The 115,343-nt window shown below is 53.9% G+C and carries 93 protein-coding genes and 1 other RNA gene (2 of these 94 cut by a window edge); 79 read left to right on the top strand and 15 right to left on the bottom strand.

All coding sequences use genetic code 11. The features are described 5' to 3' along the window. The 5 genes from PD282_RS18900 to PD282_RS18880 form a co-directional block, all read left to right on the top strand. Positions 1-113: the final stretch of a hypothetical protein gene (locus tag PD282_RS18900; RefSeq protein ID WP_274652191.1), read on the top strand. It extends 202 nt beyond the left edge of the window; 113 of the gene's 315 nt are visible here — the last part of the coding sequence; its start codon lies beyond the left edge, outside the window; its stop codon occupies positions 111-113. A 24-nt stretch (positions 114-137) separates the two neighbouring features. After that, entirely contained in the window at positions 138-1,259 is a 1,122-nt protein-coding gene (locus PD282_RS18895) for a tetraprenyl-beta-curcumene synthase family protein (protein ID WP_274652190.1), read from the top strand. 17 nt (positions 1,260-1,276) lie between these two features. Continuing rightward, complete coding sequence (gene pfkA / locus PD282_RS18890) at positions 1,277-2,245, top strand: 6-phosphofructokinase (RefSeq protein WP_274652189.1); 969 nt, start codon at positions 1,277-1,279, stop codon at positions 2,243-2,245. 11 nt (positions 2,246-2,256) lie between these two features. Further along, entirely contained in the window at positions 2,257-2,460 is a 204-nt protein-coding gene (locus PD282_RS18885) for a DUF3906 family protein (protein WP_274652188.1), read from the top strand. Between the two features lie 145 nt (positions 2,461-2,605). Then, positions 2,606-3,139, top strand: a complete 534-nt coding sequence (locus PD282_RS18880) for an NADPH-dependent FMN reductase (RefSeq protein ID WP_274652187.1) — start codon at positions 2,606-2,608, stop codon at positions 3,137-3,139. A 198-nt stretch (positions 3,140-3,337) separates the two neighbouring features. On the opposite strand, the gene PD282_RS18875 is transcribed toward PD282_RS18880, so the two are convergent. Both PD282_RS18875 and PD282_RS18870 read right to left on the bottom strand, forming a co-directional pair. Next, complete coding sequence (locus PD282_RS18875) at positions 3,338-3,532, bottom strand: hypothetical protein (protein WP_274652186.1); 195 nt, start codon at positions 3,530-3,532, stop codon at positions 3,338-3,340. A gap of 159 nt (positions 3,533-3,691) precedes the next feature. Beyond that, entirely contained in the window at positions 3,692-4,516 is an 825-nt protein-coding gene (locus tag PD282_RS18870) for a YitT family protein (protein WP_274652185.1), read from the bottom strand. A gap of 178 nt (positions 4,517-4,694) precedes the next feature. Here PD282_RS18870 and cshA point away from each other — a divergent pair, with 178 nt between their 5' ends. From cshA to PD282_RS18850, 4 genes are all read left to right on the top strand, one after another. Next, the gene (cshA, locus tag PD282_RS18865) at positions 4,695-6,281 is read left to right on the top strand and encodes a degradosome RNA helicase CshA (protein WP_274652184.1); all 1,587 of its coding nucleotides are present in this window, start codon (positions 4,695-4,697) and stop codon (positions 6,279-6,281) included. A gap of 254 nt (positions 6,282-6,535) precedes the next feature. Then, entirely contained in the window at positions 6,536-7,339 is an 804-nt protein-coding gene (locus PD282_RS18860; RefSeq protein WP_274652183.1) for a YesL family protein, read from the top strand. Positions 7,340-7,386: 47 nt separating this feature from the next. Beyond that, positions 7,387-7,570, top strand: a non-coding RNA gene (ssrS, locus tag PD282_RS18855) — 6S RNA. 94 nt (positions 7,571-7,664) lie between these two features. Further along, positions 7,665-8,060 carry a DUF1499 domain-containing protein gene (locus tag PD282_RS18850; protein ID WP_274652182.1) on the top strand — a complete coding sequence of 132 codons (396 nt, stop codon included), beginning with the start codon at positions 7,665-7,667 and terminating at the stop codon, positions 8,058-8,060. A gap of 91 nt (positions 8,061-8,151) precedes the next feature. Here the strand turns inward: PD282_RS18850 and tpx are convergent, their stop codons facing one another. Next, positions 8,152-8,670, bottom strand: a complete 519-nt coding sequence (gene tpx, locus PD282_RS18845; protein WP_274652181.1) for a thiol peroxidase — start codon at positions 8,668-8,670, stop codon at positions 8,152-8,154. A 90-nt stretch (positions 8,671-8,760) separates the two neighbouring features. Between tpx and PD282_RS18840 the strand changes: the two genes are divergently transcribed. The 4 genes from PD282_RS18840 to PD282_RS18825 all read left to right on the top strand — a co-directional run bounded on the left by PD282_RS18840 (position 8,761) and on the right by PD282_RS18825 (position 12,961). After that, positions 8,761-9,366 (top strand): rhomboid family intramembrane serine protease, encoded by a 606-nt coding sequence (locus tag PD282_RS18840; RefSeq protein ID WP_274652180.1) that lies wholly within the window; start codon positions 8,761-8,763, stop codon positions 9,364-9,366. A gap of 32 nt (positions 9,367-9,398) precedes the next feature. After that, positions 9,399-10,298 carry a glutamate biosynthesis transcriptional regulator GltC gene (gene gltC, locus PD282_RS18835; RefSeq protein WP_274652179.1) on the top strand — a complete coding sequence of 300 codons (900 nt, stop codon included), beginning with the start codon at positions 9,399-9,401 and terminating at the stop codon, positions 10,296-10,298. A 130-nt stretch (positions 10,299-10,428) separates the two neighbouring features. After that, positions 10,429-12,282 (top strand): peptidoglycan D,D-transpeptidase FtsI family protein, encoded by a 1,854-nt coding sequence (locus tag PD282_RS18830; RefSeq protein WP_274652178.1) that lies wholly within the window; start codon positions 10,429-10,431, stop codon positions 12,280-12,282. Positions 12,283-12,517: 235 nt separating this feature from the next. Next, positions 12,518-12,961 carry a carboxymuconolactone decarboxylase family protein gene (locus PD282_RS18825; protein WP_274652177.1) on the top strand — a complete coding sequence of 148 codons (444 nt, stop codon included), beginning with the start codon at positions 12,518-12,520 and terminating at the stop codon, positions 12,959-12,961. Positions 12,962-13,143: 182 nt separating this feature from the next. Here the strand turns inward: PD282_RS18825 and PD282_RS18820 are convergent, their stop codons facing one another. Continuing rightward, complete coding sequence (locus PD282_RS18820; protein WP_274652176.1) at positions 13,144-14,049, bottom strand: pyridoxamine 5'-phosphate oxidase family protein; 906 nt, start codon at positions 14,047-14,049, stop codon at positions 13,144-13,146. A 1-nt stretch (position 14,050) separates the two neighbouring features. Then, positions 14,051-14,491, bottom strand: coding sequence for a VOC family protein (locus PD282_RS18815; RefSeq protein WP_274652175.1), 441 nt, complete (start codon positions 14,489-14,491; stop codon positions 14,051-14,053). 119 nt (positions 14,492-14,610) lie between these two features. Between PD282_RS18815 and PD282_RS18810 the strand changes: the two genes are divergently transcribed. Further along, complete coding sequence (locus PD282_RS18810; protein WP_274652174.1) at positions 14,611-15,198, top strand: CGNR zinc finger domain-containing protein; 588 nt, start codon at positions 14,611-14,613, stop codon at positions 15,196-15,198. 23 nt (positions 15,199-15,221) lie between these two features. Here PD282_RS18810 and ytvI read toward each other — a convergent pair whose 3' ends face one another. Continuing rightward, the gene (gene ytvI / locus PD282_RS18805) at positions 15,222-16,358 is read right to left on the bottom strand and encodes a sporulation integral membrane protein YtvI (RefSeq protein WP_274652173.1); all 1,137 of its coding nucleotides are present in this window, start codon (positions 16,356-16,358) and stop codon (positions 15,222-15,224) included. Positions 16,359-16,540: 182 nt separating this feature from the next. On the opposite strand from ytvI, the gene PD282_RS18800 reads away from it, so the two are divergent. Beyond that, complete coding sequence (locus tag PD282_RS18800) at positions 16,541-17,920, top strand: polysaccharide deacetylase family protein (protein ID WP_274652172.1); 1,380 nt, start codon at positions 16,541-16,543, stop codon at positions 17,918-17,920. Positions 17,921-17,998: 78 nt separating this feature from the next. Here the strand turns inward: PD282_RS18800 and ilvD are convergent, their stop codons facing one another. Further along, entirely contained in the window at positions 17,999-19,684 is a 1,686-nt protein-coding gene (gene ilvD / locus PD282_RS18795) for a dihydroxy-acid dehydratase (RefSeq protein WP_274652171.1), read from the bottom strand. Positions 19,685-20,250: 566 nt separating this feature from the next. Further along, a complete protein-coding gene (locus PD282_RS18790; RefSeq protein ID WP_274652170.1) occupies positions 20,251-20,595 on the bottom strand; it encodes a hypothetical protein in 345 nt (114 codons plus the stop codon). Between the two features lie 396 nt (positions 20,596-20,991). Between PD282_RS18790 and PD282_RS18785 the strand changes: the two genes are divergently transcribed. After that, entirely contained in the window at positions 20,992-21,852 is an 861-nt protein-coding gene (locus PD282_RS18785) for an MBL fold metallo-hydrolase (RefSeq protein WP_274652169.1), read from the top strand. Between the two features lie 57 nt (positions 21,853-21,909). Here the strand turns inward: PD282_RS18785 and PD282_RS18780 are convergent, their stop codons facing one another. After that, positions 21,910-22,629: an MBL fold metallo-hydrolase gene (locus PD282_RS18780; protein ID WP_274652168.1), complete on the bottom strand. Its 720-nt coding sequence runs from the start codon at positions 22,627-22,629 to the stop codon at positions 21,910-21,912. A gap of 114 nt (positions 22,630-22,743) precedes the next feature. On the opposite strand from PD282_RS18780, the gene PD282_RS18775 reads away from it, so the two are divergent. From PD282_RS18775 to PD282_RS18760, 4 genes are all read left to right on the top strand, one after another. Next, on the top strand, positions 22,744-23,355 hold the full coding sequence (locus tag PD282_RS18775; RefSeq protein WP_274652167.1) for a DUF1349 domain-containing protein: 612 nt from the start codon (positions 22,744-22,746) through the stop codon (positions 23,353-23,355). Positions 23,356-23,599: 244 nt separating this feature from the next. Beyond that, positions 23,600-24,685, top strand: a complete 1,086-nt coding sequence (gene ltaE / locus PD282_RS18770; RefSeq protein ID WP_274652166.1) for a low-specificity L-threonine aldolase — start codon at positions 23,600-23,602, stop codon at positions 24,683-24,685. Positions 24,686-25,040: 355 nt separating this feature from the next. Continuing rightward, positions 25,041-25,760: a D-2-hydroxyacid dehydrogenase gene (locus PD282_RS18765; RefSeq protein WP_476703966.1), complete on the top strand. Its 720-nt coding sequence runs from the start codon at positions 25,041-25,043 to the stop codon at positions 25,758-25,760. A gap of 38 nt (positions 25,761-25,798) precedes the next feature. Further along, complete coding sequence (locus tag PD282_RS18760) at positions 25,799-26,869, top strand: M42 family metallopeptidase (RefSeq protein ID WP_274652165.1); 1,071 nt, start codon at positions 25,799-25,801, stop codon at positions 26,867-26,869. A gap of 531 nt (positions 26,870-27,400) precedes the next feature. Here the strand turns inward: PD282_RS18760 and PD282_RS18755 are convergent. Next, entirely contained in the window at positions 27,401-27,931 is a 531-nt protein-coding gene (locus PD282_RS18755) for a CcdC protein domain-containing protein (protein WP_274652164.1), read from the bottom strand. Positions 27,932-28,153: 222 nt separating this feature from the next. Here PD282_RS18755 and PD282_RS18750 point away from each other — a divergent pair, with 222 nt between their 5' ends. The 3 genes from PD282_RS18750 to sigK all read left to right on the top strand — a co-directional run bounded on the left by PD282_RS18750 (position 28,154) and on the right by sigK (position 30,975). Further along, positions 28,154-29,302 carry a sensor histidine kinase gene (locus PD282_RS18750; protein ID WP_274652163.1) on the top strand — a complete coding sequence of 383 codons (1,149 nt, stop codon included), beginning with the start codon at positions 28,154-28,156 and terminating at the stop codon, positions 29,300-29,302. Further along, positions 29,289-29,957: a response regulator transcription factor gene (locus PD282_RS18745; RefSeq protein ID WP_274652162.1), complete on the top strand. Its 669-nt coding sequence runs from the start codon at positions 29,289-29,291 to the stop codon at positions 29,955-29,957. Before PD282_RS18750 ends, PD282_RS18745 begins: the two co-directional genes overlap by 14 nt. A gap of 316 nt (positions 29,958-30,273) precedes the next feature. Then, positions 30,274-30,975 (top strand): RNA polymerase sporulation sigma factor SigK, encoded by a 702-nt coding sequence (gene sigK / locus PD282_RS18740; RefSeq protein ID WP_274652161.1) that lies wholly within the window; start codon positions 30,274-30,276, stop codon positions 30,973-30,975. Positions 30,976-31,109: 134 nt separating this feature from the next. On the opposite strand, the gene PD282_RS18735 is transcribed toward sigK, so the two are convergent. After that, a complete protein-coding gene (locus PD282_RS18735; RefSeq protein ID WP_274652160.1) occupies positions 31,110-31,694 on the bottom strand; it encodes a hypothetical protein in 585 nt (194 codons plus the stop codon). 315 nt (positions 31,695-32,009) lie between these two features. Here PD282_RS18735 and PD282_RS18730 point away from each other — a divergent pair, with 315 nt between their 5' ends. From PD282_RS18730 to PD282_RS18660, 15 genes are all read left to right on the top strand, one after another. After that, positions 32,010-33,008: an ABC transporter ATP-binding protein gene (locus PD282_RS18730; protein WP_274652159.1), complete on the top strand. Its 999-nt coding sequence runs from the start codon at positions 32,010-32,012 to the stop codon at positions 33,006-33,008. Further along, complete coding sequence (locus PD282_RS18725; RefSeq protein ID WP_274652158.1) at positions 33,005-34,099, top strand: ABC transporter permease; 1,095 nt, start codon at positions 33,005-33,007, stop codon at positions 34,097-34,099. The genes PD282_RS18730 and PD282_RS18725 overlap by 4 nt, the downstream gene beginning before the upstream one ends. A gap of 373 nt (positions 34,100-34,472) precedes the next feature. Then, positions 34,473-35,462, top strand: coding sequence for a LacI family DNA-binding transcriptional regulator (locus tag PD282_RS18720; protein ID WP_274652157.1), 990 nt, complete (start codon positions 34,473-34,475; stop codon positions 35,460-35,462). 19 nt (positions 35,463-35,481) lie between these two features. After that, positions 35,482-36,951, top strand: a complete 1,470-nt coding sequence (locus PD282_RS18715; protein WP_274652156.1) for a serine hydrolase domain-containing protein — start codon at positions 35,482-35,484, stop codon at positions 36,949-36,951. Between the two features lie 272 nt (positions 36,952-37,223). Further along, positions 37,224-38,963: a sensor histidine kinase gene (locus PD282_RS18710; protein ID WP_274652155.1), complete on the top strand. Its 1,740-nt coding sequence runs from the start codon at positions 37,224-37,226 to the stop codon at positions 38,961-38,963. Continuing rightward, positions 38,941-40,530, top strand: a complete 1,590-nt coding sequence (locus PD282_RS18705) for a response regulator transcription factor (RefSeq protein WP_274652154.1) — start codon at positions 38,941-38,943, stop codon at positions 40,528-40,530. The genes PD282_RS18710 and PD282_RS18705 overlap by 23 nt, the downstream gene beginning before the upstream one ends. Before the next feature lie 117 nt (positions 40,531-40,647). Further along, positions 40,648-42,201, top strand: a complete 1,554-nt coding sequence (locus tag PD282_RS18700) for an ABC transporter substrate-binding protein (protein WP_274652153.1) — start codon at positions 40,648-40,650, stop codon at positions 42,199-42,201. Positions 42,202-42,267: 66 nt separating this feature from the next. Further along, positions 42,268-43,188 carry an ABC transporter permease gene (locus PD282_RS18695; protein WP_274652152.1) on the top strand — a complete coding sequence of 307 codons (921 nt, stop codon included), beginning with the start codon at positions 42,268-42,270 and terminating at the stop codon, positions 43,186-43,188. A 10-nt stretch (positions 43,189-43,198) separates the two neighbouring features. After that, positions 43,199-44,095: a carbohydrate ABC transporter permease gene (locus PD282_RS18690; protein ID WP_274652151.1), complete on the top strand. Its 897-nt coding sequence runs from the start codon at positions 43,199-43,201 to the stop codon at positions 44,093-44,095. A gap of 47 nt (positions 44,096-44,142) precedes the next feature. Then, positions 44,143-45,630, top strand: a complete 1,488-nt coding sequence (locus PD282_RS18685; RefSeq protein WP_274652150.1) for a serine hydrolase domain-containing protein — start codon at positions 44,143-44,145, stop codon at positions 45,628-45,630. Between the two features lie 162 nt (positions 45,631-45,792). Further along, entirely contained in the window at positions 45,793-46,881 is a 1,089-nt protein-coding gene (locus PD282_RS18680; protein WP_274652149.1) for an efflux RND transporter periplasmic adaptor subunit, read from the top strand. 52 nt (positions 46,882-46,933) lie between these two features. Then, positions 46,934-49,804, top strand: coding sequence for an ABC transporter permease (locus tag PD282_RS18675; protein WP_274652148.1), 2,871 nt, complete (start codon positions 46,934-46,936; stop codon positions 49,802-49,804). A gap of 311 nt (positions 49,805-50,115) precedes the next feature. After that, positions 50,116-51,801 (top strand): extracellular solute-binding protein, encoded by a 1,686-nt coding sequence (locus tag PD282_RS18670; RefSeq protein ID WP_420832310.1) that lies wholly within the window; start codon positions 50,116-50,118, stop codon positions 51,799-51,801. A gap of 21 nt (positions 51,802-51,822) precedes the next feature. After that, complete coding sequence (locus PD282_RS18665) at positions 51,823-53,595, top strand: sensor histidine kinase (protein ID WP_274652146.1); 1,773 nt, start codon at positions 51,823-51,825, stop codon at positions 53,593-53,595. Beyond that, positions 53,573-55,219: a response regulator gene (locus PD282_RS18660; RefSeq protein ID WP_274652145.1), complete on the top strand. Its 1,647-nt coding sequence runs from the start codon at positions 53,573-53,575 to the stop codon at positions 55,217-55,219. The genes PD282_RS18665 and PD282_RS18660 overlap by 23 nt, the downstream gene beginning before the upstream one ends. Before the next feature lie 88 nt (positions 55,220-55,307). Here PD282_RS18660 and PD282_RS18655 read toward each other — a convergent pair whose 3' ends face one another. Then, on the bottom strand, positions 55,308-56,051 hold the full coding sequence (locus PD282_RS18655; protein ID WP_274655317.1) for a helix-turn-helix transcriptional regulator: 744 nt from the start codon (positions 56,049-56,051) through the stop codon (positions 55,308-55,310). A 279-nt stretch (positions 56,052-56,330) separates the two neighbouring features. Between PD282_RS18655 and PD282_RS18650 the strand changes: the two genes are divergently transcribed. From PD282_RS18650 to PD282_RS18590, 13 genes are all read left to right on the top strand, one after another. Then, positions 56,331-57,788, top strand: coding sequence for an ABC transporter substrate-binding protein (locus PD282_RS18650; protein WP_274652144.1), 1,458 nt, complete (start codon positions 56,331-56,333; stop codon positions 57,786-57,788). An 88-nt stretch (positions 57,789-57,876) separates the two neighbouring features. After that, positions 57,877-60,774: an extracellular solute-binding protein gene (locus tag PD282_RS18645; protein WP_274652143.1), complete on the top strand. Its 2,898-nt coding sequence runs from the start codon at positions 57,877-57,879 to the stop codon at positions 60,772-60,774. A 17-nt stretch (positions 60,775-60,791) separates the two neighbouring features. Beyond that, entirely contained in the window at positions 60,792-61,748 is a 957-nt protein-coding gene (locus PD282_RS18640) for a carbohydrate ABC transporter permease (RefSeq protein WP_274652142.1), read from the top strand. An 8-nt stretch (positions 61,749-61,756) separates the two neighbouring features. Continuing rightward, complete coding sequence (locus PD282_RS18635; RefSeq protein ID WP_274652141.1) at positions 61,757-62,626, top strand: carbohydrate ABC transporter permease; 870 nt, start codon at positions 61,757-61,759, stop codon at positions 62,624-62,626. A 16-nt stretch (positions 62,627-62,642) separates the two neighbouring features. Next, positions 62,643-64,112, top strand: a complete 1,470-nt coding sequence (locus PD282_RS18630; RefSeq protein ID WP_274652140.1) for an NHL repeat-containing protein — start codon at positions 62,643-62,645, stop codon at positions 64,110-64,112. Continuing rightward, entirely contained in the window at positions 64,084-64,719 is a 636-nt protein-coding gene (locus PD282_RS18625; RefSeq protein ID WP_274652139.1) for a YIP1 family protein, read from the top strand. The genes PD282_RS18630 and PD282_RS18625 overlap by 29 nt, the downstream gene beginning before the upstream one ends. A gap of 18 nt (positions 64,720-64,737) precedes the next feature. Beyond that, positions 64,738-67,302 (top strand): DUF5696 domain-containing protein, encoded by a 2,565-nt coding sequence (locus tag PD282_RS18620; protein WP_274652138.1) that lies wholly within the window; start codon positions 64,738-64,740, stop codon positions 67,300-67,302. Beyond that, positions 67,299-68,210, top strand: coding sequence for a carbohydrate ABC transporter permease (locus PD282_RS18615; protein ID WP_274652137.1), 912 nt, complete (start codon positions 67,299-67,301; stop codon positions 68,208-68,210). Before PD282_RS18620 ends, PD282_RS18615 begins: the two co-directional genes overlap by 4 nt. A 15-nt stretch (positions 68,211-68,225) precedes the next feature. After that, on the top strand, positions 68,226-69,173 hold the full coding sequence (locus tag PD282_RS18610; RefSeq protein WP_274652136.1) for a carbohydrate ABC transporter permease: 948 nt from the start codon (positions 68,226-68,228) through the stop codon (positions 69,171-69,173). Positions 69,174-69,349: 176 nt separating this feature from the next. Continuing rightward, the gene (locus PD282_RS18605; RefSeq protein ID WP_274652135.1) at positions 69,350-70,366 is read left to right on the top strand and encodes an endo-1,4-beta-xylanase; all 1,017 of its coding nucleotides are present in this window, start codon (positions 69,350-69,352) and stop codon (positions 70,364-70,366) included. Between the two features lie 171 nt (positions 70,367-70,537). Next, entirely contained in the window at positions 70,538-72,061 is a 1,524-nt protein-coding gene (locus tag PD282_RS18600; protein ID WP_274652134.1) for a glycoside hydrolase family 43 protein, read from the top strand. A 351-nt stretch (positions 72,062-72,412) separates the two neighbouring features. Continuing rightward, on the top strand, positions 72,413-73,813 hold the full coding sequence (locus tag PD282_RS18595) for an ABC transporter substrate-binding protein (RefSeq protein WP_274652133.1): 1,401 nt from the start codon (positions 72,413-72,415) through the stop codon (positions 73,811-73,813). Between the two features lie 24 nt (positions 73,814-73,837). Continuing rightward, positions 73,838-74,662, top strand: coding sequence for a sugar phosphate isomerase/epimerase family protein (locus PD282_RS18590; protein WP_274652132.1), 825 nt, complete (start codon positions 73,838-73,840; stop codon positions 74,660-74,662). Positions 74,663-74,670: 8 nt separating this feature from the next. Here PD282_RS18590 and PD282_RS18585 read toward each other — a convergent pair whose 3' ends face one another. Beyond that, complete coding sequence (locus tag PD282_RS18585; protein ID WP_274652131.1) at positions 74,671-75,453, bottom strand: AraC family transcriptional regulator; 783 nt, start codon at positions 75,451-75,453, stop codon at positions 74,671-74,673. A gap of 221 nt (positions 75,454-75,674) precedes the next feature. On the opposite strand from PD282_RS18585, the gene PD282_RS18580 reads away from it, so the two are divergent. From PD282_RS18580 to PD282_RS18540, 9 genes are all read left to right on the top strand, one after another. Next, positions 75,675-76,490, top strand: a complete 816-nt coding sequence (locus tag PD282_RS18580; protein WP_274652130.1) for an SDR family NAD(P)-dependent oxidoreductase — start codon at positions 75,675-75,677, stop codon at positions 76,488-76,490. Positions 76,491-76,685: 195 nt separating this feature from the next. After that, entirely contained in the window at positions 76,686-76,973 is a 288-nt protein-coding gene (locus PD282_RS18575) for a hypothetical protein (RefSeq protein ID WP_274652129.1), read from the top strand. Continuing rightward, a complete protein-coding gene (locus PD282_RS18570) occupies positions 76,970-77,767 on the top strand; it encodes a phytanoyl-CoA dioxygenase family protein (protein ID WP_274652128.1) in 798 nt (265 codons plus the stop codon). The genes PD282_RS18575 and PD282_RS18570 overlap by 4 nt, the downstream gene beginning before the upstream one ends. 228 nt (positions 77,768-77,995) lie before the next feature. Then, entirely contained in the window at positions 77,996-78,988 is a 993-nt protein-coding gene (locus PD282_RS18565; protein WP_274652127.1) for an ABC transporter permease, read from the top strand. Between the two features lie 17 nt (positions 78,989-79,005). After that, positions 79,006-79,884, top strand: coding sequence for a carbohydrate ABC transporter permease (locus PD282_RS18560; protein WP_274652126.1), 879 nt, complete (start codon positions 79,006-79,008; stop codon positions 79,882-79,884). 23 nt (positions 79,885-79,907) lie between these two features. Next, complete coding sequence (locus tag PD282_RS18555; protein ID WP_274652125.1) at positions 79,908-81,494, top strand: extracellular solute-binding protein; 1,587 nt, start codon at positions 79,908-79,910, stop codon at positions 81,492-81,494. Positions 81,495-81,584: 90 nt separating this feature from the next. Then, positions 81,585-83,387: a cache domain-containing sensor histidine kinase gene (locus PD282_RS18550; protein WP_274652124.1), complete on the top strand. Its 1,803-nt coding sequence runs from the start codon at positions 81,585-81,587 to the stop codon at positions 83,385-83,387. Beyond that, the gene (locus tag PD282_RS18545; RefSeq protein ID WP_274652123.1) at positions 83,362-84,108 is read left to right on the top strand and encodes a response regulator transcription factor; all 747 of its coding nucleotides are present in this window, start codon (positions 83,362-83,364) and stop codon (positions 84,106-84,108) included. The genes PD282_RS18550 and PD282_RS18545 overlap by 26 nt, the downstream gene beginning before the upstream one ends. Then, positions 84,105-86,420, top strand: a complete 2,316-nt coding sequence (locus PD282_RS18540; RefSeq protein WP_274652122.1) for a glycoside hydrolase family 95 protein — start codon at positions 84,105-84,107, stop codon at positions 86,418-86,420. The genes PD282_RS18545 and PD282_RS18540 overlap by 4 nt, the downstream gene beginning before the upstream one ends. Positions 86,421-86,664: 244 nt before the next feature. Here the strand turns inward: PD282_RS18540 and PD282_RS18535 are convergent, their stop codons facing one another. Together PD282_RS18535 and PD282_RS18530 are read right to left on the bottom strand one after the other, a co-directional pair. Continuing rightward, positions 86,665-87,462 (bottom strand): helix-turn-helix transcriptional regulator, encoded by a 798-nt coding sequence (locus tag PD282_RS18535; RefSeq protein ID WP_274652121.1) that lies wholly within the window; start codon positions 87,460-87,462, stop codon positions 86,665-86,667. A gap of 49 nt (positions 87,463-87,511) precedes the next feature. Continuing rightward, positions 87,512-88,372 carry an AraC family transcriptional regulator gene (locus PD282_RS18530; RefSeq protein WP_274652120.1) on the bottom strand — a complete coding sequence of 287 codons (861 nt, stop codon included), beginning with the start codon at positions 88,370-88,372 and terminating at the stop codon, positions 87,512-87,514. A 167-nt stretch (positions 88,373-88,539) separates the two neighbouring features. On the opposite strand from PD282_RS18530, the gene PD282_RS18525 reads away from it, so the two are divergent. The 19 genes from PD282_RS18525 to PD282_RS18435 form a co-directional block, all read left to right on the top strand. Continuing rightward, positions 88,540-89,484 carry an aldo/keto reductase gene (locus PD282_RS18525; RefSeq protein WP_274652119.1) on the top strand — a complete coding sequence of 315 codons (945 nt, stop codon included), beginning with the start codon at positions 88,540-88,542 and terminating at the stop codon, positions 89,482-89,484. 16 nt (positions 89,485-89,500) lie between these two features. Further along, complete coding sequence (locus PD282_RS18520; RefSeq protein ID WP_274652118.1) at positions 89,501-90,520, top strand: zinc-binding alcohol dehydrogenase family protein; 1,020 nt, start codon at positions 89,501-89,503, stop codon at positions 90,518-90,520. A 50-nt stretch (positions 90,521-90,570) separates the two neighbouring features. After that, positions 90,571-92,859 (top strand): glycosyl hydrolase family 95 catalytic domain-containing protein, encoded by a 2,289-nt coding sequence (locus tag PD282_RS18515; protein ID WP_420832369.1) that lies wholly within the window; start codon positions 90,571-90,573, stop codon positions 92,857-92,859. Between the two features lie 153 nt (positions 92,860-93,012). Continuing rightward, positions 93,013-94,881 carry a beta-L-arabinofuranosidase domain-containing protein gene (locus PD282_RS18510; protein WP_274652116.1) on the top strand — a complete coding sequence of 623 codons (1,869 nt, stop codon included), beginning with the start codon at positions 93,013-93,015 and terminating at the stop codon, positions 94,879-94,881. A 42-nt stretch (positions 94,882-94,923) separates the two neighbouring features. Further along, the gene (locus PD282_RS18505; RefSeq protein ID WP_274652115.1) at positions 94,924-95,904 is read left to right on the top strand and encodes a Gfo/Idh/MocA family protein; all 981 of its coding nucleotides are present in this window, start codon (positions 94,924-94,926) and stop codon (positions 95,902-95,904) included. A 68-nt stretch (positions 95,905-95,972) separates the two neighbouring features. Beyond that, entirely contained in the window at positions 95,973-96,755 is a 783-nt protein-coding gene (locus tag PD282_RS18500; protein WP_274652114.1) for a sugar phosphate isomerase/epimerase family protein, read from the top strand. 271 nt (positions 96,756-97,026) lie between these two features. Beyond that, positions 97,027-97,947: an ABC transporter permease subunit gene (locus PD282_RS18495; protein WP_274652113.1), complete on the top strand. Its 921-nt coding sequence runs from the start codon at positions 97,027-97,029 to the stop codon at positions 97,945-97,947. After that, on the top strand, positions 97,944-98,912 hold the full coding sequence (locus PD282_RS18490; protein ID WP_274652112.1) for a carbohydrate ABC transporter permease: 969 nt from the start codon (positions 97,944-97,946) through the stop codon (positions 98,910-98,912). The genes PD282_RS18495 and PD282_RS18490 overlap by 4 nt, the downstream gene beginning before the upstream one ends. A 42-nt stretch (positions 98,913-98,954) precedes the next feature. Continuing rightward, a complete protein-coding gene (locus PD282_RS18485) occupies positions 98,955-100,736 on the top strand; it encodes a type 2 periplasmic-binding domain-containing protein (protein ID WP_274652111.1) in 1,782 nt (593 codons plus the stop codon). An 88-nt stretch (positions 100,737-100,824) separates the two neighbouring features. Next, complete coding sequence (locus PD282_RS18480) at positions 100,825-102,240, top strand: family 43 glycosylhydrolase (RefSeq protein WP_274652110.1); 1,416 nt, start codon at positions 100,825-100,827, stop codon at positions 102,238-102,240. Between the two features lie 185 nt (positions 102,241-102,425). Further along, positions 102,426-104,624: a helix-turn-helix domain-containing protein gene (locus PD282_RS18475; RefSeq protein ID WP_274652109.1), complete on the top strand. Its 2,199-nt coding sequence runs from the start codon at positions 102,426-102,428 to the stop codon at positions 104,622-104,624. A gap of 412 nt (positions 104,625-105,036) precedes the next feature. After that, positions 105,037-106,974: a right-handed parallel beta-helix repeat-containing protein gene (locus tag PD282_RS18470; protein ID WP_274652108.1), complete on the top strand. Its 1,938-nt coding sequence runs from the start codon at positions 105,037-105,039 to the stop codon at positions 106,972-106,974. A gap of 22 nt (positions 106,975-106,996) precedes the next feature. After that, the gene (locus tag PD282_RS18465; RefSeq protein WP_274652107.1) at positions 106,997-108,622 is read left to right on the top strand and encodes a type 2 periplasmic-binding domain-containing protein; all 1,626 of its coding nucleotides are present in this window, start codon (positions 106,997-106,999) and stop codon (positions 108,620-108,622) included. A gap of 31 nt (positions 108,623-108,653) precedes the next feature. Then, positions 108,654-109,637 (top strand): ABC transporter permease, encoded by a 984-nt coding sequence (locus PD282_RS18460; RefSeq protein ID WP_274652106.1) that lies wholly within the window; start codon positions 108,654-108,656, stop codon positions 109,635-109,637. 28 nt (positions 109,638-109,665) lie between these two features. Beyond that, the gene (locus PD282_RS18455) at positions 109,666-110,577 is read left to right on the top strand and encodes a carbohydrate ABC transporter permease (protein WP_274652105.1); all 912 of its coding nucleotides are present in this window, start codon (positions 109,666-109,668) and stop codon (positions 110,575-110,577) included. 104 nt (positions 110,578-110,681) lie between these two features. Next, complete coding sequence (locus PD282_RS18450) at positions 110,682-111,542, top strand: alpha/beta hydrolase fold domain-containing protein (protein ID WP_338045204.1); 861 nt, start codon at positions 110,682-110,684, stop codon at positions 111,540-111,542. Between the two features lie 71 nt (positions 111,543-111,613). Next, positions 111,614-113,215, top strand: a complete 1,602-nt coding sequence (locus PD282_RS18445; protein ID WP_274652103.1) for an alpha-L-arabinofuranosidase C-terminal domain-containing protein — start codon at positions 111,614-111,616, stop codon at positions 113,213-113,215. Between the two features lie 57 nt (positions 113,216-113,272). After that, positions 113,273-114,805 (top strand): carboxylesterase/lipase family protein, encoded by a 1,533-nt coding sequence (locus PD282_RS18440; protein WP_274652102.1) that lies wholly within the window; start codon positions 113,273-113,275, stop codon positions 114,803-114,805. A gap of 112 nt (positions 114,806-114,917) precedes the next feature. Next, positions 114,918-115,343 carry the start of a glycoside hydrolase family protein gene (locus tag PD282_RS18435; protein WP_274652101.1) on the top strand. 1,764 nt of this gene lie beyond the right edge of the window, so the window shows 426 of its 2,190 coding nt (coding positions 1-426); the start codon lies at positions 114,918-114,920; the stop codon falls past the right edge of the window.

Raw genomic sequence — 115,343 nt, 5'->3', positions numbered from 1 at the left:
TCGAAACCAGCTGCGCGCTCAATTCGGACATTGCCGATCTGGCGAGCCGGATCAACGATTTGCATATTTGGTACCGCATCAATCAAGAGATTGAACCGCGGCGCCATTCCTAACGGATCTGTCAAGGAGGCGCCTTAATGAGATTGTCCTCGCGCATACGACATGCGCCGAAAACACCCGTACGGTTGATGTACAGGGTGTATAAATACGTTTTACCCGGCGTTAAGGATGAGCTTGGGCGGCTTCGGCGTATTGCGGAGCGGATCCCGGACGACGAGCTGCGGAAGCAGGCGATCGCCAGCATGACGAGCAAGGAGTTCCACTGCCAGGGCGGAGGCGTGTACGCGGCCGCGAATTTGCGCCAGCGGCATGTTCTTATCCCGCTCATCGTCGCCCTTCAGACGATCAGCGACTACCTGGACAACCTCTGTGACCGAAGTACGTCGCTCGACGAAGGGGATTTCCGTCTTCTTCACCAGTCGATGCTCGATGCCGTCGACCCGCACGCGCCGCTTCGGGACTATTACGCGCTTCGAAACGAGCGGGACGACGGCGGTTATTTGCACGAGCTTGTCCGGACGTGTCAAGCGTGCGCGGCGAAGCTTCCTTCCTATGCCGTCGTCCAGCCGCATGTGGCCGAGCTGGTCGGACTATACGGCGATCTGCAGGTTTACAAGCATATCGTCAAGGATCGGCGCGAACCGGCGCTGCTGGCATGGTGGGAGAAGCACCGGCATCAGGTGCCGCATCTGCGCTGGAACGAATTTGCCGCCGCGACGGGCTCGACGCTCGGCATGTTTATGCTGTTCCTTGCGGCGACGGAAGAAGGGCTTGAGCCGGAGGATGCGCTCGCGATCAAGCGGGCGTATTTCCCGCACGTATGCAGCCTGCACATATTGCTGGACTACCTGATCGATCAGGAGGAGGACCGGCTCGGCGGCGATTTGAATTTTTGCCATTATTACGAGGACCGGAGGAAGGTCGCGGAGCGGATCGGCGATATTGCCGGATACGCCCGCCGGGACGTGCATGCGCTGCCCGCGCGGCGCTTCCACCGGATGATCATCGAAGGGCTGCTTGCGCTTTATTTGTCCGACCCGAAGGTGCGGCAGCAGGACGACGTCCGGACCGTGTCCAGGCGGCTGATGAAGCGCAGTCCGCTGACCCGGCTGTTCTTCTGGGGAAACAGCGTCTGGATCCGCATGCGGCAATCCCGGAACGAGCCTGAAGGCTTTACAGACAAATATGGACAGAAATAAGAGGAGTGGATGGTAGGATGTCGGAAGTGAAATCCATCGCCGTGCTCACAAGCGGCGGCGACTCGCAGGGGATGAACGCGGCGGTTCGAGCCGTCGTGCGCAGCGCGCTGTTTCACGGACTTGAGGTATACGGAGTGCAGCGCGGCTACCACGGGCTGCTGAACGGCGATCTTCGCAAAATGGATTTGCGCAGCGTCGGCGATATTATTCAGCGCGGAGGCACGATTCTGCAAACGGCGCGCTGCAAGGAATTTCTAAGTCCGGAAGGCCAGCAGAAGGGCGCTGAGATTTTGCGCGCGAACGGCATCGACGGCCTCGTCGTCATCGGCGGGGACGGCTCGTACCAAGGCGCGAACAAGCTGAGCAAGCTCGGCATCCGCACGATGGGGCTGCCCGGGACGATCGACAACGATATTCCGTTCACCGATTTTACGATCGGCTTCGATACGGCGGTCAGCATCGTCGTCGACGCGATTAACAAGCTGCGCGATACGATGACGTCGCACGAGCGGTCGTCGGTCGTCGAGGTGATGGGCCGGCACTGCGGCGATATCGCGCTCTATGCGGGTCTGGCCAGCGGGGCGGAGACGATCCTCGTGCCGGAGGTGCCGTTCGATCTCGATCAGGTCGCTTCCCGCATGCAGGAAAATTTTCAGTCCGGCAAGCGTCACAGTATCATTATCGTGGCGGAGGGTGTGGGCAGCGGCCACGAGATCGCTTCGGGCATTACGGAGCGCAACGGCATAGAGCCGCGCGTCACGGTGCTCGGCCATATTCAGCGGGGCGGCTGTCCGACGCACAACGACCGGATTTTGGCCAGCCAGCTGGGCGATTTCGCCGTACGCAAGCTGATAGAAGGCGACTCCGCCAAGGCATGCGGCATTATCCGCGGCGAGCTGGTTGTGACCGATATCGACAAAGTCGTCAACACGAAGAAGCCGTTCAACATGGACTTATACGACCTGGCGCTTCGGCTGTCGCAGTAAGGAGCCCGCGAATGCTGCTGTTATATAAAATCGAAGTTCAGCTCGAGGACAAGCTCATTCATCTCATTATCGCAGCCGACAGCGACGAGAAGGCTTTCGCTTCGGTCGAATCGCACGTCGCGAGACATTTTATCCGGATGCCCGAAATCCGGTCCGCAGCTATCGTGGAGAAGAAGCGGATCGAGCCCGGAAACGGGTTTGTGATCGAAGGCTGACGCTACGACGAACCGCATGCCCGTAACAACGACGGGTGCGGTTTTTTCGATTTCGGCAGAGGGAAAATTGTCCTTGACTTCTATAATTTTATAAACTAAATTGTATGTAAAGTATGCAAGCCGATCGAAGAGGAGATGAACTTATTTGAAAATCGCATTGATTGCCGGGTCGAACCGCAGGGATGCCGGCAGCACGAAGCTGATTCATTATATTGCCGGCCTGGTGCGCGCCGAAGGGCACGAAGCGGCAGTGTTCGATCTGCATACCGATCCGCTGCCGATGTATTCGCCGGACGAGATTGAGGCTCACTCCAACGTAACGAAGCTGCGTCAAACCGTTTTGGCGGCGGACGGCGTCGTGTTGGGGACGCCCGAATATCACGGAAGCGTCTCCGGCGCGCTGAAGAATGCGCTTGATTTTCTCGGCTTCGATCATTTCGACGGCAAGCCGGTGCTGTCCGTCAGTACGGCCGGCGGCCCGGTCGGCGTCAGCTCGCTGCAGCATATGCAGACAATTGTCCGCAACGTACACGGCATTAACTGCTCCGAATGGATATCGATCGGCGGCGCGCAGCGCGAATTTACCGCGGACGGGGAGCCCGCGGATCAGGACGTCCGGCTCCGGGCGGGAAGAACGGTGGCTTATTTTCTGAACATGATAGGCAGGCTGAGAGCTTAACCCTTAAAAAAGCGTTTCGGGCGCGGCGGCAATGTTCAAATCGCCGTTTCCGAATCGCTTTTTCTCGTTTCCGGAATCCGCAGCGTCGCGGAGGGGCTTGTTCAAGCCGATCAGGGCCGGCTGCGAGCCGGCCGCCCGCGAGGACGGAAATCCAGGCACAAAAAAGACGGGAACGACTAGCGTTCCCGCCTCATGCAATTAGTGCAAAAGCACTTCCTTCTGCTGCTCGCAAATGCTGTGCTGTACAATTTCCATCGCGTCCTCCGGTTCCAGCAGGGCAAGTCCGTCGCGCAGCACGATGTTCAGATTAAGCTCGCGCTGCGTGAGGAAGGGTACCAGCTCCGGCGCCAGCTTTTCCACGATCCGCGACAGTTTGACCGTTTCCATATCCATGTAGCAACACCCTTTCATCGTAAAATGGAGGGCAGAAGAGTATGGCATGAAACTTGGGAACCACGGGATACCTTTATTATACCAGTGCACATCGAAAAAACCTAGAGCCATGCTTTAAAATCCATGTATGCCGAGGATTGGAAACCGTCTGTCCGGCGTTCAATCGGCGGGGCGCCGGAATTCGCCCATCACGCCGGCCGTCTCGACAATGTTGACGAAGGCCGCGGGATCCGTCGCTTTGATGATGCGGCGCAGCTCGGCCAGCTCGTACCGGGTCGTGACCGTCATCAGCATGTCCCGCTCGATGCCGGTGTAAGCGCCTTGCGTCCGGATGACGGTGATGCCGCGCTGAAGCGGCAGCAGGGCGCAGCGAAGCTCCTCGGTACGGCTTGTAATGATAAAGGCGGTTACCTTGATTTGACTGATGTGCACGAGGTCGATGATTTTGCCGGCCGCATAGATGGAAACGAGCGAATACAGCGCGATGTCCCAGTTGCCCGTCTGCACGCCGAGCAGTGCGATAATGCTGCCGTTCAGCGCGAAGATAAGCATGCCGACGGGCAGATTGCGGCTGCGCGATACGATGGAGGCGACGATATCGAAGCCTCCGGTCGACGCCCCCGCCCGCAGCGACAGCCCGGTGCCGAGGCCGACGGCGACGCCGCCGAACACGGAGGCGATCATCAAATCGCCGACCGCCGGCCGTTCGGGGATAAGCTGCATGGCGGCCGTTGTCGCCAGCACGACAAAGACGCTCCATACGATGAAGCGCCGTCCGAGAACGCGCCAGCCCCATATCAGAATCGGCAAATTGAGGAGCAAATACAGAAAGCCGATATTCAGCCCCGTCGCATAGCCGACGATCATCGTGATCCCGGAAACGCCGCCGCTGATCAAGCGGTGGGGAATGAGCAGCTGATTGAATCCGAACGCGACGAGCAGCGAGCTTGCCAGCAGGACGGCGGCGGTTCGAGCCGTTTTCATTCAGGTCCGGCCTCCAGAGAGGGACGTCGCGCCGAATACCGGTTGGAGCGGCGCTGGGCCCCGGAAATTGTAAGATTTAGTATGCCTGTTTACCCGTTGCTGGTATTCGCCGAATGTACTGTGCTATAATAAACTGTATATTTTCTGTAGGATGCAGATAGAAGGAGTATGAGAAAGTTTGAAAACATTTGCTGAATTCGGCTTGGAGCCCAAAGTGCTGCAGGCCATCACGGAGCTCGGGTTCGAAGAATCGACCCCGATCCAATCGAAGTCCATTCCAATTGCGCTTACCGGAAGCGATCTGATCGGTCAAGCCCAGACGGGAACGGGCAAAACAGCGGCTTTCGGGATCCCGCTCATCAACAAAATCCCGGTTACCGAGGACCGTATCATCGCCTTGATCATGACGCCGACCCGGGAGCTTGCAATACAGGTTTCCGAAGAAATCGGCAAGCTGAGCCGTTATAAAGGCATTCGTTCGCTGCCGATTTACGGCGGACAGGAAATCGGCCGGCAGATTCGCGCGCTGAAGAAGCGGCCGCAAATTATCATCGGCACGCCGGGGCGTCTGCTCGACCATATCAACCGCAAGACGATCAAGCTCGACGACGTGCAGACGGTCGTGCTCGACGAAGCGGACGAAATGCTGGATATGGGCTTTATGGAGGATATTACGAGCATCCTGTCGCTCGTACCGGATGAGCGACAAACGATGCTGTTCTCGGCCACGATGCCGCCGAACATCCAGAGGCTGGCGCAGCAGTTCCTGAAAAATCCGGAGCACGTCTCAGTCATTCCGAAGCAGGTCAGCGCCCCGCTGATCGATCAGGCGTATATCGAGGTGCACGAACGCCAGAAATTCGAAGCGCTCAGCCGCCTGCTCGACATGGAATCGCCGGAGCTGGCCATCATTTTCGGCCGCACGAAACGCCGTGTCGACGAGCTGAGCGAGGCGCTGCAGAAGCGCGGCTATTCCGCCGACGGCCTGCACGGCGACCTGTCGCAAAACCAGCGCGACGCGGTCATGCGCAAATTCCGCGACGGCAGCATCGACGTGCTGGTTGCGACGGACGTCGCCGCGCGCGGGCTTGACGTATCGGGCGTCACGCACGTGATCAACTTCGACCTGCCGCAGGATCCGGAGAGCTATGTTCACCGGATCGGACGGACAGGCCGTGCAGGCAAGGAAGGAACGGCCTGGTCGTTCGTTACCCCGCGTGAAATCGACCACCTTCATTTTATCGAGAAAGTGACGCGCCATCGTATTCCGAAGAAGCCGCTGCCGAGCATCGCCGAGGCGATCGAAGGGAAGCAGCGTCTTACGGCCGAGCGCATTCTCGAATATGTGCAGGACGAAACCATCAACGAATACAAGGGGATCGCGATCCAGCTGCTGGAGCAGTACGATTCGGTCAATCTTCTGGCATCGGCGATCAAGCTGATGACGGGCGAGAAGAAAGACGTCAGTATCGAGCTGACGCCGGAGGATCCGATCCGCGCCAAAAAACGCAAGCCGGATATCCGTTCCAGCGGGCGCCGCTTCTCCGGCGGACCGTTCGGAGGCGGCAGCCGCAGCGGCGGCGGCGGTTACCGCGGCCGCGGCGACAGCCGTGACGGCCGGGGCGACCGCGGCGGATACAACCGCGGAAGCGGAAGCGGAGGCGGAGGCGGGTATAGCCGCGACCGCGATCGCGACTATAACGGCAAGGGCCGCAGCGGCGAGCCGCGCCGTTCCCGTTCGTCCGACGATTTCATCAACCAGTAAGCTGCATGGACCGGGTTATCCGCCGGAATCGAGACATCCGGCCGGATAATCCGGTTTTTTTATTCGACTGCAAGCTCTCCGCTTAAACGTGTTCCGCCGCCAAAGACAGTGTCAGCCGATTAATTTGGTCCGTCGGAATTTGAAAATGGGCGTTGGCGTTGACCGTCGGATTATATTATAGTAGAACTAAATGAAATCGCTTGCGCTCTTCTTGCTGAGCAGACCGCAAATAACGTCAGGAGGACAAGCAGAACATGGAAATGCGAGGGTTAATGGGCGGGCTGTATAAAATATCCGAATGGATTATGCGGCTGTCGGTCACGAACGTTCTATGGATTTTATGCTCGATTCCTTATATTTTGTTAATATTTCCGGTCCTGTTCGCCAAAACGGCCGATGAAATATTAAGCAGCTTCATCCTTTCCAGCATCGTCGCCCCGTTTACGCTGTTTCCTGCGACGGCGGCCATGTTTGCGGTCGCGCGCAAATGGGTCATGGGCGAGGTCGATGCCCCGCTGCTGCGCACGTTTTTCCGGAATTACAAGGACAGCTACGTGCAGAGCATGGTCGGCGGCATTCTGTACGTCATCGTGTTTGCGGTGCTGATCGTCGATTTCCAGGTGTATTTGAAGCAGCTGCATTCGCTGCAAATCTTCTCGTACCTGTTTATTGCAATCATGGCGCTGCTTGCCGTATCCCTGTTCAACTTCTTCTCGATGGTCGTTCATTACCATATGAAGACCTTCCAGCTGCTCAAAAACGCCGTGCTCATTACGATCGGCCGGCCGATCCGCTCGGTGTCGACTGCCGTCATGTGCGGGATTGTCGTTTATATCAGCTTCAGCTCGGCGAAGCTGATGTTCCTCGTGCCGTTCTTCACCGGAAGCATCGTGGCCGTAATCGCATTTTGGAATTTCTACGGCATTTATACGAAGCTCCAGCAGCAAATGGAGAAGGCGGCGCAGGAGGAAGAGACCGACGCGGCCGATCAGGCGCTGCTCGAAGGCGAAGTGGTAGGGGCGTCCAAGGAAGGTCAGCGCAGCGGTACCAATAAATAATTTTCGCGCCGCGTTTACTTTTTCTTTATTTCGGTCTATAATAATTACACATCCTGCGATGTTCGTTACGGTCTAGACGTTGTTTTGAACCAATGGCTGTTTCTAGGGAGACCAAGATTGAAACGCGGCTGACACGCCCTCAAAAGGGGATCTCAAAACCGTTTCTGCGGTCACCCACCTGCGAGAGCGGGTTCAGAAACAAGTAGGCCGGACGGCATAGGCGGGTTACTTATCGCAAGGGAAAAGGGGGCAACCCCTTTTTTTTGTGCCCGGAATTGTGCTATCATGGTATTTAGTGTATACAGACGTGAGGGGGAGATCATCTTTGTCGTTGAAGCGAACCCTGATCGGGTTGCTGCGCAGTCACGAAGCGACTGGCGATCGTGCGAAAGATCCGCTGCTCAAATCCCATTTTTACAAGCTTTCCAAGGATAGGGCATGGGAAGAGGTCGTCTCCACATTGAAGAAAATGCAGGGCTACAGGCTGCTGCACGAGGTCGAATCGGTTGGAGAGATCGTTCTGGAGAAAAGGACGATGACCGGCCGCACGATGGATATCACCGTTTCCGTCATCAGCGTCAACCCGGTTACGTCGGCGGTCGATATTTATTCGGCATCACGCGGATCGCTGGGCGATCTCGGCTCCAACTACAGAGTCATTCTTGACCTTTACCGGACGCTCGATAAAAGGCTGGCCGCGTACAAAACGACCGGCCCCTGACAAACAAAAGCGAGGAAGGACAGCCCTTCGCTCGCTTTTGTCGTTTTTGCAGGCGGTCGGCGCCTGATTAGGCTCGTAAGCGATGGAAAGCTTAGACGAGCGCTTTCACCGCGTTGAGCGCAGCTTCGTAATTCGGATGCTCGGTCATTTCGCCCAAATATTCGACGTATTGGATCGTATCCTTCTCGTCGATGACGAAGATGGCGCGGAAGTCGAGCGCAAGATCCTTGATCAGAACGCCATAAGCTTGTCCGAAATCGTTGTTGCGGTAGTCGGACAGCATGACGACCTTGTCGACGCCGGCGGCGCCGCACCAGCGGGCCTGCGCGAACGGAAGGTCGACGCTGACCGTCAGGACGACGACGTTATCGCCGAGCTTGCCGGCTTCTTCGTTAAAGCGGCGGGTTTGCGCGTCGCATACGCCCGTATCGATCGAAGGAACGACGCTGACGAGCTTTACTTTGCCGGCGAAATCCTTCAGCGAGACGACATCAACCAGCGATTTGTTCAGCTGGAAATCGGGCGCCTGGTCGCCTTTTTTCAATTCCGGTCCGATCAGGGTAAGCGGGTTGCCTTTCAATGTCGCTGCGCCGGTACGTTCTTGTGCCATGATCATACAGCCTCCTCAAAATTGATAACACCATACCAATTTATTATAATCGTTATGAAATACTGTTGTCCATGACGGGAGGACGAGCGCATGATTTTTTTGCGGTACGAAAGCTTTCGGAGTTATTTGCGGTTCTACCCGGTGACATCGGCGCTGCTCGCGCTCAACATTCTCGTCTATATACTCGACTTACTGAGCGGACATGTTCTGCTGACCAAGGGGATGTTTATCAGTTACCGCGGATACAATCATTACGGATTTGATGAGCCCTGGCGCTATGTGACCTCGCTCTTTCTCCATCTTAATTTGGAGCACATCTTGTTCAATATGTTTTCCATTCTTGTGTTTGCGCCGCCGCTGGAACGGATGCTCGGCCATGGCCGCTATGCGGTGTTCTACCTGCTGAGCGGCGTGATCGGCAATCTATTTTCGGCGCTGGCGCTTTCCGAAACACAAGGAGCAGGGGCATCCGGCGCGATTTACGGCATTTTCGGCGCTTACCTGTATTTGGCGCTCATGAAGAAAACGCTTGACGAGGCGTCCCGAAAAACGGTATATGCCATACTGGGGTTTGGCATCATCTATTCGTTTGTTGTCCCCAGAATCGGCATTTGGGCGCACATCGGCGGCTTATTCGGCGGTTTTGCGCTGGCTTACATCTATGATTGGTATTTACTTGCAAGGCGCGGCCGGTAAAGGCTGCGATCGGACCGGGAAGAGGAGACGTTATGGAGCTGCGGCAGTTGTATTATTTTGTGAAGGTGGCTAAAAAAGAGCACGTGACCCAGGCGGCGGAGGAGCTGCATGTCGCGCAATCGGCGGTCAGCCGGCAAATTCACCAGCTCGAGGAGGAGCTTGGGGCGAAGCTGTTCATCCAGAAAGGGCGAAATTTGCAGCTGACGCCGGTCGGGCAGCTGTTTCTGAAGCGGGCGGAGGTGATTTTAGCCGATTTGGAGCGGGCCGTTGCGGATGTGCACGAGTTTCTCAATCCGGAGAAAGGCGAAATCCGGCTCGCCTTTCCGCACAGTCTCGGCATTTCGCTCATCCCGGAGGTCGTCTCGGCTTTTCGCAAGAAATATCCGAACGTGAGATTCCGGTTCAAGCAGGGCATGTATCCGTCGCTCATCCGCGACGTGGTGAAGGGCGAGGTCGATTTGGCCTTCGTATCGCCTTGTCCGGAGCATCACGAGTACGTCAAGGGCGAAATCGTGCTGACCGAGGAGCTGTTCGCGATTTTGCCGGCCAATCATCCGCTTGCCGGGGAGGATGCGATCGACCTTGTACAGCTGAAGGACGAAACGTTCGTCCTGTTCAGTCCCGGCTATTCGCTCCGGCCGATCGTGACCGACGCGTGCCGGGAAGCGGGCTTCGACCCGATCATCGGCTTCGAGGGGGAGGAAACCGATACGATCCGCGGCCTGGTCGCCGCCGGCATGGGCGTCAGCCTGCTGCCGGAAATGGCGCTTTACCCGACCGGTCATATGCAGCCGGCGAAGGTCAGGGTCAGGTCGCCGCGCGTGACGCGAACGGTCGGCCTTATCTACCGCTCCAACGAAAAGCTGCCGCTGGTCGCGAGAGTGTTCCACCACTTCCTGCTCCACTTTTTTGGCTGCGGGGAATATAAATAAGCGGCGGCAGCCGTTTCTTCCTGCCTTTCTCGGGGCGTCCCGGGGAAGGTTTTTTTCGGTTTCCCTGCCGTTTGGCCGGCATAGGTGCCCGGGCGGTGGGGAATGCTGGAAACGACGAGGTGAGACAAGCATGGACAAGCATTACGGGCGAAGACAGGGAAGAAAACGGCGCATCTTCGGCATCGCGGTCGGTATGAGCGCGGTGCTGGCTTTTTTCGTGCTGCGCATCGCCTGGCTTCAGCTGATGCCGGCGTCTCCGGCGTCGGCCCAGAGCGGCGGGATGAAGCGCGAGGCCGTTGCCCAGCGCGAGCGGGCGCTTGTGCTCGATACGGGGCGCGGCGATTTTGTCGACCGCAGCGGACTGGCGCTGACGGGCGATACGTATGAGGCGCTCGCCGTCTTCCCGCTGCAGGCCGGCGCGCGCGGCAGCGAGGCAGAGCTGGCGAAGCTCGCCGCGGCGCTCGGCATGAAGCGCGAGCCGCTCGAGAAGTGGATGAGCGGGTTGACGGAGCCGGTTTTCTGGCGGAAAAGCGGGGAACAGGAGCCGCACCGGCTGAGCACCCGGGAGCTGCGGCAGGTCGATCGGCTGCATATCGCCGGCGTCCGGGTGCTGCCTTACCGGAGCCGGTATCCGTCGGCATTTGAGCCGAAGCATGCCATCGGCTACATCAGCCAGCATCCCGAGCTGCTGCAGGCGAAGTTCGCCGAGGAGCTCTCGGCGCGCAAAATGAAGCTGACCGACCGGATCGGCGGCGCAGGCCTGGAGCGATCGCTGGACCGGCTGCTGCGCGGCACCGGCGCGACATCGGTGTCCTATTTCACGGACGGGGCGGACAAGCCGCTTGCCGGCCTCGATATGCGGCTCGTCTCGCCGGACAATCCGTATTATCCGCTGAAGGTGGTGACGACGCTCGATTTGCCGCTGCAAAATGCGATCGAACGGTACGTCGACGCCAGCGGATTGAAGCAGGGAGCGGTCGTCGTGCTCGACGCGCGGACCGGCGATATCGCGGCGATGGTCTCGCGGCCGCGCCTCGACGTGTTCGCGCTTGGCCGTCCGGGGACCGATCTTGCCAACCGCGCGGTGAGAGCCGCGACGCCGGGGTCGATCTTCAAGCTGGTGACGGAAGCGGCCGCGCTGGAAGCGGGCAGGACGGCCGAGAACGAGATTTTCGAATGCCGCGGCGAATACGGCCGCTACGGGCTCAGCTGCTGGAAGGAGGGCGGGCACGGCCGGATTACGCTGCAGGACGCGTTGGCCGTGTCGTGCAACGTCGCGTTTGCGACGATCGCGGAGCGGCTCAGTGCGGAGCAGTTTGCCGTGACGGCGGACAAGCTCGGCATCGGGCGGAAAATCGGCTGGAGCGACCCGGAGCCGTTTGCGCCGCTCGGCGCACCTTTGCGTCTGCTGCCGGAGGAGGAGGCGGGCACGGTATTCGCCCGGATGCCGGACAGACGGGACGGCGGCCAGCTGGCGCAAACCGGCATCGGACAGCGCGACGCTGCGTTGTCGCCTCTGCAGGCGGCGAATTTGATCGTGACGCTGCTGCATAACGGGCGCGTGACGGAGCCGCGGCTCGTCAGCGAAATCCGCTACGCGAACGGCCAGCGGCTCGCCGCGCTGCCGCGGCAGGCGTCGCCGTCGCGGTACGGCGCGATCCGGCCGTCGACGGCGCGCGCTCTGCTGCGCGGCATGGAAGCGGTCGTCGCCCGGGGAACAGGGCGGTCGATCCGCCAGGGGGCATGGGCGGTCGCCGGCAAATCCGGCACCGCCGAAACCGTCAGGGCCGGAGCCGCCCGCAACAACCAGTGGTTTGCGGGTTACGGCCCTGTGCAGGCGCCGCGCTACGCCGTCGCCGTGCTGGCGGAGAACCGCCCGCCCGGCTCGGCGAACAAGGCGACGGCGCTGTTCCGCGGCGTCATGGACCTTGCCGCCGCGCGCGAAGCGGACGGGGCGGCGCAGCACCCCGCCGCCGCCCGTTGACCGCCCGCAGGCGAGGCCGCGGGCGGCCGCGATCGGAACGGCCGCCCGCTGAAAGCCGGAGGCGGCCGCAATTCATTTTCGCAGAGGGTCGCGGCCCAGTCTCCGCTACACCGTGTAAGTCCAACTTCATCGGGTTATCCCGAAATTTTTTTGCACGTTATCCGAATCCGGTCACAAAACGGGCCGCTTATTTGTCTTATTTTACGAAAAGCCAAAATACTAGGAGGAGACAACGATGAAATTACGGATCGATCACATGAAAGCAAACCCCGAGGCGTACAAAACGATGCTGCACCTGGAGCGGTTCATCAAAGAATCGGGTCTCGACCCGATTCTTTACGAGCTGATCAAAATCAGAGCTTCGCAGCTGAACGGCTGTTCGTTCTGTCTCGATATGCACACGAGGGATTTGCGGAAAATGGGCGAAACGGAGCAGCGCATTTACCTGCTGTCCGTCTGGCGCGAAACGAATCTGTACTCAGGCGAGGAGCGGGCCGCGCTGGAGCTGACGGAAGCGCTGACGGAGCTGCCGAAGAACGGGCTGCCGGACGACGTCTACGAGCGGGTAAGAGCCGTCTTCGACGAGACGCAGTTCGTCACCCTGATCATGGCGATTAACGCCATCAACTGCTGGAACCGGCTTGGCGTCGCCACCGGCATGTTTCCCGGGTACCGGTAAGGAGCTGCGGATTCCGGCGAGCGAAACGGAACGGAACGGACGGCAGGATGTTTCGGAATGAAAAGCAGTCAGCCAAATAAACGAAAAGAAGTCTTCGGCAATTCACCTTCCAGTTGACGGACCGAAGACTTCTTTTTTGTCTTATCGCCGTTTAAGGACTGCCTCCTCGCTTCCCCGCCGGATCAGCCCGCCGGATTGAATGGCGAATAAGCTTCGAACCGGTACCGGGATCTGAACGCCGAGTCCGTCTGCACCGCTTCGCCTATACGGAACCGGACCAGCCGGTCCGCTCCCGGGAAATGACGAATATCGGGAGCATCCCACTCGATGGCCGCTTCGCCGGTCAGCTGAAGGGCGTCTCCGTTCTCGAAATTAAGAAACAAAAGTCCTGCCCGCGGGTCGGCTTCGATATTCCCGAGCGTATTGAACATGTTGTTTCCGGGATAATCCGGGAAAACAAGCGTGCATTCGTCAATAGCCCGGACGAACCCGGGACGACCGCCGCGGTGCGAAGCGTCGGCGCCGGCTTGGGGATGCCGCGTTGCGATAAAAAACGTATCCGCCCGGGCGATCTCCCGCATCTGGCGGCCGTTCAGCCGGGACGAACGCTGCGGTGCCGGAGCCGCGCCGTCCGGAGCGGACGAGAAGCGCTCGAAACGGCGGGCTTGAATATATTTCGGGCAGTTGGCATAAACCTGCCCGGTCACAGCGGTGAACCCTCCGTCATCGGCGGAGACGATGCGGCCGTTGATCCGCATTCGCTTGCGGGCGGCAAAATCGAGTGCCAGCATCCCGATGTCCCCGCCGATTTCCGGCTCCGGCACTATGAGACACGTCTGCCCGCTGGGCGCGTTAACACGCACATGCCGGTCGTCCTGCGCGCGGACGAAGCCCGGGACGCCTTCGACTGCAGACGCCCATACGCGGCCATCCGGGCCGGACGCGCCTAGAATGAGCAGGTTCTGCTCGCGCAAAAATTGCGCCGCAACCGCCGGGATCGTTTCGCGCAGCGTCCCGCTCATCCGTGCGGCGAGCTCTTGAACGCCGGCCCGCTGCTGGACGGCCAGCTCACCTTCATGGTACTCCATATCAGAAAAATCCGCAGGCGGGTCCATCCGTCGACGCATCGGCATGGTCCGCCGCGCCGTGCGCACTGTAAATTTCGAGCCGGATCCCGTCCGGATCGAGGAAGAACAGGCCTCCGGAGTCCCGGTCCTCCGCATGGGGAACAACACCGTCATAAATGAGCCGAATGCCGAGCCCGCGCAGCCGGCGTTCGGCTTCCTTCACATCCTCAATGGATTCGGCTTCAAACGCGAGATGGTGAAGGCCCGGGCGGCTAGGGCCGAACGCTCCTTCGCTCTGCTCCCAAAGCGTCAGCGTAATTTGGCCGTCATGGCCGAGATACGCGAACCTCCGGTCCGCTTCCCCGGAAGATTGAAAAATAACCTCAAGACCGAGCGCACCGCGGTAAAAGTCGATCGAACGCTGCAGCTGTGTGACGTTTAATCCGACATGGCCTGTTTTCAATGGAATCCCTCCGTTTATAATACCTGAAATTGTTATACACATATTATAATATCGAAAGATTATAACTAGTCAATCGTATTTTTGCATATTATAATTGTCGGTAAGGGAGGGTTCGCGCGATGGAATCATCGTTTATTTGGCTCGGCAACCACGCCGCGCTGGATTTTATGAATACGAAGCTGATCCGGAAAGGGCGGCTGTGTGACCTGCTCCGTTCCTTCGAGGACGTCGAAGCGTGGCTGAAGGAAGCCGGTTTTCTTCATCGGATCGAGGGGCTGGATGAACTGAACGACAGCGAGAAAGACGCCGTTCACGGCGAGACGCTGGAGGTGCGCAGCCTGCTTGAACGGGCGCTGCCGCATCTGACGGAAGGGGAGCGTATCGAGCCGGCATGGACCGAAGAAATAAACCGCCTGCTCCGCACCCGCCCAGGGTTCATTTATTTGCAGCCGGACGGCAAGTCCGTAAGAGCGGAGATGCATTACCCGGCCAGAAACATCGCAGGTTTATTTTTGGAGCTGGCCACCGGTTTGCTGACGGCACCCGATCCCGGCAAAATAAAAAAATGCAGCAATACGAAATGTATTCTGCATTTTTATGATAACAGCCGCAACGGCTCCCGCCGCTGGTGCGATGTCTCTCAGTGCGGGAACCGGGTCAAGGTGAACCTGCATTATCACCGGAAGAAAGCGGCGAAACGCGACTAAATGCTTGCCCATTTTTTTACTCGTCAGTCCGTGTTCCCGTGTTCCCGGCCGTCCGGATCCGCCGCTTCCGGAACGGCATCGAACTCGCCCGCAGGCGCGTGAATCCACCGGTGGAAGTAACGCTGATCATACAGCGCTTTGATCAGAATCATCAGGATTGGGGAGAGAATGACGCCGGCGACGCCGAAGATCGACAGCGATACGATCATGAACGCCAGCATCGTGAAGGCGGAGACGCCGAGCGTATCGCCCGTTATTTTCGGCTCCAGAAACTGCCGCGTCATGACGACGACGAGAAACAGCACGCTCAGCCAAATCGCCAGCGATGTTTGTCCGACGATAAACAGATAAATGATCCAGGGAATGAACACGGTTCCCACACCGAGCAGCGGCAGCACGTCGAAGATGGCCGACAGCAGCGAGATCGAGAAGGCGTTGTCGACGCGAAGCGCCAGCAGAGCGGCGAAGATGACGACGAACGTGATGGAAATCAGCTTGCCCTGCGCCTTCAGATAGCCCGCAATGCCGGAAAATACGTTCTCCTTCAGAAACCGGAACGCCGTCTTGAACGTTCGCGGCGTTTTCTCGCGGGCGGTTTTCTTCCAGTCGGCGATTTCCAGGCTTAGAAAATAAGCCAAAATCATGCCGACCACAAAATTCAGGACAAACGTCGAAAACGACATCAAATAACCGCCGAGCGACTTCAGGAACGAAGCGGCGAACCGCTGGCCCCAATCGGTGACGTAGGCGATGGCTTCGTTCAGCTTGTCCAGCACGCCGGGAGGCAGCGCTTTAATTTTTGTATCAAGCAGCGCCGAATTTTTCTGGAATTGTTCGGTAAACAGCTGCTGATAATAAGGAAGCTTCGCAGCGAGAGCGGTGATTTGCGCGGTCATGACATAGGCGGCCCCGAGCAGGGCGCCGACGATCACAAGCGTAAAGACCAGAACGGAGACGGCCGAGGCGATCGATTTCTTCATGCCGAGCCGGTTCAGCCATTTGGCGAGCGGTTCGATGCACATAAAGATGACAAACGAAAAGAAAATCGGCGTCGCAATCCGGTACAACCAGCTAAATGCCAGCATAATCAAATAAACGGTCAGCACGATCAGCGCAATATCGAACGCGGTGCGCCAATATTTCCGGTAGAAGGCAAGCATGACGGGTCCCCTTTACACGTATGTATCATATTACACCCAAGATTGTACACTATATCGAAGCTGTTAAAAAGAAAGAAGGCGCCTTACGCGTAGCCGTTTTCGATCGCCTTGTGCTACAATAAAGGGAGGCATGCGGAGGCTGAAGCGTTCCAGGGCTCGCAATAGGGGATCGAAACAGAGGGGTGGTTTGGGAAGCGACGATGGAAAATTTCCTGCTGTGGGGCTTTTATATTCTAACGTTTTATGCCTTTCTTCCCGGATTGGTCAGCCGTACATTCGGATTCCGCGTATTCAAAAAAGGCCGCGCGGCGCATGAAATCGCCTTGACGTTCGACGACGGGCCGGACCCGGAGTATACGCCGCAGCTGCTCGATTTGCTGAAACGCTACGACGCGAAAGGGACGTTTTTTGTCGTTGGCGTCCATGCGGAGCGCCATCCTGAGCTGCTGCGAAGAATGCACGAGGAAGGACATATCATCGGCATTCATAATTATGTGCACAAGACGAACTGGCTGATGCGTCCGGGAACGGTGAAGAAGCAAATCCACCGCACGGCGGATGTGATCAAGAAAGCGACGGGGGAACGTCCCGCATTTTACCGTCCTCCGTGGGGAATCGTTAATTTGTTCGATTTTTCGAATCTCGGGTATTTGCAAATTATTTTATGGTCGGCGCTGTTCGGAGACTGGCGCAAGCGAGTCGGAGCGGACCGGCTGCTAGCCAGGATGATGAAGAAGCTCCGGCCGGGCGAAGTGCTGCTGCTGCACGACTGCGGCGCGACGCTGGGGGCCGACAGGGAAGCTCCCGCCAACATGCTGGTGGCGCTGGCTTCGTTTATGGAAGAAGCGACAAGCCGCGGATTCCGCTTTGTGCATATCGAGGAAATGATCGAGCTGACCGACAAAAGCAAAGCGACGATGCATACGCTCGGCTGGTTCAAACGGCTGCTGATCGCCTGCTGGATGGGCTGGGAGCGGATTTTTCACGTCCTGTTCCGGATCAAGCCGACCGGCGAAGATCCGGTGCTTCATCACCGCATCATCAAGTATAAGGGCAAAACGCTGCACTTAAGCGATGGCGGAACAATCGCAAACAAGGATCCGGTGCTGGAGCTTCATTTTGACAATCATAAGCTTTTTCAAATCATGATGGATTCGCGGTCGGTTATGCATATCGCCATCCGGCTCATCCGGGAGGTCGAGAAGGAGCTTCCGCGGCTGGCGGCGCGAATCGCCGGACGGGAAGAATATGCGAAAATCAGGGGACTGTACGGCATCAGCATGATCAACCGGGGGGCGGAGCAGTTTGGCTTCAGCGTCCTGGAGCTGCCGCCCGGCCTGTTCGACAAGATGACGCGGCTGTACCTCGGCACTTTAATGAAGGTGCTGCATCCGTCAGGCAGGAAGCGGGTGCAGAAACGCGGGGATAAACTATCGCCGCGCATCATTGCGATGTCCATGGACCGCTTCCGGGAACGGTTCGGCGCCCCGCAGGTAAACTACCCTTGGCCGGCGTCGCAGTCGTTCGAGGAGCAGACGGAATCGCTGACGATCCCGCATTAAGGGCATGAAAAATTCATACGATAGGCAGCAAAAAAAGGGCGGCGCCGCATTCGGCGCCGCCCTTTTCAGGTGACGAAATCAGATCTTCATGACGCCGCCCATGCTGGCGTTTGTCACGAGGTGCGAGTAGCGGGCGAGGTAACCCTTCTTAACCTTCGGCTCGAAGCCTTTCCAGTCCGCCTTGCGAGCCGCAAACTCCTCGTCGCTGATGAGCAGGTTCATCGTCCGGTTGTTCAGGTCAAGCTCGATCAGATCGCCGTCCCGGACAAAGGCGATCGGGCCGCCTTCGGCCGCTTCCGGCGATACATGGCCGATGCTGATGCCGCGCGAGGCGCCGGAGAAGCGTCCGTCCGTAACAAGACCGACCTTCGCGCCGAGGCCCATACCGACGATTTGCGAGGTCGGGGCGAGCATTTCCGGCATGCCGGGACCGCCCTTCGGCCCTTCGTAGCGGATAACCACGACGTGGCCTTCCTTCACTTTGCCGCCGGCGATGCCGGCAAGCACATCGTCCTGCGAGTCGAAGCAGATGGCCGGGCCCTTCAGGTAGCCGCCGACCGATTTGTCGACCGCGCCGACTTTAATGATGGCGCCGCCCGGCGCCAGATTGCCGAACAGAACGGCAAGACCGCCGCGTTCGCTGTGCGGATTGTCGAGCGTATGAATGACTTCGGTGTTGCGGATTTCGCAGCCCGCCACGTTTTCGCGCAGCGTCCGGCCGGTGACGGTGATGCATTCGCCGTTCAGGGCGCCTTCCTTCTTGAACAGCTCGTTCAGCACGGCGCTGACGCCGCCCGCTTCTTGAACGTCCTCGATATGCCACTCGGAAGCCGGCGCGATCTTGGCCAGATGCGGCACGCGGGAGGCGATTTCATTGATCCGTTCGATCGGATACTCGATATCCGCCTCATGCGCAAGCGCCAGCGTATGGAGCACCGTGTTCGTGGAGCCGCCCATCGCCATGTCGAGCGCGAAGGCGTTGTCGATCGCATCCTTCGTGACAATATCGCGAGGCTTGATGCCGAGCTCGATCAGCTCCATGAGCTGGCGTGCGGATTGCTTGACGAAATCTCTGCGCTCCGGCGAAACGGCGAGAATGGTGCCGTTGCCCGGGAGCGCGAGGCCGAGCCCTTCGGCCAGGCAGTTCATCGAGTTGGCGGTAAACATGCCGGAGCAGGAGCCGCAGGTCGGGCAGCCGAACTGCTCGAGCTCCTGCAGGCCTTTGTCGTCGATTTTGCCCGCTTGGTAAGCACCGACGCCTTCGAAGACGCTGGAAAGCGAGATCGAACGGCCGTCGGACGTTTTGCCCGCCTTCATCGGGCCGCCGGAGACGAAGATCGTCGGAATGTTGACGCGCAGCGCGCCCATCATCATGCCCGGCGTAATTTTATCGCAGTTCGGGATGCATACCATGCCGTCGAACCAGTGCGCGTTGACGACCGTCTCGACGGAGTCGGCGATAATTTCGCGGCTGGCGAGCGAGTAGCGCATGCCGATATGGCCCATGGCGATGCCGTCGTCGATGCCGATCGTGTTAAATTCGAACGGCACGCCGCCCGCTTCGCGGATCGCTTCTTTTACGAGCTTTCCGAATTCCTGCAGGTGAACGTGTCCCGGGATAATATCAATATACGAGTTGCAAACCGCGATAAACGGTTTGTCGAAATCTTCTTCCTTCACGCCTGCGGCGCGCAGCAGACTGCGGTGAGGCGCGCGGTCGAAGCCTTTTTTAATCATGTCCGAACGCATTTTCTTTGTCGGCATGCCTGTCCCTCCCATGATAGATTCAATAAAATTTAGTCTATCATAACGCCGTCGAAATGGCTAGGCGGAAACGCTGCCCGGCAAGGACCGGCGCGGCTTTGCGACAGGCGGAGAAGCCACGTCCTGGGCAGACCTGCACGGCGGACCTGAGGAGCGGAATCGGGGAAGGCAGGAGAGGCGGCACGTCCCGATGACAGACGCCGGGATATAAAAAAGCTCCGCGCAGCGTCATCGCTGCACGGAGCTCTGGAGCGGAAGCGGTCGGACGATCCGGTTAACGCCTCCGAAGTTGGCCCGGCGTATGATTCGCCGGCTGCATCGGCGCGGCCGCCGTACGCTCAGCTTTCGCCGCTGCCGCCGCCTTTCTTGTCGCCCGTCTTCGTCTGCGTGTTCTGATTGCCGTGACCCTGCTGCTTGGCCAATGGGATCGCCTCCTTTGTTCGTTTCTGCCTATTGTGCTGCGCCGAGGCTGCGCTTATAAGTCGGAAGGCAAGGAAATAAATGCCGGAAGCCGCAGCGCAAAAAGACCTTGCGCCGGTTAAACCGGGCAAGGTCTCCTGGCGATCTTACATCGCCATCGGCTTGCGAGCCGAAAGCAGATGCTTGATCCGGTACATTTTCCATTTGGATACCGGCACCTGCTTGGATTCAGGGACATCCGGATCGAACAGGATGGCGCCGCCTTCCACCGTTGCGATTTTGCTCGCGTTCACATAGCAGTTCGAGCTTACTTTAACGAACTGGCCGCTTGTTATATAACCGCTCAGCTGATCGGCCGAAATTCTTTTCTTTATATTGTAGTTTCGTCCGTGAAAGCTGACCAGTCCGAGCCGGCCGACTTTAAAGTAGAGAATATCACGCTCGACCTCGAAATTCTCGTACACGTTCCGTTCATTCGCCGCAACATTCATCGTTTTAAGCTCCCCCTCGTCAGATGAATTTGTTAGCGCTTTCATTCTAACACAAAAGGGCTGAAAAGAAAACGGTCTTTTTGTGAAATGTTATAAAAAACATTGGCGAAACCGACAATTCGTCCGGAGATGCCGGAACTGATTTTCACCGATTGGAAAAGGCTGGGCCGCTTTCCGGTTTTCGTGTTACAGCCGGTCCGGCCGAATCCCATAAACGCGCCAGGCGATCGTCCCGGATCATAATATTGGAGCTTTCCTTTTTTTGCGGCAGCCGGAGCGTGAACATTGTCAGATTGCGGAAAACGGGCTAAGATGGAGTAAGCATAGGAGCATCAGGAACGGACATGCTTGCCGCGTTGGAAAGCTATTAATCGGAGGTTCCAAGGAGGATGGCCAATGCCGCAGAATCAAGGAGTTTTCCAGTTCAGCGCTCCGCCAACACGGCCGATCGCTGACGATGCTTTTGCCGCGTCGGACCGCACTTCGCTCTGGTGGCTGACAGGGGCTGGTTTTCTGATCAATGTCCGCGGAACGCTGCTCATGATCGACCCCGTCATTACGATGAAGACCGGCTCCGGGGACTTTTGCGAGCTTGGACATCGCATGCTGGTACCCCTGCCCATTACGGCCGATCGGGTCCCCCGGCTGGATGCCGTCCTGTATACGCATATCGACGACGATCATTTGGCGCCGCTCACGGCTCCCGCTTTGGCACATGCGGGCGGCTTGTACGGCGGTCCCGCGATCGCGGTACGGGAGCTGGTTCGCCTCGGAATTCCGGAGGAACGGACCCGGGCGCTGAGTATCGGTGAAACCTTCCGCGTCGGGCAGGCAGAAATTACGCTTACCCGTGCCGACCATTCGTGGCAGGAACAGGACCCGGCCAAGTTCGGCACGCCGTACGGGCCGGAGGACTGCTGCGGCTTCTTGATCCGCACGCCGGACGGGGTTATTTGGCATACGGGGGATTCCCGGCTGCTGCCCGAGCATCTGCAGATGAACGGAGTCGACGTGCTGCTGCTCGACGTTTCGAACGACCCGTATCATTTCGGTGCCGAGGCGGCGGTCATGCTCGCCAATCATTATGCGGACGCCGATCTGATCGCGCACCACTACGGAACCTACGACGCGCCGGAAGCGCTGCCTTTTAACGGAGATCCCTCGAAGCTCGCTCCGCGCATCGACGGTTCGGCGGACCGGCTTCACATTCTGGCTCCCGGTGAGCGCTTTACGCTTAACGGCGGCGGCTCGAAATGAACGGCCGGCCGCATCCAAGCTGGACACTAAGCTGACCGCTGAATGCTCGGACGTAAGTCAGTCTGCCGCGTTCGCAGCGTGCGGGCTGCGAAGCTCGAGCAGTCCCGTTCGATAGCCGCTCTTCAGCAGCCCGGAGGCGCCTTGCAGGCAGGGAAGATAATGGCCGGCCAGCACGGCGTCCGCTTCGACCGAGGCCAGCCGCTTCAGCGAACGAAGATATTCGTCCGGGCTGTAGTCGGCGGCGATGCGGGCGCCCAATTTAGCTTCGCCGTGCAGGCCGGCCATTAACGCATCCCCGGTGAACAGCACCGTTTGGCCGTCGATGGTCAGCCTGTACGCGACGGATCCGGACGAATGCCCGGGGACGTGCAGCACCTCGAACGCAAGCCCCGCAGCCTGGATGACGTCGCCGTCCTTCACTTTGCGGTCGACCCGGCACGGCACGAAGGTCTCTTCGTAGCAGTAAGGAATGACCCGTTCGTCGGCAAGCTCGATGCCCTCCGCGTCTCCCGGACCGGCTGCGATTTCCGCTCCTTTCGCGCGGAATGCATGGGCGTTGCCGCTGTGATCGAAATGCGAATGTGTCAGCAGCAGATGGCTGATCGGATACCCGGACAGCCCCCAGGCGGACAGGTTGCGCTGAATAACCTTGAGCTCGGCCTCGTTCGTCCCCGAATCGATCAAGACGACCGCTTCATCCCCCAGAATCGCGTATGCATTGGGATGAGTGCCGTAAGGCTGGCCGCATGCCAGAAATATACGTTTCAAGAGCTGCATCTGCATTATTCCTTTCCAGTCGGACCGTTATGGGGAAAAGTGTAAGCGACACAAGGCGCGATGACAAGACCTGGAACGCAAGTTATTGCGGCGACACGATTAAGGAGGCGGAACATGAATTTATTTGAACAAAGCAAGCAGGGGCGGCAGCTGCCTCCGAATTTTCATTGGATAAACGAGTCCGAAGAGTGGGGCTTCGACGAAACGGGTAAGCTTACTATCACCGCACCGCCGCTGGCGGATTTTTTTCGCGACCCGAAGGGAGACAGCGTGCGCAGCTCGGCGCCGTACGTGTATACCGTGCTAAAAGGCGACTTTACCGTCTGGACCCGCGCCGAAGCCGAAATGGTCGAAAATTTCGACTCCGCCTGCATCATGGTCATGGCCGGCGAAGACAACTGGGCCAAGCTATGCTTCGAATTTCCAAACCGCATTCCGACGATGGTCAGCGTCGTGACGAAGGGAACCTCGGACGACTGCAACTCGGAAAGAGTGAACGAGAAAAGGCCGTATTTGAGAGCGACCCGGTTCGGAGACTGCTTCGCTTTTTTCTACTCGCTGGACGGAGCATGGTGGAATTTGGTCCGATATTTCCGCTTGGAGGCTCCCGCGGAAATCCGGGTCGGCCTTGTCGCTCAGTCGCCTGCCGGAAACGGCTGCAAAACCGGGTTCGAGGGCTTTCATTATTCCCCCGTGCCGGTTACGGACTTGCGTTCGGGCGTGTAACCGTAAAGGTAAAATGGGGCAGGAACCGTACAGCTGGGCGCAGGAAGCGCCTGCAAGCTGCACCGGTTCCTTTTTTTATCCGGCCGGCCCGGGATGCTGATTCCGGGATATATGGCTGACAGCATCGCGAAAACAACTCAATCGTTGAATTTCGCAGGTGCGGAGAAGGGGAACGCGCATCGTCCGGCGAATACTTCCCAAAAACAAGGCAAGACCTTATGGATAGATGGAGGAGGAACCGCGCATGAAGACGATTGATTTGAGAAGCGATACGGTAACGAAGCCCACGCAGGAAATGAGAGACGCGATGGCCGGGGCGGAGGTGGGCGACGACGTCTACGGCGAAGATCCGACCGTCAACCGTCTGGAGGAGCTGTCCGCGCGAATGCTAGGGAAGGAAAGCGCGCTGCTAGTGACGTCGGGCACGCAGGGTAATCAGCTTGCCGTCATGAGCCATACGCGCCGCGGCGACGAAGTCATTTTGGAGCGTTCATCCCATATTTATCAGTTCGAGGTGGGCGGCATGGCCGTCTTGTCCGGGGTGCAGGCGGCACCTATCGACGGGATCGGTGGAAGGATGGATCCCTCCGCCGTTGAGAGCGCGATCCGCGGCGATAATATCCATTATCCGCGCACCTCCTTAATCTGCCTCGAAAACACCCATAACCGGAGCGGCGGTGCGGTACTTCCCCCGGAGCATATGAAGGAAGTCTGCGCCATCGCGCAAACGTACGGAATCATGACCCATCTCGACGGCGCCAGGCTGTTTAACGCAGCGACCGCGCTGGGCGTTCCCGTCTCCGAGCTCGCCGCTCCGTTCGATTCCGTGCAAATTTGTTTGAGCAAAGGGCTTGCCGCGCCTGTCGGCTCGATTCTCGCCGGAAGCCGTGAATTCATTCAAGCCGCGCGAAAATTCAGGAAGATGCTGGGCGGCGGCATGCGGCAGGCCGGCGTCATTGCGGCTGCCGGCATCGTGGCGCTCACCCGGATGACGGAGCGGCTGAAGGAGGACCATGACAACGCCCGGCTCCTGGCGCAAGGCTTGTCCGAAATTCCCGGACTTCGGATCGACATGGCTTCGGTGCAGACGAATATGGTATTCGGTGCGATCGCCGATCCGGGCAGGAATGCAGGGCAGCTGGCCGAATTTCTGGCGAACCGACATATTCGGATCAACGTCCTGGATGCCGGTCATTTCCGGCTCGTGACGCATAAGGATGTGGATTCCGGCGACATCGATAACGTCCTGGACGGCATGCGGCAATTTTTCGCCGAAAGCCAGGCTTATCCGGTAACCGGGAAGACCGTTTCATTTAAAGACAATTATTGAGACTGATTCAATCGTGCGGTAGCATGCTCGCTTACATCATGAGGGGAGAAGATGCACCTTGTACACCGTGCTGATTACAACGTTTTTGGAAGAGGAGCATGTGGAACGGATTCGGCAGACGCTGCCGGGTTTGCGCGTTCTGTACGATCCGGCTCTGCTTTATCCGCCGCGCTATAAAGGCGACCATACCGGTCCCGACGGGTGGACCCGCACGCCCGCGCAGGAGGCGCAATTTCGGCAATGGCTGGCCGAGGCGGATATTTTGTGGGATTTCGACCGTTATACCGCGCCTCGGCTGTCCGAGCTGGCGCCGAACCTGAAGTGGATCCAGGCGACGTTTTCCGGGGTCGGCGGCATGGTCCGGACGGCCGGGCTCGACCGGACGGACGTAACGGTTACCAACGCGGCCGGCATCCACGCCGTTCCGCTTGCCGAGCACTGCCTGCTGGCCATGCTGTATTTTACGAAAAATATTCCTTTTATTCAAAAGCAGCAGGCCGCCCGCCGATGGGAAAGGTACTGCGGCCGGGAGCTGCGCGGAAGCACCGTCGGCGTGATCGGACTAGGGGCGGTCGGACAGGAGGTGGCCCGCCTGTCGAAATCGATCGGCTTGAAGGTGATTGGCGTGAAGCGCAACGCGAATGCGGATCCCGCTTCCCTTCATGTGGATGAGCTGTACCCGCCGGGCGAGCTTCACTCGGTCCTGCCGCGCTGCGATTTTCTCGTGCTGATCTGCCCGCATACGCCGGAAACGGAAGGCATGATCGGCGAGCGCGAGCTGGCGCTGCTGCCCGCTGGAGCCGTGCTGATCAACATTGCCCGCGGGGCGGTGGTGGATGAGAAGGCGCTTATTGCGAGTCTGCGGACGGGCCGGCTGGGCGGAGCCGCCCTGGATGTAGCCCGGACCGAGCCGCTGCCGCCGGACAATCCGCTCTGGGAGATGGAGCATGTGCTGATCACGCCGCATTCCGCAAGCACGGCGGAACAGGAGAACCGGCGGCTGACCGATCTGTTTTGCGAGAACCTGAAGCGTTTTGCGGAGCAGCGGCCGCTGCTCAACGTGTACCGGGGCTGAACGGCCCGTTCGGTCGAAAATCAGAAGGAGGAGATACCATGAATGAACAGACGCTTGAATTGTTTCGCCAATTGACGGAAATGCCGGCCGCTTCGGGCTTCGAGGCCGATCTGCGCCGCTTCGTCCGTTCCAGGCTCGAGCCGGTCAGCGATGAAGTGGTCCAGGACCGCCTCGGCAGTATTTTCGGCATCCGGAAGGGGGCGGAGGACGGTCTCAAAATTATGGTAGCGGGCCATATGGACGAGGTCGGCTTCATGACAACGAGTATTACCGGCAACGGCATGATCCGCTTCAAGCCGCTCGGAGGCTGGTTCAGCCAGGTACTGCTGGCGCAGCGGGTCCAAATCGTCACGCCGAACGGTTCCGTACCCGGCGTCATTGGCTCGATCCCGCCGCATCTGCTCAGCGAGGCGGCACGCAGCAAGCCGGTCGATATCGACTCGATGTTCATCGATATCGGGGCGGACGACCGCGGGCATGCCGAGCGTCTCGGCGTTCGCCCGGGACTGCAGATCGTGCCGGTCTGCCCGTTCACGCCGCTTGCGGACGGGAAAAAAATGATGGCCAAAGCGTGGGACAACCGTTACGGCGTCGGCCTTGCCATCGAGCTGCTGCAGCAGCTGCACGGCAAGCAGCTGAGCAATACGATCGCGGCGGGCGCGACCGTTCAGGAGGAAGTGGGGCTGCGCGGCGCGGAGACAGCCGCCAGCCTCATCAAGCCGGACCTGGCTTTCGTGCTGGATGTCTCGCCGGCCAACGACACCAGCGGGGACCCGAACGCGTTCGGCCGGCTGGGCAAAGGCGCGCTGCTGCGCATTTTGGACCGCTCGATGATCCCGAACCCGAAGATGATCGATTACGTCAGGGATATCGCGGAGACGCACGACATCCCGTATCAATATTTCATTTCGCCGGGCGGCACGGACGCCGGCCGGATCCATTTATCCGGGATCGGCGTGCCTACGGCGGTAATCGGAATTGCGGGCCGGTATATCCACTCCGCCGCTTCCATCATTCATATCGACGATTACGCCGCGGCGAAAGAGCTGCTCGTTCGTCTCGTTCTCGAAACCGACCGCTCGGCGTTCGATTCGATCGTTTTCGACTAGGGCGATAGGGCCTGGCCGCGCATATCTTCAACGCGTTGTGAACACGAACCAACGTCAGGAAACAACGCAGATGGTTTGTGAGGTAAAGGTAGACGAGCCATATGAAGCATTAGGCTAGCCGGTCCAAGGGGCCGGCTTCCTGCTTTTTCTGGAGTTCATGCTGGTTGAGGTTTTTACGGAAAGTATTCCGTTTAGCAACGCAGCTTGCCGTTGAAAGCGAAGGGAATAAGAGCAGTGAGTGTTTGACCGGCTTGATATTAAAAAAGGGCTCTGCAACATCTCCAAACAATCTGCCAGCTGCTAAACCTCCTGCCGTACAAATACGAGTAAAGCCAGTCTTTTGTAACCGGGCAGCCTTCCAAGCAAAGGCCGAGGCTGTCTCTTAACAAAAGTCCGTTTTTAAATGAAGGCTTTATGTGCGGCTGGAAGAAAAAGAAGCGGACCGATCACAAAGGGCGGAAACTGAAAGTGGTTGCTGCGGCGAAGTTTTTGCGGGCCGGTTGTTTTTCGGCTTGAACGCGTTCCGTCCGGTTAGACGCTTGACATGTGCGCCGCCTTCCGCTGCAGCTGGCGAAACCGGCCATAGCTGACCAGGCGCCACGTGTAGATATTGACCACGATCATCGTCAAATACATGACAATCATCAGGTTGATGTCAGGGATGTGCGAGTGGGGAAGAAACACCGGATGCCGCTCAAACAGCCAGTTAATCCCAAGATAGCGGCGCAGAAACGGGATACCGATCAAAAAAAGGTACAGGAGCGGATTGCGTTGAAATTTCATCCTGCCGTTCCCTGCAGCCACAAAGTTCGTCGTGACGATGAGCGGAAGCGACAATAGGATCCCGAGCCCGGCGGGGAGCGCTACCTCCGTCCATGAAGCCCTTTGCGAAAATACATAGACGGCCCACGGAATTACGCCGAGCGCATGCACGTCCCCCAGCAGCAGGAACAGCCCTTTCCCCTTTAACGGCCGTGTGGTTTCCCATAATTGGATCGCCGCCGTGAGGACGACGCCCCATGTGATGAAAGTCGAAATCGTATTGAAGTTTTGCAGTGTCATTGTAACCCGCCTCCGGTTATTTTTGCGTGCTTGTTTATCACTTTAACATGCAGGGGTCATCTTGCCGTCCACCCGCAGTATAGAAATCGGAAGCAGATTATACATCCCGGGGATGACGACCGGCGCAGAACCGGAATGGTAAGATACCTTATAAATGGGCCTGATCTCCCGGAGGAAGTGGTTACACTGGATTTGTTCAATCGCATGATGAGCGGCCGCTTTATGCGGATTGTTTTAACCGTTGCGCTGGTTGTGCTTTATTCGCTGAATTTCGGAAACCGAGACGTGCCCGTCATCGCCGGTGCGGTGCTGATTCTGGTTTCTTATCTGATGCTTCTGTGGGCACCGAACGAATGGCTGACCCAACGAAAGCTTGTTTTTTTGTCAGGCTGGATCCTGGGGATGAGTATAATCGCTCACTACGCTTACGGAGCGCCGAGCCAGCATTTGCTGTGGCCTCTCGTATACATTCTGGCGGCCTCCCTTAACGAAAACAGACGGCTCACCAACGTTCTCGCCGTATTGGCTATCCTGACCGCGCTTGTCACGAATTACGCCTATCCGCTGCCCTTCGGCTTGCTCCTGAGCCTGGCGGCCGTATTTGTCGGCATCCGCATTCGTTGGCTTCGCCAGCTGTCCTATGAACGAAATCAGCGGCATTTGAGCGAGCTGAACCGGGCTCATCAAGCGCTTCAGGAAGCGACGGTCGATTCCATGCGCTATGCGGCCATGGAGGAGAGGACCCGGCTCGCCCGCGAGATTCACGATGGACTCGGCCACCAGCTGACGTCCATGATTGTGCAATTGCAAGCCCTTCAGATTTTACTGGCCGACGCTCCTGGAAACGTCACCCGAAAGGTGGACCAGCTGCTCGGCATCTCCCGCCGGCTGATCGGGGAGGTCCGCACCGCCGTCAAGGAGTGGTCGGAGGATGAGACGGGACTCGGCCTCGTTGCGTTAAAGGGGCTGGTTTCCCAGGCGCAGGGACGTTCGTCTATCCCCATTTATTTTCTGCAGGAATCGGAGGTTTCGGAGTGGCCGCTGGACACGAGCTCGGCCCTTTACCGGATTTTGCAGGAATCGATCACCAACGCGCTTCGCCATTCGGAAGCGAAATCGGTGACAATACGCATTCGGGAAACCGGGGATTGGGTTGTGCTGACCGTGAGCGATGACGGCACCTTAACGGAAGGCGAGGAGGTCACGCCGGGATTCGGGTTAACCGGCATTCGGGAGCGGTGCCGCTTGCTTGGGGGGACATTCCGATTCGCTGTGCGCCGGCCTCACGGTTTCGAAATGGAGGCGGCGATTCCGCTGTCGCCGGCCCGGGAAGAATCGGAAATAGGGGGCGTATCCCATGCCAAGCCATGAAAAAATTCGCATCGTGCTGGCCGAAGATCAGGCCCTCGTACGGGAAGGGCTGCGGTTGATTCTCGATGCCCAGCCGGATCTTGAGGTCGTCGCCGAGGCGGTTGATGGCAGGAGCGCCGTATCGGCCGCCATGCGAACCCTGCCGGATGTCATTCTGATGGACATTCAGATGCCGGGCGGCACTGGCATCGAAGCGACCCGCGAAATCCTGAGCGCCTTGCCGCATACGAAAATCGTCCTGCTGACCACGTTCGATGTCCAGGCGTACGTCTTTGACGGCATTCGCGCCGGCGCCGTCGGCTATTTACTGAAGGACACCGATACGAGGGAGCTGCTCGACGGCATTCGGTGGGTATACGGAGGACAAGTCATTTACCGTACCGCAACTGCGAGCAAGGCGTTGGCCCAGATGATGGAAAGCAGGAGCGGACTGGAGCCCGCAGCGGGTCCCGATTTAATCGAGCCTTTAAGCGAACGCGAAATCGACGTTTTGCAGCAGATGGCGTACGGCCGCAAGAACCAGGAGATCGCGGACATTCTCCATGTATCGAACCCTACCGTGAAGACGCATGTTCACCGGATTCTGCAGAAACTGGGCGCTCTTGATCGAACGCAGGCGGTTGTCTTCGCTTTGCGTCAAGGCCTCGTTCAATAGAAGGATTATCCAAAAGCTGCCGAGCGGAGTAGAGGTCTTGAAGGAAAGGTTGCTTCATTCATAAAGGCCTGGCAAAGCTTATCGACAGAAGGAGCAGTTGCCGCGGCGCTGCTCCCTGATCGTTGATTTATCGTGCCCGTAGTTAGGTGTGTTCTTTTGTTTTTTCGGAATAATAACGGAAAGAAGTCGAATAAAAATAGAACGAAGCAGGTACAGGCACACATAGGCCGCCGCCCACATACAATGTAAAACAGTCTTGTCGTCCGGGGAAGCCTACTTGCTTGCCCGGTCATAACATCATGGGGGTGGCCGAAATATGCCCGGATTGTTCGCCACAATTGCTTTGTTCATCAAGCAGCTGACGCTTCTCGTATCTTACGTGAAAAACAACGCTTTTCCCCAGCCGCTGCAAGAGGAAGAAGAGCTCCGGCATCTGAAGCTGATGGCGGAGGGGAATCAGCAGTCCCGTAATTTATTGATCGAGCATAACCTGCGCCTTGTTGCGCATATCGTCAAAAAATTCGACAATACCGGCGAAGACCTCGAGGATCTGATCTCGATCGGCACGATCGGCCTGATCAAGGCGATCGAGAGCTTTCAGACCGGCAAAGGCACGAAGCTGGCGACGTTCGCCGCGCGCTGTATCGAGAACGAAATACTTATGCACCTTCGGTCGCTGAAGAAAACCCGCAAGGACGTGTCGCTGCACGATCCGATCGGGACGGATAAAGAGGGGAACGAGATTACCCTCATCGACATCCTCGGCACGGAAACCGACGAAGTCGTCGACAAGGTGCAGCTCAAAATCGAAAAATCAAAAATATATAAAAACTTGGATATCCTGGATGAACGTGAGAAGGAAGTCGTCGTCGGCCGGTTCGGGCTCGAGCACGGAGGGGAAGAGCGAACGCAGCGGGAGATTGCAAAGGAGCTCGGAATCAGCCGCTCCTACGTGTCGCGGATCGAGAAACGGGCTTTGATGAAGCTGTATCATGAGTTTTATAAAGCTAAAAAATGAGTATTTGTTTTCGAACTTCACGAATGATTGCGAGGTTACTCAGTTACAAAAGCAGTCGCCACAAAAAAGTTGGAGCGGAACTTTACGTCCGTCCAACTTTTTTATTTTGAGTGACTTATTTGGAAGCTCCTTTTTTATTTATTAGGATCGATAAGTGAATTGGATAGTGTAATTGTTGTTACTTTACCCTCTTTAACAATAAATGTAATTGAGGGGTGATAAAAACCCTCATCCCGTTTAGTTCCGGTAAGCCAGTAATTGACAACGTCATCCGTCATTTTATGGCTTTGAGCAATAGATGGATACGCAGCCAGGATATCTTTATCGCTGCTTCCAATGCCAATGTTCTTATCGGTTTTGAGACGGGATCCTTGGTTAAGCAATATGTCTACAACCCCGCCAACGGGCCCTGTTTCACCATTACGGTAAAAGCTAATGATGGTATGATCATGATCATAAAACCATCGGATGTTCGGGGTTCCGCCTCCTCCATTTATGATTTTTACCGGTTTTCCGAGAAGATTTTTGACTTGTTCCTGCGTATCTCCGATGTGTGTCCCGCCTATAGAGGTGTTATCTTTCGTTACAGGACCTGCACCAGCAGCATTCATATTATCAACAATCCTGGGATTTGGTCCTTTTGTAGCACTGGAGTTATTGCTTGAACAGCCGGCCATTAAAAGAAAAGTACACAAGATAACGGCAACTGCTTTTAACATGCTCATCATTCGCCTCCTCGATAATTTTCAATTATTATTGACATCCATTCCATAGGAAAAGTTGCATACTATTGGAAAAAAATCGCAATGCACAACCGAAGAGGTTATTATATCAGCGATGGAACCGATCCAACGCTTGGTTTCGTTTTTAGGCGATCCGCTCGAGGGGAGAATAGCGCAACTTTATGTTGGTCATTAACGTCTTTAATATGGGCATATTTGCAAACTTTTCCTGCGTCGTCTTTTTCTTGCCGCGGCGAGAAGGTTTCGCTATGCTGAAGATATTAACCAAGTTAAAAAAGGCAGGGAGCTACCATGGACTACGGTATGGAGTACGGGTCGGCATCCTCGTCTGTTCCGGCTACCGCGAAATCCGTTATTACGGCCCAGGGCTTAGTAAAGCGATACGGCGATTTTACGGCAGTAGACGGTGTCAGCTTCGAGGTGAAGCAGGGCGAAGTATTCGGTCTGCTCGGACCGAACGGAGCTGGGAAAACGACGACAATGGAAATGATCGAGGGCTTGCGCAGGCCCGACGGAGGCTCCGCCAAGGTGGCCGGCTTCGATACGCTGGGGCAGCTCGATAAGGTGAAAGCGGTGATCGGTGTTCAGCTTCAATCGACTTCGCTGTTCGACCTGCTGACGGTGAAAGAAATTACCGAGATGTACGCGAGCTTTTACAAAAGCTCTGTTCCCATCGAGCCTCTCCTTGACAGCATGATTCTACGGGAAAAACTGAACGGACGAGTCAAGGGACTGTCAGGCGGCCAAAAGCAGCGACTCGCCATCGCGCTCGCCCTCGTGAACGATCCGCTCGTGCTTTTCCTGGACGAACCGACGACGGGACTCGATCCGCAGGCGCGAAGGACGCTGTGGGATATCATTCTGCGGCTAAAGAACGAAGGAAAAACGATTATCTTATCTACGCACTACATGGATGAAGCGTATATCCTGTGCGACCGCATCTGTCTCATGGACCGGGGACAAATCATCGCCCTCGATACGCCTCAAAACCTTATTCGCAGCCTGTCCTCCGAGAACGCCATCGAATTCCGCGTCCCGGATTGGGACGAGCGAAGCCCGGGCGAGCAGGCCCGGCTGAAATCGTTTCTTTCGTCGGTGGAGCATATCTCCAGCATGGAGGAGCGCAAAAACATGTTCATCCTTTATACCGACAATCTCCAGGCGTCTCTTACCGGACTGATCCAACAAGCCGACGCCGAGGGGCTGCGGCTGACGGACCTGAGCACCCGCACCGCCACGCTTGAAGATGTGTTCATCCATATGACGGGAAGGAGCCTCAGGGAACAATGAAAGCCTATTTCAAGCTCACGCTGGCACAGCTTCGCCTTTTTTCGAGAAACCGGCAGGTGCTGTTCTTTTCTCTGATATTTCCTATCCTCCTGATGGCCGCTCTCGGCTCCTTTCTCGGGAATGGTAATTCAGTCAATCTGAACGGTGTCGTCATTGATCAAGACCATAGTGAGGCTTCGAAGAAGGTTGTCGAAGCCTTTCGAGATCAGAAGACGCTGAAGCTGGATGCGGCTCCATCGGAGCAGGAAGCGCTGGAAGAGCTGAAGCGGGGCGACGAACAGCTGGTCGTCGTTGTTCCTGAGGGATATAGCGAGCAGCTGCAGGCGGGCGGCGGAAGCCCGGCCAAGCTTAAGGTCTATTACGACGAAAAAAATATGGCTGTCTCCCAGCTCGGAATCACCTTCGTGAACGGGGTCGCCGACGGCATCAGCAAGTCGATCGTCCATTATGTTCCGGCCGTTACGGTCGATGCTGAGCCGCTTCAATCTCTTGGTCTTCGTTACATCGATTTCCTCGTGCCGGGTATTGTTGCCATGATGATTATGTCCAACAACCTGAACGGCGTGGCCGGACAAATCGCCTCCTGGCGCGAACGCGGCGTCCTCCGCCGCATGCAAAGCACGACGCTCAAGGCGCGCACGTTCATTGCCGCGCAAATTACGGCCCGTTTGCTGCTAAACGGAACGCAGGCGGTAATCGTTCTGCTGGTCGCCCGGCTCATGTTTAAAGTAAAGGTTACGGGGTCTTGGCCGCTTCTGCTGCTGCTGGTCATTCTGGGGACGCTCGTCTTCATGTCGATCGGCTTCATCATCGCCGGTCTGGCGAAGACGCCGGAGAGCGCCGGGCCGATTGCGGGGCTCATTTCGTTCCCGCTTATGTTTCTCGGGAACGTGTTTTTCCCGGTGAAGAACATGCCTTCGTTCCTTCAACCGTTCGTCAAGTCGCTGCCGATCACGCATCTGTCGGACTCGCTGCGCGAAGTGATGAACGTCGGCACCGGATTCGGCGGCTTGTGGGGAAATGTGCTCCTGCTTGCCGCTTGGGCCGTCGCGGCGTTCACGGTCGCTAGCTTTACGTTCAAATGGGAGTAAAGGAGCACCGCAAAATGAGACGATGAAATGACAGCGATTGACCGAAGAAGTCAAGCCGTATGAGAGGCCGCTTTCCGTGGAGAGCGGCTTATTGTGCTTCGGTTGGGACGCCTCTTGGCAGAGCCCGGCTTATGAAATCTCCGAGAACGATTTTGAAATCGCGGCTGAAAACAGCAGGATTACGATAGACTAACGGATGCGCTTAAACGATCGTCTGAGTGAAGGAGGATGGAAAACACTCGAATCCTCGAATTGGATAGTATGATAACCGGTTGACATCTTTTATGTTAACCGGTTATCATATAAAGCGGCCAAGGCTGAAATAGCCGGAACGAAAGCTTATAATGGGTTAAAAAAACAAGGTGGTTGTACCATGCCCAAGCTAAAAGATGTGGCGGAGAAGGCGGGGCTGTCCGTTACCACGGTTTCCCGCGTGCTCAACAACCGGGGATACATCAGCCGGGAGACAAGGGATAAGGTATATCGGGTCATGAAAGAGCTGAATTACCAGCCGAACGAGATGGCTCGCGCATTGTTTCGCAAAAAATCGAATATGATCGGTCTCATTATACCTGCGGTATCCCATCCTTTTTTTGGGGAGCTGGCTTATCAGCTGGAGTATTACGCCGATCAATGCGGATATAAGCTGCTGCTCTGCAATTCCAACCGCGATATCGCCAAGGAACACAAGTATATTGACATGCTCAAGAAGAACCAGGTGGACGCCATCATTATGGGCAGCTCGGTATTGAATGTCGAACACTATCTTCATTTGGAGTTGCCGATCGTATCGTTCGACCGTTCCATAGCCGGAAATATTCCGATCGTCACTTCCGACAATTTGCTGGGCGGCAAGCTCGCGACGCAGCTACTGCTCGACAAAGGGTGCAGGAAACCCGTATTCGTGTACCGCGGAGTCGGCGGTCCGCATCATCAGGCTTTACTGGCGAACGGAAGAGCGCAGGGATATGAAGCAGTGATGAAAGCGGCCGGAATCGAACCTGATCTCTTGCAGCTGAAAGCATCCGCCGAAGACGATAGCGAGGAAATACCGGAAATGATTCATTTCTTTCAACAGCGGCCGGAAGTGGATGGCGTTTTCGCCAGCAGCGATTTGGTCGCCGCAGAAGTCATTCAAGCCTGCAGCCGGCTTAGGAAGCGTATTCCGGATGATATGAAAATTGTCGGCTATGACGATGTAAGGATTGCATCCTTGCTATCGCCGCAGCTTAGTACTGTCAGGCAGCCGATTCGCGAAATGTGCGAATGCACCCTTCAATTGGTCGCCAAGCTGCTCGAAGAGGAAGAAGTCCCCAAGATCAATACTTTTCCGGTCACTTTGATTGAAAGGGAAACGACTTGACAAGAAAGGAAATTCAGAGATGACAAACAACACGAATTCGCTGCCGCGGAGCCTCCCGGAAGAGCAAGGCATTTCTTCCGCTTCCCTGCTGACTTTCCTGGAGGAGATCGAGCGGCGACAGCTCGAACTCCACGGTTTGATGATTCTGCGTCATGGTCATATCGTTGCCGAGGGCTGGTGGAAGCCCTATCGGCCCCAGATTCCGCATGCCGTTTATTCCATCACCAAGAGCTTTACTTCGATTGCGGCGGGATTTGCCGTTCAGGAGGGCTTGATCGCCGTAAAGGACCGCGTGCTGACATATTTTCCCGAGATGAATACGCATGAGCTTAAGGAGAACATGCGAGACTTAACAATCAGGAACCTTCTGACCATGACGACCGGCCATCAAACGGATACGGCCAGATTCGGGGTCACGCCGGATTTTTTGAACCATGCTGCGGAAGTGCGGGTTGGCGACCGGTACGACGGCGATTATGTGCGAGGCTTTCTAGAGCTTCCCCTCCAAAAGGCCCCGGGCACCTGGTTCCTTTATAACAGCGGGGCGAGTCATCTGCTGGGCGCCATAGTGGAGCGCGTGACGGGCGTCCGTCTGGTCGATTATTTGCAGCCCCGGCTGTATGAACCGCTGGGAATCGGAAAACCGTCATGGGATCGGGCACCTAACGGAGGAAATACGGGCGGGTGGGGACTGCGGCTGAAGACGGAAGATCTTGCGCGGTTCGGACAATTTCTCCTGAATAAAGGCGTATGGAACGGGGAGCGGCTCTTGCCGGCCGCTTGGATCGAAGAAGCGACCTCCTGCCAGGTTCCGAATGCGACCGAAACGGGCAATACCGATTGGATTCAAGGCTACGGCTATCAGTTTTGGAGATGCCGGCACAATGCTTACCGGGGAGACGGGGCATTCGGACAATATTGCATCGTGATGCCCGATCAAGATGCGGTAATCGCGATAAACGGCGGCCTGCAAGATATGCAAGGGGTGCTGGATGCGGTATGGGAGCATGTGCTGCCTGCCATGAAGGGACCGCAATTCGAAAGCGATCCTACCGAACAGGAAAAGCTTGTCCGAAAGCTGGGTTCCTTGGAGCTGGGCGATAAGTATTCCATGGGGAAATCCGTATGGACAGGAACGAAAACATACAGGCTCCATGAAAATGAGCAGGGCCTGAAGCGGATCTCGCTCACGTTTGCAGATGACCGCTGTGTATTTGAATGGCTGGACGGCCATGGCGCGCACAGCCTGGCATGCGGCTTGGATAACTGGATCACGGCAAATCGGTCCGGCAAATCGGTCGCGGTCAAAGGAGGATGGCGGGATGCGGAAACTTTCGCGATGTACGTCTACCAGGTCGATTCCCCGCACCATGACCGTTTAACGTTTCGCTTTAACGAGGATACCGTAACCGTTCAACACAGTCATTTAAATTTCGCCGACGTGAAACACGAGTTTATCGGCGCTGCGGTTAAGGACTCTTCGGTATAAGTCTATCTAAGATTAACGTGCACGGCAGGAAGCCAAATTATACCCTATAACCCCATTCCTGTGCGATGTTCGGCAAGAGCAAACGGGCAAATGCTTGATTTCGGGTATCCGCTGTCCGACCGTCTATAAACGTGAAATATCTCAGGCGCCTGCGGGCGCCTCTTTTGGCGATACTTGGAACGGTGGTTTTACGGAAAAAGCGCTGTCGAAAGCTTATAATAAAACGGGGTCGGTTCTTTAATCAGACGGAAAAATGTAAAGGGGAAGCGGTTATGATGAACGAAATCAACCGGAATTCGCTCGTCTTCAAATTTTCGTTTCGAATCGCGTTAATACTGGCCGTTCTACTCACCGTTCTCATCACGAGTAATATCTATTCCTTTAATGTCGTCAAAGCGAATTTGATCCGCAATGCAAATTATACGATGGCCATTCACATCAACAATATCCAGAATGTCCTGAAAACAGCCTCGAAGGATTTAAACGAAATATTCGAGAATAGTTTGGAAACGATTTCGATTTACCCGGAATTAAACGCGAATCAGCAATATTTTGAAACCTTGAAGCTGAGGGACGATTTGGCCGGCAAGCTTTCAAGCAACGATAACCTGGATCTGCTGTTTGTCGCGATACACCATTCCGATTTGATCCTGGCCGAATTTAGTAAACGGCTTCCGACCAGCGAAAAATTGGCGCTGAATGACGCCATTCAAAAGGGAAAGTTGACGCCCTCAAAGGCGTCGGGTTCCAGATGGACGGTTGTTCGAACAAAGGGGAATTCGTACCTGGCCCAGATTTATCGGACGCCCAGTATGACATTCGGCGTATTGATCAAAGCCGATACGCTGATGGCGGCCGTCAAGTCGGCAGCCGACAAGCAAAATCAATATGTTTTGCTGGACTATGGAGGAAACCTGATTTACGCCTCCGATCCTTCCTTTGTACGGAACGAATTGCCGGTTCATTTGCAGCGTCCTGTCGAAAAACAAAGGGGAAAGTACGTCATTTCGGAGAAAATCCCCGAGTTTGGCGGGTTGGCGAACATTATCGAAACGAAAGGCATGTTCTCGGGACTGGCGTTTATCCAATGGCTCATTATCGCGCTCGGCGTGGTCTCCCTGTTCATCGTTCCGACCGCTTTATGGCGGCTTTCGCGCGAAATTATCATTCCCGTTCTAGCGCTTGTTAAAGCGACGAAGGAGGTGGAGAAAGGGAACTGGGACTACCGGATGCCGAAGGCGCCGGCGTCGTTAGAATTCACCAAATTATACAATTCCTTCTCTTCCATGGTTCAGGAAATCAAAACGCTGAAAATTCATTCGTACGAAGAAAAATTGGAGCGAAACAAAGCGGAGCTGAAATATTTGCAAATGCAGATCAAGCCGCATTTTTATCTGAATGCGATCACAACGATTTCAAGCTTGACCTACCAGGACAAAAATGAAGAAATCCGGAAACTGATCCATCACTTGTCGAAATATTTACGATATATGTTCAAAGGCGGATTGGTGAACGTCACCCTCCAGGAAGAAATCGAGCATGTGAAAAACTACATTCACCTGCAAGAGATTAAATTTCCGAATCAAATTTTTTATGCGATGGATATTGACCGGAGATTGGAACAGCAGCAGCTGCCGCAATTTTTGATCCAAACCTTCGTTGAAAATATTTTCAAGCATGCATGGTCGGATGGAAAAATGCTGTCGATCTTCATTCAAGCGACCCTCTCGGCGGATCATGAAGGTTCTTGGATCAAATTGCGGATTGAGGACAACGGCGAAGGTTTTCCGAAGGAAATCATGAACGAAGTCAATGCCGATGCTGTAACTGAGCGAGCGTCGAGCGACCAGATCGGCATTCAAAATATTAAGAAAACGCTGAGGTTATTATATAAGAAAGACGGTTTATTAAAGCTGTCTAACGACGAACCGTCCGGAGCCCGGGTGGAAATCTTGATTCCCATGTCGCACGATCTGCGGGAGGAACAACATGCAGTGTCTGTTAATCGATGACGATATCCCGACGGTGGAGGTATTGCGGGATTTTATCGACTGGAACGGTCTCGGAATCGATCATGTATACACCGCCCATAATTTTGCGGACGCCAAAGCGCTCGTGGAGCGGCATGCACCGGACATCGTCATTTGCGATATCGAGATGCCGAAAGGGTCGGGGATCGACATGATCAAATGGGTGAGGGAAAACCATTATGATTGCGCATTCCTGTTCTTTACCTGTCATGAAAGCTTTGAATTCGCTTCCACCGCGATCGCCTACGATACCGATGCCTATTTGATCAAACCGTTTGACAAACTCAAGATTGAATCGGTGCTGCGCAAGACGGTGCATTCGCTCATCAATCAAAACAAATTACAGCAATACCAGCAGTTTGGGGAGCGGTGGTTAAAAAACAAAGGGGTCGTCGAACAAAGCTTTTGGCGGGATCTCTTATTTTCCGCAATCTCCCCTCGTCCGGATTTGATCGAAGGCGAAATTCAGAAAAGAGATCTGACCTTGAATGCCGGGGATAATTATTATTTGGTCTTGGCAAGCATCTCGAAATCCGAAATCGAAGTCGCCTGGAGCGAAAGTGTATTCAAGTATGTGTTCGCCAATCTGACATCGGAAATTTTGCTCGGGGACCCGAATCCCGTACAGGTAATCAGTTATATGCACGAAAACCGGTTTTGCAACGCTGCCGTTCTTCCCGGGCATATCGCGGCCGACGAGATCCATCGCAGCTGCCGCATGCTGATCCGGTACTGCCGGGAGTTTTTCCGGTGTGCGGCGACCTGCTATGTAAGCGAGAGCATGACGATGGACAGTCTGGCGCAGACGAGAGAACGATTGGAAGCGCTCGATTTGAAAAATATGATGTACCGCGGAAAGGTTCATTCCCAGCACGATTCTCTGGAGTGCCCGCCGGGGGAGTTTTTCAAGCTTGATGCGAACGAATTGGAACAGTGGTTTATCGAGGGCGAGAAAATCAAAATCGTGAACAGGCTAAGGGATGAGCTGGAGGGTTTGATTTCCGGCAACAAGCTGGATGCGGCGGCCCTGCACGCCGTTCAACAGGATTTTACGCAGATTGTGTATGCCGTTTTAGCCAAAAACAAAATTTACGCGCACCAGCTTTTTGCCGATCCCGTCTCCTCCATGATGTTTAAAAAATCGGAACAAAGCGTCCTGGATTTGATGAAGTGGGCGGCTTATATCACCGACAAAACCGTCGATTATTTATGGGAAATCAAACAATCCGAAAGCGTTGTCGAGAAAGTGAAAGCCTTTATTCATGAAAATTATGCGCAAAATTTGAACCGGGACAGCATTGCGGCCACCGTTTATTTAACGCCGGACTACGTCGCTAAATTGTTTAGACGCGAAACCGGCATGCCGATCAAAGATTATTTGAATGAATACCGGATTCGGGCGGCCAAAGAGCTGCTCCTGCAAAGCAATGAAAGCGTGGCGGGCGTTGCGCTGCTTACCGGGTTTGACAGCATCTCCTATTTTTCCACGGTGTTCAAGAAAATAACCGGCGAAACGCCTCATGCCTTTCGAACGAAAACCAAGCGTTGAACCGTAAGCCTCCTTATTGCGGATTTCCGAAAAAACGCTGCGGATTTTTTAAAGAGAGAGCGGGCGGCGATCGCTTAAACTAAGGAAGCAGGCAAACAAAAAAGGGGAGGCAACAAGGTGAGAAAGACGACAAGAAGAACGGCATTCATTCTATTCACCGTACTTTGCATCGGCGTGCTGGCGGCTTGCGGCAAAGGGGCGGGCAATACCGGCGCGAATACGGGAGGGACGGATTCGGAGGGATCGGGCGCAAAACCGGAAAAAATCGTTTTTGCGATGCCGTCGTTCAATAATATTCCGGACGATCTCAGCAAAGTAACCGATGCCATCAACCAAATCACGACGAAAAAAATTAACGTCCAGGTCGATTTTAAAGTGTACGGCATTACGGATTATGCGCAAAAAGTCAATTTGGCCCTTCAAGGCGGGGAACAGATGGACGTTTTCTTAAGCCGCGATCAGTTTGCTTCTTATTTGTCCAAGGACCAGCTCTATCCGATCGAGGATTTGCTGGACAAATACGGACAGGATACGAAGAAGATTCTGGACAGCGACTTCGGACCGGAGCTGCTCAAAACCTCGACGTATAACGGTCATATTTACGGGATCCCCGCGAACAAAGGGATGTCCCTTCCAACGAACTTTGTGTATGACGCGGATGTGTTAAAGGAGCTCGGCTTTACGGCTGACGGCATTCACTCCGTTAACGATCTGCCCAAAATTTTCGATGCCCTGAAGAAAAAGCATCCCGATATGGTTCCGTTCGGTCCTGTCAATGTGAATCCGAGCGATACCAGCCTCATGAATTTGTTGAAGGGTACGAATGGAATCGATTATTTAACGGATGCATCCGGGGTCGGCGTCGTCGTCGGGGACAGCGGCAAAGTGGTCAACCTGTACGATACCGACATTTTCAAAAACGGCGTGAAGATGATGCGGGATTGGTACAATAAAGGTTACCTGCAAAAGGATGCGGCGACAACGTCCATTAACATGTCGGAATTGATCTCCTCGGGCAGCGGCTTTTCCTACCTGGCCGGTTACGGAGGAATGGAAGCCAACAAGGCGATCAGCGCGCAGACCGGAAAAAATATTGAAATGAAACGGATCGCTCCGTTCTATTTCGACACTTCCGCGGCGAACAGACTCGTATGGGTCATCTCCGGAGCGACGAAAGCGCCGGATGCTTCCATGAAATTCCTGAACCTGGTGTATACGGATAAAGATCTGTTAAACACGCTGCTGTACGGCATCGAAGGCGAGGACTATGTAAAGGTCGACGAGCACCACGTCAAATATCCGGACGGCTTAACGGCGGCCACGGTTCCTTACACGGCTCAGCTGTCCTCCGGCATTCTCGGTTCCGAGTCGCTGCAGTACCAGCTTGAAGGCGTGAACTGGGACGATATCGAGCTGAAAATTAAAGAAAACAAAGAATCGAAAAAATCGCCGTATTTCGGATTTATTTTTGATCCGAGCTCGGTGAAGACGGAATCCAGCGCCGTCAGCAACGTCATTTCGCAGTATCTCCCCGGTTTGGTTACCGGTTCTCTGGATCCCGATACGACCATTCCGAAGTTTGTGAAAGCGCTGAACGATGCGGGAGCGCAAACCATTATTCAAAAGAAGCAGGAGCAATTGGACAAATGGCTTGCGGAACAGCATAAATAAAGAATGCGCGTCTAAAATGGAGCTTGCAAAAGCTCCATTTTAGACCTAAAGGAGAAAGGTTCGACAATGCCGTTGAAAAGACGAACGAAAGCGGGCAATACACTGCCGCTGTTACTGGTCGCCGCTCCCGGTCTGCTGTATCTTCTCATCAACAATTACATTCCGATGCTTGGAATTTTTATCGCGTTTAAAGATATCAATTTCGTCAAGGGAATTTTTGGAAGCGATTGGGTCGGGTTCGACAACTTCAAGTTTCTGTTCAAAACCACCGATGCGTTTATCATGACAAGAAACACCCTGCTGTACAATCTCGCCTTTATCGTCATCGGTACCGTTTGTTCCCTGTTTATCGCCATCCTGATGTCGGAGCTGCTGGGCAAAACGTACGCGAAGCTGTTCCAGTCCGGCCTGGTGCTGCCGAACCTGATTTCGATGGTTATCGTTTCCTATTTGGTGTTTGCATTCCTGAACGCGGACAGCGGATTCGTCAATCATTCCATTTTGAGGCCCCTCGGCCTAACGGAATTAAACTGGTATTCGGAGCCCAAGTATTGGCCCTTCATCCTGGTGATCGTCGAGCTGTGGAAAAGCGCGGGATTCGGTTCCATCGTCTATTTCGCTTTCATTGCCGGCATCGATAAAAGCATCTATGAAGCGGCGAAGATCGACGGCGCCGGGAAGCTCAAGCAAATTTTCGGGATTACGCTGCCGATGCTGACGCCGACCATTATTTTGCTTGGACTGCTCGCGGTCGGCCGGATTTTCAATTCCGATTTCGGCCTGTTCTACCAAGTGCCGATGAATTCGGGCGCCCTGTACAGTACGACGCAAACGATCGACACGTACGTCTACCGGGCGCTGATCCAGCTGAACGATGTCGGCATGTCCGCGGCAGCCGGGCTGTATCAGTCCGTTGTCGGATTTATTCTCGTCATTGTCGCGAATGCGATTGTCCGGAAAGTCAACGCCGACAACGCGCTGTTCTAGGAGGAAAATCATGATCATTCAAACTGCCGGAGAGCGCGCGTTCAGAACCTTCTCCGCAGCCGTTATGTCGCTTGTCACCCTTACGGCCTTTTTGCCGTTCATCCTGATTCTCGTATCTTCTTTCACGGACGAGAAAATCCTGGTCTCGAAAGGATTCGGGTTTTTTCCGGAGAAGCTGAGCGTGGACGCCTATATTTACATGTTCGGCAATATCACGACCTTTGCAAGGGCGTACGGCGTTTCCATTTTCGTCACGTGCGTGGGGACCGCGTTAAGTCTGCTTATCACGACCATGCTCGCCTATCCGATGTCGAGAGGGGATTTTAAGTACCGCAATGTCCTGGCGTTTGCGGTGTTCTTCACGATGCTGTTCAGGGGAGGCGTCGTACCTTCTTATATCATGTGGTCGAAATATTTTTCGATCAAGGATACGCTGTCGGCCCTGATTTTTCCGAACTATTTGATGAACGGCTTTAATGTTTTGCTCGTCCGCAATTACTTTAAACACAGCGTTCCGTTCGACTTGGTCGAATCGGCGCAGCTGGACGGAGCTTCGGAGATCAAGATCTATTATAAAATCATGCTGCCGCTTTCCATACCGGTCATGGCTACAATCGGCTTGTTTACGGCCTTGATGTATTGGAACGACTGGATCAATGCCTTGTATTACATTTCAAAGCCGCAGTATTACGGTATCCAAAATCTATTGATCCGGCTGATGAACAACATCCAATATTTGAAGTCCAGCGAAGCAAGCAGCATGCTGGGCTCCAACGTGATGGAGCTTCCCAGCAATGCGGTGCGAATGGCGATGGCGGTGGCCGGCGTGCTGCCGATCGTGATCGTGCTGCCGTTCCTTCAGAAATATTTGACCAAAGGCGTGGTTATCGGCGCTGTAAAAGGATAACCGGGCGGGACAAGTCTGCAAATGGATCTGTTGAAGGAGATGTTTTGATGGCCAGATCAGAACTTGAGCGAGTGACGCCGGAATCCGTCGGAATTCCGAGTGCGACGATTGACAAGCTGCTTACCGCGCTCGAGCATTCGGGAACCGAAATGCACGGAATCATGATTATCCGGCACGGCAAAGTAGCCGCCGAAGGCTGGTGGAGTCCGTATGCGCCAGGCATGATGCACAGCCTGCACTCCCTCACGAAAACCTATGCCGCGACCGCCGTATGCCTCGCTATTGACGAAGGCTTGGTCAGGCTGGATGACCGGCTGATCGATCTATTCCGGGAAGAGGCGCCGTCCGAAATCAGCGAAAATTTGAAGCTGCTGACGGTCAGAGACGTATTGTGCATGGGATGCGGTATGGAAGCCATGCCGTCGCCAAGCGAAGATTGGATCCGGGACTTTTTGGCAACGCCGGTTGTCCATAAGCCGGGAACGGCTTTTATGTACAACAGCGCCGGATCGAATATGCTCGGTGCGATCGTGAGGAAAGTTTCCGGAGTCGGGCTCCATCAATTTCTGAAGCCCCGATTGTTCGATAAGATCGGCATTGACGGCGACCGGTTCAAATGGCTGTGCTTGCCGGACGGCCTGGAAGCGGGAGGAGGAGGAGGCTTCGCGACGACCGAGGACAATGCGCGGCTGATGATGCTCTATTTGCAAAACGGCGTCTGGGACGGCGAGCGGGTTCTTTCGGAGGAACTCGTGCATATGGCGACCACTCTGCAAAATTCGACGTCCGCGAACTTGAACGGAATCCCGGATTGCCGGCTCGGCTACGGGTTTCAAATGTGGATGTGCCGGCCTGCCGGAGCTTACCGGGCCGATGGAGCCATGGGGCAATATTCCCTTGTATTTCCGGATCTGGATATGGTCGTTTCCTTGAACGAAACGGCCAGGTACCCGGAATCCGTGCAGCAGGTACTCGATATCGTCTACTGTGTGCTGCTTCCGGAAACGGCAAGCGGCCCTTTGCCCGAAAATCCGGTTTCCTGCCGGGCGCTGCGGCGCCGCTTGCAGTCGCTGGCTGTCGCCCGCTGCCCGTATTCGCCTTATTCCCCGCTAACCGGGCACATCAGCGGCAAGCGGTTTACCGTAGCCGAAGGCGATATCCCTTTTATGGCCGAATACGCTGCGATGACCGGGCATCGAAACGGGACGGCAGCTTCCTTTTGCCTTGTCTTCGAGCCGGACCGCTGTTTGCTGGAAATCGCCGTAGGCGCCGACCGCTTCCGCATCGAAGCGGGCATGGACGGCAATGACGCCATGAACCGGATCGATATCGGGCAGCCTTTTCAGAAAGTGGCTGCCGCGGGCTGGTGGGAAAACGACAACAGCTTTCGGATACAGTTCAGATGGGTGGAAACCTGCATCGTAAAAACGGTAAAATTCAGTTTTAATCTGAATGAAGCGGACATCGTCACGGAAAAACGGAAAATAGGCGTTTTCGATGAGGAGCCTGTCTGGGCCAAGGCTTCAATGATATGAATATCGGATTCACACCGTTAAAGCCGGAATGCCGGCTTTATTTTTTTTGTCTGCTTTTAAAGCGCAATCTTGCAGCATCTATTCTTTGCCCGGTTGACGCTCGGTAACGGGAATCGTAACCTAAGAAATGGAAAGTTAATGGGCTTGGCTGGAGCTCGTCGCATGGGGATCATGTTATCGCATTGGAGGATGGATCAATTGTATCGCAGACGTTCCATGAGAATTCCCTTCGTTCTCCGGTGGACGATGGGGGCCGTAATGCTGGCGGCGGCGCTTGTCCTTGCGGGCTGTTCGCTGCTTCCCGTCGAAGACGATAGGCTTCAGCCGCCGCTCGTTCAGCCGGTACAGGAAAAGCTGGACGTCGTGACGGCGGCCAGAGGAAACATTCAAACCTCGCTTAAAGGAACGGCGACTTTTGTTTCCGCGAATGTCAAGTCGCTTTCGTTCAAAGAATCCGGCGGGCGGTTAAAATCAATCGACGTGACGGTCGGCGATCAGGTGAAGGCCGGCGATTTGCTTGTGGAATTGGAAACGGGCGATTTGGATTACCAGATTCGCCTGCAGCGGCTGAGCGTTGAGCGCGCGCAGCTGCTTTACAGTCAGGCGCAGGCATCCGGAGTAAGCGCATTTGATCTGCACCTGAAGGAGCTTGATTTGAAGCGGGAGAAACTTACGCTGGAGGAGATGGAAGGCCGTCTCGGAAATGCGCGGCTTTATGCGCCGATCAGCGGTATCGTGACGTTCATTGAAGCGCTGAACGCCGGAGACGCCGTTAACGCCTACCAGCCAATTGTGACCGTTGCCGATCCGTCCCGCATCCTGCTGACGTACGTGGCCGCGAATACGAAGGATTTGCTTCCGGTCGAGGCGGGGATGCCCGTCGAACTCAGGTATAAAGGAAAGGATTATAAGGGCAAAGTCGTTCAGTCTCCTTCCAATGTGCCCCTCTCCGCGGACAAGACCAGGGCGGACCGGAATGCGGCGACAATTATAATGAGCATGAACGATGCGCCTGCCGGAATCCGGGTCGGCGACGTCGCCGACATGAGCATTGAGCTTCAGCGGCGGGAGAATGTCATCGTGCTGCCGCGATCGGCGATACGCTCTTACCTCGGGCGCAATTACGTACAGGTCGCCGAAGATGGCGATCGCCGCAAGGAAGTCGATGTCGAGGTCGGACTGATGACGCCGACCGAAGCGGAGATCGTGCAGGGATTGAAGGAAGGCGAGAAGGTCATCCTGAACAATTAACCAATCACCGTGCAATGCCCGGGCCGCCGGGCTCAAGGGATGGGGTGCGCGCATGGCTTTATGGACGATGATTTTCCGCAAGATGGCAAAAAACAAATGGCTGGAGCTGAATCTGTGGTTCGGCCTGACCGTATGCGTCGCTTTGTTCAGTTCCATGCCGCTCTATTCCCACGCGATCCTGCAGCGGACACTGCTTAAAGAACTGCAGAGGGTGCAGACCGAAAACGCCGAATACCCGGGCTTCGTTCGCATCAGCACGACCAATTCGTCGTCGAAGATGGACCGGAAAACGATCGAGGCCATTTCCCGGGCCGACCGGTTCGCGCAGACGATCCCGCAGCGAATGGGCCTGACGGCGTTATCGTCCTACCGGATGCGGGCCACGCAGAAAATGAAGGTTTACGGCGCCGATTCTTCCGAACAGGAGCGGCAGTCCCAGAAAACGTTCGGCGCTTTCAAGTCTCTGTCCGACGTGGAGAAGCGCGTACGCCTGGTTGACGGAAGGCTGCCGAAGGACCGTAACGACGGCATTTTCGAAGCGCTTGTCACGCAGGACTTTTTGTTCAAAACGAAGCGGGAGCTCGGACAGGAGCTTATTGCGGAATCAACGGACGAGATCAGATTCCGTGTGATACCGGTCGGCATCATCGAGACGAATCCGGCTGCCGACCCGTATCTGCCTTATGTGACGACCGAGGACGGCGACGGCTTCATCATCCCGTTCGTACAGTTCGAGCGGGAGTTTACGAACGGCGGCAGGGCGAGGGTTTCCGACCTGGAATGGCGCTTCGCGCTCAATTACGAACAGCTCGCCGTGGACAATATCGGCCGTTTCGTCACGGCGGACCGGGACATTCGGCGCTATTTCACGGGGCGTCTCGGCGCTGCCGAGATTCATGTCCCGGCCAGCAGGACGGTTCAGTCGTTTCAAGGCAAACAGGAGAAGCTTGACGTGACGCTGTTGTCGCTGTATTCCCCCGTCATGCTGATGCTGGCCTTTTATTTATATATGGTCGCCAATCTCATCGTCGAAAGGCAGAAAACGGAAATTTCCGTTCTGCGCAGCCGCGGGGCCAGCCGTCTGCAGATTATGACCGCATATATGACGGAAAGCTTGCTCCTCGGACTTTGCGCGCTGGCAACGGGCCCTTTTCTGGGCGTCTTGTTTACGAAGATGCTCGGCGCTTCGAACGGTTTTCTGTCGTTCGTGCAGCGTTCCGCGCTTGAAGTCAGCTTAAGCGGCAGCGCCGTTAAGCTCGCGGCGATCGCGGTGGCCGGGGCAATCGCGCTCATTCAGATCCCGGCGATGCTGGCGACGAGAGTCAGTATCGTCGGCCGCAAACAGCAGATGGCGCGCCTGACCAGGATGTCGTTCTGGCACAAGACCGGGCTGGATATCCTTCTCGTCTGCCTGTCGCTGTATCTGCTTTATAATTTCCATAACCGGCAGGAGGATTTGAAGCGGCTGGCGCTGGATGCCGACGCTCTCCAGCCGGATCCGCTGTTATTTCTGATGCCGGCTCTGTTCGCGCTCGGCGGCGGACTGTTTATTCTTCGAATTTACCCGTGGTTCATCCGTCTCGTTTTTTGGGCGGGACGAAAATGGTGGCCGCCGGCGCTCTACCATACGCTTATCCAGATCAGCCGGTCGTCCGGACAATATTTGACGATTCAAGTATTTCTGATCATGACCGTCGCCACGGGTCTCTTCAGCGCCAACGCGGCTCGGACGATCAACGATAACATGGAAAACAAAATCAAATATGACGTCGGCGCGGATATCGCATTGACAACGCGATGGGAGAGCGATGCTCCGCCTTCATTTGGGTATCCGCCCGGCCAGCAGCAGGACGTAACGAATGTCTCTGCAGCGAATCGAGTGCAGTATACGGAGCCTCCCTTCCAACCGTTCCGCGATCTGGAAGGGGTGGATGCGGCCGCCAAGGTATTCCGGAAGGAGAAAGCAAGATTCAGCGCCGGTCGCAGCAATACGTCCGGCAGCGCGACGCTTTTTGGAATCGACACGGTGGATTTCGGCAGGACGGCATGGATGAAAAACGGGCTGCTCGATCATAAATTTTTCAATTATTTGAATCTGATCGCGACGAATCCGCGGGCGGCGCTGATTTCGCGTTCGCTTGCCGATACGGCAAAGATCAAGCCGGGCGATCCGATTTACGTTTCCTGGGACGGTCTCGACTCTGCGGTATTTACCGTATACGGTATCGTCGACTATTGGCCGAGCTGGAACCCGCTGCCGGCTTCTTCCGATCATACGGATGGAGGGCGGCCCGAAGAGCCCCATCTGATTGTGGGCCATCTGGGCACGATCCAGAACCGGCTAGGGGTCGAGCCGTACGAAGTATGGCTGAAGCTGAAGGACGGCGTTTCCAGCCGGCTCATTTACGAGCAGCTGGCGAAGCTGAACATACCGGTCACCGGCCTCCGCGACGCAAAACAGGAGCTGGTCGAATCCAAGAACGATCCGTTCAGGCTGGCGATTAACGGGGTGATGACGCTGGGCTTCGCGATCTCCATGCTGATCAGCTTCTTCGGCTTCCTGCTTTTCTGGGTCATGACCATGTCCGGCCGGACGCTCCAATACGGGGTGCTGCGGGCTATGGGAATTTCGTTCCCGCAGGTCGCCGGCATGCTCGTCAGCGAACAGCTGCTTACGTCCGGCGCGGCCGTCGCCATCGGCGTCCTTGTCGGCAATCTGGTCAGCGAGCTGTTTGTGCCTCTCTTCGAAATGTCCTTCGCCGCAAAAGATCAGGTGCCGCCGTTCCAGATCGTTTATCGGCTCGGCGATTATATGCGGCTCTTCGGCATCGTCGGCTTCATGCTGACGACCGGCCTGCTCATACTCGGCTTCCGCCTGCTGCGGATCCGGATTGCCCAGGCGCTGAAGCTGGGGGAGGAGTAACCTCTCCATTACGGCGGATTCGCCAAAATTTACAATACGGCGGACCTCGAATTCGGATCGGAATAACAGCATCGTCATGCACGTCAATGAGGCAGACGAACCCTGAAATAAGTCCGCCTCATGGATTACTTTTCCAATCAAATATTGTAAGATTAAGGGGGGGCATACTTGTCCCCCCTCTTGACGTTATTTCAGAATCCGTAAAAATCGGGTAACAAAATCAAGAGATGTGTCTTGTCTTGACAGGGAACAATACGGATAATGATTAAAATCGAATGTTGTTCCGAAAGGCTACATCCGTGCAGGGGGTCATGATGAGCAAGGTGAATGCTAAGGCCAAGGCGATTGTTGCTGCCGTTTCGACCGCTCTCATCCTTTCGGGGTGTTTCCGGGACGGCAGAGACCAGGAGATCTCCAGCGAACCGGAACATGAAACGGCTTATCAGGATCCGGCTTTAAGCCGATACAATCCTCCCGCCCGGCTGACGTTCGTTAGAGAAACAAGCGACGGCCTGGACGATTTGATCCGGCAATTGCCGGGCGAAACGCTGGAGGATAACAGATGGAGCCGTCTTTACGAACAGGTGCTGGGCATTAAAATCAAATACGATTGGACCGCCAAGGGCGATTCGTACCGGCAGAAGTTTGGCGTTACGCTTGCATCCGGCGATATTCCCGACGTTGTTCGCGTCAATGCGCAGCAGCTGCGGCAGCTCAGCAACGCCGGGTTAATTCAGAATCTGTCCGCTGCATACGACGCCTATGCTTCGCCATTTACGAAGCAAATTTTGAGCCAGGAAGGAACCGGCCCTTTCGAGGCGGCGACGATCGACGGCAGGCTGATGGGAATACCGGAAACGTCCTCTTCCATCGAAGGCGCCATGTTTTTATGGATCCGCACGGATTGGCTGAACCGGCTCGGTTTAAAGCCGCCGAAAACGATCGGCGATGTCTTGGCAATTTCGAAAGCGTTTACAGAACGGGATCCGGATCGGAACGGCAAGCAGGATACGTTCGGTCTTGCCGTGAGCAATTACTTGTGGGACCCGGTGGCGGGCGTTTCGGGATTCATGGCGGGATTTGGGGCGTTTCCGAATTTATGGATTAAAGACGGCTCCGGAAAGCTCGTATTCGGGGGAATTCAGCCCGAAGTGAAGACGGCATTGAAAGCGCTTCAGGATCTGTACCGAAGCGGTCAAATCGACGGCGAATTCGGCTTTAAGGACGGGGCCAAGGTTCAAAAGCAGGTCGCCGACGGAAAAATCGGGATGGCTTACGGGCAGCAGTGGAGCTCGTTTTGGGTTCAGCCAAGCCGCCAGCAGGATCCGAATGCCGAGTGGCAGGCCTTCCCGATCGTCTCGGTTTCGGGCGAAGCGCCGAAGGTACCGCTTCCGTTCACGACCAGTAATTTTTTTGCCGTCAAACAAGGCTACCCCCATCCCGAAGCAATCGTCAAAATGATTAATTTGCATCTGGAGAAAAACTGGGGGAAAACGGCCGATTATGAAACCTACTACAGCACCCCGCTTCCCGTATGGGAATTATCGCCGGTAACGCCGTATCCGGCCCGGAAAAACCTGGACGCCTATCGTCAGCTCGACAAGGCTCGCCGGACCGGCAGCGCTTCTATACTCAAGGACGAAGCCAGGGCGATTCAAAAAAACATCGATACCTATAGGTCCGGAAATCAGGATAAAGAATTGGGGTGGGGATGGGAGCGTACCTACGGCCCGTCGGGCGCCTTTGCGATCCTGGACCATTACGAGAAAAACAACCAGTTATTATATGAAAGCTTCGTCGGCGCCCCGACGGAAACGATGATCGAAAAACAGTTTATTTTGGACGATTTGATGAATGACTCGTTTATGAATATTATTCTCGGCAGGCCTGTCGATGACTTCGACCGGTTCGCCCGGGAATGGCGGCGATTAGGCGGGGACCAGATTACGGCGGAAGTCAACGCGTGGTATTCGAAAAAAGGAAATGAAGCAAAATGAACGGCCAATCGCAACGGAGGAATGTTCTTGTTTAAATTTCCAGCCGGTTCGTTTCGGAAGTCGATCTTCGTGAGGCTGGTCGTTATGTACCTGATCGTTGTTCTGCCCGTCATCACGCTCGGCATGTATTTGTATAACTGGAGCTACAGCAACGCGACGCAAAATTTATCCCGAGCGGCCTTAGCGCAATTATCGAATTATTTGGAGGATTTAAGCCGCGAAATCGAATGGATGGAGAGCCAGCAGTACGATATTTTGGAAGACAACGACCTGAACAAATTGGCGGTCACCTGGGAGCTGATGGACAGTGTCGAGAAAAGGTCCAATTTGAATTATTTGGTTCATCGGCTGACCGCGATTAAAAACAGCAGCAATTTCATTCAAGATATCGACGTACATATTCCTTCGATCAATAAGACGATTTCCGCCAGTAACGCCGTCATCGGTTTCGACCGTGAAAGCTTCGATTATTTTCGCGCGGTCGGCGGCCGAAACGGCAATCGGCTGATTTTGCGGAACGGCACGCTTCATCTCATTGCCATGAAGCAGAGCGGTAAGAAGGGGGAAGAACCGCTGTTTATCGTCGAAATCGAACTGGATACGTCGAAGCTGAGGGATTCTTTACAGCAAGTCAGCACGTATCCCGGAAGCCGGTCCTTTCTGATTGCGGAAACGTCGGGATTTACGCTCGGCAGCGACGAGGATTTGGAACAAATGCTTCAATATGACTATTTGCGTTCCATAATGAAGAAAAGCTCCAATCCGTCGGTATTCAGGGTGAATGGCCGGAAGTACCACCTCGATGAAGTGCGATCCGATCAACTGAACCTGGCCGTGGCGACGTATTTGCCGGAAGAAGCGGTCAAGAAACCGCTGAGCAGGTTCCAGATATGGGCCTGGCTGTTTGCGTTAACGTCCATATGCGCCATCGTCATTTATTCGCTGTCGACTTACCGCCTCGTTCATAAACCTTTACTGCTTCTCATTCAAGGCTTCCGAAGAATGGAAGGGGGTTCTCTGGACATTCAGATCGAGCATGAACAGGAGGACGAGTTCGGATACTTGTATCACCGGTTCAACCATATGACAAGAAGGCTGCAGGCACTGATCGATCAGGATTTCAAGCAAAAGCTGATGATGCAGAAGGCGGAACTGAAACAGCTGCAATCCCAAATCAACCCGCATTTTTTGTATAACAGCTTCTTTATCTTGAACTCCCTGGCCAAAACCGGCGATACGGAGCGAATTGAGCTTTTTACTCACATGCTTGGGGAATATTTTCGATTCATTACCCGCAACGGCGAGGACAATGTCCGATTGGCGGATGAGATCAAGCATTCGCGGATGTATACCGAAATCCAGAAGCTTCGGTTCTCGAGAAGGATACGCGTCCAATTCGACGAGCTGCCGAAAGAATTGGAAACGATCCGGGTGCCGAGACTGATCGTGCAGCCTTTGATCGAAAACGCCTATGAGCACAGTCTCGAGAAAATGATGAAGGAGGGGATGCTTCGCGTCACCTTCGAAAAAGATCCCGCCGAAGCGCGCATCGTCGTAGAAGATAATGGGGAAGGACTCGGCGATGCCGATATCGCGGCATTAAACGAACGTCTGGCCAATCCGTCGGAATCCCAGGATATGACAGGCATGATCAACATTCACAGGCGCATCCTTCTCATCTACGGAGCGGGAAGCGGTCTCTTTTTGTCAAAATCCGAATGGAACGGACTGAAAGTCGAGGTTCGCATCAAGCTGGAGGGGGAATCCGGCCATGTATCGGCTGTTAATTGTTGACGACGAAGAGATTATTACGGATAGTTTGTACGAAGTGTTCGCCCGGTTCATGCCGGACAGACTCGATGTATGCAAAGCTTATTCCGGCCATGAAGCGCTGGGCTGGATGTCGCGCACACGAATCGATATCGTCCTTACGGATATCCGGATGCCCGGCATGAGCGGATTGGAACTGACCGAAGAAATTCGAACGTATTGGCCCCGGTGCAAAATCGTTTTTCTGACCGGCCACAGTGAATTCGATTATGCTTACCAAGCCATTCAAATGGCGGACGTCCGTTATGTGCTGAAAACGGAAGGCTACGACAAAGTGACGCAAACGGTGCTCGACGTCATGGACGATATCGATTGCAGCCGTCACACGAATCGGCTTGTCGAACAGTCCCGGGAACAGACATACGCGCTTGAATTGATCGCGCAAGGCGATTATTTCCGGCATCTGCTGCAGGACAGCCGAACCTATTGCAGGGATCAAGAAGCGCTTGTCAACGAATGCGGCGCACTCCATATCGAGTTGGATCCGACCGTTCCCATCGTCATGATTCTGGGCCGTATTTCGTACCCCGACCAAGTTTCCTATATCGAAAAAAGCAAAACGATGACGGCATCCCGGATGATCTGGAATTCCTATCTATCCGGAAAAACGCGCCATATCAGCATCGTGGATAAGTACGAGGACATCGTATGGTTTCTGCAGCCCAATCCGGATGCGGCGGAGAAGTTCGACCACCATTTGATCCGCTTTCTTGAAGGGACGCTGGAATTGATTCAGGAAACCTGTCTTGAATCCCTCGGGGTGACGGCGTCTTTTACCGTGAGCGGCACCTCCTGTAAATGGGAGGCGATTACGCTGCAATACGAAAGGCTTCGCCGGCTGCAGCAAATGAATGTCGACGACGATATCTCGATCATCGTAACCGACCGATTTCAACAGACGCATGCGCCCGATGCGAAGGAAGAAAATCGGATCGGCCAAAAAGCGGAAATTTTGGCGGCGCACCTGGAAGCGGACAGGAAAGAGAAGTTCTATGCGTGCTTTGAGGAAATAGCGGCGTGCTCGCTGCATCCGTGCGCCAATATCGAACGAACGAGCGAGGCTTATTACGCCGTTGCGCTCGTCCTGTTCTCGTATATCAACCGGTGGGGACTGAACGGTCAAATCGGCGAATACAGGAAGCTGATGCGGCTGGACGATCATCCCTCCATGAAAGAAGGATTTCAATATTTATCCCAAATTGCAAACCGGATTTTTCAAATCAAGAGACTGGACGAGAAAGAAAGAGCGACGTATGTGATTGATCAAATCTGCCATTATATCAACGAACATTTAAGCGGGGACTTGTCTTTGGTGCGATTGGCGGAAATCAATTATTTCAATCCAACTTATTTATCCCGTTTTTTCAAGCAGGAGAGAGGCATCAACCTGTCCGAATATATCGATCAATGCCGGATCAGAAAAGCGATGGAGCTCTTGAAGGACGGGGATATCAAGGTGAGAGAGGTTGCGGTATCCGTCGGTTACGAAGCGGCGCATTCCTTTACGCGCTTTTTCAAGAAGGCAACGGGAATGACGCCGCAGGAATACCGGGACACGATCCCGATCGACTACCCGCGCATGATGTGAGCCCGGTATAGCCAAGGCTTCCGCGGTGAAACGGAAAGCGCCCTTGGTTGAATGCCAGGGCGCTTGACTCGCCTCCCATCCCGTTCCGTTATGCCGTAATCGAAATCCGTTTTCGATACTCGTTTGCGCTGGTTCCCGTGTAAGCCTTGAATTTTTTATAGAACCAGTCGGTTTCCGTATAGCCGACCTCTTTTGCGATTTCGTAGATCCGCATATCCGTTTGCTCGAGCAAACGCTTCGCTTTTTCCATCCGCTGCTGCAGCAAATACGCGTTAAAGGACATTTTTTCTTCGTTTTTGAATTTTTGGCCCAAGTAGGCGCAGTTGAAATGAAGGGCGTCCGATATTTTTTTGAGCGTGATGTTCCGGTGAAGCTCCTCTTGAACGTATTTCTTGACCGTTTCGATAATCGAAGACGGCCTGTGGCGATTTTGTTGGATGACGGCATGAATAGGCGACAAGGCGGCGGTTTCGGCGTCAAGCTGCCGTTTGATGGTCTTCAGGCTTGCCGATAAATCGGACGCATGAACGGGATCGGCCAAGTAATCGCTTACATGATAGGTTAAAGCTTTTCGCGCAAGATTGAAATCGTGGTCCCCGCCAAGGAGAAGAACGGCCGTCCGGCTTGTTTGGCGAATATGGGCGCAGAGCTGCAATCCTTCGTCATGAAAGCGCTTAAAATTGATGACGACAAGAGAAAAGCGCTGCTTCTCGATGAAAGATACGGCGTGAGCATGATCGGCACAGGCATGAAGAATAAAGCCCAATTGATTCCAATCAAGCATCCGCATATTTTGTTCCCTCGAGTGCATATCCGGATCGACAATCAACACCTTATACAAGATCAGAACCCCGCTTTCTATAATTTTTAATTCCGAACGAATTGAGCCTGTCTGGTCGGCGATCTCTACGTTTATTATGTCCCGCGCCGCAAACGCCGGACAATGTGCATCTTTTTACATGGGGTGCAATTGTTTACCTGTTGGCGGAGAATGCCCGTTTCGGAGCACGGACTCTATAAAGAATCAGGTAAAACACCTGCATGACGACAGGTTGCCGATGGAAAATGAAAGCGCTACACTTTCGATGAAATCCACTTTAGGGGGTAAAAAATGCGAAGCAACAGGATCGTAATGACAATCATCGGTTTGATGCTGACGCTTGCTTTGGCCGCATGCAGCGGCGGTACCGGCGGTAACTCCGGCGGCTCCGGCAATAATGCCGGCAGCGCAGACAACGGCGCAAATGCCGGCGGCAACGGTGCCGGCAATGGCGGAAATGCCGGCGCCAATAACGGAACTGGCGCATCGGACGATGCGAACGCGGCGGGCGGAGACAATGCCGGAGCGGACGACAGCGGCAGTCAAGCGACGCCCGACATGGATTTCGATATGGGCGGGAGGACCATCAAGGTCGTATCGTGGTGGGATATGACGATTCCGGAGGACAATCCGGATAATATCGCCCGCAAGAAAAACCTGGAAGCGCTTGAGAAAAAGCATAATTTTAAAATGCAATTCATCGCCATCGATTACGGCGAATATCAGCAGAAGGTCACGGCCTCGCTGCTTGCGGGAGAACCGATCGGAGATATCGTCCGGCTGGGCAAGTCCTACACGATTCCCGCGCTGGTGAAACAGGATCTGCTGTGGCCGATAGACGAGTACACGAAGAACAGCAAAGTTTTCAACCAGAAGGTCACCAATGAATTTATGCAGTATAACGGCAGAGGCTACGGCTTCTCCGAGGGGCAAGGCAACCTGATTACCGGCATTTTCTATAACCGGACGCTGATGAACCAGCTCGGCATCAAGCCGCTTGAGGATTATGTCAAAGCGGATAATTGGAACTGGGATACCTTCGTTCAGGTCGCCAAGGAGGCCAACAAGGATACGAACAACGACGGCAAGCTGGATACGTGGGGACTCGCGTCGGCAGGGTTTATGGACGCGGCATTGGTTTCCGACGAAGCGGCCTTAACCAACGGCAATAAGGAAAGCCTGGACGATCCGAAGACCGTCGAGGTGCTTAATTTCCTTTCCCGCCTGGCAACCGAGAAGGTCGCAAGACCGACGGAAGGCGGAGATTGGACGGAACCGGGCCAATTTTTCCGACAGGGCAATACGCTGATGTATGCCGGCGCGATATACGAAATCGGCGGACTCAAGACCGACATGAAGGATTACGACATCGGATTTGTTCCGTTTCCCAAAGGGCCCAGCGCCTCCGCCTATCATTCCGTAGAGCCGCTTTTCCAGGCGCTGACGATTCCGAAGAAGGTCGAGCATCCCGAACAGCTCATGTACATCTGGGAGAAAATCAACGACATCGATTCGATTTACGATTATCCGGATCAGGCGTCCCTGGAGAGCAACTTCGAGAATGAAGACGATATTCAGAACGCCCGTACGGCGGGTGACGGCATGCTGGTTCTCGATCACAATACGTTCCCGAAATTGCCGTACAACGATATCCTTGGCGACATTACGAAAGGCAACTCGGTTTCCACCGTCGTGGCGAAGTATAAAGCGCCGGTCCAGGCGGCGATTGACGAGGTTTATAAAAAATAGCCATCGAAACTCAAACGGCAGTCCCCGTTTAGAAACGTTCTAAATTGGGGACTGCGGATTTTTATTTCTGGTCAGGAGGGGAGAAGCGTTGAACCCCGGAAAGAAGAAGGCTGCCATTGCCATCCTGGTGCTTGCCGTCATTTGTTTATCCGTCTGGACGTTTTACCCTTCCCATTCGCCCGGCACAGGACGCGTGAAGGCAATGGGGGACTTTACCGCCGTTACTTCCCCCGATACGGGGGACGGTTATGACGGCTATTTGAATCGTTATGCGGACGCAAAGCGGCCCGACACGGTCATCCGGATCGAAGGCGAGCACTTTGCCGAAACCGCAGGCAGCGGTTTTGAAGTCGCGGACCGGTATCAAGGCCTGAACGGCAAAGCCGTCCTGACCCCGGAGACGGGGGCCATCAGCTGGAACGTTCAGATAGACCGCCCGGGGCTCTACAATATTCGCATTCATTATTATCCGATGGAAGGGAAAAGCTCCGCGATTGAACGGCAGTTCGCGCTGAACGGAAAAGCGCCGTTCAAGGGGGCGGAACTGTTAACGCTCGACCGGCTTTGGGGCAACCGGGACAACGCGGTCAAACGCGATAACCGGGGAAACGATCTCCGCCCGAGACAGGTCGAGAAGCCGCAGTGGCAGCTTGAATCCTTCAAGGACAGCGAAGGTTATCATGAGGATCCGTATTTGTTTTATTTCGGTCAAGGGATGCAGCGCATTACGCTGACGGCATCGCGCGAACCGATGGCGATCGATTATATCGAGCTTTATCAGGACAAGGCCGTCAAATCTTATGCGGAAATGAAGAGCGACTATCAGGCACAAGGGCTTGCGGCGACCAAAGATCAAATGATCACGGTCCAGGCGGAGGATGCGGTGCTGAAGTCGTCTCCGACCCTGTATCCGCTATCCGACAGGTCAAGTCCGTCGGTCGTCCCTTATAACGTCTCGAAACTCAGGGTTAATACGATCGGCGGGCTGAACTGGAAGCTTCCCGGACAGTGGATCGAATGGGAAGTCGACGTGAAGGAGGACGGCCTGTATCAAATCGCTTTAAAGCGAAAGCAGGACCAGCTTCGCGGCGTCTATGCCACCCGAAGCCTTACGATCGACGGCCAGTACCCGTTTCAGGAAATGAAGCGGCTCCGTTTCGATTTCGATATGGACTGGCAGATGGACGTGCTGGGCGGAAATGAGCCTTATTTGTTCCATTTAACCAAGGGCAAGCATCGCATTCGAATGGAGGTTACGCTGGGCGACATCGCCCCGCTGATCCGGACGATCGAATCGAGCGTCCTGCAGCTGAACGAGATGTACAGGAAGATTTTGATCATTACCTCGAATACACCCGATCCTTATCGCGATTATCAATTGGAGAAGCGAATACCGGAGATGACGAAGGTGTTCCGGGAGCAGGCCAAAACGATCCAGAGCGTGGCCGATTATCTGGAACAATCGACAGGCGAACGGAGCGATAAAGTCGCCGTATTGTATACGATGGCCCAGCAGCTGAATGAAATGGCCGATAATCCGGAAACCGTCGCAAGGCGCCTCGACTCGTTCAAGGTCAACGTCGGCGGTCTCGGGACCTGGATGCTCTCCGTGCGGGAGCAGCCGCTTACGCTCGATTATCTTGTCGTCTATTCGCCCGGGCAGAAGCTTCCGAAAGCGAAGGCGACATTTCTGGATAAAGCGGGACACGAGTTCGGCTCGTTAATCGCTTCTTATACCGAAGATTACGACAGCATCGGCAATACCTCGGACAGCAAACGCTCGGTGGACGTATGGATTACGACGGGACGCGATCAAGCTCAGGTGCTGAAAAGTCTGATCGACGACACCTTTACGCCCGAAACGAACATATCGGTCAATCTCAAGCTTGTGCCGGCCAATATTTTGCTGCCGGCAACGCTTGCGGGCGAGGGGCCGGACGTTGCGATGCAGATTGGCGAAGACGTTCCCGTCAATTACGCGATGAGGAAAGCCGCGGCGGACTTGTCGGGTTTTCCGGATTATAAGGAGGTCATTTCGCGGTTCCGGGACAGCGCGCTTGTGCCCTACCAATATAACGGGGGATTATACGCCCTTCCGGAACAGCAGACGTTTCCGATGCTGTTCTACCGCAAGGACATTCTGGACGAACTCGGTTTAAAGCCCCCCGCGACCTGGCAGGACGTCTATAATATGATTTCCGTTCTGCAAAAGCACAACATGCAGTTCTATTTGCCGCTCGAGAATCCGGTGAACAACGCGACGCTTGTGCCGAATGCGACGTTCGCCATGCTGCTGTACCAGAACGGGGGCGGATTTTACCGCGATCAGGACAAAAAAAGCGCGCTCGATTCCGAAACGTCCATGGAGCAATTCAAGAAATGGACGCAGTTTTATACGAACTATCAGTTTCCGATTCAGGCGGACTTCCCGAACCGGTTCCGGACGGGAGAGATGCCGGTCGGCATTGCGGATTACACGACCTATAATATGCTGACGGTCACGGCGCCCGAAATCAGAGGCTTATGGGACTTCACCGTCGTCCCCGGTACGGTGGAAAAGGACGGTACCGTGAATCATGAGGTCGCCAGTCATACCACCGCGGTCATGATGCTTCAGAATGCCGACGACAAAGAATCGGCTTGGGCGTTTATGAAATGGTGGACGGACAAGGAAACCCAGATCGCGTACGGGCGCGAAATGGAGAGTCTCCAGGGCGAGGCCGCGCGTTATCCGACGGCGAATACCGAAGCGCTCGAGCAGCTGCCTTGGCCGGTCAAGGATTACCGAAATCTGGAGCGGCAGTGGCAGTGGGTCAAAGGCATTCCGCAGGTGCCGGGAGGCTATTTCACCGGCAGACATCTGGACAACGCCTTCCGCGAAGTGGTCAACGGGAATGAAAACCCCCGCGAAGCGCTGTCGGATTATATCCTGTACATGAACGACGAAATCGCGATCAAGCGGAAAGAATTCAACTTGCCGAATTAGTTTGGGGGTGGAAAACGATGCAAGCCGAAACGACCAGCGGGGCCGTGTCTAACCTCATGCTGGCGAACAAAGAATCTCGTTTGGCGCTGGCGTGGAAAACGTTAAAACGAAACAAACATTATTACATCTTGATGAGTCCGTATATGATCCTTTTCTTCCTGTTTACCGTCATTCCCGTCGTCTTTTCGCTGCTGCTCAGCTTCTTCTATTTTAACATGCTGGAATTTCCGCGGTTTATCGGCTGGCAGAACTATTCCAGGCTGTTTCTCAATGACGATGTGTTCATGATCGCGGTCAAGAATACGTTTTTGTTCGCCGTCATCACCGGTCCGATCAGTTACCTCGCCTGCTTTATTTTTGCCTGGATTATCAATGAACTGTCGCCGAAGGTCCGCGCGTTCATGACGCTCGTCTTTTATGCCCCGTCCATTTCCGGGAACGTTTATTTTATATGGCTGATCATTTTTTCCGGGGACAGCTACGGTTATTTGAACGGCTTTCTGCTCAAAACCGGGTTTATCCTGGAGCCGATCCAATGGCTGACGAACGCTGAATATATCCTGCCTATCATTATTATCGTACAGCTGTGGCTCAGCCTGGGAACCAGCTTTCTGGCCTTTATCGCCGGTCTTCAAACGATCGACAAATCGCTCATCGAAGCCGGCGCGGTGGACGGAATCCGGAACCGCTGGCAGGAGCTGTGGTTTATTACGCTGCCTTCCATGCGGCCGCAGCTGTTGTTCGGCGCCGTGATGCAAATTACCGCCTCGTTCGCCGTAGCCGACGTCTCGATCGCGCTTGCCGGTTTCCCCAGCGTAAACTACGCGGGGCATACGATCGTGACGCATCTGATGGATTACGGCACCATTCGTTTCGAAATGGGGTATGCGTCGGCCATCGCGACCGTGCTGTTTTTCATTATGATCGGCGCCAATATGCTGACGCAAAAATTGCTCCGAAAGGTAGGCGAATGACGTTGAGCATGAAAACGATCGCGGTCCTGCGGCCGTCCAGGAAGCTCAATCGCTCGTTTACCGTGAGCTTTCTGCTGTTTGCGCTGCTTGCCGTATTCGGCGCCTTTATGGCGCTGCCGCTGATCTATGCGGTGAATAACGCGTTTAAGCCGCTGGACGAATTGTTCATTTTTCCGCCGCGATTTTTCGTGAGCAATCCGACGTTCGATAATTTTTTTGATCTGGTCGCGCTGATGGGAAATTCCTGGGTGCCGCTGTCGCGCTATATCGCCAACACGGTGATGATTACGGTTCTCGGGACGGCCGGGCATATTTTGTTCGCATCGGCGGCGGCTTATCCACTTGCGAAATATCGCTTTCCGGGTTCCAAAATCCTTTTTTCCATCGTCGTCCTGTCGCTCATGTTCTCGGGTCAGGTCACGGCCATTCCCAACTATATGGTGATGTCCTGGCTCGGATGGATCAACACGCCGGCTTCGATTATCGTGCCGTCGCTCGCGTTCCCGCTGGGCCTGTTTCTTATGAAGCAGTTCATCGAACAAATACCGGACGCCCTGCTGGAAGCGGCCAAGATTGACGGTGCAAACGAGTACCGCATTTACTGGGGCATAGTCATGCCGAATGTAAAGCCCGCATGGCTGACGCTTATGATTCTTCAGTTCCCGGCGCTGTGGGGGACCGACGGCGGCAACTTCATCTACAGCGAAAATCTAAAGACGCTTCACTATGCATTGGGCCAGATCGTGCTGGGGGGGATCGCCCGCGCGGGCGTCGGAGCGGCGGTCGCGCTGATTCTGATGGTGGTTCCGATCACGCTCTTTATTATCTCTCAGAGCAGCGTCATCCAGACGATGGCGACTTCCGGGATGAAAGAGTAGAAGGGGTGCGTGAACGATGTTGAAAAGCTTTAAGAAAAGGAGCGCGTACCTCCTCATTGCGCTCTGCGGTGTGCTGGGCATCGCCTCGGGAGGGACGCTTGCCGGGGCTGAAGCGGGTCCCGCAGCCTACAATTATTCGTTCTGGGGCGATACCGCTGCTTCACCTGCCGCCTATCAGGCGACGGCGCTCATAAACGGCGAAAACTTAAAGATCGGCGCGTTCAAAGATCCAAGCGACATACAAGTCACCGCAAACCAAATTTATGTCCTGGATTCCGGAAATAATCGGGTCGTGGTCCTGAATTCACAATTCAAGCTTGTGCACATCATCGATTCGTTCGTTCGCGAAGGGAAGAAGGATACATTTAAAAATCCGCAGGGCCTGTTCGTTACGAATGACAAACACGTATACGTAGCCGATACGGGAAACCTGAGAGTCGTTCACCTGAATCCGGACGATAAATTGGCGGGAATCATCGAAAATCCGAAGTCCGAGCTGCTGCAAGCGGGATTTAAATTTCAGCCCGTGCGCATTGCCGTCGACAAGGCGCGGCGGATTTATGCCATGGCGGCGGGCGTCTTCGACGGTTTGATGGAATTTAGCGCAGACGGTACGTTCACCTCTTTTATGGGGGCGAATCGCGTTTCGTTCAGCCCGGTCGATTATTTCTGGAAGATGGTATCGACAAAGGCGCAGCGGAGCCAGATGGTCATGTTTACGCCGACGGAGTTTACCAATTTGGATATTAACGACGAAGATTTCATCTATGTCACCAACGGTCAAGAGAGCGACAACGTGAAAAAGCTGAACGCGCAGGGCAACGATATATTGAGAAAAGAAGGCTATTTTCCCCCGGAAGGCGACATTCGCTACACGCCGGCAGACGGTCCATCCCGGATAATCGATATCGATGTCGCGGACAGCGAGATCTTCTCCATTCTGGATTCCAAGCGGGGACGGATTTTTACATACAACGGCGACGGATATCTGATGTACGTGTTCGGCGGCCTGGGCAATCAAATGGGCGAATTCAAATCGCCCGCGGCCATCGAGCGGATAGGCGACGATTTTCTTGTCCTGGATCAAGCGCTTGGAGAAATAACGGTCTTTCAGACGACGGATTACGGCCGAACGCTGAATGATGCGGTCAGGAGTTACTACAACGGTGACGAAGAGAGGTCCTTTCAACTGTTTCAAAAAACGATCAACATGAACGCGAATCTGGAATTCGCCTATGACGGCATCGGGAAAGCGCTGCTTCGCAAAGGCGAATATGCGGAGGCCATGAAGTATTTTAAACAGAGCAAGGATCAGCCGTATTACTCGAAGGCGTTTCTTCTCTACCGCAAACAAGTGCTGCGCAAATATTTTCCGGCGTTGATGACCACCATTCTCATTTTGGCGATCTGCGCGTTTCTGTTGAAGAAGATTCGTAAAATAAAAGGGGGAAAGAAGCTTGTCTCCACTCAGCAGAGAGCTGGTTAAATATCCCTTGTATCTCATCGTGCATCCTTTTAACGGCTTCTGGGATCTCAAATATGAACGGAGCCGAAAGATCAACCTGTTAACATCCGTTGCGATTTTGTTTTTACTGATTCTGACCAGCATTATGAAAAACGAATACAGCGGTTTTCTGGTTCACCTTGCCAATCCGGACGACATGAACAGCCTGCTCGAAATCTTGTACGTGGTGGTGCCGGTATTATTCTGGTGCGCAGCCAATTGGTCGCTCACGACACTGATGGACGGGGAAGGGAAATTCGTCGACATTTTCACTTCGACCTGCTTTGCGTTAATCCCGCTCATTCTCGTTAACTTCCCGTGGATTTGGCTGAGCAACGTCATTTCGCTGCAGGAGACGTCCTTTTATCATTTTTCGGGCAGCTTTGCGATTTTATGGTGCATGTTTCTGTTATTTGTCGGCAATATGACAGTGCACCAATTCACGCCCTCCAAGACGATCGGAACGATTTTGTTAACCGTCGTGGCCATGGGTTTTATGGCTTTTCTGTGCCTGCTGTTCTTTAGTTTGCTCCAGCAGATCGTCGCATTCGTATCCACCATTTATCAGGAACTGGTTTTGAGGAGCTAGGAAAGGAGGCGAAAGGGAATGAGCAGAGCCAGAACTGCTTCGGCGCTAACCGCCGTTTGTCTGGCCTTGGCGATGATCGCGGGCTGCGCCGGCTCCAAATCGGCCGGTCAAGCGGAAAACAAGGGGCAAGCCGCAGCGGCGGCCGCTTTGACGAAAGGCCGGGCTTTAAGCGCTTCCTTTACGGATTCCCGCGTGGCGGGCATGAAAGGAATCGCCGAGAGCGACCGGCTCCGGTTGTTCGTCGACGAGCAGACGGGCGGAATTGCCGTTCTGATTAAGAGGAGCGGCGAAATCTGGTACAGCAATCCGCCCGAACGCGGCACCGATTCGCTCGCTTCGGGCGTTAACAAAGATTTATTGTCCGCTCAGCTGAAGATCGATTTCTATAATCATTTTGGTCAAATCAATTCGATTAATTCTTATACGGACAGCGTTGCCCATAAGCAGCTCCAATTCGAAGCGATTCCGGGCGGCGTCAGGGTAACCTATCAATTCGGAACGGCCGAGAAAACGGCCGACGACATGCCAAAAATGCTGAGCAAAGCCCGTTTCGAGGAATTAACCGGCAAAATGGACAAAACGGGACAGCGCGCATTAAAGATCGCCTATACGGAGGATCCGGAAAAAGGATTGTATACCCGAAACGACGACGCGCTGAAGGGACTTCAGCTGGGGCGTGCGCTTAAAGCCTTCGAGAGCGTCGGATATACGGAGAAAGATTTGGAGAAGGATATTGCGGCGCTGAAGCTCAATCAGACCAAGCCGGAACCGCGGATTTTCCGGGCTTCGATCGAGTACACGCTGGATAACGACAGTCTCGTCGTCAACATACCGGTATCCCGTATTCTTTACCCGTCGGAATATCCCGTCAATGCCGTTTCCGTACTGAGCTTTTTCGGAGCGGTGGGCCAAGAAGGGAAAGGGGCGATCTTCGTTCCGGACGGCTCGGGCGCGCTGATTCATTTCAATAACGGCAAAACGAAGTACCCGGCTTATCGGCAGCTTGTCTACGGGAAGGACCTGACGACGGATACGACCGAGGATCCCGCCAGGGAAGAAGCGATCCGGCTGCCGGTATTCGGTTTGATCCGCGAAGGAGGCGCCTTTCTCGGCATCGTCGAAAAAGGCGCGCCGGTCGCCACCATCAATGCGGATGTCGGCGGCAGACTGAACAGCTATAACTACGTTTATCCGAGCTTCAATGTCGTGAACGAGGACGAAATCACCCTGGACGCCAACGGGCAGCAGCGTTCGCTGCCGAGATTTCAGGAACATCCGATGAAAAGCGACTTCACGGTCCGATACGCTTTCCTCAGCGGGAAAGACGCGTCGTACCAGGGCATGGCCACGTATTATCAGCAATACCTGCAGGAGCGGGGCGGTCTGCCCAAGCTGAAAAAGGCGGATCAAGCGGGAAAGGATATTCCGTTCTACCTGCAGCTGGTGGGGAGCATATCCAAGAAGAAGCATATCGTAGGCATTCCATACCGCGCGCTCGAACCCCTTACCACGTTCGAACAGGCGAAGAGCATTCTCACCGAGGCGCAGCAGCGCGGCATACGCAATATCAAGCTTCAATATGCCGGCTGGTTTAACGGGGGGCTTGACCATAAAGTTCCGGATCGCGTCGCCGTCGACGGTACGGTCGGCGGCAGCGGCGGTCTTAAGGATCTGGTCTCGTTTACGCAGGGCAAAGGCATCTCGCTCTTCCCCGACGTCGCCGTTCTGACCGCCCATACCGGTGCGGGGTTCAAGGAGTCCAAAGAAGCCGCCAGATCGCTTCGGGGCGTTCCCGCAGCGCGTTATCCGCTTGATCCTGCCTTGAATCGGCGCGACAGGAACAAGCCGCCGTCCTACGTCGTTGCGCCGCGGCTGGTCGGCAGTTACGTAGATTCTATGCTGCGGGATTTCGGCCGCTATCGGACCGGGGGGATCTCGCTTCGGGATATGGCCGACGAACTGAACAGCGATTACCGGAAACACAACCAAATCGACCGGACGGAATCCGAAGGAATATTAGTCAAGGCGCTGGAACGGATTCGCGATCAAGGCTTGGACATGATGGCAAACGGCGGGAACGCCTATGCGCTTCCTTTCCTGACGGATATCACGAATGCGCCGCTGACCGACAGCAGGTTTAAAATTGAGGATGAAGAAGTTCCCTTTTTTCAAATGGTGGTTCACGGGTTTATCGATTATACGGGCGCGCCGTATAATCTATCCACCTATACCGATGCCAGCCAGTATATGCTCAAATGTCTGGAATACGGAGCGGGCGTTTACTTCGAATGGACTTATGCGCCGAATTACGAGGTGCAGGATACCGAGTATAACGACCTGTACGCCGTCAACTACAAACAGTGGATGAACGAAGCCGCGGATATGTACCGGAAAGTTAACGGCGTTTTGAAAGACGTTCAGAACAAACGGATCGTCTCGCACGAGAAGCTGAGCGATGGCGTCTTCAGAACGGATTACGATAACGGCTTTTATATTATCGTGAACTATAACCGGGCGCAGGTTCAGGTTGACGGCAGGCCAATCGAAGCCGAAAGTTATGTAACGGGGGGTGGTGAATCTTGAAATCCATTCCGGGGTTTCGCTTAGCCCCCAGAACCTATACGGGGAAAAAAGCGTTATGGGGCTTTGTCTATGTTTTGCCATGGCTGATCGGGTTTATCGTTTTTTTCTTCATTCCCCTGCTGAGCTCGCTCAGATACAGCCTGAGCTCGATCACGGCGAACAGTAACGGCATTATCGTGCATTACATCGGGTTCAAAAACTACGTGGAAGCCTTGACGGTAAACACGAGCTTTAACCGTACTTTGACGGAATCGATCGTCAATATGGTGGTCAACGTACCGCTGATCGTCATATTCAGCTTATTTCTGGCGGTGCTGCTGAATCAGAAATTTTTTGGAAGAACGGCCGCACGAGCGATCTTTTTCCTGCCGGTTATATTGGCTTCCGGCATTATTATGAATCTGGAGAGCACGAGCCTGGTGCAGGCGATCAACGATGAAAATTCGGGCGCCAAAGCCATTCATTCGTTAGGCAGCTTCGAACTGGCCAGAATGATGCTTCAAGCCGGCGTCAGCGAAGTCATTGTCGATTATTTGACCGGCGCCGTAAACCGGATTTATCAAATCGTCAGTCAATCGGGCGTACAGATTCTGATCTTTCTGGCGGGCATTCAGACGATATCCCCGCAGCTCTACGAAGCGTCCAAAATGGAAGGCGCGACCGGATACGAGGCCTTCTGGAAAATTACCTTCCCGATGGTGAGTCCGCTGATTCTCGTCAATGTCATTTATACGATCATCGATTCGTTCTCGACGAATGCCATGACGGATTTGATCCGGGAGACGGGCTTCAAGACGTTTAATTTTGGTCTCAGCTCCGCGATGGCTTGGCTTTATTTTCTGGCGGTTGCCGTTATTCTGCTGATCAGTTCCGTTTTGATTTCCAGGAAGGTTTTCTACCAAGAGTAGAGGGAGATGAATAGGATGCCTGCTTCCCGATTGCTTTCGATTCAGGCCTGGAAGGGCTGGCTGTGGTCATTCGTTCGGCTCGTCCTGATTGCGGGCCTGTCGTTCGTGATCTTGTACCCGATCCTTCAGAAAATCGCGACCGCGATTAAAGATAAGGCGGATCTGTATTCGCCGATTGTCATCTGGATTCCCGAGCATGTTTCGCTGGACAATTTTCGGCAGGTCATTTCCATCATGGATTATTGGGTGACGCTGGGAAACACTTTTACCCTTTCGGCCATGACAACCGTTCTGACCGCAATTTCGTGCGCTTTGGCGGGCTACGGGTTTGCGCGTCTGAAGTTTAAAGGAAGCAATCTGCTTTTCGCTGGCGTCGTGCTGACGATTCTGGTTCCGCCGACGACCATTCTCATTCCCGTCTATCTGAATTTGAAGGACTTCACTCTGATGGGACTCGTGCCGCTGCTGACGGGCAAGCCCGTGAATTTGCTGAACACGTACTGGCCGTTCGTACTCACCTCCATGACGGCCAGTTCGCTCAAAGCCGGTCTTTATATTTTTATTTTCAGGCAATTTTTTAGGGGGATCCCGAAAGAGGTCGAGGAGGCCGCTTATATCGACGGCGCGGGCGTTGGCAGGACGTTTACGCGGATTATGCTGCCGAATGCGGTACCGTCCATCGTAACCGTGCTGCTCTTCTCGTTCGTCTGGCAGTGGAACGACAGTTTTTATACGACGACGTACCTGACCTCAAGCAAGGTGATGTCGACGCAGCTGGCTTCGCTGCCGTACAATCTGGCGATTCTCCTTAACGACGGCCAGTCGTCCAGCGCGGATCCGTTTTACCTCAGCATGGTGCAGGATACGGGTATTCTCATGGCGATTTTGCCGCTGATTATCATTTATATTTTCGTGCAGCGTTATTTTGTCGAGAGCATCGAGCGCACGGGGATCGTCGGATAATGCGGGTCAGCCGGCAGGACGGACCGCGGATGAGGGTGTTCGAAACGGCCGCCGACACGAAATGATTACGAACACCGGGTTGTTGACGCTGAATGGAAGCGCTATAATTTCTATCATATGGTACGATTTGGCATCTAATTCAATAGGGATGTGTCGAAAGAAAGGGTGGTTTTAACATGGTGAATTCCAAAATGGACGGCGTTCCGAAGCTGCATGAGGCATTCAAGGGTCATTTCAAAATCGGCGCGGCCGTAAATCCGAGGACGCTGACTGCGCAGCGCGAGCTGCTTGCGCATCATTTCAACAGCGTGACGGCCGAGAATGAAATGAAATTCGAACGTTTGCATCCTGCCGAGGCGCAGTATACGTTCGAACATGCGGACCGCTTAACGGCGTTCGCGAAGGATCGCGGCATGGGAGTCAGAGGGCATACGCTCGTATGGCATAATCAAACGCCCGATTGGGTATTTGAGAATGGTGACGGCGGAGCGGCCAGCCGCCAAACGCTGCTGGCACGGATGAAATCGCATATAAACACGGTTGTTTCGCGTTACAAGGGGAGCATTTACGCATGGGACGTCGTGAATGAAGCGGTTTCCGACAAGAACGGTGAACTGCTGCGCCCATCCAAATGGAGGGACATCGCCGGAGAGGATTTTATCGCCAAAGCGTTCGAATACGCGCATGAGGCCGATCCGGAAGCACGGCTTTATTATAACGATTATAACGAATCCGTACCGGAGAAAAGAGAAAAAATTTACGCGCTGGTCAAATCGCTGAAGGAGCAAGGGGTGCCTGTTCACGGGATCGGTCTGCAGGCGCACTGGAACCTGGAACGCCCTTCCGTCGACGATATTCGCGAGGCGATCGAGCGATATGCAAGCCTCGGGATGACGCTGCAGATTACGGAGCTGGACGTTTCCGTATTTCTTCACGACGACCGGCGAACGGATTTGACGGCGCCGGAGGAAGGCATGCTGGAGCGTCAGGCGGAACGGTACGAACGCATTTTTCGGCTGTTCAAGGAATATGCCGCGAATATCGATTCCGTCACCTTCTGGGGAGCGGCCGACGATTATACGTGGCTGGACAATTTCCCGGTCAGAGGCCGCAAGAACTGGCCGTTACTGTTCGACGCGGAGCACAATCCGAAGCCGTCCTTCTGGAGCGTCATGGAAATTACGCGATCATGACGGCCGAAAGGGCACTTTAGTCGCCAGGGTGCTTGTATCATCATAAGAGATCAAAATGAAGAATAAAATTGCAGCTTTGAGCTATTTTTTGTTATTTTTCCACATGTAAAATGGAAAGAGACATGGATTGAGGCTGGACGCAAAATTTACATGCGGCAAGGAGAAGAATCGATGAACAAAACGACCATCATAAACCCGGTAATCTGGTCGGATGTGCCGGACGTAAGCGTGATTCGGGTCGGGACGACATTTTATATGGTGAGTACGAGCATGCATTCGATGCCCGGATGCCCGATCATGAAGTCGGAGAACCTGATGCACTGGGAAATCGTAAATTACGTCTTCGAGACGTTCGAGGATAACGACGCCCACAACCTGCTGGACGGGAAAGGGATTTACGGCAAAGGCTCGTGGGCAGCAAGCCTGCGCCATCATAACGGCATGTTTTACGTCATTTTCTCATGCAACGACATGAACCGGTTTTACGTCTACCGGACGACGGATATCGAGAACGGATCGTGGGAACGATCGGTCTTTGAAGGACTTCGCCACGATCCGAGCCTGTTGTTCGACGACGGACGCGTATTCGTGTTCCATGGCAACGGCAATATCCGGATAACGGAGCTGACGGCCGATGCGTCGGCCGTCAAAGAAGGCGGAATCAACCGGCTGCTGTTCGAGACGGAACGCGAAGGGATCGGGCTCCGGTGCGAAGGATGCCATGCCTATAAGCTCAACGGATATTACTACTTGTTCTTCATCGATTGGCCGAATACGGGGAACAAGCGCCGGCGGGAGCTGGTCTATCGTTCGCGGGAACTGCTCGGCCCTTACGAGCGAAAACTGCTTCTTGACGACGACATGGGTTACCGCAATAACGGCGTCGCGCAGGGCGGCATCGTCGATACGCCAGGGGGCGAATGGTTCGCCGTGCTGTTCCAGGACCACGATGCCGTCGGCCGTATTCCGTGCGTGGTGCCCGTTTCCTGGGAGGACGATTGGCCGGTCTTCGGCGTTGACGGGAAGGTTCCGCATTCGTTCGAAGCGCCGCTGCCGGCGGCGGAGCCGAAACCGCTCGTGATCGGCGACGAGTTCGAATATGCCGGGAATAAGCTCGCCTTGAACTGGCAGTGGAATCACAACCCGGATAACCGGCTCTGGTCCGTGACGGAGCGGCCGGGCTGGCTGCGCCTGCAGACGGGCGCAATTGCCGGCAGCGTCGAGTTTGCCCGCAATACGCTGACGCAGCGGACGGAAGGTCCGGCATGCAGCGGCTGGACGATGATGGATACATTCGGAATGAAGCCTGGCGATCGTGCCGGCATGGTTGCACTGGCTTCCCTTTTCGGCGCTGTGGGCATTCAGACGGACGATAACGGCTCCCGGCATGTCTTCATGAGCGTAAAAGGGAGCGAAGGCGGGGAAGAAAAGGTCGAAACCGTCCCGTACGAAGGCAATCGTGTCTATGTGAAGATCGACTTCAATTTCAAGAACAGCGCGGACTTGGCCCATTTTTATTACTCGTCGGACGGCGAATCGTGGCGGGCCATCGGCCGTCCGCTGCAGATGAAATATACGCTTCATCATTTCATGGGGTACCGGGTCGGGCTGTTCAACTATGCGACGAAACAAGCCGGCGGTCATGTCGATTTCGACTTTTTCCGTTACGCGAGGAGGAGCGCTTCGGGCAAATGACTTACCGCAAAAGAGCTCAGCCATAGGGTTAGGGTGAAGAGGAAAGAAACGGACCGTTTCGTGAATGAACGGTCCGTTTTTACGTTTAGATCGTACAAATAATTTCGGTTGTATCGTATATACGGGCCGCGTTACGGTTGTCGGCCGATCCAAAATCATATTGGAAAATTACAACTATTGTTTAGATCCTCTATGGCTTGTGTTTATGCGGCGATTATATAATTTTCAATAGAACGTTACCTCTCATCGGCTGCGTTTGAGGAGCATATCGCGGAACAGACATCATGTCAGGAACGTCATTTTGAAAGCGCTACATCCATTCGTGCAACCAATTCCAAAGGGGGATGTTTCATGAGGAACCGCAAGACGATACTGATGTTGTTAGGCAGTCTGATGTTGGTTTTCATGGCGGCATGCGGCAGCGGCATTTCAGGAGGAGGAGCGAGCGGAAATTCGGGCGAAGCCGCGTCAAGCGGTAATGCCGCCAATGAGGGGGATAAGGCAAAAGCGGCTAACACTTCCGCGCCGTCGGATGCGAACAATAACGGCACCCCTGACATGGATTTCGACATGGGCGGCCGGACGGTCAAATGGGTATCCTGGTACGATGAGTCGATTAAGGAGGATAACCCGGACAATATCCAAAGGAAGAAGAATTTGGATGATTTAATGAAAAAGCACAATTTTAAAATCGATTACGTTGTTCTCGATTACGGACAGTACAAGGATAAGGTAACGGCTTCGCTGTTGTCGGGAGAGCCGGTCGGCGACATCATCAGACTGGCGAGACCATGGATGATTCCGTCGCTGGTCAAGCAGGATTTGTTCTGGCCGGTAGACGAATATACAAAAAACAAAAACGTGTTTATTCAACAGTATACGAATGAGTACTCGGAATACAATGGCAGAGGCTACGGGTTCAGATCGGGCATCAATGGCGCCTCGTCGGGCATTTTTTACAACCGCACCTTGATGAATCAATTGGGTCTCAAAAATTTGCAGGAGGATGTGAATAACGATAACTGGAACTGGGATACGTTCATTCAGGCTGCCAAAGATGCGAACAAGGACTCGAATAACGACGGCAAGCTGGATACGTGGGGACTTGCAACCGATTCGCTTCTGATCCCGGCTCTGGCGGCGAACGAATCGAATTTGGTGAATGAGAATAAGCAAAATCTCGATGATCCGAAAACGATCGAAGCGTTAAACTTCGTGTCCCGCATCGATACCGAGCATGTGGCCAGACCTACCGAAGGCGGAGATTGGACCGAGCCCGGTCAATTTTTCCGTCAAGGCAACACGCTCATGTATCCGGGGATGGATTATGAAATGGAAACGTTCAAGAAGGATATGCCGGATTATGAGATCGGATTTCTGCCGTTTCCCAAAGGGCCCAGCGCGTCCGGATATCATTCTTATGTTACGATTCCGAACTATTTGACGGTTCCCAAAGCCGTCCAGCATCCGGAGCAGTTAGTCTACATTTATGAAAAAATCAACGATATCGATTCGATTTACGACTATCCGAAACAGGCTTCGTTAGAAACGTTTTTCAGTAACGAAGACGACATCAACAATGCTAAAATGGCCGGAGAAGATATAAAGGTGATCGATGCCACCGACGGTTATCCGAACATGCCTTATTACCCGATGCTCGATGATCTCCGCAAGGGAGTTTCGGTATCGTCGATCATCGAGAAATATAAAGCGCAGTTCCAGTCGTCGATTGATGAAGTGTGGAAGAAGTAATCGTTGAAAGGAAGATACCATTTTATGATTACACTAACCGGATTCGCGGACGAAATCTCGCCGGATTTGGAAGAGCAGCTGAATGTACTGGAATCGGAGAACATTCGTTATCTCGAGCTGCGAGGAGTATGGGGCAAGAACATACTGGAGCTTACGGAAGAAGAAACGGCGAAAGTCAAAGGAAGATTGGAAGAGCGGGGGTTCGGCGTCTCCTCGATCGGTTCGCCAATCGGAAAAATCAAAATTACCGACGATTTTGAGCCTCATTTCGAGAAGGCAAAACATGCCGTCCGGCTGGCAGCGTTTTTTCGCGCGCCGTTTGTCCGCATCTTTTCCTTCTACATTCCGGGCGGGGAGCACGAGAAATACCGCGAGGAAGTATTGACGCGAATGAAGCGTCTCGCTCAATTGGCGGAACGCGAGGGCGTGGTGATGGTGCATGAGAACGAGAGCCATATTTACGGCGATACCGGCGAACGGTGCCTGGATATTTTGCGAACCGTTTCATCCCCTTATCTGCGCGCCGCATTCGATCCGGCCAATTTCGTGCAGTGCAGGGTAGAACCCGTTTCGGGGGCTTATCCTTTGATCTGCGATTATATTTCTTATTTCCATGTTAAGGACGCCGTCATGGGGAATGGTTCGGTCGTGCCTTCGGGAGAAGGCGACGGACAGCTGCGTCAGCTCCTCGAACATCTGAAACGGAAGCGATTCTCCGGTTTTATGTCGCTGGAGCCGCATTTATGGGAGAAAGGAAAGTCGGAAGGTCTTCGCAATCCTGAACTATTCGTGATCGCCTCCCAAGCAATCAAGAAATTGTTAGCGGAACAAAACATGAACTGGTCATGATTGACATCTTATTTGGGGACCAATGAAGGGGAGTACCCTTTAATCGACTTGAACACATTGCTGAAATACGAAATGTCGTGATAGCCGCACCGTTCGGCCACCTCGGTGACGGAAAAGCCGCCGGTGGACAGCAGCATTTCGGCTTGATTAATTCGAATCATGTTCAAGTATTGCTTAAATGCATGACCGGTATCTTTTTTGAACAATTTCCCAAAATAAACCGGGTGAAGATTGACGATTCGGGCCGCCTCCGATATATCCAGCTCCTCGTGATAATGTTCGATTACGTAATCCATCATTTTTTTCACCCGTGGATCGGCTTTAATCCCGGAGGCATTTATGGTGGAAACCATCACAAGCCGATGGACGATCAGCATAAACAGTGCCCTTGCCTGCATGATGTAACCAGGCTGCCTGCTCATCCATACGTGGGTAAACTGCTTGATATAGCCTAGGATTTCACCCGTAATCGCGTTCTTCGTCACGGTCCGGAGCGGCAGTGCCTTCGGGCTTCCGCTCGGCAGCCAATTGAAATTAAAAGCATAAGAATGCATCGGGTTATTTTTGAAGGTATGCGCCTCTCGAATGCTGTTCATCGGAACGTAGATGACGTCGCCGGCTTCCACTGTGTATTGGACTTCATTGATGTAATAATTCGATTTTCCCTCCACGACAAAAGTAAGATCGTGAAAACCGATTTTCTGCTTCGTAATTTCCCAGCCCGGAAAACAACGCCTGTCGACAAAAAAGACAATGCCGGGAACCAGGTGCTGAAGCTCTTCAAGATCCACGTCAACATCCCTCCTGAGTCTGGAAGGCAGCTAATGGGCAAACAGCGGCTTGTTAAAATTTATCGTAGCATTGAACAGGGTTGAAATAAAGATCCTTGAATAAAAAACGTGCCATTTTCGAAACCGTTTACAGTCGAATGCCGGCTGATTATAATTAGAAGGTGCTAAATGGTTAACAAAGAAACATTCTCAAATTTACTCGATAAGGGAGTGATTCCATCGTGTCGAATGAAAAAGCAGTTGTAATCACCGGAGCGACCCGCGGGATCGGGAAAAACATGGCGCTCTACTTCGCAAGTCGCGGTTACACCGTGGTGGGGACGGGACGCGACGCAGCCAAGTTAAACGAACTGGATCAGGAGTTAAAGCAATTCGGATCGTCCAACAAGGCTGTTGCCCTGGATATTATGGATCCTTCCAATATTCAAGATGTCGTGCAGTCCGTTGTTTCGGACCTTGGAAAGATTCCGGTGTGGATTAATAATGCGGGACTATTCAAAGCCATCGGTCCGACATGGGAAGTGGACCGCGACGCTTGGATCGGCGATCTCTCCACAAATCTGATCGGTACGTTCCAATGTTTGCACGCCGTGATCCCCGTGATGCTCCGTCAAGGTTTTGGCCGCATCATCAACGTTGTCGGCGGTGGTACGGGGAACGCATTCAAATACGGATGCGCATATGGGGTTTCGAAAACCGGAGTCGCCCGTTTGACCGAGAATGCCGCTGCTGAGCTGGAAGGATCCCGGGTTCAGTGCTTTGCGATGGATCCGGGGTTAAACAGGACCGACATGACCGAATATCAGTTAAATACCGAGGCCGGTCAGCACTATTTGCCCGTTATTAAAGATCTTTTCGATCAAAAGAAGGACGTCCCGCCGGAACGGGCGCCGAAACTGGCTTTTGCGCTTGCGGAGGGGAAACTGGACGCATACCATGGCCGAATCGTGAGTGTACATGAAGACATCGAACAATGGGAGTCTCGTTCGGACGGACTGAGCGAGAATCCGTATAAATTAAGAATATCCCTGTCCTAACGGGAATACGTTTCGCCGCCGGTTATTTGGAATTTCGGATAACCGGCGGCGTTTTATTGTAAGGCGGGATATCGCAGCAGACGAAAACACCTTAGGATTATGCAAATCATCGCTAATATTACACATCCCCATTATCCTTCTCGCGTTCTATAATCGTATCGGATCGTTAAAACTTTACAGGGAGGTTAACAGCGTATGAACCGTACACGGCAGCAAATTTTGATTTTGCATCTCGCTCAGCCGGATCTTGAAACGAGGACCGTCGCATGGGCATTGTACGACGGCAGCAAGCCGAAAGGGGCGCTGCAGATGCAGACGGGAGACAGCAGCGAACCGCCTTATGAATCCGTGCTTGACGCGATGCGGGACGGTTGGAACGTGATTCAACTGCCGACGATGCCTGTATTTCTAAGCGGTCATGAATTCGAGCAGGGACATTTGCCTTATGAATATGTTCTGGAAAGAAAGGTGACGGTCGAATGAGCAGCGGTGCAGTGGAAAAGCGTCATCTGCTTACGGCGAAGCAAATGGCCGATTTTGCCGTAAACGGTTACTTGGTGCTAAACGAGGCGGTTCCCCAGGAATATAACGAACGCGCGGAAAAAGAAATGCGCGAATTCGCCGGCGGCGGCGGGCGTTACTGGTTCGATTCCGGCGTAATTCGGGACATTTTCGAGCTGCCTCAGGTGAAAGGCGCCCTGCAAAGCTTCGTCGGCACAAACCCCGTCTACGATCATTCGTTCTTGCATGTCGTCAAAGCGCAGCATCATAAGGGCCAGTTTTACCATGCCGACTCCATCATCGATACGCGCCCGATGGGGTTTGACGTTCAAGCCTTCTACTTCGCCCACGATACGCCGGACGAGATGGGGCCGACGCTTGTGCTCCCCGGTTCGCATTTGCGCAAGGTTAGCAACGGCAGTATCGCCCGCTACAAAAACATTGCAGGCCAGCGCAGACTTGTATCGAAATCCGGCTCGATCGCCTTTTTGCACCACGGCATCTGGCATTGCGCACAGCCGAATTTCACCGATGTGACGCGCTACGTGTTTAAGCTGCGCATGCGACCGGGACAAGAGCAGCGTGCGCTGTTCAACACGGAGGGATATAACGAGAAGGAAATTCGGGACTACATTTATAAAGCGGGTCACCACTCCTGGTGCGGCGATGAATCCCGTGTGAATCAAGTGCAGATCGCCAAGTTTTGGCGCTATTTGACCGGCGATAATCGCGTCGACGTTTCGTTTGAAGGCGCTTTAACGCGCATGGGGCTGTAGTCTGCGACTTTGCGAGCGTTCCGAGGAGCAGGTTTGGAAACAACCAACATTGTCCACAAAAATGCGAATCGCCCTCTACTTGGCCTATTCGGCCAGGATGGAAGGCGATTTTTTTGTTTTGTCCCGAATCCAAGACCGTCTTAAGAATTGACAACGCTTTCTTAAGTTTGTTGTCTGTCGTCCTCTTGCGGGCTGCAATTATAATGAAAGTAAGAAAGGGGGGATGAAATGGAACGAAATTTCATTCAAGAAAACGCCGCGCAGGCCGGTCCTGCGATCCATGACCAGGCGAGTATTTGGAAACGCTTCAAAAAACAGCGTACCCTTCAGGTGTTTGTTTTGCTCGGCATCGTCTATTTGCTCATTTTCTCCTACACGCCGATGTTCGGGATCTTGATGGCCTTCAAGCAGTACACGATTGTGACGGGAATTCGGGGGATCTTTACAAGCCCGTGGGCCGGGCTCCAAAACTTTCGGGAATTTTTCACCGATTACCGCTTCGGGCAAATTGTCCGGAATACGCTGGCGCTCAGCATCCTGAAAGTCGTCTTCACCTTTCCGCTGCCTATTCTTTTTGCTATTATGCTTAATGAACTTCGCAATATGGTTTTTAAGCGTTTCGTTCAAACGGTGAGCTATTTGCCCCATTTTATTTCCTGGGTCGTCGTCGTAGGGCTCTCTTACTCGTTTTTCTCTTCCGAAGTGGGGATTGTCAATCGTCTTCTGATGGGGATCGGGATTATCGGCAAGCCGCTGACGATTTTGACCGATCCGAACTCCTTTTGGGGCTTTGCGGTCGGCAGCGCGGCCTGGAAGGAAATGGGATGGTGGGCGATTATTTTCCTCGCCGCGATCGCGGGCATCAATCCCTCGCTCTACGAAGCGGCTCAAATTGACGGTGCGGGCAGGCTGGCGCGCATTCGCCACATTACGCTGCCGGGGATCAAGGGAACGGTTGTCGTGGTGCTGATTCTTACCGTGGGCAGTATTCTCGGCGGCGGATTGGTCGGGTCAAACTTCGAGCAATCGCTCTTGCTTGGCAACGATATCAACAATCCGACATCGGAAATCGTGCAAACCTATGCGTTTAAGGTCGGTCTGAGCCAAGGGCGTTTTTCCTTTGCGGCAGCGATCGACTTGATTCAATCCATTATCTCCGTTACGCTTGTGTTTCTCAGCAACTCGATTGCGAAGCGTGTATCGGGATCCAGTCTTTTCTAAAGGGGGAGTGAACGCGCATGCTGTCCAGGCGAAATGCAGAGGATTGGATGGTTGACAGTATCATTCACGTCCTCCTTATTCTGGTCATTATTACGACGGCTTATCCATTCTATTACGTGTTCATGATGTCCTTTAACGCGGGTACGGATTCCACCATCGGCGGTTTGTATCTATGGCCGAGAGTCCTGACACTGGACAATTACGCCAAATTTTTTTCGGACGCGAACTGGTTTAAGGCGTTGGAGGTCACCGTGGCCCGAACGATCATCGGCGCATTTCTCGGGGTCGTTTTTACATTGATGATGGCGTATGGCCTATCGGCCAAAGATTTGGTGTTTCGCCGGTTGTATTTTACGCTCGTCATTATCGCGATGTATTTCTCCGGGGGGCTGATTCCGTATTACGTCGTGCTCCGCTCCCTGCATCTGCTAAACACGTTTTCGGTTTATGTCATTCCGACCATGCTGAATACGTTTTTTCTGCTCATTGCCATTTCTTTTTTTCGCGACCTGCCCGCGGAATTGCGGGAATCCGCCCATATCGACGGCGCCGGCGAAGTCACGATATTTTCCCGGATTATGATTCCCGTATCGAAGCCGCTGATTGCGACAATGGGCTTGTTTATCGGGGTGGGGCAGTGGAATTCCTGGGTCGATTCGGCTTATTTTGTGCAAAATAACGATTTGCGGACGCTTACTTATCGCATGATCGAAATTATTAACAGCAGCAAGGTTCCGGCGAATAGTGTTGCTTATGCGGCCGGAGCATCGACGGTAACGGGATATTCGCTTGAGCTGACGGCGCTCGTCGTTTCGGTCGCCCCGATCCTGTGCGTCTATCCGTTCCTGCAAAAGTATTTCGTGCACGGCATCATGCTGGGATCGGTCAAGGAATAAAAAAATGATGGAGGGGTTAACAAATGCGCATGGCGAATACAAAGAGCTTTGCAGCGGCAGCGCTGTCCGTGGTGCTGGCTTTGGTGCTGCTGGCCGGCTGCGGAACGAACGCCGGAAATAATGGCGGCGAAACGGGCAATGCCGCCAAAACGGGCGACGGCTCGGCAGGGGCATCGACAGGCAAGAAACCGGTAGAGCTTTCGATGTTTATCGACTTTCCGTGGTACCCGGTTAAAGAATGGAAGGGACCTATCGCGGATATGATCACGGAGAAGACGGGGGTCAAGCTGAATATTACCGTTTCGACGGACGATAACCAGCTGCCCGTCATGATTGCGTCCGGCAACCTGCCCGACTTGATCTTCACCGCAAATCAGGTCGACCGGTTATCGAATTCGAACCTGAGCTATCCATGGGATGATCTGATCAATAAGTACGCGCCGGATTTCAAGATCGACCCGACGCGGAAATTGGTGAACAGCGCCCCGGACGGAAAATTTTATACCGTACGCAACGCTTTCGCCACCCAAGAGGAATGGAATGCCAATCCGTTCGCTTTGGGCAACGACGGAAATCCGGGCGTGGCGGTGCGAACCGATATTTTGAAAGCGCTTGGCAATCCGCAGATCAAAACGGTCGACGATTTTGTGAATGTGCTGGAGAAGGTGAAGGCCAAATATCCCGATATGGTTCCGCTCATTATGGATCCGAACTGGATGGAGCAGTATTTTAAAGCCCAATTCGGTGTCGACGTGGGCGGCACGGAGCTGTACGAGGGCGATGACAACAAGCTGCACATGTTCATTACCCATCCGAAAATGCTCGAATACTACAAGTTCATGAACAGCCTGTACCGGAAAGGCTTGATCATCGGGGAAAATTTCGCGTTCAGCAACGACCAGATCGACGACGACTATGCAAACAGCGGAAAAGCTTTCGCCCATATGCATACGGTCAGCATCGCCGACACGGATAATTTGGCGGCAAAAAAGAGCGGCAAGCCTTACACGTGGCAAATGCTGCCGACGGCACTCAGTCCGGATGCGGTTTTGGTGAACGACGGGATCGGTTTTGCCGGCACTTTTATTACGAAGAGCAACAAGCACCCTGAGGAATCGATCAAGTTTCTCCAATACTTGGCCAGCGACGAGGGCAAAAAACTGGTCATGTGGGGTGTGGAAGGAAAGCAATGGCATATGGATCCGAAAGGCTATCCCGTCTTCAACTACAATCCGAACGATGGCGACTATGTGAATTCGCAAGGGCTCAAATGGTATTATTTTTATTCGGATGCCATCGCGGAAGGCCTTCGCGCTTATGTGCCGGGCACGCAGACCACGGAAGCGCTGCTCGAAACCAAAAAGATTACGAAAATCCGTCCCGTTCTGGGCCTCATTCACGCACCGGCCGATTCGGAAGAGCAGACGATTAAAACCAAAATCGACGATCTGGTCAAAAATCAGCGGGCAAAGATCATTTTGGCCAAAACCGAGCAGGAAGCCGTTCAGGCTTATCAGGATATGATAAATACGGCTCAGCAATACGGCATGGGCAAATATGAGCAATGGGCGACTGAGCAGTATGCGCAAAAGAAAGACCTCATGAAGTAATTGCTGGAATCATCCGCGTTTCGTTCCCTATCTCCGCCTCCTGTTTTATACTTGTCATAGGCAATCAGACATAACGACATGAGGTGCGAGATGGGGAGAAACCTGGCGGGGATCAAAAACCGGTTATCGAGTATCAGTATCGTCAAGAAAATGATGATCGGCTATATTTTTATCATTTGCCTGCCGGTGGTATTGTTCGGCTTTTTCTATTACCATCAGGTCAGCCGAATGATCATGGACAAAATCGATATCAACCATCAGCAGGTTATGGAGCAGGCCTATAACAACCTGAAGGTCGACCTGGCTCATTACGAATCGTTATACAAATTTGTGCAGGCCAATTCCTTCATCGTCGATTACTTGGACGGGGATTACAGCACCGATGCTGAAAGCGTCTACAACTATTTGTCCTATATTTATCCGCAGCTCATGTATTTGTTATCGGGAAACCCCAATATCTCGGACATAACCCTTTATAAATATAAACCGAATGTGCTTGCGATTCCGAACCATATCGCCGATGCGAGCCGTCTCGATCCCGCCGTGCGGCAAAAAATCGGCAAGCTGAAGCCAAACCAGGGGGTTTGGCTTTATCACCAGGATGGGGCAAAGCTGACGTCGCTCTATTACTATCAGGTGTTGTACGACAGTAATTACACCCATCAGATCGGGATTATGCAAATCAAGGTTTCGGTAAACGTCCTCCTGAATTTCCTGAAAGCCATTCGGGCGGACTCCAGCTGGGAGGTTTACCTGCTGAACAAGCGGGGGGAGATCGTGCAGCTGGCATCCGAACCCGTTGAAAGCGAGTCCTTTCGCGACTTCGCGGTTCTGAGCTCGGCACGTTCCGGTCACGGGAAAACGACGATCTCGAACGAGCTGCGGATCGACGATCTCGGTCTGAATGTGGCGGCGTACGCCAAAGAGAACGATATGTTCCGGGACATCAAGATCAAGGAAAACGATTTGGCCGTTTTCGTCATCGTGCTTTTGCTGAGCTTGTCTTTCCTGTACAATATGCTGGCTTCCTCCGTCGCCAAGAGGCTGTCCCGTCTCGCCAGACATATGCGGACGGTCGGAAACAACAGCTTGAAGGCGTATCCCAATCCGGGCGATATGGACGAAATCGGATTTTTGACTTCCTCCTATAATTCGATGGTCAGGCGTATCGAGGAATTGATCGACAACGTTCACCGCGCGGAGGCGCTGCGCAAGGAAGCGGCCTACCGGGCGCTGCAGGCGCAGGTCAAGCCGCATTTCCTGTACAATACGCTGGAAACCATCCGCATGATGGCGGTTGCCAACAATGTGCCCGAGGTGGCCGGCATTGCGTTTTCGTTCGGTCAGCTGATGCGGTACAGTCTATCGTCCGCGAATCAAGAAACGAAGCTGAAGCAGGAAATCGAAATGGTCGCGAGCTACCTTGACATTCACCGCATCCGTATGAAGGACCGTCTGCAGTTCAAGATCCTCGGATTAGAGCGTGTGCAGAACGTTCTCTGTCCGAGATTCATTTTGCAGCCCGTTGTCGAGAACTGCATCGTTCACGGCATTTCCAAGGTGCGTCGTCCGGTGTGGATCACCATCACGATTTCGGAAGTGTATGAGGAAGAGGAAGCGTACGATGTCCTGACGGTGGAGGATAACGGGGGAGGCATGTCGGAGGCCAAGCTGCTTGAATTGCGCAAAACGCTCGGCGCGCCGGCCGAGGATTCGTTTTCGGGCGAGCGGGGCGGTTTCGGACTGCGCAACGTAGCGGAACGAATTCGTTCCTTCTTCGGCGGACGGTCTGGGCTGGAAATCGACAGCGAGACGGGGGCCGGAACGAAAGTTCGAATGTTCCTGAAAAAGAAAAGGGATGATGCGGATGATGAAGCTGATGATCGTCGATGACGAGCCCTACATCTTGGAAGGACTCACGAAAATCATAACGGGGGCATCGACGTGCTTCTCGCAAATCGAGGAAGCATCGGATGCGTTCGAGGCGCTGGATAAAATGTCTCATTTTACGCCGAATGTCGTCATTACGGACCTTAACATGCCGGAAAAAGACGGGTTCGAGCTGATCAGCGAGGCGAAGCAAGCGGGCTATTGCGACCGTTTTATCATCTTGACGGGATACGATGAATTCGAGTATGCGCGCAGGGCGCTTCGGGCAGGCGCGGTCGATTATTTGCTCAAGCCGATTAATCAGGAGGAAATTATCGCCCTGCTGAACACCATTTCCGCGGAGATGAACGTGCATTCGGAAATACCGATTGAATTTAAAGGGCATATGGACAAAATTACCGGGTATATTCACAAGCATTACGATACCCCGATGTCGCTGGACGATTTGGCCGCGTACACGGGCTTGCATCCGAATTACATTTCCAGCTTATTCCGTAAAGAGCTCGACTTGACGTTTATCCAGTACCTGAATTCAACCCGGATCGAAAAGGCCCGGACGCTGCTCGAGAAAGAACCGCATATGTCCGTCAATCTGATCGGACAGAACGTCGGATTTGAAAGTCCGCAGCATTTTGTGAAAATTTTCAAGCGATATGTCGGCACAACGCCGGGATCTTATCGGGAGCAAGCATCCCGAACGACCGGAAAGGCGGGTTCACGATGAAGCTTTGGTACAATGCGCCCGGCTCGTCATGGAAAGAAGCGCTGCCGATCGGCAACGGACGGCTTGGAGCGATGGTGTTCGGAGGAACGGAAAGGGAACGAATCCAGATTAATGAAGAGACGCTGTGGTCGGGGGCTCCGCACGACTATAACCGTCCGGATGCCGGGCGGTATTTACAGGAAATCCGGGAATTGATTTTTGCGGACCGCATCGAAGAAGCCGAGCAGATGTATCTGGAGCACATGATGGGCAATCCCGTCAATTTGCAGGCGTATATCCCTTTTTGCGATTTATGGCTGGAATTTCCGGGCCATCAGCACATGGAAGGCTACTACCGCGAATTGGACCTGGGACGGGCGGTAACGACGGTTCGTTACGAAGCGGACGGAGTTCAGTACACACGCGAAGCCTTCTGCTCCCACCCGAGCGGATGCATGATCATCCGGCTTACAAGCAGCGCACGGGGAACTGTATGCGTGAATGCCTCGTTGTCCAGCGTTCATCCGGATACGTCGGTTCAGCCGGACGGGAATGGAACGCTTGTCCTTGCCGGGCGGACGGGCACGCGCAAGGGGGCCAAGCACTGGATCGCCGGCTGGGAAGGTCCCGGGCTAAGCTTTGAAGGCCGTCTCACAGCCTGCTGCGAAGGAGGCGAGTGTATTGCCGAAGATGGCGGCCTGCGGATCATGAACGCCGATGCGGTAACATTCGTTTTCTCGGGAGCGACCGGATTCGTGAGTTATCGCGATATCAGCGGAAATCCGGCAGAGCGTAACCGACACTATTTATCGCGTATTGCAGGCCGTTCTTACGAGGAATTGTTGAACGAACATGTTGAAGATCACGCGGGCCTGTTCGATCGCGTTTCGCTGCGATTGGGCAGCGGGGAAGGAAACGCAAGGGAAAGTCTGCCGACGGATGAGCGAATTCGCTCCGTTCGACGAGGTGAGGACCCGGCGCTTGCGGCTTTATATTTTCAATACGGCCGTTATTTGCTTATCGCTTCCTCCAGACCGGGCGGCCAGCCTTCCAATCTTCAAGGCATCTGGAATGAAGAGGAATGGCCGGAATGGGGCAGCAAATGGACGACGAACATCAATGTCCAAATGAACTATTGGCCGGCCGAGGTCGGCAATTTGCCGGAATGCCACCTTCCGCTGTTCGATTTGATCGACGATCTCCGCATCGCCGGCTCGCGTACGGCCGAAATCTATTATGGCGCACGAGGCTTTGTCGTCCATCACAACACGGATTTATGGCGGGCGGCGGCGCCCGTCGATACGTATGCGGGGATATGGCCGCTCGGCGGTTTGTGGATGGTGCAGCATTTGTGGGATCACTATGAATACAATCCCGACCCTGACTTTCTAAGAAAGCGGGCCTATCCGGCCATGAAAGAGGCGGCAAGGTTTATGCTGGACTTTCTGATTGAGGCGCCGGAAGGACACCGATTTGCCGGCATGCTGGTGACCAATCCGTCCTATTCGCCGGAGAATGCCTATATCGACGGCCTGAATCGCAGACGGCATCTGTACGTATCGTCCACGATGGATATCCAGCTGATTCGCGACCTGTTCGAGCGTCTTCTGGTTGCGAGCAGGCTGCTGCGGGAAGATGCCGACTTCGCAAACGAGGTTCAAGCCGCGCTTGACCGGCTGCCGCCGATGCAGATCGGCCGATACGGACAATTGCAAGAGTGGCCCGAGGACTGGGATCGCCCCGATGACCATAACGGGCATGTCTCTCATCTGTACGGATTATATCCGGGCAGCCAGATTTCCAAGGAGGGCACGCCGGAGCTGTTCGCTGCCGTGCAGGGCAGCCTCGAGCTTCGGAACAACGGACGAAGCCGGGCTTGGCCGGCGGCGTGGCGCTCCGCGCTGTATGCGCACCTTCGGGACGGCCAAAGGGCTCGAGACCGAATCGTCGATCTGCTCGCAGACTCGACGAATCCGAACATGCTGAATCAGCATGATCCGTTTCCGATGCAGATTGACGCGAATTTCGGCGGCTCTGCCGGCATTGCGGAAATGCTGCTTCAAAGCCGCGCCCGTTATCAAGACGGCGGAGCCGAATATGTGATCGACCTGCTGCCGGCGCTGCCCATTCAATGGTTGAACGGTTCCGTTACGGGACTTCGTGCGCGGGGCGGTTTCGAAATTGATTTGACGTGGTCGAAAGGCTGGCTGGAGACGGCCGTCATCCGTTCATCAAACGGCTCGGCATGCACGCTTCGATATCGGAATGAGACGATTCAAGGCGGCGTGAAGGCGGGGGAGACCTTTATTTACCGTCCCACCGGGAACGTGTGAATCCCCCAGTCGGATGCGTTATCGCGAACTTCATAAAGAACAAGGCACCACAGGGAGCCCTTGTTCTTTATGGCTGCGGCATCACCGTGATGAGGGCGGTTCTCATATTCGAATAGATCAATAAATCGTGAGGATATATCATTGTATCCTATGGGCCGTTATCTTATAGTTATCCTACAAATAAATGTGGAAACGCTCTCAAATAAATGAATGGAAGAACCTCGTCAGCAGCGGAAGAAACGCTTCATGTCGCTTCCCTTGCATGCAGATCGGATGGTCCATAGGCATGCTTGTGGAATTTTCCGGGCGTAAAGCCCGTCATTTGTTTGAACTGCCGGCTGAAATGCTCCACGTTATTATATCCGCACCGAAAAGCGACTTCGGCGATTGTATGGGTGCCGTGTAACAAATACTCTTTCGCCAGGCGGATCCGGCTGTTGATGACGTCATCCATGCAGGAGATATGGAAGGTTTTTTTATAAATGGTTTGCAGGTAGCCGGGACTGACGCGAAGGAAATTTGCCATTTTGGGAACGGTCCAGCGGTTTCCGGGATTATTGTAAATGGCTGCGCGAAGATTTAACAGGTTGTAGTACTGGGGGGTAATTCCCTCATGAAAGTAAGATTCCAAAAGTTTATTGAACAGCGTTCTTAACAGGCAGTCGATCGACGATTCTTTGTAATCCTTATTAAACGAGTGCTCGATGACAAGCAGCTGAAATAACTTATGGCAATACTCGGGGTCGTCCAAAGAAAAAGGAACGCCGAATGGAAGCGATGTTTCCGTAACATAAGCTTCATCGGACTCAAATCGGATCCAGTCGTTCACGTAGGCTTCGGCACAGGCGCGATAATAGATTTTCTGTTGCGGCCGATAGAGGATGGCGCTATGAGCCGGGTATTCTTTTAGTTCGCCATTGACCCAGAACAGTGCGGGAGTCTGGGTCATGACGAGGAGCCAGGCGTCATGGCCTTCGGGGATATCGAAAACAAAACTGCTTGCGTGCGCCGCATCATATTCCACATAGAAGATATTCGTCATCGGTTTCCCCTCCTGTTGTTTATTCCTGACAAGCCGAGCCTGTGGCGGGTTAGTTTCCCTGATGACGGTACGCCCTGGGCGTTAAACCCGTCATTTTTTTAAAATGATCGTAAAAATGCGGAAGTCCCAGGAAACCGCACGCCTGCGCGATCGTTTCGACATTGTCGTCCGTCGTCAGCAGCAGCTCCTTGGCTCGGGCGAGCCGTTTGGCATTCACGTACTCGGTCACGCTCATGCCCGTCAGCTTCTTAAAGACGCGCGAGAAATGAGCGGCGCTGATGCACGCCTGGCTTGACAGCTCGGCGAGTCCGCCGCATTGAACGGGATCGCGGTCAATCGTCCGCAAAGCGTTCTGCATCCAATGGGGGCCGAGCCGGGATGTTGAGGAAGCCGGCTCTTTCATGGACGGATGCCGGTTGATCTCAAGCAGCAGCTGCTGCAATTGCAGCCGGATGGCATGACGGTAGCCCGGTTCCTTCGTTTTCAGCTCGGCTGCCATGGCTTCGATTGCCGCATGAATCGACTGCCGCAGCGCCTTGGACAGCTCGATTTTATAAAGTTTCTTTTTCCGCGCAATTTCGAAGCACCGGAGCGAATCGTATTCGTCTCCAAGCTCGTCCGTCAGCACGAACGACGGCGCGAAAAACACGGCGGTGGACACGATCGGCTCGTCGGCAGACGGATAGGCGCGATGCACGGTATTGCCGGGCAGCAGAAACAAGTCGCCGGGACCTTTGCCGTAAAGGGCGTCATCGATAAAAAACATCCCTTTGCCTTCATGAATATATACCGCTTCGTACAAGTCGTGCAGGTGGCTGGGAAGCTCGTTGCCGGAGGTTCGAATGCCTTTATGGACCAGTTCGAACGGGAAAACCGGATCCAAATGAAAAGGCTTGCGCATCGGGTCCATGCTGGCCAAAATCTCCAATCGAAAGCATTTCGTTTAATATATCAAAATCAAGAATAAAATTGCAACTTTAAGCTATTTTATTCTCTATTTTTGCAGATAAAATGGAAGCATAACGAAGTCAGCTTCAGGTTTGTACCTTACGGCCATTTTATGAACGGAGTGATGGGATGCAATACCGACCATTAGGAAAGACCGGACTGCAGGTTTCCAAGCTTAGCTTCGGCGCTTCGTCCCTGGGCTCTGTCTTTCGTCAGACGGATGACGCCGAAGCGGTCCGCACGGTTCATGCGGCGATCGACGCGGGAATCAACTATATCGATGTTTCGCCTTATTACGGGGCTACCAAGGCGGAGACCGTTTTGGGCAAAGCCATCGGTCAAATGTCCCGCAGCCAATTCTACCTGTCCACGAAAGCCGGACGATACGGAATGGACACGTTCGATTTCTCGCGCGCGAGAATTGAAACGAGCCTGGAAGAGAGCCTCCGGAGGCTGAATACCGACTATGTCGATATCTTGTTCCTGCATGACATTGAATTCGTTCCGCCGGACATCATTTTGGAAGAAGCGATCCCGGCGCTGGACCGCCTGAAGCAGCAGGGAAAAATACGGTTTAGCGGCATTTGCGGCTTGCCGCTCGCCTTGTTTGAACAGATGCTGCCGCAGGTTCGGGTCGACGCCATTATTTCGTACTGCCACTATTCGTTAAACGACACGTCGCTGCTCCGTCTTCTCCCGCTTTTGGAAGAAAGGGGAGTCGGTCTCGTCAATGCGTCCCCGATATCGATGGGACTGCTGAGTACGCGCGGAACCCCCGACTGGCACCCCGCCAGCCCGGAGCTGAAAGAAGCCTGTCTGCGGGCCGCTCAATTTGCGGAGAGGCGCGGCGAAGACATTGCGAAGCTCGCCATCCAATTTTCGACGGGCAATGAGCGTATCCCGACAACGCTTGTCAGTACGGCCAATCCGGCCAATATCGCGAAAAACGCAAAGTGGACGGAGGAGCCCATGGACCGGGAATTGCTGCAGGAGGTTCTTGATATTCTGAAACCGATTCATAATCAAACATGGGTCAGCGGCTTGCCCCGGTATAACGAAAGCATCTTTGAATAAGAGAGGAGGCCGCGATATGAAAGGGATTATATGCGAAAAGGTTGGCATGTTTCGCATGTCGGAGCATTTGCCGGAGCCGGAATTGACGAAGGGCCATGCCATCGTTCGGATTCGACGAATCGGGATATGCGGAACCGACTATCATGCGTTTAGAGGCAATCAGCCATTTTTTGAATATCCGCGGATATTGGGTCACGAGCTGTCCGGCGTGGTCGAAGAGATCGATGCGGATACCGGCGAGCTTGCGGCCGGAGATCAGGTTTCGATTATCCCCTACCTGCACTGCGGAAAATGTCTCGCCTGCCGCCGGGGAAAAACGAACTGCTGCACGGACATGCAGGTGCTCGGCGTTCATCGCGACGGCGGGATGCGGGAACGAATCGCCGTTCCGGTTTCGCACTTGTTGAAGGCCAACCATTTGACACTGGACGAGGCGGCCATTGTGGAGCCGCTCGCCATCGGCGCGCACGCGGTGCGCCGGGCGGAAATCGCGGCCGCGGATACGGTGCTTGTCATCGGCTCCGGACCGATCGGCCTTGGCGTAATGGCATTCGCCAAATACGCGGGGGCGACGGTCATCGCCATGGATATCAACGAGAAGCGGCTTGCCTTTTGCAGGACTTGGGCCAAGGCGGATCATACGATCAACGCGCTGGAATCGGATGCGAAGCAGCGGCTTGCCGAGCTTACAAACGGCGAATTTCCGGCTGCCGTGTTCGACGCTACGGGCAGCGCCGCATCCATGATGAACGCGTTCGAGCTCACCGCGCACGGCGGGCAGCTGGTTTACGTCGGACTTGTCAAAGGCGACATTGCCTTCTCCGATCCTGAATTTCATAAGCGGGAACTGACGCTTATGGGAAGCCGCAATGCGACAGCCGCCGATTTCCGCCACGTGCTGGATGTGCTTGCCGCATCCCATCTTGATGTGAGCCGGTATTTGACGCACCGCTCTTCGTTTGACGGAATGATCGACGCATTCGAAACTTGGCTGAAACCGGAGTCCGAGGTGATTAAAGCGGTCGTGGAGCTGTAATGCCGTCGTTTGAAATTCCGATCGATTTCATCCGCTCTGAAGGAAAGGTGATGGTTGACGTGAAACAAGCAGCAAAGCCGCATAAACTCTGGTACAGAAAACCTGCCAAGGATTGGAACGAAGCGCTGCCGGTCGGCAACGGACGCCTAGGAGCCATGGTGTTCGGAGACGTCGGCAGGGAGCGATTTCAATTGAACGAGGACTCGCTGTGGTACGGGGGACCGAGGGACCGCAACAACCGGGATGCGCTTCAGAATCTTCCAAAAATCAGGGGGCTGATCCTGGCCGGCAGGCCCAGAGAAGCCCAGGAACTGGCTTCCATGGCGTTGACGGGAATTCCCGAATCGCAGCGGCATTATGTGCCCCTGGGCGATCTGCTGCTCGACTTCGGATCGTCCGGAACGGCTTCGGAATATCGAAGAGAGCTGGATTTGCACAGCGGCCTGGCGAGAGTCTCCTATCTGCAGGATGAGGCGCTCTTCACCCGTGAGGTGTTCGCGAGTTATCCGGATCAAGTCCTCGTCATTCGGCTGACGGCCGACCGGCCGGGGAGGATCGCTTTCAAGGCAAGATGGAATCGCGGGCAGTGGAGATATATGGATCGAATCGATTCGTGGGGATCGGACGGGATCGCGATGGCCGGCAGCAGCGGCGGGGAAGGCGGGATCGCTTATCACGCTGCTGTAAAAGCCGTTTTGAAGGGAGGCAGCAGCCGCACGATCGGGGAATATCTGCTGGTCGACCAGGCGGATGAGGTCATCCTGTTCGTTGCCGCGGGCACGTCGTTCCGGTCGCCGGATCCGGAGGGGGCGAGCAAGGCCGCCATCGAATCCGCGGCAAGAAGACCGTACGGAGAGCTGCTGGAGCGGCATCGTTCGGATTACCGCTCCCTCTTCAAACGGGTGGAGCTGGAGATCAAGGGCTCAGACGGCGGCGACAAGGAGGTGCTGGCTACCGACGAGAGACTGGCGGGAGTTCAGCGCGGAGACGACGATCCGGGGCTCGTCTCGTTGTATTTTCAATTCGGACGCTATCTGCTGATCTCCTCCAGCCGCCCGGGCTCGCTGCCGGCGAATCTTCAAGGCATTTGGAATCCCCATTTTCTGCCGCCGTGGGACAGCAAGTTTACGATCAATATCAATGCGCAAATGAATTATTGGCCGGCGGAAAATTGCAATTTGGCGGAGTGCCACCTGCCGCTGTTTGATTTGATCGAGCGCATGCGGGAGCCGGGAAGAACGACGGCGGCGGTCATGTACGGGTGCCGCGGGTTTACCGCGCATCACAACACGGATCTGTGGGCGGACACGGCGCCGCAGGATACGTATCCGCCTTCTTCCTTCTGGCCGCTCGGCGCGGCCTGGCTCTGTCTTCATCTCTGGGAGCATTACACGTTCAGCGGAGACGAGGCGTTTCTGTCCAAGGCCTATCCGACGCTCAAAGAAGCGGCTGAGTTTTTGCTCGATTATTTGATCGAAGGTGAAGACGGACAATTGATTACGTGTCCTTCGGTATCCCCGGAGAATACGTATGTACTCCCGAGCGGAGAATCCGGAGTGCTGTGCGCCGGAGCCTCAATGGATTTTCAGATTATCAGCGCCTTGTTCGGCGCCTGCATCGACAGCGCCGGAGTGCTCGGGATCGACGAGCCGTTCCGCGAAGAGTTGGCCGCCGCACTCAACAGGCTGCCGCAGCCGGCGATCGGGAGGCACGGCCAAATCCAGGAGTGGATGGAGGATTACGAGGAGGAGGAGCCCGGGCACCGGCACATCTCCCACTTGTTCGGGTTGTATCCCGGGAAGCAGTTCACGCCGGAGCGGACGCCGGAGCTGGCGGCCGCCGCGCGGGTCACGCTCGAGCGGCGTCTTACTCACGGCGGCGGACATACCGGCTGGAGCCGGGCCTGGATCATTAACTTCTGGGCGCGCCTTCGGGATTCGGACAAGGCACGGGAGAACGTGCAGGCACTGCTGGGTCATTCTACGCTTCCTAATCTGCTGGACAATCATCCGCCGTTTCAGATCGACGGAAATTTCGGCGGGACGGCAGGCATCGCCGAGATGCTCCTTCAGAGCCATTCGGACGAGCTCCATCTGCTTCCCGCTTGGCCGGCGGCATGGGGCGACGGCCGCGTGCGCGGCCTTCGGGCACGAGGCGGCTATACGGTGGATATGGACTGGGCCGAGGGACGGCTGCAGCGGGCCGTCATTCACGCCGCCCAGACCGGCGTTTGCCGCATCCGGGGCATCGGAACCGGTACCGTCGAGTTGGCCGTGGAGGCGGGACGGAGCTATACACTCGAATCGCCCTTCGAGAATTTTGCAGCGGCCAAGCATTAATCGGTCCGCGAAGCGTTAAATTAATCGGAATCCTTACATCATCCGCCCCGGCATCGAAGAATTTCATAGCCGGGGCTTTTAAGCATTACAACGCTCAAACTCATCAGCGCTTGACAGGCAGCTGTTTTTACCGACCAAACTGGAGGTGCCATCGTGGAAGAACTGAAAGGTGAAAGTGTTAACATTCGTGACCGGGAATTAAGACGCAGAGAAGAAGCGAACCGGACTTATCTGATGAAGCTGAACAGCGATCATCTTCTGTTTAATTATAAGCTGGAGGCCGGCAGATATTCGGGCAGGGACATCCCGCATGGCGCGCATGGCGGCTGGGAATCGCCGGTATGTCAGCTGCGAGGCCACTTCCTCGGCCACTGGCTTTCGGCTGCAGCCATTCGTTTTCATGAGACCGGGGACATGGAGTTGAAAGTGAAATCCGATCTTATCATTCATGAATTGGCCGAATGCCAGAAGGATAACGGCGGGCAGTGGGCAGGTCCGATTCCCGAAAAATATTTGCATTGGATTTCAAACGGAAAAGGAATCTGGGCGCCTCAATATAACCTGCATAAGCTATTCATGGGGCTCGTAGATTCGTATCAGTATGCCGGGAATGAGCAAGCATTAAAAATCGCGGATGATTTTGCGGACTGGTTCGAAGCATGGAGCGGCACATTTTCCCGGGATAAATTCGATGATATTCTCGACGTGGAGACGGGCGGGATGCTTGAAGTTTGGGCGGATCTCCTGGAAATAACCGGCAAGGAAAAATACAGGACGCTGCTTGAGCGTTATTATCGGAGCAGGCTCTTTCGGCCTTTGCTGGAAGGTAAAGACCCGCTTACGAACATGCATGCGAACACGACGATTCCGGAAGTGCTTGGCTGCGCCAGGGCCTATGAAGTAACCGGCGACAAGCGATGGCTGGATATCGTCAAAGCCTATTGGAATTGCGCGGTTACGGAAAGAGGAACACTCGCGACGGGCGGCCAGACAGCCGGTGAAGTCTGGATGCCGAAGATGAAGATGAAGGCCCGCTTGGGGGACAAAAACCAGGAGCACTGCACGGTGTATAATATGGTCCGTCTGGCGGAGTTCCTATTCAGACATGCAGGCGACGCTGCCTATGCGCAATATATCGAATACAATCTGTATAACGGCATCATGGCGCAGGCCTATTATCAAGAATACGGTTTAACCGGTAATAAGCATAACCATCCCAGCACGGGGCTGTTAACGTATTTCCTTCCCATGAAGGCCGGATTGCGCAAGGACTGGAGTACGGAGACGGATAGCTTCTTCTGCTGTCACGGCACAATGGTACAGGCGAACGCCGCCTGGAACAGAGGCATCTATTACAAAGATCAAAATGATATCTACATATGCCAATATTTCGATTCCGAGTTGAAGACGGAGATCGACGGCGCTGAGGTCCGGCTCCTTCAAACGCAGGATCACATGAACGGAAATATGCTGACCTCCTCGAACACGACGGGATATCAGGAAATTAACGAGATCACCGCCCTTCATGAAAATCTCCCTTCGTACCGAAAGTATGATTTGGCGGTACGCACGTCCCGGCCGAAAGAGTTCGCGGTCAACTGCCGGATTCCCGATTGGATCCAGTCGGAGGCCGTCATCTATGTGAATGATGGGTTTCATGGAAAAACCGCGGACAGCAGCCAATTTTATCAAATTCGCCGCACATGGAAAGATGGCGACAAGATCAGCATCATTCTTCCGATCGGAATCCGCTTTATTCCGCTTCCGGACGATGAGAACACGGGCGCTTTCCGTTACGGTCCCGAGGTGCTGGCAGGCGTTTGCGAGACGGAAAGAATCCTATATGCGGAAAATGAAGACATTGCTTCCGAGATGGAGATGGAGAATGAACGGGAATGGGGGAGCTGGCGCTATTTCTTTAAGACGGTCGACCAGGACCCGGCCATCCAATTCAAGCGAATCCGGGATATCGGGTACGAACCCTATCAGATTTATTTTAAGGTGAAGAAGGCGCGGGGGTAAAGCCCCCGTTGTTCCTTCACTCCAATTTTTGGAGGTGAACCGATGAAAAACACAACTTCCGGTAAAATAAGAATCGCGTTCGTAGGCGCCGGAAAAATGGCCAATATGGTGCATTATCCGTCACTTGCGTCTTTTGATGATGTGGAGATTGCGGCCATTTGCGACTATAACGAGCAAGCTCTCCGTACGACCGCCGAAAAGTACGGCATATCCAAGCGCTATAACGATTACAAGAAAATGATTGACGAAGTTGCGCCGGATGCGGTATATGCCATCGGGCAGCCGCATCTGATGTATGACGTCTGGATGTGGTGCCTGGAACAAGGGCAGAACTTATACATCGAGAAACCGTTCGGAATTACGATCCATCAGGCGCGCTCACTGGCTTACATGGCGGAGAAGAATGGAAATACGACTCAGGTAAGCTTCCAGCGCCGTTCCTCACCGATGATTGATTTCCTTCGAAACGAGTGCCTGAAACGCGGGCCGATCGTCCATTCAGTTTGCAGGTTTTACAAATCCAATATCGCTCCCCGCCTTGATGCGGTGGATCACATGATGGATGACACTGTTCATTCGATCGATACGATCCGTTGGATGAATTCCGGAGAAGTGATTGGCATCGAAAGTATGACCAAGCGGGTCCTGGTTCCAAATATCAATTTCATTTCGGCCGCTTTGCATTTTGACAACGGTTCGTCCGGTTATCTCATGAACAGCTGGTCCAGCGGCAGAAGAATCTTTGCGGTGGAAATGCACGCCCCTCATATATGTGCGGAAGCCGAGCTGGAAGGAAAAGGGTATTTGTATGCGGACGGAGATACAAAAGGAACGGAATACGACGCCCGCATCCTTGCGCAAAGCGATGAGCTTTATGCTTATGCCGGCTTTCGCTCCAAAAACCGTGAATTCATCGACGCCATTAAAAAGGGCACGCAGCCGTCTTCCCATTTCGGCGAAGCCCTGAAAACAATGGAAGTTGCCGAAAAAATATTGGCGCAAGCTGTATTAGCCGGCAGATAAGTGCCGGCTAAAGGCGCTGGAAGACTAATCTCGATTCTTTAATTAAAACCCGAAAGGATGACATTCATATGAGCGGTGTTCAATTTTCCGTATTTACAAAACCGTGGAAAGATACCTCTACCTCCGAATTGGCGAAATTCGTAAAAAAATCGGGATTCGACGGCATTGAGTTTCCGCTTCGGCCGGGATATCAGGTCGAACCGAAGCATGCGGACAAAGAACTGCCGGTGCTCGTAAAGCAGCTGAACGATTATGGACTCAAAATATTCAGCGTTGCCAGCTCACTGGATGAGCGCGTATTCGCGGCATGCGCGGAAGCGGGCATTCCGATCATCCGAACGATGATCGCCGTTAAGGATGACGGATTCATTCCCGCGGTTCGCAGAGCTCAGCAGGAGTTTGATGAAAAGATCGCATGGTGCGAAAAATACGGCATTACAATCGGCGTGCAAAATCATAATGGCAGATTCATAAGCAATTCCTCCGGTTTGTTATATCTGCTCGAAAAATACGATCCCAAACACGTAACCGCGATTTGGGATGCGGCGCATAATGCTTTGGAAGGTGAAGAGCCCGAAATTGGCCTCAGTGCGGTTTGGTCTCATCTCGCCATGGTAAACTTTAAAAATGCTTATCAGCGGAGAACGAACGGTCCGGAGTCCGAAGAAGCCAGGTGGGAACCGTATTTTACCACTGGACGACAAGGTTACGCTTCCTGGCGCCGAATTGCCGGCTATTTGAAGAGCAGGGATTACCAAGGAGTCGTATGTTTGACAGCCGAATATAGTGATGAACATAACGTGAATAAATACATTAAGGAAGATATCGAGTATGCGAGATCCTTATTCTAAAATACTTGTAAAATCAGTCAAAAAATTGATATGAGAATAGATCAATAATCGGTGAGGATAGTTCATTGTTCTAGGTAATGGAATGCCTTATGATTATATCAATTAAACCATTTGGAAACGTTGTCAATTGAACGGTTTCCCGCTCATCATCGATGATCCTGTGGGTAGTACTCAACTACAACAGGTATTTTCGGCATGCCTTCGTTCGCTATAAAAAACAATCATGATCCAAAAAAGTAAAGGTTGGATAGGAAAAAGGGAGTGTGGATTGGTGCAAGCACGAAAGATCAGCGTGAAAACGACGGAAATAACGAAATTTCTGTATATCCTTCCGTTTATGATTTTGCTAGGTGTATTTGCCTACTATCCGCTTTATGGGTGGGTGTATGCGTTCTTTGATTATACGCCGCCGATCCCGCTGTCCCAATCGCCGTTTGTCGGCCTGAAATGGTTTCATTCCCTAGTTGAAAATAAGGTGAAGATCGATCAAACGCTTCAGGTCCTCAAAAATACGTTTGGGATGAGCGGTTTAAGTCTTTTATTTTCCTGGCTGCCGATGATGTTTGCCATATTCCTGACGGAGATCAAAGCCGTACGTTTCCGGAAATTTATCCAGACCGTAACCACGCTTCCGAATTTTATCAGCTGGGTGCTCGTTTATTCGCTGGCCTTTTCGATGTTTTCGAGCGAAGGCATCGTAAACGGTCTGCTCAAGCAGATCGGCCTTATCCATTCACCGTTGTTGCTCCTTCAAAACGCGGACCATGTTTGGATTATGATGTGGATGTGGCTGACTTGGAAAACGTTAGGCTGGTCCGCGATTTTGTATATTGCGGCGATTATGAGCATCGACGATTCGTTGTATGAAGCGGCTTATGTAGACGGCGCGACAAGGATGCAGGTCATTTGGTATGTGGTGATACCCAGTATGATTCCGACCTATTTTGTATTGACGATGCTGCAGGTTGCGAGCTTCCTGAATAATGGACTGGAGCAATATTTCGTCTTTCAAAATGCCTTCAACAAGGATTCCATCCAGGTGCTGGATTTATATGTCTATAATTTGGCAATGGGGGGCGGGAGCTATTCCGTGTCCGTCGCGATCAGTATGTTAAAGAGCTTGATCAGCGTTGTGCTTCTCTTTTCGGTAAACGGAATGTCCAAACTACTTAGGGGAGAGAGCATCGTATGAGTGAAAATACAGCAGGAATAGCGACCGATGAAAAGATTCATGACGGTAATTACTCCAGTAAAATTAAAGCGCATACCAGCCCTGCCGACAAAGCCGTTACGCTGGTGATCTACGTCCTGTTTTCCTTGTATTCATTGATTTGTATTTATCCGTTTTATTCGATCATCATTAATACCATCAGCGCGAACGATATTAGCGCGAATGGCGAGGTATTCTTATACCCGAAGCATATTCAATTCCATAACTATATCGATGTGTTCAAAATACCGGGATTGTGGAATGCAGCCGTTGTGTCGGTGGGGAGAACGGTGATCGGAGCCAGCCTGACGGTAGGAACCTCGGCGTTCCTGGGCTTCATGTTCACTCAAATGGACCTGTGGGGGAGGAAATTCTGGTATCGATATACGGTGATCACCATGTTTTTCAATGCGGGGGTCATTCCTTGGTATTTAACGATGAGATCGCTGCATTTGACCAACAATTTTTTAGCGTATATTTTGCCGGCCGTTGTCATGCCGTTTTACATCATTCTTGTGAAGACGTTTGTGGAATCGACGCCGAAGGAATTGCAGCAGGCGGCCAGTATCGACGGAGCCGGGACCTTGACGCTCTTTTTCAAAATCATGCTTCCCATCTGCAAGCCCATATTGGCTACAGTGGCCATATTTGCGGCGGTAGAGCAGTGGAATTCCTTTCAGGATACGCTGCTGCTGGTGACGGACAACAAACTGTACAGTCTGCAGTTCATCCTTTACAACTATATTAATCAGGCAAGCTCGATCTCCACCCTGGTGAATCTTCAGAATGCCGGATCGACAGCGATTCAAAGTCTGGCAACGAAGCAGACCACGACATCCATACGGATGACGGTGACCATTATCGTTGTCGCGCCAATTTTGCTGATCTATCCGATCTTCCAGCGGTTCTTTGTGAAAGGGATTATGATCGGCGCGGTAAAAGGTTAAATGGCGCCGTTATAATACAATGAAATGATATGGGGGTAAAACATGCTTAAGCGCAGTAAAACCGTAAAAAAATCGATGCTGGTCCTGTTTGGTTCTCTCTTCGTGCTGTCGGCTGCCTTGACCGGTTGCGGAGGCTCATCCGATAATACGGCTTCATCCCCGGCAACCGGCTCGGCCAATGGAGGAGCCTCATCCCAGACCGGGACCGGCAGCAGCAAACCGCTGACGATTACCGTTTTCGACAATGCGGCCAACTACCAAGGCGAGCAGACGGGGTGGTATGGAAAGCTGCTCAAGGATAAGTTCAATATCACGTTGAACATTCTTTCTCCTTCGGTTGCCGGCGATCAGTTATACAAGACGAGAACCGCGGCCGGCGATTTGGGCGATCTTGTCATTGTCGACAACAATCAGTTCAGTGATTTGATCAAGGCCGGCATGATCATGGATCTTACGGATAAGATCAAAAATACCAAATACCTGTCCCAATATGTAGACAAGCATTTCAAGCCTTTCAATGCCGCCTTTAAGGATGTGAATCCGGATGGCAAGATCTACGGGCTGCCGACTTTTGAAGCCGACACATCGCCTACGACCTTCTCGGAAACACTTCCTTACTCGAGCCCGATCATGCCTTGGGATTATTACAAAGGAGTAGGGGCGCCAAAGCTGAACAATTTGGACGATCTACTGAATGTTCTGAAGGCGATGCATGAGAAGTATCCCAAGACTCCGGACGGCAAGCCGATCTTCCCGATTACCCTGTGGAAAGATTGGGACAACGGCGATATGGAAAATGCGCGCTGGCTCAGCAACTGGTACGGTTACGATCAGCCGGACGGAACGACGACTATCCAACTGGATGCAAAAGGAAATATCGTTCCGCTTATCGACGACAAGAGCATGTATAAAAATATGCTGGAGTTTTATTTTAAAGCCAATCAGATGGGGCTGGTCGATCCGGACTCCCCGAGTCAGGATTGGAACAAAGTATCCGAGAAGCTGACCAACAAACAAGTGCTGCTCCTGTGGTACTCATGGGAAACCGGCTTCTACAATACCATCGAAAGAGGTAAGAAGGGCGACGGGAACGTTGCGGTTCCGATTGCCGACACGCACATCATTCAGAACAGCGACGCTTATTACGGCAACGGAAGGGTATTTGCGATCGGCTCCAAAGCAAAGGATCCGGGCCGAATCATGGAATTATTGGATTGGCTCAACTCTCCCGAAGGTCTGCGTTATTATGTGGATGGCATTGAAGGGTTTAACTATGAAAAGACGTCGGACGGCAAGTTCCAGCTGACCGAAACCGGGCAGACCGCCTTCCAAAATAACACGCCCGTTCCGGCTCAGTATGGCGGCGGGGGATACCAGGACGGACAAAGCAAAATCAACTCCATGATCATGAGCGATTTTGTCAAAGATCCGGAGACCGGCGAGTTCTATAACTCCAATTACTGGAGCTCGACGATCGAAGCCAACAAGACCGCGCTGACGACGGACTGGCAAAAATTTTATGGCGCAGAGAACGCAACCGATTACTACCAGAAGCATAACATGATCGACATTGTCCCCAATATTAATACGGACTTGGGCACCGACTCATCCGATATTAAAAACGAACGCAGCCAAATATCGGACTATGTCAAAAATGCCTCTTGGAACATGGTGTTTGCCAAAAACCAAGACGAGTTTAACAAGCTGTGGGATAAGATGAAGAAAGACGTGGTTGGTCTCGGCTGGAACGATGTCGTTGCCGCAGATACGGCCAAGGCGCAGAAGATCGTTCAAATGCGCGCCGATGCATTAGCGAACAAGTAATTGAATAATCGTTCGATCCGCTGAGGGATATGTATTAACTCTAATATATATCCCTCAACTTTTTGCCGAATATGGGGGAAAGCGTAGAGTGAAAAAACAAGGGTTAAATCCATATCTTCCGTCATGGGAGTACATTCCGGACGGAGAGCCGTATGTCTTTGACGGCAGAGTTTATGTGTATGGCTCACATGACCGCTTTAACGGGCATGCCTTTTGCCTGAATGACTATGTGTGCTGGTCGGCGCCCGTGGAGGATCTTTCCGACTGGAAGAATGAAGGCGTCATTTACCATAAAACGGACGATCCGCTTAATCCTGACGGCCGCATGTGTCTATATGCGCCGGATATAACGAGAGGACCGGACGGGCGGTATTACCTCTATTATGTGCTCGATAAGGTTTCTGTTGTATCGGTTGCGGTTTGCGATACACCGGCGGGGAAGTTTGAATTTCTCGGTTACGTAAGGCATGCCGACGGAACGCGGCTGGGAGAAAGAGATGGCGACGAGCCTCAATTCGATCCCGGCGTCTTGACGGAAGAGGGAAGAACTTACTTGTACACCGGTTTTTGCGCCGCCGGGGACAAGACAAGGCACGGAGCGATGGTTACGGTAATCGGGTCCGATATGCTTACGATTCTGGAGGAACCGGTATTTGTGGCACCAAGCGAGCCCTACAGCAAGGGCAGCGGATTTGAGGGCCATGCGTTTTTCGAAGCCCCTTCCATTAGAAAGAAGGGCGACACCTATTATTTTATTTATTCGTCCATTGTTATGCATGAGCTGTGCTATGCGACGAGCAAGTCTCCGACAAAAGACTTTGTCTATCAGGGGGTCCTTGTAAGCAATACCGATCTTCATATCGATTCTTACAAGCCTGCGGACAAACCCATGTTTTACGGCGGGAATAATCATGGCAGCATCGTCGAACTGGCTGGAAAGTGGTATGTTTTCTATCATCGGCATACCAATGGAACAAGCTTCAGCAGACAGGGCTGTATGGAGCCGATCCATTTTCGAAAAGACGGAACGATTCCCCAAGCCGAGATGACATCGTGCGGGCCAAATGGCGGCGCGCTTGCCGGACGGGGAGAATATCCCGCGTACCTGGCATGCAATCTATTTTGCAAGGATGAAGAAATGTATGCCGGTACGTTCGGAGCGTGGATGGACGGCAGGTTTCCGAAAATCACCCAGGACGGGAAGGATGTGGATGAGGAACCCGGCTATATCGCCAATATGAGAGATTCCGCCACGGCAGGCTTTAAATATTTCCGGTGTGAGGGAATCACCAAAGTTAAAATTAAAGTACGGGGCTATTGTCAAGGCGCCTTTGAGGTCAAAACCGCATGGAACGGACGGGTCCTTGGAACGATACCTGTCCGATTCACGAATGTTTGGACCGAATATAGCGCGGAGCTCGTTTTTCCGGACGGTATTCAAGCCTTATATTTTACGTATTCAGGCAAGGGAAACGCAAGTCTGGCATCGTTCACGCTGGAGTAGCCGTATAACAAAGCAGCGAAAGTTCTTGTAAGATATGCAAGAGCTTTTCTGCTTTCGAGCGTGAGCGTATAATGCCCCGGCTCGGGAACCGTTTTTTACCAACCGGCAGGTAATGAGGAAGGAAAAGTCGAAATAGAAGCCAATCGAACTTGAATCCTTTTTTGTCATGAAAAGGGGGATTACGTTTGGAAAAGGCAGTTGTTTTCAGGTGGCGGGGGGCGGCCCGGATCCATAACTGGTTTTTTCGATTGCTTTTCTCTTATCTGCCGCTGTTTCTTATTGTGCTGGCTCTGGTGTTTACTTCTTTTCTACTGTCCTTTTCCGAACGGAACCAAAAAGAATTGCAGACGGTGAGCGAGTATATCGACAACAGCATTAAACAATCGCTCGATAATCATCTGAAAGCCATTTTCCTGCAGACTAGCAGCGAGATGAACGCCGATAACCCGATCATGGTTTTTTTTAAGCACGATGCGGCAAGCGACCCGCTTATCGATTACAAGGTCATGACGAAGCTTCAGGAGATCAAGAATGCGTTTCCGCTGATCGATTCCTTGTATGCCGTCAGATTCTCCGATAATACGGTCGTAGGGAACGAGAGCATTGCTTTGGAAGACGCCTATCCCGACAAAGCATTCATCGAGAAGCATAGAGGGGAGCCCTATACGATCGGCTGGTCCTCGGTGCGAAGCGTGAAATCCTGGAACGGCTCCGTTCAACAAGTCGTCTCCCTGATTCGCAGAGGTTTTCCATCGCCTTCGGACTCAGGCATGCTGGTCATCAATATTAAGCTTGCTTCGCTCGGAAGCTTCATCGAGCAATTGACCGGCTCCAATTACCCGTATGTACGGATCACGGACAAGGACGGTCAACCGATCGTCGGCACGACGGGAAGCGGGAAGAACGAGGCAGTTGCGGAAACGGTCTCTTCGTATACGGGTTGGACCTACAGCATCCGGTGGCTCGACCGGAAAGCGCCGATCATCTACAATACGGTGCCGAAGCTGTGGATGATGGTGATGGTGCTCGCTTCGCTGTTCGGCATTGCCGGGATCGTCTATGCCACATACCGCAATTACAGGCCCGTTCGGGCCATTACATCCTTGATTGACGAGTTCACGCGCAAGGAAGCGGTTCGGATCACGCGCGGCTTTCCAAACGAAATGAAATATATCGAGCATGTGATTCATACGCTGATCGACCGATCGCTCGAAAGCCGGGAGCTGGCCGAGCATCGATTTTTCCGCGACTTGCTGGACGGAACGAAGCGGTTCGGCGACAGCTGGAAGTCCGCTCATAACCGGTTGAACAAGATATTGCCCGACAGCCGGTTTACGGTCATCGTCATCGGAATCGATCATTTTAGCCAATTCGTTGAAAAATATTCCCAACGGGATCAGGAGCTGTTGAAATATGTGCTGAAGTCGATGGTTCAGGAGATGCTGCAGGAGCATCGCCTCGCGAATTGGGCGGAATGGACGAACAGCCGGCAGCTGGCCTGCATCGTCGCGCAGCCATCGGATGTTGACGCCCGAATTTTATACGCGAAAATCGTGGAGTGGGTTCACGCCAATCTCCGGTATACGGTCACGATAGGGGTCGGCCATGACGTTATGCATGCGGACGACCTGGGGGCAAGCCATGCCGAGGCGATCCGCGCCTTGCAGTATAAAGCGGCGCACGGCATAAACCGGGTGATCGAGGCTGTGGAAATTTCGGGCGAGACGGTTCCGATCAGCCGCTACTTTACGCTCACCCGTTCGGTCGCCGAAGCGCTTCGAGTGTCCAGGCAGGACACGAGGCTCAAGCTCCGAGGCCTGTTCGAAGCGATGCGCAGAGACCGGATCGATCAAGAGTCGTTGAAACAGATCGTCAAGGACCTCGTCATCCAGCTGGAGCAGGAGATAGGCGCTGCGTGTGACCGAAATGCAAATTCCCCCACGTTGGAGGAATACAGGCTTGAGGAAGCCGAGACGGTCGATGAAGCCGAAGAGATGGCCGACGAGGTGGCGGAGGCGGTCTTCTCCCATATGGACAGCGTGCGGGAAACCCGTCATCACCGGGCCCAATTGGAACAAATCCGAAGCTTCGTCGTCCGCCATTTTTCCGACCTGTCCTTGTCCCTGGATCTTCTCGGCCGCCGCTTCGAAATAAATCCCAAATATATCAGCAGGCTGTTCAAGGATGAATTCGGGATCAATTTCGTCGATTTCGTCATTAACCTCCGCATCGAGCATGCCTGCGGGCTGTTGGTCAATACCGATCGTTCCGTCCAGGAAATCGCGGAGATGTCGGGCTATACGAGTCCCATCTCATTCCGGCGAACCTTCAAGAAAGTGACCGGCCTGACGCCGGGCGAATACCGTATGCGGAAGAAGGAATAGCGCTTGCGGCTGGTTCCCTAACGGTTCCGGGCAAGGCGAATCAGGTTCGTCCGGAGAAAAAAGTTTGCCTGCCGCCGTGCTGTTCACCGGCTTTATCCATGCCGTATGGAACAACACCCGCTTAACCGTTTTCCTCGGCCGGCCCTTTCATTTGAATACGGTTTGCGGGAAGAAAGGTATTTGTTGCGCGAACGGTCGAGCGCCCTTACATTTAAGACGTGCATGAACGCGAAGCGCACAGTCCGCTGCGCCTCCGGATCAGGAGGACCGCGAAAGGACCGGCGGTTCCGCTGCAGCTCTCAGCGCGGGCTGAAATGAACAGCAAACACGGTTCAGTCGTCGTACAAGCTTTGACCCATCGTTTTGAAAGCGTTTTCCCTAGATACCAATGAATAACGAAAGGATGAAGGGCATGCGAACAGACATCGGTACCGTGACAAAAGAGAAGGATTTTACCGCCCAGCTTCCGGACGGGCGAATGTTTCCGTTCTGGGAGACTGAATCTGCTTATGATCGTGAAATTCATGTGGACAACCGGCATCCGCAGGCATCGGACGATAACTGCGGCTCCGCGTTAAAACCGTTTAAGACCATCAACGCAGCCGCACAGGCGGCGACACCGGGCACAAGGGTATTGATTCACGGAGGCGTCTATCGCGAGACGGTACAGCCGGCTGTAGGCGGCGAAAGCCCGGAGAGGATGATCAGCTACGAGGCTTGCGAAGGAGAAGAAGTGATCGTGAAAGCCTCCGTCGAGGTGAACGGCTTCAAGCCCAGCGAAGGGTGGAACCTGCGCAGGGGACCGAGGGACAATACCGTCATCCCCGATGGGATCAAGGTATGGGAAATCGAGCTGAATCCCGACGATTTTAAGGGCTATAATCCGTTTTGCGCCGTGAATATCATCCATGACAGACTTTTTATCGAGTTTGACAAAACCGATATGACGCCCTACCTGAATCGCAGGGGCATGGTATTTATCGATGGCAAACCGATGCGTCAAGTCCCCCTCTATTATCAGCTGGCCCAAAATGAAAACGCCTACTGGGTGGAGGCGAACGGACAAAAGGTGCATATCCGGCTTGCCGGCGACGACGATCCGCGGAATCATACGGTCGAGCTGAGCAGCCGCGAGCAGTGCTTTGCTCCTAAAGTTCCTTTCTTGTCTTACATACGGGTGAAAGGGCTGACTTTGGCACATGCGGCTACGGGCGCGCCGGTACCGCAGCGCGGTTCCCTTTCCTGTTACAGGGGGCACCATTGGATCATCGAAGATTGCGTCATCGATTGGTCTAACACGGTAGGCATCGATTGCGGGAACGAATGCTGGCATCATACGCCGATCGATGGGCAGATCAAAGGGAATACGATTATCCGGCGAAATACGATTCGGGATGCGGGCGTGTGCGGGATTGCCGGAATCGGATCGACGAACCTGCTGATCGAGGATAACAACATCGTCGGAACGGGCTGGCAGCGCATGGAGCTTTCGTGGGAAGCGGGAGGCATTAAGCTCCATAACGCGATCGATGCGCTCATTCGGCGAAACGTCATCAAAAAATGCTATGGCTGCGACGCGCTGTGGCTTGACGTTGGCAATGAAAACTGCCGCATCACTTCAAATCTATTCCTTGACGGGATCGATTCCAGGGAACATATCTTTATTGAAATGACCCGCGATAAAGAAAACCTGATCGACAACAATATTTTGTGGAACGTCGAAGGAAGATACGACCGGAATGCGGTGCCTGCTGAGCCGGGCTCGTCAGGCTGGTACAAAAATACGGAGCTGACCGTGAAGAACGGCTACGGCATCTACCTTGAAGGCACGGACCGGCTCAGAATGGTCAATAACCTGATCGGCAATTGCCAAAAAGCCGGCTTCTTTGCCAAAGTGGTCGCTTTTCGAATTTCGAAGCGCGGGGGGACCTCCAGGGAGAATAAATTGTTCAACAACCTGTTCTATAACTGCGGCGAAGCCGCCATTATCCTGCCTAACCGGCACAATGAAGCCGAGGGAAATGCCTATGCGAAGATGCCGGGAGGGTTCCTGCGCGTGATGTACCCGGAACCGGAAATGTGCCTGGACCTGGCGACATGGCAGGAGTTTTGCGATTTTGACTTAAGCGGGTGTATGTATGAGGCCGACATTACCATCAACAGCGATGATTTAACGATGGAGGTTGCGTTCAAGTCGGGAGCCCCCAAGGTAAGGGCGGATTCAAAGGTAAACACCGATTACTTCGGAAACGACGTACAAGGAAACCGCATGGCCGGTCCGATTGCCGATTTGAACGACAAGAAAGCGCGCTTCAGCATCGATCCCAGAATGACTGCGGGTCAAAATTGAACAATGACGGGGGGTTCAAAGCATGAAGAAACGGATGAAAACCGTGTGTCTTGTCGCAACTGCCGTGCCGATGCTGCTTGGCATGGCGGCATGCAGCGGTAAATCGGGGAACGGGAACGAGGGGAAAACGCAAGCTCAAAACGGGAAGTCGGCGATCGACTTATCCAAGCATGTCAGCTTCACCTATGCGTCCGTGCAGGCAATTGACGGAGTCGATTACACCAAGGGCGACGCCTTGGCCAAGTATTACTCGCAGAAGTTCAATTACGACATGAAGGTATCCGCGCTGAACTGGGACAACTGGGACCAAAATCTTAGGATATGGATCAACTCGGGCGATATGCCGGATGTTGCGGTTTATAATTTCAATTATCCGGATGCGGCTTCTTTTGTCGAACAGGGACTGCTCAAGAAGCTTCCCGACGACTGGAAAACGCGCTGGCCGAACGTAGCGGCGGTTTATAATGAAACGTCGCTCGGACCCGAAATGGAAAAAAAGTTCGGCGGGACTTATTTCCTTCCGAGAGCGCGTTTTATGCATAATTTGCCCGGTGATCCGCTGCCGAACCATCCGTCCCTGTATCTGCGCACAGATTGGGCCAAAGCGGTAGGTTTCCCGGTGAAGTCCGCTTATACGACCTCCGAGATCATTCAGTATGGCAAACTGATCAAGGAAAAGGATCCCGGTCATGCGGGCGCCAAATTAATTCCGCTTGCCGAGGATACCGCTTCGGCGGTCGATCTGTTTGTGGGAAGAAACAGCACCTATTACCAGGGCTTTTACAAAGATAAAGACGGCAAGTATAAATGGGGCGGCGCTTCTCCGGATACGCTAAACGGGCTAAAGCTGCTCTCCGAAGCTTACCGTTCCGGCGTGCTGAGCAAAAATTTTTACACGGTGAAAAATCAGGAGCATGGCTCTTACTTTAACGTAAACGGGACTGCAGGAGCTGTTTTCACCCAGGCTCCGACATCCAATCTGCAGACTTATTACGACGATTTCAAGACGAATACGAAGCTTGATCCTTATCAAAACATCGATATGGCAACCGTTCTGGGAGATGACGGACATTATCACCAGACGGACCTCATTAATTACTGGGGAACCGTCATCTTTAATCCGAACCTGTCGGATGACGTATTCGACCGCTATATGGATATTCTCGATTATAATTCCACGCCGGAGGGCGATATCATCACGAATATGGGATTGAAAGACGTCGATTGGACGTATGACGGCAGCGGCAAAGTAAAATCGCTCTACGACCCGGTTAAAGAAGGCAAGCCGCTTGGAGGTACAACCGGCAAATATCCGTCCAACGGGTATCTTTTGGGCAGCATGATTTTGTTTGACGATTTCGCTTTCGACAATCCCAATTACGACCAAAGAGTCAGGGATATATCCAAGCAGCTTTATGCGGATCGGGTTAAAATGGGCACTCCCGACACCTTCCCGAAAGTGGACTGGGATTTATACACCTACGATTCGCCGGCGATGAGAAGGGCCCAATTCGATTACGATACCGAATATGCCAACCTAGTCACGATGCCGGGCGATATCGAAGCCAACTGGCAAAACTGGGTGAAATCGAAGATGCCGCTCATACAGCCGGTTCTGGATGAATTGAATGCTAAGCTTGCCAAGTGACGGGGGGCAGGACGGCAGAAGGAGTTGAGATATGGAAAATATAATCGCGGAAAAGAAGAAGGCGTCCTTGATCGAGAAGAATCAAGCCTCTTTAATACGCCGGATATGGAAGTCAAGAGAAAGCTACCAGCTGATGCTGCCGGGCATCGTATGGTATGTCATTTTCGCTTATATTCCGATGTACGGGTTATTCTTGGCGTTCAAAACCTATAAAGCCAATCTCGGGATTTTCGGCAGTCCTTGGGTCGGATTCGTCAATTACGACTATGTTTTTCGGGATCCGGCTTTTATGGAATCGGTCTGGAGGACGCTGTGGATTAACGCAGGCCGTATCCTGTTCGAGTTTCCGCTTCCGATTATTTTAGCCTTAATGCTGAATGAATTGCGGCTGGGCCGATATAAGAAGGTGATCCAAACCATTTATACGTTCCCCCACTTTTTGTCCTGGATTATCGTCTCCATCGTCATGATCAACTCGCTCGATACGCAGGGGATCGTAAACGGGATCATCAAAATGCTGGGCGGGCATGAGGTCAATTTCCTCGGATCGGCGAAAATATTCCAGCCCTTGTTGTATGTGACGGACAACTGGAAGTCGTCGGGGTGGAGCATGATCATCTTTCTGGCGGCGATTGCAGGCATTGAAACGGAACAGTACGAATCCGCCCAGCTCGACGGTGCGACCCGGATGCAGACGATGTGGTATATCACGCTTCCGGGGATTAAAAGCACGATTGTCGTGATGCTGATTTTAACCGTCGGCAATCTGATGACGGCCGGCTTCGACCAGATTTTTAACCTCAGCAATGCGGCAACCGCCAAAGCCGGCGAAATCCTGGATATGTATATTTATCGGGTTACGTTTCAGTCCGCTGCCGATTTCTCGTTTTCAAGCGCGGTAAGCTTGTTTCGAGCCGTCATCAACCTGGCGCTGCTGCTGTTCGCCGACCGCGTCTGTAAATGGCTGGGCTCGGAAGGTCTTTTTCCGTCCGCGAAGAAATCGGTTCGGACATAACGAGTACATGCGGGAAAGGGATGTGACTATGGAAGAGGCCAGACCCTTACTGAAAAAAGGTTATCGGAGCGGCAAAAGAAACAACAAGCTGCAATCGTTGGATATTATTCTGCTCGTCATCCTCACATCCTTTGCCGCCGCCATCATATTACCGTTTATCAACGTGGTTGCGACATCTTTTGCAACCCAGCAGGAATACCTGAAAACAACGCTGTTATTAATCCCAAGCACCGTTACGTTTGAAAACTACAAGGCGTTTTTTGCCGACGGACGCATATGGATCGGTTTTCGAACGACGCTGCTGATCCTCGGATTGGGATTGCCGATCAATATGTTCCTGACGACCAGCATGGCATACGGACTCAGTAGGCCCGATTTTCCGTTTAAGCGGTTTCTCGTCTATTTTGTTGCGGTTACGATGCTGTTTAACGGCGGTATTATCCCGCTGTATCTGTTAATGAAGCAGCTGCATTTGATTAATACGATCTGGTCGGTCGTGCTTGTTTATGGCGTGAATTCCTTTTATTTAATCATTATGATGAACTATTTCACGACGCTGCCGATCTCGCTTATGGAGTCGGCCAAGCTTGACGGGGCGGGCGAATGGCGGATCCTGTTTAAAATCATCCTGCCTTTATCCATGCCGATCATCGCGACCATCATCTTGTTCTACGCGGTGGACCGCTGGAATGAATGGTTTAATGCGATGATTTTCATCCGAAGAGGCGATCTGGTTCCCCTGCAGCTTGCTTTACGGTCGATCGTGATCGATTCCCAGATCAGTGCGCAGATGAATGTTTCGAACGTGCAAACCGAGCAGTTTTCGCAAGGGATGAAGATGGCGGCGGTCATTGTAACGATGCTCCCGGTCATGTTTGTATTTCCGTTTCTGCAAAGACACTTTGTCAAAGGTATGCTGATCGGCGCCATCAAGGCCTGATCCCGTTTAAAAAGAAGTTGGCCCAGTTGCTTTGACATGCGGGAAGTCGTCCGGATTCTGCGGGGAACCGGTTAGGGCTGCATGAATTTGGAAAAGCAGGTGCGATGATGAAGGAATATCGAAACATACCGTACAAACAAGCGGAAACCCGTACCTTGTATTTGGATCTTTTTCTTCCCGAGGAAAAAAATCCTCCGCTGATCATGTGGATTCATGGAGGCGGCTGGAAGGAACTGAACCGGACATGGAACCTTGCCATGCCGATGCTGGAGAAAGGGTATGCGGTTGCGGCGGTGGACTACCGGTACAGCGACGAAGGACAATTTCCAACCCAGATGCTGGATCTGAAAGAGGCGCTGCTGTTTTTGAAAAAGCATGCAGGACAATACGGATATAATGGAGAAACGATAGCGGTATCCGGAGATTCCGCGGGAGGACATTTGAGTGCACTGCTGGGGGTATCCGCAGGCAAACGAGACTGGGAAACCGCTGAGGGAGATTACAGCGTACAGGCCGTGGTCGACATGTGCGGGCCAACAAGTCTGCCGTTATCCTATCAAGACAAAGAGGAGAAGCCAAATAATGGCGCCGCCGAACTGCTCGGAGCGCCAGTAACGTCGAAAGAGGGACTGGGCCTTGCAGCGGCGGCGAGTCCCTTGACGTACATCAACGGCGGCGAGCCGCCGTTTCTCATCCTCCATGGATCGGAGGACCCTTCGGTATCCCCCGAACATTCAAGACTTCTGCGAAATGCCCTGGAAAAAGCGGGCGTACCGGTCATGATGTATTTGATACCGGGAGCCGTGCATGCGTTCGGGGGCAGGCTTGTAACGGATATCATGGGAGAATTCCTGGATTATTTTCTCAAGGGAATCAAGACGGTAGACACGCCGGCCGTCGAGCAAGAACACCACAGGGCGATTCCATACGTCCGAAAGCCAAAGCATGAAAGCGTTCCCGATTAAAGCCGTCGATGGACGAACAGAAGCGCACAAAAGCGGGAGCAGCCGCCGAATCGAGAAAGGAGGGTCATTTGATGAAAAAGGCGAGCGTTACGGTACATCCGGATTATAAAATCGGCAAAGTGGATAAACGTCTGTTCGGCGCGTTTCTTGAGCCGATCGGCAGCTGGGTTTACGGAGGTATTTACAATCCCAAGCACCAGGCCGCGGACGACATGGGTTTTCGGCGGGATGTCATCGACGCGGTAAAGGAGTTTGATCTTCCGGCCCTTCGTTTTCCCGGGGGGAACTGGGTTTCGGGCTGGGACTGGAAGGATTCCATCGGACCGGTCGAGAACCGCAAGGTACAGCTGGACCTGTCTTGGTTCCAGATCGAGCCGAATATTATCGGCCATGACGAATATTTGGAGTGGACGAAGCGGGTCAACACCGATCCGATGTACACCATCAATCTCGGTACGGAAGGGATCAAAAGCGCCGCGCACCTGGTGGAGTATTCCCGGCATCCCGGAGGCACGTATTGGTCCGACCTGCGCAGGAAGTACGGGCATTCGGACCCCTATCCGATCAAAACCTGGTATCTCGGGAACGAAATGGACGGCCATTGGCAGATCGGCTCCTGGGAGAAAGACCCTGTCGGCTTCGGCATTCGGACCCATGAGATTTCCAAGATGGTCAAATGGATCGACAACCAGGCTGAAACTGTTTTTGCCGGTACCTCCGACCATCACAAGCATTTCCCCGAATGGGAAATGGCGGCGCTCGAGCAGTGCTACGAATCGGTCGACTACGTCTCCCTGCACCATTACCACTCCGCACCGGAGGGAGACATTGCGGCCTATCTCAACATCTCCTCGGTCTTGGAGGAGTACATTAAAACCACCGTCGCCGTCTGCGATTATTTGCAGACCAAGCTGCGTACGCCCAAAAAAATGTACATCTCCTTCGACGAATACGGCGCGAGCTTCGGCAGACAGAGCGAGGTTCTCTTCGGGCGCAGAGGCTGGCAGGACGTAACCAAGAGCTACGCCCAGTTTGCTCCCAGGGACAATGTCTTCACGAGATACGACCCGGAGCATTATGTCGAGCGCAGACCAAGCTCCCATCAAATGCTCAACGCCCTTGCCATGGCATCGGTGATGCTGACTTTCCTCCGCCACGCGGACCGTATCAAGATCGGCTGCATGACCGGCGGCATTCGAAACGCTCTTGCTTTTAACGGCGCGCATGTATGGAAGAACGCATCCTATTATCCTTATTACCAGATGAACAAACTGACCCGCGGCGGCGTTTCAATCCTTCCCGCAGTCGACGGCCCGACCTTTAACACCGAGCAATTCGCGCTTTCAGGCTCCAATCAATGCCACGCGTACGAAAACGTTCAGGCCATCGAAGCAGCCGCCGTGCAAAATGAGGAACGGGGCGAGGTCAGCATCTTCATCGTCAACCGCGGAATCGAGGATGACATCGAGGTTAACCTGGACGTTCGCGGGTTTGACGGTTATAAGCTCTCCGGACATATCGAGATGTATACCGGCGATCTGCAGCAGGGAAACAGCTTCGAACGTCAGGATGCGATTCAGCCCATGAATAATACAGGTACCAAGATGGAAAAAGGCAAAGTGTCCGCCGTTACAAAAAAGCTTTCGTGGAATGTAATCCGCCTTACGAAGTAGACCGCGCCGATTTACCGCGAAACCGAATGAACCATCATATGAAGGGAGTTATCAACCATGCTTAGAATCGTGAACATCGAAAATGGCGTCGTTCAAGGACTGCCGGCCGCCGACCCGCGGATCACCAGCTTTAAAGGCGTTCCTTTCGCCGCGCCGCCCGTAGGAGATAACCGCTGGCGCGCTCCGCAGCCCGCGGCCGATTGGGACGGCGTGCTCAAAGCCTATGACTTCGCGCCGATCTCGATGCAGGCCAAGACGGTGATCGACGAAAAAAATATTTATACAAGGGAATGGTCGGTCGATCCCGATATCCCCATGGACGAGGACTGTCTTTACCTGAACGTATGGACGCCTGCGCGCAGCGCGGACGAGAAATTGCCGGTGTTTGTCTGGTATTTCGGCGGAGGTCTGCAGGTCGGGCATACGGCCGAGATGGAGTTTGACGGCGAGCGCATCGCCCGCAGGGGCATCGTGGTGGTCACGATTAACTACCGCCTGAACGCGTTCGGATTTTTATGCCATCCCGAAATGACGGCGGAGGCTCCGGAAGCGCCCGCAAACTTCGGCCACCTCGACCAGCAGGCGGGTACGCAATGGGTGAAGCGCAATATCGCGGCTTTTGGAGGCGACCCGGACAACATCACGATCGGCGGGCAGTCCGCAGGCGGCGCGAGCGTTCTGAGCCAGCTTACTTCGCCTCAGAACGAAGGCCTCTTTCAGAAAGCGATTATTCAAAGCGGCATGTTCACCGCGCTGTACCCCGGAACCCGCCCGCCCAGAGCCAGGCGCACGCTGGCGGAAGCCGAACGCGAAGGCGAGACCTTCTTTGAATTTCTCGGCGTCTCCTCGCTTGCGGAAGCCCGCAAGCTGGATGCGGTATACATCCGCGATAAATCGCTGGAATATAAGGGCCACTGGGGCACCGTTGTCGATCACGTGTTTAATGTAGGCAGCGCATATGAACGCTTCCTTGAAAACAAACGCTGGAAGGTGCCGGTGCTTGCAGGCCACACGTCCTCCGAATTTTTCAGCGTTCCGAAGGCTGCGACGCTGGAACAATTCAAGCAGATGGCGGCGGACTTGTTCGGCGACGCCGCCGGCGAATATCTGGCCCTGTGCCAGGCGCAGTCGGGCAGCTTGGATGAAGTATTGAAACAGGCTTCGGTGAACGGCATCGAATACGCGATCCGCGTTGCCGCGCAGGCCAATGCCGATTCCGGCGCCGATGTGCCGCTGTACTATTACAACTTCGACGCGGACATTCCGGGATGGGACAATCCCGGCACGTTCCACTCGGTGGATCTGTGGTTTTTCTTCGAGACGCTTGCCAAATGCTGGCGGCCGTTTGTCGGCAAGCATTACGATCTGGCCCGCCAAATGTGCAACTATTGGGCGAATTTCATCCGTACCGGAAATCCGAACGGAACCGATGCCACCGGAGAGGAGCTGCCGCAGTGGGATCCGTACACGGCAGAGGCGCCCTACGGTATGGTATTCGGAGACCGGCCCGAGTTTGCGAAGGAGCGGCCGGGCGAGCTGATGAGGTTCCTGGTGAAGCAATATTTTAAGGCAGCAGAAAAGGTGAATTAACGCAGCATACGTTTAAGCGGTCATCAAGATGTATTTACAGAAGACATAGGTCGGGTTTGAATTTGCGTCTCGGCTAAGAACCGGAATATGAACGGAAAAAGGAGAAATAGCGATGAATCTGGCAAGCGGCGGCTATACCATCAGCTTTAAGGAGGGAGGTCTTGAGGTTCAAAAAGACGGCAGGCTCCTTTATTTCAACCGACGCCCGATGTTCGTGACGGTGAAGACCGCCTTTGCCGTCAGCGAGTTTTACGACGGCGCATACGCCGAGATTGCCGTTTCCGGCGATAAAATCATCGCCAAAGGCACCTTAACCGTTCCCTCGGGATCCGAATTTTCCTTTACGGATACTTATGAAAGGGCCGGCTCCGGTTTCAAGGTGAGCCGGAGCGTCAAGGTGCTGAAGGCAGGGGACGATCTTGGTTTTTCCACCAAGATCTCCTTTGCGATGGCGGAATCGGACGATACGCACGACTATAACTGCTTTGCGCCCGGCGTTTGGTATAAGCAAAACGAATTCGCGCCCGATTACGCGATG

Origin of the sequence: Paenibacillus humicola, from assembly GCF_028826105.1 — a bacterium.
GTDB classification, from domain to species: domain Bacteria; phylum Bacillota; class Bacilli; order Paenibacillales; family Paenibacillaceae; genus Paenibacillus_Z; species Paenibacillus_Z humicola.
Note: the sequence above shows the minus strand (reverse complement) of the source record. Positions and strands in the feature narration are given on the sequence as shown.

Coding starts and splice junctions, on each gene's coding strand:
- PD282_RS18895 (WP_274652190.1), top strand. CDS start 138: ATGAGATTGTCCTCGCGCATACGACATGCGCCGAAAACACCCGTACGG.
- pfkA (WP_274652189.1), top strand. CDS start 1,277: ATGTCGGAAGTGAAATCCATCGCCGTGCTCACAAGCGGCGGCGACTCG.
- PD282_RS18885 (WP_274652188.1), top strand. CDS start 2,257: ATGCTGCTGTTATATAAAATCGAAGTTCAGCTCGAGGACAAGCTCATT.
- PD282_RS18875 (WP_274652186.1), bottom strand. CDS start 3,532: ATGGATATGGAAACGGTCAAACTGTCGCGGATCGTGGAAAAGCTGGCG.
- PD282_RS18870 (WP_274652185.1), bottom strand. CDS start 4,516: ATGAAAACGGCTCGAACCGCCGCCGTCCTGCTGGCAAGCTCGCTGCTC.
- PD282_RS18860 (WP_274652183.1), top strand. CDS start 6,536: ATGGAAATGCGAGGGTTAATGGGCGGGCTGTATAAAATATCCGAATGG.
- tpx (WP_274652181.1), bottom strand. CDS start 8,670: ATGGCACAAGAACGTACCGGCGCAGCGACATTGAAAGGCAACCCGCTT.
- PD282_RS18840 (WP_274652180.1), top strand. CDS start 8,761: ATGATTTTTTTGCGGTACGAAAGCTTTCGGAGTTATTTGCGGTTCTAC.
- gltC (WP_274652179.1), top strand. CDS start 9,399: ATGGAGCTGCGGCAGTTGTATTATTTTGTGAAGGTGGCTAAAAAAGAG.
- PD282_RS18830 (WP_274652178.1), top strand. CDS start 10,429: ATGGACAAGCATTACGGGCGAAGACAGGGAAGAAAACGGCGCATCTTC.
- PD282_RS18825 (WP_274652177.1), top strand. CDS start 12,518: ATGAAATTACGGATCGATCACATGAAAGCAAACCCCGAGGCGTACAAA.
- PD282_RS18820 (WP_274652176.1), bottom strand. CDS start 14,049: ATGGAGTACCATGAAGGTGAGCTGGCCGTCCAGCAGCGGGCCGGCGTT.
- PD282_RS18810 (WP_274652174.1), top strand. CDS start 14,611: ATGGAATCATCGTTTATTTGGCTCGGCAACCACGCCGCGCTGGATTTT.
- ytvI (WP_274652173.1), bottom strand. CDS start 16,358: ATGCTTGCCTTCTACCGGAAATATTGGCGCACCGCGTTCGATATTGCG.
- ilvD (WP_274652171.1), bottom strand. CDS start 19,684: ATGCCGACAAAGAAAATGCGTTCGGACATGATTAAAAAAGGCTTCGAC.
- PD282_RS18790 (WP_274652170.1), bottom strand. CDS start 20,595: ATGAATGTTGCGGCGAATGAACGGAACGTGTACGAGAATTTCGAGGTC.
- PD282_RS18785 (WP_274652169.1), top strand. CDS start 20,992: ATGCCGCAGAATCAAGGAGTTTTCCAGTTCAGCGCTCCGCCAACACGG.
- PD282_RS18780 (WP_274652168.1), bottom strand. CDS start 22,629: ATGCAGCTCTTGAAACGTATATTTCTGGCATGCGGCCAGCCTTACGGC.
- PD282_RS18775 (WP_274652167.1), top strand. CDS start 22,744: ATGAATTTATTTGAACAAAGCAAGCAGGGGCGGCAGCTGCCTCCGAAT.
- ltaE (WP_274652166.1), top strand. CDS start 23,600: ATGAAGACGATTGATTTGAGAAGCGATACGGTAACGAAGCCCACGCAG.
- PD282_RS18765 (WP_476703966.1), top strand. CDS start 25,041: ATGGTCCGGACGGCCGGGCTCGACCGGACGGACGTAACGGTTACCAAC.
- PD282_RS18760 (WP_274652165.1), top strand. CDS start 25,799: ATGAATGAACAGACGCTTGAATTGTTTCGCCAATTGACGGAAATGCCG.
- PD282_RS18755 (WP_274652164.1), bottom strand. CDS start 27,931: ATGACACTGCAAAACTTCAATACGATTTCGACTTTCATCACATGGGGC.
- PD282_RS18750 (WP_274652163.1), top strand. CDS start 28,154: ATGCGGATTGTTTTAACCGTTGCGCTGGTTGTGCTTTATTCGCTGAAT.
- PD282_RS18745 (WP_274652162.1), top strand. CDS start 29,289: ATGCCAAGCCATGAAAAAATTCGCATCGTGCTGGCCGAAGATCAGGCC.
- sigK (WP_274652161.1), top strand. CDS start 30,274: ATGCCCGGATTGTTCGCCACAATTGCTTTGTTCATCAAGCAGCTGACG.
- PD282_RS18735 (WP_274652160.1), bottom strand. CDS start 31,694: ATGTTAAAAGCAGTTGCCGTTATCTTGTGTACTTTTCTTTTAATGGCC.
- PD282_RS18730 (WP_274652159.1), top strand. CDS start 32,010: ATGGACTACGGTATGGAGTACGGGTCGGCATCCTCGTCTGTTCCGGCT.
- PD282_RS18725 (WP_274652158.1), top strand. CDS start 33,005: ATGAAAGCCTATTTCAAGCTCACGCTGGCACAGCTTCGCCTTTTTTCG.
- PD282_RS18720 (WP_274652157.1), top strand. CDS start 34,473: ATGCCCAAGCTAAAAGATGTGGCGGAGAAGGCGGGGCTGTCCGTTACC.
- PD282_RS18715 (WP_274652156.1), top strand. CDS start 35,482: ATGACAAACAACACGAATTCGCTGCCGCGGAGCCTCCCGGAAGAGCAA.
- PD282_RS18710 (WP_274652155.1), top strand. CDS start 37,224: ATGATGAACGAAATCAACCGGAATTCGCTCGTCTTCAAATTTTCGTTT.
- PD282_RS18705 (WP_274652154.1), top strand. CDS start 38,941: ATGCAGTGTCTGTTAATCGATGACGATATCCCGACGGTGGAGGTATTG.
- PD282_RS18695 (WP_274652152.1), top strand. CDS start 42,268: ATGCCGTTGAAAAGACGAACGAAAGCGGGCAATACACTGCCGCTGTTA.
- PD282_RS18690 (WP_274652151.1), top strand. CDS start 43,199: ATGATCATTCAAACTGCCGGAGAGCGCGCGTTCAGAACCTTCTCCGCA.
- PD282_RS18685 (WP_274652150.1), top strand. CDS start 44,143: ATGGCCAGATCAGAACTTGAGCGAGTGACGCCGGAATCCGTCGGAATT.
- PD282_RS18680 (WP_274652149.1), top strand. CDS start 45,793: ATGGGGATCATGTTATCGCATTGGAGGATGGATCAATTGTATCGCAGA.
- PD282_RS18675 (WP_274652148.1), top strand. CDS start 46,934: ATGGCTTTATGGACGATGATTTTCCGCAAGATGGCAAAAAACAAATGG.
- PD282_RS18670 (WP_420832310.1), top strand. CDS start 50,116: ATGATGAGCAAGGTGAATGCTAAGGCCAAGGCGATTGTTGCTGCCGTT.
- PD282_RS18665 (WP_274652146.1), top strand. CDS start 51,823: ATGTTCTTGTTTAAATTTCCAGCCGGTTCGTTTCGGAAGTCGATCTTC.
- PD282_RS18660 (WP_274652145.1), top strand. CDS start 53,573: ATGTATCGGCTGTTAATTGTTGACGACGAAGAGATTATTACGGATAGT.
- PD282_RS18650 (WP_274652144.1), top strand. CDS start 56,331: ATGCGAAGCAACAGGATCGTAATGACAATCATCGGTTTGATGCTGACG.
- PD282_RS18640 (WP_274652142.1), top strand. CDS start 60,792: ATGCAAGCCGAAACGACCAGCGGGGCCGTGTCTAACCTCATGCTGGCG.
- PD282_RS18635 (WP_274652141.1), top strand. CDS start 61,757: ATGAAAACGATCGCGGTCCTGCGGCCGTCCAGGAAGCTCAATCGCTCG.
- PD282_RS18630 (WP_274652140.1), top strand. CDS start 62,643: ATGTTGAAAAGCTTTAAGAAAAGGAGCGCGTACCTCCTCATTGCGCTC.
- PD282_RS18620 (WP_274652138.1), top strand. CDS start 64,738: ATGAGCAGAGCCAGAACTGCTTCGGCGCTAACCGCCGTTTGTCTGGCC.
- PD282_RS18610 (WP_274652136.1), top strand. CDS start 68,226: ATGCCTGCTTCCCGATTGCTTTCGATTCAGGCCTGGAAGGGCTGGCTG.
- PD282_RS18605 (WP_274652135.1), top strand. CDS start 69,350: ATGGTGAATTCCAAAATGGACGGCGTTCCGAAGCTGCATGAGGCATTC.
- PD282_RS18600 (WP_274652134.1), top strand. CDS start 70,538: ATGAACAAAACGACCATCATAAACCCGGTAATCTGGTCGGATGTGCCG.
- PD282_RS18595 (WP_274652133.1), top strand. CDS start 72,413: ATGAGGAACCGCAAGACGATACTGATGTTGTTAGGCAGTCTGATGTTG.
- PD282_RS18590 (WP_274652132.1), top strand. CDS start 73,838: ATGATTACACTAACCGGATTCGCGGACGAAATCTCGCCGGATTTGGAA.
- PD282_RS18575 (WP_274652129.1), top strand. CDS start 76,686: ATGAACCGTACACGGCAGCAAATTTTGATTTTGCATCTCGCTCAGCCG.
- PD282_RS18570 (WP_274652128.1), top strand. CDS start 76,970: ATGAGCAGCGGTGCAGTGGAAAAGCGTCATCTGCTTACGGCGAAGCAA.
- PD282_RS18565 (WP_274652127.1), top strand. CDS start 77,996: ATGGAACGAAATTTCATTCAAGAAAACGCCGCGCAGGCCGGTCCTGCG.
- PD282_RS18560 (WP_274652126.1), top strand. CDS start 79,006: ATGCTGTCCAGGCGAAATGCAGAGGATTGGATGGTTGACAGTATCATT.
- PD282_RS18555 (WP_274652125.1), top strand. CDS start 79,908: ATGCGCATGGCGAATACAAAGAGCTTTGCAGCGGCAGCGCTGTCCGTG.
- PD282_RS18550 (WP_274652124.1), top strand. CDS start 81,585: ATGGGGAGAAACCTGGCGGGGATCAAAAACCGGTTATCGAGTATCAGT.
- PD282_RS18545 (WP_274652123.1), top strand. CDS start 83,362: ATGATGAAGCTGATGATCGTCGATGACGAGCCCTACATCTTGGAAGGA.
- PD282_RS18540 (WP_274652122.1), top strand. CDS start 84,105: ATGAAGCTTTGGTACAATGCGCCCGGCTCGTCATGGAAAGAAGCGCTG.
- PD282_RS18535 (WP_274652121.1), bottom strand. CDS start 87,462: ATGACGAATATCTTCTATGTGGAATATGATGCGGCGCACGCAAGCAGT.
- PD282_RS18530 (WP_274652120.1), bottom strand. CDS start 88,372: ATGGACCCGATGCGCAAGCCTTTTCATTTGGATCCGGTTTTCCCGTTC.
- PD282_RS18525 (WP_274652119.1), top strand. CDS start 88,540: ATGCAATACCGACCATTAGGAAAGACCGGACTGCAGGTTTCCAAGCTT.
- PD282_RS18520 (WP_274652118.1), top strand. CDS start 89,501: ATGAAAGGGATTATATGCGAAAAGGTTGGCATGTTTCGCATGTCGGAG.
- PD282_RS18515 (WP_420832369.1), top strand. CDS start 90,571: ATGGTTGACGTGAAACAAGCAGCAAAGCCGCATAAACTCTGGTACAGA.
- PD282_RS18505 (WP_274652115.1), top strand. CDS start 94,924: ATGAAAAACACAACTTCCGGTAAAATAAGAATCGCGTTCGTAGGCGCC.
- PD282_RS18500 (WP_274652114.1), top strand. CDS start 95,973: ATGAGCGGTGTTCAATTTTCCGTATTTACAAAACCGTGGAAAGATACC.
- PD282_RS18490 (WP_274652112.1), top strand. CDS start 97,944: ATGAGTGAAAATACAGCAGGAATAGCGACCGATGAAAAGATTCATGAC.
- PD282_RS18485 (WP_274652111.1), top strand. CDS start 98,955: ATGCTTAAGCGCAGTAAAACCGTAAAAAAATCGATGCTGGTCCTGTTT.
- PD282_RS18470 (WP_274652108.1), top strand. CDS start 105,037: ATGCGAACAGACATCGGTACCGTGACAAAAGAGAAGGATTTTACCGCC.
- PD282_RS18465 (WP_274652107.1), top strand. CDS start 106,997: ATGAAGAAACGGATGAAAACCGTGTGTCTTGTCGCAACTGCCGTGCCG.
- PD282_RS18460 (WP_274652106.1), top strand. CDS start 108,654: ATGGAAAATATAATCGCGGAAAAGAAGAAGGCGTCCTTGATCGAGAAG.
- PD282_RS18455 (WP_274652105.1), top strand. CDS start 109,666: ATGGAAGAGGCCAGACCCTTACTGAAAAAAGGTTATCGGAGCGGCAAA.
- PD282_RS18450 (WP_338045204.1), top strand. CDS start 110,682: ATGATGAAGGAATATCGAAACATACCGTACAAACAAGCGGAAACCCGT.
- PD282_RS18445 (WP_274652103.1), top strand. CDS start 111,614: ATGAAAAAGGCGAGCGTTACGGTACATCCGGATTATAAAATCGGCAAA.
- PD282_RS18440 (WP_274652102.1), top strand. CDS start 113,273: ATGCTTAGAATCGTGAACATCGAAAATGGCGTCGTTCAAGGACTGCCG.